General features: G+C 65.5%; 105 protein-coding genes (2 of these 105 only partly in view). 67 read left to right on the top strand and 38 right to left on the bottom strand.

Going from position 1 to position 112,276, the window contains the following annotated elements; translation table 11 throughout:
* Nucleotides 1-2,085, bottom strand: the 5' portion of a protein-coding gene (locus A7Q26_RS01010) for an acetate--CoA ligase family protein (protein WP_066855376.1). 63 nt of this gene lie to the left of the window's left edge; 2,085 of the gene's 2,148 nt are visible here — the first part of the coding sequence; it begins with the start codon at nt 2,083-2,085; the stop codon falls past the left edge of the window.
* An 86-nt stretch (nt 2,086-2,171) separates the two neighbouring features.
* A complete protein-coding gene (locus A7Q26_RS01005; RefSeq protein WP_066855222.1) occupies nt 2,172-2,615 on the bottom strand; it encodes a MarR family winged helix-turn-helix transcriptional regulator in 444 nt (147 codons plus the stop codon).
* A 120-nt stretch (nt 2,616-2,735) separates the two neighbouring features.
* On the opposite strand from A7Q26_RS01005, the gene A7Q26_RS01000 reads away from it, so the two are divergent.
* From A7Q26_RS01000 to A7Q26_RS00910, 19 genes are all read left to right on the top strand, one after another.
* A complete protein-coding gene (locus tag A7Q26_RS01000; RefSeq protein WP_066855219.1) occupies nt 2,736-4,154 on the top strand; it encodes an aldehyde dehydrogenase family protein in 1,419 nt (472 codons plus the stop codon).
* Between the two features lie 165 nt (nt 4,155-4,319).
* Nucleotides 4,320-5,063: a DUF4198 domain-containing protein gene (locus A7Q26_RS00995; RefSeq protein WP_066855215.1), complete on the top strand. Its 744-nt coding sequence runs from the start codon at nt 4,320-4,322 to the stop codon at nt 5,061-5,063.
* A gap of 29 nt (nt 5,064-5,092) precedes the next feature.
* Entirely contained in the window at nt 5,093-5,473 is a 381-nt protein-coding gene (locus tag A7Q26_RS00990; RefSeq protein ID WP_066855213.1) for a hypothetical protein, read from the top strand.
* Nucleotides 5,474-5,482: 9 nt separating this feature from the next.
* Nucleotides 5,483-6,211: a HupE/UreJ family protein gene (locus tag A7Q26_RS00985; protein WP_066855210.1), complete on the top strand. Its 729-nt coding sequence runs from the start codon at nt 5,483-5,485 to the stop codon at nt 6,209-6,211.
* 1 nt (nt 6,212) lies between these two features.
* A complete protein-coding gene (locus A7Q26_RS00980; RefSeq protein WP_066855207.1) occupies nt 6,213-6,824 on the top strand; it encodes a hypothetical protein in 612 nt (203 codons plus the stop codon).
* A 28-nt stretch (nt 6,825-6,852) separates the two neighbouring features.
* Nucleotides 6,853-8,064 (top strand): DUF1624 domain-containing protein, encoded by a 1,212-nt coding sequence (locus A7Q26_RS00975; RefSeq protein WP_084438925.1) that lies wholly within the window; start codon nt 6,853-6,855, stop codon nt 8,062-8,064.
* A gap of 330 nt (nt 8,065-8,394) precedes the next feature.
* Complete coding sequence (locus A7Q26_RS00970) at nt 8,395-10,542, top strand: TonB-dependent siderophore receptor (RefSeq protein ID WP_066855204.1); 2,148 nt, start codon at nt 8,395-8,397, stop codon at nt 10,540-10,542.
* A gap of 103 nt (nt 10,543-10,645) precedes the next feature.
* Nucleotides 10,646-11,686 (top strand): PepSY-associated TM helix domain-containing protein, encoded by a 1,041-nt coding sequence (locus tag A7Q26_RS00965; protein WP_066855201.1) that lies wholly within the window; start codon nt 10,646-10,648, stop codon nt 11,684-11,686.
* Nucleotides 11,683-12,609 (top strand): 2-hydroxyacid dehydrogenase, encoded by a 927-nt coding sequence (locus A7Q26_RS00960; RefSeq protein ID WP_066855198.1) that lies wholly within the window; start codon nt 11,683-11,685, stop codon nt 12,607-12,609. The genes A7Q26_RS00965 and A7Q26_RS00960 overlap by 4 nt, the downstream gene beginning before the upstream one ends.
* A 238-nt stretch (nt 12,610-12,847) precedes the next feature.
* The gene (locus A7Q26_RS00955; protein WP_066855195.1) at nt 12,848-13,516 is read left to right on the top strand and encodes a haloacid dehalogenase type II; all 669 of its coding nucleotides are present in this window, start codon (nt 12,848-12,850) and stop codon (nt 13,514-13,516) included.
* A 7-nt stretch (nt 13,517-13,523) separates the two neighbouring features.
* Nucleotides 13,524-14,807: an NAD(P)/FAD-dependent oxidoreductase gene (locus A7Q26_RS00950; protein ID WP_066855193.1), complete on the top strand. Its 1,284-nt coding sequence runs from the start codon at nt 13,524-13,526 to the stop codon at nt 14,805-14,807.
* Nucleotides 14,807-16,348 (top strand): ABC transporter substrate-binding protein, encoded by a 1,542-nt coding sequence (locus A7Q26_RS00945; protein WP_443018144.1) that lies wholly within the window; start codon nt 14,807-14,809, stop codon nt 16,346-16,348. Before A7Q26_RS00950 ends, A7Q26_RS00945 begins: the two co-directional genes overlap by 1 nt.
* Nucleotides 16,348-17,328, top strand: coding sequence for an ABC transporter permease (locus A7Q26_RS00940; protein WP_157102418.1), 981 nt, complete (start codon nt 16,348-16,350; stop codon nt 17,326-17,328). The genes A7Q26_RS00945 and A7Q26_RS00940 overlap by 1 nt, the downstream gene beginning before the upstream one ends.
* Nucleotides 17,325-18,158, top strand: coding sequence for an ABC transporter permease (locus tag A7Q26_RS00935; protein ID WP_066855187.1), 834 nt, complete (start codon nt 17,325-17,327; stop codon nt 18,156-18,158). Before A7Q26_RS00940 ends, A7Q26_RS00935 begins: the two co-directional genes overlap by 4 nt.
* Nucleotides 18,155-19,966 (top strand): ABC transporter ATP-binding protein, encoded by a 1,812-nt coding sequence (locus A7Q26_RS00930; RefSeq protein WP_066855185.1) that lies wholly within the window; start codon nt 18,155-18,157, stop codon nt 19,964-19,966. Before A7Q26_RS00935 ends, A7Q26_RS00930 begins: the two co-directional genes overlap by 4 nt.
* A complete protein-coding gene (locus tag A7Q26_RS00925; RefSeq protein ID WP_066855182.1) occupies nt 19,963-20,268 on the top strand; it encodes a (2Fe-2S)-binding protein in 306 nt (101 codons plus the stop codon). Before A7Q26_RS00930 ends, A7Q26_RS00925 begins: the two co-directional genes overlap by 4 nt.
* Nucleotides 20,250-21,623: an FAD/NAD(P)-dependent oxidoreductase gene (locus A7Q26_RS00920; RefSeq protein ID WP_066855179.1), complete on the top strand. Its 1,374-nt coding sequence runs from the start codon at nt 20,250-20,252 to the stop codon at nt 21,621-21,623. Before A7Q26_RS00925 ends, A7Q26_RS00920 begins: the two co-directional genes overlap by 19 nt.
* Entirely contained in the window at nt 21,620-22,753 is a 1,134-nt protein-coding gene (locus A7Q26_RS00915; RefSeq protein ID WP_084438924.1) for an NAD(P)/FAD-dependent oxidoreductase, read from the top strand. Before A7Q26_RS00920 ends, A7Q26_RS00915 begins: the two co-directional genes overlap by 4 nt.
* A gap of 59 nt (nt 22,754-22,812) precedes the next feature.
* The gene (locus A7Q26_RS00910) at nt 22,813-22,995 is read left to right on the top strand and encodes a hypothetical protein (RefSeq protein ID WP_066855176.1); all 183 of its coding nucleotides are present in this window, start codon (nt 22,813-22,815) and stop codon (nt 22,993-22,995) included.
* A gap of 300 nt (nt 22,996-23,295) precedes the next feature.
* Here the strand turns inward: A7Q26_RS00910 and A7Q26_RS00905 are convergent, their stop codons facing one another.
* Nucleotides 23,296-24,768, bottom strand: coding sequence for an aldehyde dehydrogenase family protein (locus tag A7Q26_RS00905; RefSeq protein ID WP_066855173.1), 1,473 nt, complete (start codon nt 24,766-24,768; stop codon nt 23,296-23,298).
* Between the two features lie 201 nt (nt 24,769-24,969).
* Here A7Q26_RS00905 and A7Q26_RS00900 point away from each other — a divergent pair, with 201 nt between their 5' ends.
* The 7 genes from A7Q26_RS00900 (at nt 24,970) to A7Q26_RS00870 (ending at nt 33,048) form a co-directional block, all read left to right on the top strand.
* A complete protein-coding gene (locus A7Q26_RS00900; protein WP_066855170.1) occupies nt 24,970-25,842 on the top strand; it encodes a GNAT family N-acetyltransferase in 873 nt (290 codons plus the stop codon).
* Entirely contained in the window at nt 25,839-27,302 is a 1,464-nt protein-coding gene (locus tag A7Q26_RS00895; protein WP_066855167.1) for an NAD-dependent succinate-semialdehyde dehydrogenase, read from the top strand. Before A7Q26_RS00900 ends, A7Q26_RS00895 begins: the two co-directional genes overlap by 4 nt.
* A 120-nt stretch (nt 27,303-27,422) precedes the next feature.
* A complete protein-coding gene (locus A7Q26_RS00890) occupies nt 27,423-28,499 on the top strand; it encodes a tartrate dehydrogenase (protein ID WP_066855164.1) in 1,077 nt (358 codons plus the stop codon).
* 117 nt (nt 28,500-28,616) lie between these two features.
* Complete coding sequence (locus A7Q26_RS00885) at nt 28,617-30,029, top strand: aspartate aminotransferase family protein (RefSeq protein ID WP_066855161.1); 1,413 nt, start codon at nt 28,617-28,619, stop codon at nt 30,027-30,029.
* 20 nt (nt 30,030-30,049) lie between these two features.
* Nucleotides 30,050-30,544, top strand: a complete 495-nt coding sequence (locus tag A7Q26_RS00880) for an Lrp/AsnC family transcriptional regulator (RefSeq protein WP_066855158.1) — start codon at nt 30,050-30,052, stop codon at nt 30,542-30,544.
* A gap of 16 nt (nt 30,545-30,560) precedes the next feature.
* Complete coding sequence (locus A7Q26_RS00875) at nt 30,561-31,706, top strand: M20 aminoacylase family protein (RefSeq protein ID WP_066855155.1); 1,146 nt, start codon at nt 30,561-30,563, stop codon at nt 31,704-31,706.
* Nucleotides 31,707-31,830: 124 nt separating this feature from the next.
* Nucleotides 31,831-33,048 carry a calcium-binding protein gene (locus A7Q26_RS00870; RefSeq protein WP_066855152.1) on the top strand — a complete coding sequence of 406 codons (1,218 nt, stop codon included), beginning with the start codon at nt 31,831-31,833 and terminating at the stop codon, nt 33,046-33,048.
* Nucleotides 33,049-33,118: 70 nt separating this feature from the next.
* On the opposite strand, the gene A7Q26_RS00865 is transcribed toward A7Q26_RS00870, so the two are convergent.
* The 5 genes from A7Q26_RS00865 to A7Q26_RS00845 are packed head-to-tail and all read right to left on the bottom strand — an operon-like array spanning nt 33,119 to nt 37,092.
* Nucleotides 33,119-34,072, bottom strand: coding sequence for a copper resistance protein B (locus A7Q26_RS00865; RefSeq protein ID WP_066855149.1), 954 nt, complete (start codon nt 34,070-34,072; stop codon nt 33,119-33,121).
* On the bottom strand, nt 34,069-35,808 hold the full coding sequence (locus A7Q26_RS00860; RefSeq protein WP_066855146.1) for a copper resistance system multicopper oxidase: 1,740 nt from the start codon (nt 35,806-35,808) through the stop codon (nt 34,069-34,071). The genes A7Q26_RS00865 and A7Q26_RS00860 overlap by 4 nt, the downstream gene beginning before the upstream one ends.
* Nucleotides 35,809-35,832: 24 nt before the next feature.
* Nucleotides 35,833-36,390, bottom strand: a complete 558-nt coding sequence (locus tag A7Q26_RS00855; RefSeq protein ID WP_066855143.1) for an RNA polymerase sigma factor — start codon at nt 36,388-36,390, stop codon at nt 35,833-35,835.
* On the bottom strand, nt 36,387-36,824 hold the full coding sequence (locus A7Q26_RS00850) for a periplasmic heavy metal sensor (RefSeq protein ID WP_066855365.1): 438 nt from the start codon (nt 36,822-36,824) through the stop codon (nt 36,387-36,389). Before A7Q26_RS00850 ends, A7Q26_RS00855 begins: the two co-directional genes overlap by 4 nt.
* Before the next feature lie 7 nt (nt 36,825-36,831).
* Nucleotides 36,832-37,092, bottom strand: coding sequence for a hypothetical protein (locus A7Q26_RS00845; RefSeq protein WP_066855140.1), 261 nt, complete (start codon nt 37,090-37,092; stop codon nt 36,832-36,834).
* A gap of 149 nt (nt 37,093-37,241) precedes the next feature.
* Here A7Q26_RS00845 and copC point away from each other — a divergent pair, with 149 nt between their 5' ends.
* Together copC and copD are read left to right on the top strand one after the other, a co-directional pair.
* Nucleotides 37,242-37,616 carry a copper homeostasis periplasmic binding protein CopC gene (copC, locus tag A7Q26_RS00840; protein ID WP_066855138.1) on the top strand — a complete coding sequence of 125 codons (375 nt, stop codon included), beginning with the start codon at nt 37,242-37,244 and terminating at the stop codon, nt 37,614-37,616.
* A 6-nt stretch (nt 37,617-37,622) separates the two neighbouring features.
* Nucleotides 37,623-38,504 carry a copper homeostasis membrane protein CopD gene (gene copD / locus A7Q26_RS00835; RefSeq protein WP_066855135.1) on the top strand — a complete coding sequence of 294 codons (882 nt, stop codon included), beginning with the start codon at nt 37,623-37,625 and terminating at the stop codon, nt 38,502-38,504.
* Nucleotides 38,505-38,521: 17 nt separating this feature from the next.
* On the opposite strand, the gene A7Q26_RS00830 is transcribed toward copD, so the two are convergent.
* The 3 genes from A7Q26_RS00830 to A7Q26_RS00820 form a co-directional block, all read right to left on the bottom strand.
* Nucleotides 38,522-39,238 (bottom strand): cupin domain-containing protein, encoded by a 717-nt coding sequence (locus A7Q26_RS00830; RefSeq protein WP_066855132.1) that lies wholly within the window; start codon nt 39,236-39,238, stop codon nt 38,522-38,524.
* A gap of 79 nt (nt 39,239-39,317) precedes the next feature.
* The gene (locus A7Q26_RS00825) at nt 39,318-41,855 is read right to left on the bottom strand and encodes an ABC transporter permease (protein ID WP_066855129.1); all 2,538 of its coding nucleotides are present in this window, start codon (nt 41,853-41,855) and stop codon (nt 39,318-39,320) included.
* Nucleotides 41,852-42,553, bottom strand: a complete 702-nt coding sequence (locus tag A7Q26_RS00820; RefSeq protein ID WP_066855126.1) for an ABC transporter ATP-binding protein — start codon at nt 42,551-42,553, stop codon at nt 41,852-41,854. The genes A7Q26_RS00825 and A7Q26_RS00820 overlap by 4 nt, the downstream gene beginning before the upstream one ends.
* Between A7Q26_RS00820 and A7Q26_RS00815 the strand changes: the two genes are divergently transcribed.
* The 6 genes from A7Q26_RS00815 to A7Q26_RS00790 all read left to right on the top strand — a co-directional run bounded on the left by A7Q26_RS00815 (nt 42,552) and on the right by A7Q26_RS00790 (nt 49,771).
* Nucleotides 42,552-43,277 (top strand): arylesterase, encoded by a 726-nt coding sequence (locus tag A7Q26_RS00815; RefSeq protein WP_066855123.1) that lies wholly within the window; start codon nt 42,552-42,554, stop codon nt 43,275-43,277. The two genes, A7Q26_RS00820 and A7Q26_RS00815, sit on opposite strands and share 2 nt — an antisense overlap.
* Nucleotides 43,274-44,311, top strand: a complete 1,038-nt coding sequence (locus tag A7Q26_RS00810) for an oxidoreductase (protein ID WP_066855120.1) — start codon at nt 43,274-43,276, stop codon at nt 44,309-44,311. The genes A7Q26_RS00815 and A7Q26_RS00810 overlap by 4 nt, the downstream gene beginning before the upstream one ends.
* 26 nt (nt 44,312-44,337) lie before the next feature.
* A complete protein-coding gene (locus tag A7Q26_RS00805; protein ID WP_066855117.1) occupies nt 44,338-45,729 on the top strand; it encodes a carboxylesterase/lipase family protein in 1,392 nt (463 codons plus the stop codon).
* 459 nt (nt 45,730-46,188) lie between these two features.
* Nucleotides 46,189-47,373, top strand: coding sequence for an AAA family ATPase (locus A7Q26_RS00800; protein WP_066855363.1), 1,185 nt, complete (start codon nt 46,189-46,191; stop codon nt 47,371-47,373).
* Nucleotides 47,370-48,386, top strand: coding sequence for a ParB/RepB/Spo0J family partition protein (locus tag A7Q26_RS00795; RefSeq protein WP_066855115.1), 1,017 nt, complete (start codon nt 47,370-47,372; stop codon nt 48,384-48,386). The genes A7Q26_RS00800 and A7Q26_RS00795 overlap by 4 nt, the downstream gene beginning before the upstream one ends.
* A 98-nt stretch (nt 48,387-48,484) precedes the next feature.
* Nucleotides 48,485-49,771 carry a replication initiator protein A gene (locus A7Q26_RS00790; protein WP_066855113.1) on the top strand — a complete coding sequence of 429 codons (1,287 nt, stop codon included), beginning with the start codon at nt 48,485-48,487 and terminating at the stop codon, nt 49,769-49,771.
* Here the strand turns inward: A7Q26_RS00790 and A7Q26_RS00785 are convergent.
* Together A7Q26_RS00785 and A7Q26_RS00780 are read right to left on the bottom strand one after the other, a co-directional pair.
* Nucleotides 49,768-50,148: a hypothetical protein gene (locus A7Q26_RS00785; protein ID WP_066855110.1), complete on the bottom strand. Its 381-nt coding sequence runs from the start codon at nt 50,146-50,148 to the stop codon at nt 49,768-49,770. The two genes, A7Q26_RS00790 and A7Q26_RS00785, sit on opposite strands and share 4 nt — an antisense overlap.
* A gap of 152 nt (nt 50,149-50,300) precedes the next feature.
* Entirely contained in the window at nt 50,301-51,317 is a 1,017-nt protein-coding gene (locus tag A7Q26_RS00780) for a hypothetical protein (protein WP_066855107.1), read from the bottom strand.
* A gap of 367 nt (nt 51,318-51,684) precedes the next feature.
* Here A7Q26_RS00780 and A7Q26_RS00775 point away from each other — a divergent pair, with 367 nt between their 5' ends.
* On the top strand, nt 51,685-53,133 hold the full coding sequence (locus tag A7Q26_RS00775) for an NAD-dependent succinate-semialdehyde dehydrogenase (RefSeq protein ID WP_066855104.1): 1,449 nt from the start codon (nt 51,685-51,687) through the stop codon (nt 53,131-53,133).
* Between the two features lie 69 nt (nt 53,134-53,202).
* Nucleotides 53,203-53,874 (top strand): SDR family oxidoreductase, encoded by a 672-nt coding sequence (locus tag A7Q26_RS00770; protein ID WP_066855101.1) that lies wholly within the window; start codon nt 53,203-53,205, stop codon nt 53,872-53,874.
* Between the two features lie 27 nt (nt 53,875-53,901).
* Here A7Q26_RS00770 and A7Q26_RS00765 read toward each other — a convergent pair whose 3' ends face one another.
* Entirely contained in the window at nt 53,902-54,747 is an 846-nt protein-coding gene (locus A7Q26_RS00765; RefSeq protein ID WP_066855097.1) for an alpha/beta fold hydrolase, read from the bottom strand.
* A 9-nt stretch (nt 54,748-54,756) separates the two neighbouring features.
* Nucleotides 54,757-55,602, bottom strand: coding sequence for an SDR family NAD(P)-dependent oxidoreductase (locus A7Q26_RS00760; RefSeq protein ID WP_066855094.1), 846 nt, complete (start codon nt 55,600-55,602; stop codon nt 54,757-54,759).
* Between the two features lie 158 nt (nt 55,603-55,760).
* Between A7Q26_RS00760 and A7Q26_RS00755 the strand changes: the two genes are divergently transcribed.
* The 5 genes from A7Q26_RS00755 to A7Q26_RS00735 all read left to right on the top strand — a co-directional run bounded on the left by A7Q26_RS00755 (nt 55,761) and on the right by A7Q26_RS00735 (nt 63,903).
* Complete coding sequence (locus A7Q26_RS00755) at nt 55,761-57,590, top strand: flavin-containing monooxygenase (protein WP_066855091.1); 1,830 nt, start codon at nt 55,761-55,763, stop codon at nt 57,588-57,590.
* Nucleotides 57,591-57,690: 100 nt separating this feature from the next.
* Entirely contained in the window at nt 57,691-59,067 is a 1,377-nt protein-coding gene (locus tag A7Q26_RS00750) for an aromatic ring-hydroxylating oxygenase subunit alpha (RefSeq protein WP_066855088.1), read from the top strand.
* On the top strand, nt 59,064-60,848 hold the full coding sequence (locus A7Q26_RS00745) for a thiamine pyrophosphate-binding protein (protein WP_066855085.1): 1,785 nt from the start codon (nt 59,064-59,066) through the stop codon (nt 60,846-60,848). The genes A7Q26_RS00750 and A7Q26_RS00745 overlap by 4 nt, the downstream gene beginning before the upstream one ends.
* A 51-nt stretch (nt 60,849-60,899) precedes the next feature.
* Nucleotides 60,900-62,315 (top strand): aldehyde dehydrogenase family protein, encoded by a 1,416-nt coding sequence (locus A7Q26_RS00740; RefSeq protein WP_066855083.1) that lies wholly within the window; start codon nt 60,900-60,902, stop codon nt 62,313-62,315.
* Nucleotides 62,308-63,903, top strand: a complete 1,596-nt coding sequence (locus tag A7Q26_RS00735) for an SMP-30/gluconolactonase/LRE family protein (RefSeq protein WP_066855080.1) — start codon at nt 62,308-62,310, stop codon at nt 63,901-63,903. The genes A7Q26_RS00740 and A7Q26_RS00735 overlap by 8 nt, the downstream gene beginning before the upstream one ends.
* Here A7Q26_RS00735 and A7Q26_RS00730 read toward each other — a convergent pair.
* The gene (locus A7Q26_RS00730; protein WP_066855077.1) at nt 63,889-64,698 is read right to left on the bottom strand and encodes an IclR family transcriptional regulator; all 810 of its coding nucleotides are present in this window, start codon (nt 64,696-64,698) and stop codon (nt 63,889-63,891) included. The two genes, A7Q26_RS00735 and A7Q26_RS00730, sit on opposite strands and share 15 nt — an antisense overlap.
* 150 nt (nt 64,699-64,848) lie before the next feature.
* Between A7Q26_RS00730 and A7Q26_RS00725 the strand changes: the two genes are divergently transcribed.
* From A7Q26_RS00725 to A7Q26_RS00715, 3 genes are all read left to right on the top strand, one after another.
* Nucleotides 64,849-66,429: an acyl-CoA synthetase gene (locus A7Q26_RS00725; RefSeq protein WP_066855075.1), complete on the top strand. Its 1,581-nt coding sequence runs from the start codon at nt 64,849-64,851 to the stop codon at nt 66,427-66,429.
* 16 nt (nt 66,430-66,445) lie between these two features.
* Complete coding sequence (locus tag A7Q26_RS00720; protein WP_066855073.1) at nt 66,446-67,594, top strand: FAS1-like dehydratase domain-containing protein; 1,149 nt, start codon at nt 66,446-66,448, stop codon at nt 67,592-67,594.
* A gap of 114 nt (nt 67,595-67,708) precedes the next feature.
* Nucleotides 67,709-68,620, top strand: coding sequence for an SDR family NAD(P)-dependent oxidoreductase (locus tag A7Q26_RS00715; RefSeq protein ID WP_066855071.1), 912 nt, complete (start codon nt 67,709-67,711; stop codon nt 68,618-68,620).
* A gap of 38 nt (nt 68,621-68,658) precedes the next feature.
* Here A7Q26_RS00715 and A7Q26_RS00710 read toward each other — a convergent pair whose 3' ends face one another.
* Genes A7Q26_RS00710 through A7Q26_RS00695 form a run of 4 tightly spaced genes read right to left on the bottom strand, consistent with a single transcriptional unit; the run spans nt 68,659 to nt 72,944 of the window.
* On the bottom strand, nt 68,659-69,822 hold the full coding sequence (locus A7Q26_RS00710; protein ID WP_066855360.1) for a sulfotransferase family protein: 1,164 nt from the start codon (nt 69,820-69,822) through the stop codon (nt 68,659-68,661).
* Entirely contained in the window at nt 69,822-71,096 is a 1,275-nt protein-coding gene (locus tag A7Q26_RS00705) for an MBL fold metallo-hydrolase (RefSeq protein WP_066855068.1), read from the bottom strand. Before A7Q26_RS00705 ends, A7Q26_RS00710 begins: the two co-directional genes overlap by 1 nt.
* Entirely contained in the window at nt 71,093-72,106 is a 1,014-nt protein-coding gene (locus tag A7Q26_RS00700; RefSeq protein ID WP_066855358.1) for a zinc-dependent alcohol dehydrogenase, read from the bottom strand. Before A7Q26_RS00700 ends, A7Q26_RS00705 begins: the two co-directional genes overlap by 4 nt.
* 16 nt (nt 72,107-72,122) lie before the next feature.
* Nucleotides 72,123-72,944: an SDR family NAD(P)-dependent oxidoreductase gene (locus A7Q26_RS00695; RefSeq protein ID WP_066855066.1), complete on the bottom strand. Its 822-nt coding sequence runs from the start codon at nt 72,942-72,944 to the stop codon at nt 72,123-72,125.
* Between the two features lie 148 nt (nt 72,945-73,092).
* Between A7Q26_RS00695 and A7Q26_RS00690 the strand changes: the two genes are divergently transcribed.
* The 3 genes from A7Q26_RS00690 (at nt 73,093) to A7Q26_RS00680 (ending at nt 74,946) form a co-directional block, all read left to right on the top strand.
* Complete coding sequence (locus tag A7Q26_RS00690; RefSeq protein ID WP_066855063.1) at nt 73,093-73,965, top strand: helix-turn-helix transcriptional regulator; 873 nt, start codon at nt 73,093-73,095, stop codon at nt 73,963-73,965.
* 113 nt (nt 73,966-74,078) lie between these two features.
* A complete protein-coding gene (locus A7Q26_RS00685; RefSeq protein WP_066855060.1) occupies nt 74,079-74,546 on the top strand; it encodes a VOC family protein in 468 nt (155 codons plus the stop codon).
* 19 nt (nt 74,547-74,565) lie between these two features.
* Nucleotides 74,566-74,946: a VOC family protein gene (locus A7Q26_RS00680; RefSeq protein ID WP_066855057.1), complete on the top strand. Its 381-nt coding sequence runs from the start codon at nt 74,566-74,568 to the stop codon at nt 74,944-74,946.
* Between the two features lie 30 nt (nt 74,947-74,976).
* Here the strand turns inward: A7Q26_RS00680 and A7Q26_RS00675 are convergent, their stop codons facing one another.
* Genes A7Q26_RS00675 through A7Q26_RS26210 form a run of 4 tightly spaced genes read right to left on the bottom strand, consistent with a single transcriptional unit; the run spans nt 74,977 to nt 77,006 of the window.
* Nucleotides 74,977-75,789 (bottom strand): SDR family NAD(P)-dependent oxidoreductase, encoded by an 813-nt coding sequence (locus A7Q26_RS00675; protein ID WP_066855054.1) that lies wholly within the window; start codon nt 75,787-75,789, stop codon nt 74,977-74,979.
* Between the two features lie 13 nt (nt 75,790-75,802).
* Nucleotides 75,803-76,141, bottom strand: a complete 339-nt coding sequence (locus tag A7Q26_RS00670; protein ID WP_066855051.1) for a hypothetical protein — start codon at nt 76,139-76,141, stop codon at nt 75,803-75,805.
* Nucleotides 76,138-76,452 carry an SRPBCC family protein gene (locus A7Q26_RS24975; protein WP_443018146.1) on the bottom strand — a complete coding sequence of 105 codons (315 nt, stop codon included), beginning with the start codon at nt 76,450-76,452 and terminating at the stop codon, nt 76,138-76,140. Before A7Q26_RS24975 ends, A7Q26_RS00670 begins: the two co-directional genes overlap by 4 nt.
* Nucleotides 76,380-77,006, bottom strand: coding sequence for a TetR/AcrR family transcriptional regulator (locus A7Q26_RS26210; RefSeq protein WP_198162796.1), 627 nt, complete (start codon nt 77,004-77,006; stop codon nt 76,380-76,382). The genes A7Q26_RS24975 and A7Q26_RS26210 overlap by 73 nt, the downstream gene beginning before the upstream one ends.
* 267 nt (nt 77,007-77,273) lie before the next feature.
* Here A7Q26_RS26210 and A7Q26_RS00655 point away from each other — a divergent pair, with 267 nt between their 5' ends.
* The 11 genes from A7Q26_RS00655 (at nt 77,274) to A7Q26_RS00605 (ending at nt 89,776) form a co-directional block, all read left to right on the top strand.
* Complete coding sequence (locus A7Q26_RS00655; protein ID WP_066855042.1) at nt 77,274-79,697, top strand: TonB-dependent receptor; 2,424 nt, start codon at nt 77,274-77,276, stop codon at nt 79,695-79,697.
* A gap of 292 nt (nt 79,698-79,989) precedes the next feature.
* Entirely contained in the window at nt 79,990-80,676 is a 687-nt protein-coding gene (locus tag A7Q26_RS00650; protein WP_066855039.1) for a TetR/AcrR family transcriptional regulator, read from the top strand.
* 3 nt (nt 80,677-80,679) lie between these two features.
* Nucleotides 80,680-81,663, top strand: a complete 984-nt coding sequence (gene acuI, locus A7Q26_RS00645; protein ID WP_066855036.1) for an acrylyl-CoA reductase (NADPH) — start codon at nt 80,680-80,682, stop codon at nt 81,661-81,663.
* A gap of 25 nt (nt 81,664-81,688) precedes the next feature.
* Complete coding sequence (locus tag A7Q26_RS00640) at nt 81,689-82,870, top strand: FAS1-like dehydratase domain-containing protein (RefSeq protein ID WP_066855033.1); 1,182 nt, start codon at nt 81,689-81,691, stop codon at nt 82,868-82,870.
* 21 nt (nt 82,871-82,891) lie between these two features.
* Nucleotides 82,892-84,574, top strand: coding sequence for a class I adenylate-forming enzyme family protein (locus A7Q26_RS00635; protein ID WP_066855030.1), 1,683 nt, complete (start codon nt 82,892-82,894; stop codon nt 84,572-84,574).
* Complete coding sequence (locus A7Q26_RS00630) at nt 84,571-84,984, top strand: nuclear transport factor 2 family protein (protein ID WP_066855027.1); 414 nt, start codon at nt 84,571-84,573, stop codon at nt 84,982-84,984. Before A7Q26_RS00635 ends, A7Q26_RS00630 begins: the two co-directional genes overlap by 4 nt.
* An 11-nt stretch (nt 84,985-84,995) precedes the next feature.
* Complete coding sequence (locus tag A7Q26_RS00625; protein ID WP_066855023.1) at nt 84,996-85,757, top strand: SDR family NAD(P)-dependent oxidoreductase; 762 nt, start codon at nt 84,996-84,998, stop codon at nt 85,755-85,757.
* 130 nt (nt 85,758-85,887) lie between these two features.
* Complete coding sequence (locus A7Q26_RS00620) at nt 85,888-86,670, top strand: hypothetical protein (protein ID WP_066855020.1); 783 nt, start codon at nt 85,888-85,890, stop codon at nt 86,668-86,670.
* Between the two features lie 87 nt (nt 86,671-86,757).
* Nucleotides 86,758-87,510: an SDR family oxidoreductase gene (locus tag A7Q26_RS00615; protein WP_232313619.1), complete on the top strand. Its 753-nt coding sequence runs from the start codon at nt 86,758-86,760 to the stop codon at nt 87,508-87,510.
* 29 nt (nt 87,511-87,539) lie between these two features.
* Entirely contained in the window at nt 87,540-89,006 is a 1,467-nt protein-coding gene (locus tag A7Q26_RS00610) for an aldehyde dehydrogenase family protein (protein WP_066855018.1), read from the top strand.
* Between the two features lie 20 nt (nt 89,007-89,026).
* Nucleotides 89,027-89,776, top strand: coding sequence for a TetR/AcrR family transcriptional regulator (locus tag A7Q26_RS00605; RefSeq protein WP_066855015.1), 750 nt, complete (start codon nt 89,027-89,029; stop codon nt 89,774-89,776).
* A 4-nt stretch (nt 89,777-89,780) separates the two neighbouring features.
* Here the strand turns inward: A7Q26_RS00605 and A7Q26_RS00600 are convergent, their stop codons facing one another.
* The 4 genes from A7Q26_RS00600 to A7Q26_RS00585 are packed head-to-tail and all read right to left on the bottom strand — an operon-like array spanning nt 89,781 to nt 93,894.
* Nucleotides 89,781-90,581 (bottom strand): enoyl-CoA hydratase/isomerase family protein, encoded by an 801-nt coding sequence (locus A7Q26_RS00600; protein ID WP_066855012.1) that lies wholly within the window; start codon nt 90,579-90,581, stop codon nt 89,781-89,783.
* 10 nt (nt 90,582-90,591) lie between these two features.
* A complete protein-coding gene (locus A7Q26_RS00595; RefSeq protein WP_066855009.1) occupies nt 90,592-92,799 on the bottom strand; it encodes an acyl-CoA dehydrogenase family protein in 2,208 nt (735 codons plus the stop codon).
* 16 nt (nt 92,800-92,815) lie between these two features.
* Entirely contained in the window at nt 92,816-93,643 is an 828-nt protein-coding gene (locus A7Q26_RS00590; RefSeq protein ID WP_066855005.1) for a coniferyl-alcohol dehydrogenase, read from the bottom strand.
* A 20-nt stretch (nt 93,644-93,663) separates the two neighbouring features.
* Complete coding sequence (locus A7Q26_RS00585; RefSeq protein ID WP_066855002.1) at nt 93,664-93,894, bottom strand: ferredoxin; 231 nt, start codon at nt 93,892-93,894, stop codon at nt 93,664-93,666.
* Between the two features lie 215 nt (nt 93,895-94,109).
* Here A7Q26_RS00585 and A7Q26_RS00580 point away from each other — a divergent pair, with 215 nt between their 5' ends.
* The 4 genes from A7Q26_RS00580 to A7Q26_RS00565 are packed head-to-tail and all read left to right on the top strand — an operon-like array spanning nt 94,110 to nt 97,670.
* Complete coding sequence (locus A7Q26_RS00580) at nt 94,110-95,363, top strand: cytochrome P450 (RefSeq protein ID WP_066854999.1); 1,254 nt, start codon at nt 94,110-94,112, stop codon at nt 95,361-95,363.
* A 1-nt stretch (nt 95,364) separates the two neighbouring features.
* Nucleotides 95,365-95,769 (top strand): Zn-ribbon domain-containing OB-fold protein, encoded by a 405-nt coding sequence (locus A7Q26_RS00575; RefSeq protein ID WP_066854996.1) that lies wholly within the window; start codon nt 95,365-95,367, stop codon nt 95,767-95,769.
* A 3-nt stretch (nt 95,770-95,772) separates the two neighbouring features.
* Entirely contained in the window at nt 95,773-96,933 is a 1,161-nt protein-coding gene (locus A7Q26_RS00570; protein ID WP_066854993.1) for a thiolase family protein, read from the top strand.
* Nucleotides 96,934-96,935: 2 nt separating this feature from the next.
* Nucleotides 96,936-97,670: a DUF2889 domain-containing protein gene (locus A7Q26_RS00565; protein ID WP_066854990.1), complete on the top strand. Its 735-nt coding sequence runs from the start codon at nt 96,936-96,938 to the stop codon at nt 97,668-97,670.
* Nucleotides 97,671-97,711: 41 nt separating this feature from the next.
* On the opposite strand, the gene A7Q26_RS00560 is transcribed toward A7Q26_RS00565, so the two are convergent.
* Together A7Q26_RS00560 and A7Q26_RS00555 are read right to left on the bottom strand one after the other, a co-directional pair.
* Nucleotides 97,712-98,980: an amidohydrolase family protein gene (locus A7Q26_RS00560; RefSeq protein WP_066854987.1), complete on the bottom strand. Its 1,269-nt coding sequence runs from the start codon at nt 98,978-98,980 to the stop codon at nt 97,712-97,714.
* On the bottom strand, nt 98,973-99,797 hold the full coding sequence (locus A7Q26_RS00555) for a helix-turn-helix domain-containing protein (protein ID WP_066854984.1): 825 nt from the start codon (nt 99,795-99,797) through the stop codon (nt 98,973-98,975). Before A7Q26_RS00555 ends, A7Q26_RS00560 begins: the two co-directional genes overlap by 8 nt.
* Nucleotides 99,798-100,074: 277 nt before the next feature.
* Between A7Q26_RS00555 and A7Q26_RS00550 the strand changes: the two genes are divergently transcribed.
* Nucleotides 100,075-101,019 (top strand): enoyl-CoA hydratase/isomerase family protein, encoded by a 945-nt coding sequence (locus A7Q26_RS00550; RefSeq protein ID WP_066854982.1) that lies wholly within the window; start codon nt 100,075-100,077, stop codon nt 101,017-101,019.
* Here A7Q26_RS00550 and A7Q26_RS00545 read toward each other — a convergent pair.
* From A7Q26_RS00545 to A7Q26_RS00525, 5 genes are read right to left on the bottom strand one after another with little or no spacing between them, the layout of a single operon-like run.
* The gene (locus A7Q26_RS00545) at nt 100,951-102,372 is read right to left on the bottom strand and encodes an amidohydrolase family protein (protein WP_066854978.1); all 1,422 of its coding nucleotides are present in this window, start codon (nt 102,370-102,372) and stop codon (nt 100,951-100,953) included. The two genes, A7Q26_RS00550 and A7Q26_RS00545, sit on opposite strands and share 69 nt — an antisense overlap.
* Nucleotides 102,366-102,887, bottom strand: a complete 522-nt coding sequence (locus tag A7Q26_RS00540; RefSeq protein ID WP_232313618.1) for a hypothetical protein — start codon at nt 102,885-102,887, stop codon at nt 102,366-102,368. The genes A7Q26_RS00545 and A7Q26_RS00540 overlap by 7 nt, the downstream gene beginning before the upstream one ends.
* 55 nt (nt 102,888-102,942) lie before the next feature.
* Nucleotides 102,943-104,439 (bottom strand): class I adenylate-forming enzyme family protein, encoded by a 1,497-nt coding sequence (locus A7Q26_RS00535; RefSeq protein ID WP_066854972.1) that lies wholly within the window; start codon nt 104,437-104,439, stop codon nt 102,943-102,945.
* A gap of 10 nt (nt 104,440-104,449) precedes the next feature.
* Nucleotides 104,450-104,740, bottom strand: coding sequence for a hypothetical protein (locus A7Q26_RS00530; RefSeq protein WP_066854965.1), 291 nt, complete (start codon nt 104,738-104,740; stop codon nt 104,450-104,452).
* Nucleotides 104,741-104,777: 37 nt separating this feature from the next.
* Complete coding sequence (locus A7Q26_RS00525; RefSeq protein ID WP_066854962.1) at nt 104,778-106,007, bottom strand: CaiB/BaiF CoA transferase family protein; 1,230 nt, start codon at nt 106,005-106,007, stop codon at nt 104,778-104,780.
* Between the two features lie 217 nt (nt 106,008-106,224).
* On the opposite strand from A7Q26_RS00525, the gene A7Q26_RS00520 reads away from it, so the two are divergent.
* The gene (locus A7Q26_RS00520) at nt 106,225-107,016 is read left to right on the top strand and encodes an SDR family oxidoreductase (RefSeq protein ID WP_066854960.1); all 792 of its coding nucleotides are present in this window, start codon (nt 106,225-106,227) and stop codon (nt 107,014-107,016) included.
* A gap of 170 nt (nt 107,017-107,186) precedes the next feature.
* Nucleotides 107,187-107,489, top strand: a complete 303-nt coding sequence (locus tag A7Q26_RS00515; RefSeq protein ID WP_066854957.1) for a hypothetical protein — start codon at nt 107,187-107,189, stop codon at nt 107,487-107,489.
* Between the two features lie 63 nt (nt 107,490-107,552).
* Here A7Q26_RS00515 and A7Q26_RS00510 read toward each other — a convergent pair whose 3' ends face one another.
* Together A7Q26_RS00510 and A7Q26_RS00505 are read right to left on the bottom strand one after the other, a co-directional pair.
* Nucleotides 107,553-108,017 (bottom strand): MarR family winged helix-turn-helix transcriptional regulator, encoded by a 465-nt coding sequence (locus tag A7Q26_RS00510; protein ID WP_066855352.1) that lies wholly within the window; start codon nt 108,015-108,017, stop codon nt 107,553-107,555.
* A gap of 85 nt (nt 108,018-108,102) precedes the next feature.
* Complete coding sequence (locus A7Q26_RS00505) at nt 108,103-109,359, bottom strand: acetyl-CoA C-acetyltransferase (protein ID WP_066854953.1); 1,257 nt, start codon at nt 109,357-109,359, stop codon at nt 108,103-108,105.
* Between the two features lie 167 nt (nt 109,360-109,526).
* On the opposite strand from A7Q26_RS00505, the gene A7Q26_RS00500 reads away from it, so the two are divergent.
* Both A7Q26_RS00500 and A7Q26_RS00495 read left to right on the top strand, forming a co-directional pair.
* Nucleotides 109,527-111,164: an MFS transporter gene (locus tag A7Q26_RS00500; RefSeq protein ID WP_066854950.1), complete on the top strand. Its 1,638-nt coding sequence runs from the start codon at nt 109,527-109,529 to the stop codon at nt 111,162-111,164.
* 51 nt (nt 111,165-111,215) lie between these two features.
* Nucleotides 111,216-112,259, top strand: coding sequence for an NAD(P)H-dependent amine dehydrogenase family protein (locus tag A7Q26_RS00495; RefSeq protein ID WP_066854947.1), 1,044 nt, complete (start codon nt 111,216-111,218; stop codon nt 112,257-112,259).
* On the opposite strand, the gene A7Q26_RS00490 is transcribed toward A7Q26_RS00495, so the two are convergent.
* Nucleotides 112,253-112,276 carry the 3' end of an SDR family NAD(P)-dependent oxidoreductase gene (locus A7Q26_RS00490; protein ID WP_066854944.1) on the bottom strand. 840 nt of this gene lie beyond the right edge of the window, so 24 of the gene's 864 nt are visible here — the last part of the coding sequence; its start codon lies beyond the right edge, outside the window; the stop codon is at nt 112,253-112,255. The genes A7Q26_RS00495 and A7Q26_RS00490 overlap by 7 nt on opposite strands.

The following is a 112,276-nucleotide window of genomic DNA, read 5'->3' as shown; positions in this document are numbered from 1 at the left end:
GTTGAGATCGACTTCGCTGATCGCGGGCGTGGCCGCGACCATCCGGCCCAGGCGCTGGACCATGTCGGCGACCGCTTCGATATCCATGGCCGGCGCGCCACGAAAGCCATCCAGCAGCAGCGCCATGCGCAGCTGACGGATCTGCGCGATGATCGCGTCGCGCGTCAGGTCGGGCGGGAGCAGGCGGACATCGTGCAGCAGTTCGGCCGCGATGCCGCCAAAGCCGACCAGGATCGTCGGCCCCCAATGCGGATCATTGCGCGCGCCAACGATCAGTTCGACGCCCTTCGCCGCCATCCCCTCCACAAGCACGCCGTCCAGTGCCAGGCCGGGACGCGAAGCGGCGAGATTGGCCATCAGCTGGTCCCAGCCGGCCGCGACGGCGGCCGCATCGGCCAGGCCCACGATAACGCCGCCAGCGTCGCTCTTGTGCGGCAATTCGGGGGATTGGGCTTTCAGCACCACGGGATAGCCGAGACGATCAGCGGCGGCGACTGCTTCTTCGGCCGTCTGCGCCAGCGCAAAGGCGGGGAAGGCGATGCCCTGCGCGCCCATGATCGCCTTCGATCGATATTCAGGGATGGTGCTGCCGACTTGCGCCAGGCCGGCGACCGGCTGGGCATCGAGCGGCGCGACGGCATCGGCGCGGCGGCGATGGGCGGCGATGCGAGCCAGCGCGCGCAGCATCCGTTCGGCGGTCGGCAGGTAGGTGACGCCCGCCTGACGCAGGGCGGCAAGATCGTCGGCGAAGACGCCGCCGCCTTCGTCCACGCCGCCGATGAGGATCGGCTTGGTCTGGCCGATGGCCTTCAAGGCGTCCAGCACGGCCGCGAACTTGACGTGCGAGGTGCCGGTGTCGGTCTGGATCAGGGTGAGGAGGATCGTGCCGATCCGCTCGTCCTGCGCCAGCGCAGCCAGGGTGCGGCCATAGAGGCCGGGATCGACCAGCCCCTGGGCGGTGATGTCCATCGGGTTGGTGACGGGGACGAAAGCGGGCAGCGCCGCGCGGAGTGCCGGGCTGTCGGCGTCGGTCAGAGTCGGGAGGTCGAGACCTACGGCTTCGGCCAGGTCGAGCATCATCGCCTTGAACGCGCCGGACTCCGCGATGACGCCCGCGCCGCCGATCCCGGCATCGGGCGATCGGGCGAGGATTTCGACAACGTCGCCAAGCTCCTCCAGCGAGTCGACCAGGATGACGCCCGCGCGCTGGACATGGACGGCCATGACGGCGTGATCGCCTGCCATCGCGCCGGTATGGGTGGCGGCGCTCGCCGCGCCCGCCACGCTGCGGCCGGGATGGAGCAGCACCATCGACTTGCCGGCGGCGCAGGCGGCACGGGCGGCGGAGAGGAAGCGGGCCGGGTCGCGGACATGCTCGGCGATCAGGCCGATGACCTGAACGTCGGGCTGATCGACCAGATAGGCGAAATAATCCTCGATCCCGCTCGCCGCCTCGTTGCCGGTGGAGATGTAACAGCTGAAGGGCACATCGCGATGGATCATGGTCGTCGCCAGCACGGCGGCCATCGCCCCCGATTGGGAGACGATGCCGACGCGGCGGTCGCCCCGCGCCCTGGCTTCGGGCATTTCGATGAAGGTCAGCGAGACATTGTCGCGGAAATTGACGAGGCCGAGGCAATTGGGGCCTTCGACCACCATTCCCGCGTCGCGGGCGATGCGGGCGATTTCCTGCTGGTCGGCCAGACCCTGCGGCCCGTCTTCGGCAAAGCCGGCGGAGAAGATGACGGCGGCGCCGGCGCCACGCGCCGCGAGGCCACGGATCGCATCCAGCACACCGGCGCGCGGGATTGCCAGGACAGCGACATCGACACCAGCGGGCAGATCGTCCACCGCAGCGACGCAGGGCCGACCGCCAATCTCGGCCCGTTTGGGATTGACCAGATGGATGGGGCCGTCAAAACCCTGCCGCAGCAGGTTGGACAGGACCGAGGCGCCGAGCGCGCCGGGCTTGTCGGATGCGCCGACGATCGCCACGGAGCGGGGACGCAGGAGGCGCTCGATCGACGGGATCGGGATGGCCCGATCCTGCGCCTTCCCATTGTCCAGGCAAAGAGTTTCTGTCACGCGCCTCTCCATTTCCGTCGAATCAATTGCCGATCGCAAAACAGATTGTGCGCCAGTGATACAGTTAGCGCAAGCCCGATCGACGCTCAGCCATCCGCATCCTCCACCTCCGAGGGGCCGAGCCGGTCCAGCAGCGCGCGCAGCGTGAGGATTTCGTCCGGAGACAACCGGGCGGTCATGCGTGCGTCTGAGGCGCGCACCGCCTTCATCATCGCCTTCAGCTGCTGTTCGCCATGGGGCAGCAGCAGCAGCGCATTGGTCCGCAGGTCCCGGCCAGGCCGTCGTTCGATCAACCCCTTGTCGACCAGGATATTGACGAGCTTCATCGCGCTGGACCGGTTGATGCTGAGCGCCCGTCCCAGCGCGGTCTGGTCGCAGCCCGGATTGTCGCGGATCAGGATGAGCGCGGTCATCTTGGCGGGCGACAGGTCATGATCCGCCAGAGCCGCGCGCGCGTCTTCATCCATGCGCAGATTGGCGCGCTTGATCCGATAGCCGACAAGCGAATCGAGATCGTCCCCCTGTTTCATTCCCAAACCATCCCCGTCTTAAAATCTGTATCCCTGGCGCACAAATATATGGTACAGGGTGCGGACCCGAATTGCGATAGGCAATGCCGACCCACGGCACCGGATAAAGGAGAGCGAGTCATGGATCATGAATATCGGATGCTGATCGACGGCGAACTGGTGCCGGGCGTCAGCCGGTTCGACGTGGTGAACCCGGCGACGGCCGAGGCCTTCGCCACCTGCCCCAAGGCGGACGAGGCCCTGCTGGAGCGGGCAATCGCGGCCGCAAAGAAGGCGCAGCCCGCATGGGCGGCAACCCCGGTCGATGCGCGCGCGGCGCTGGTGCTGAAGCTGGCCGACGCGCTGGAGGCGCGGATCGGCGAGTTCGCCAGTCTGCTGACCGCCGAACAGGGCAAGCCGCTGGACCAGGCCGGTTACGAGGTCATGGGCAGTGTCTTCACGTTGCGCGCATTCGCCGCGATGCGGGTGGAACCCAAGGTTCTGAAGGACGAGGGCGGCAACAAGGTGGTCGAGCATCGCACGCCGCTGGGCGTGGTGGCGTCGATCACGCCGTGGAACTTCCCGCTGATCCTGCTGATGAACAAGCTGGGACCGGCATTGGTGACGGGCAACACGATGGTCGCCAAGCCCGCACCGACGACGCCGCTCACCAGCCTGCTGTTCGGTGAACTGGCTAAGGACATATTGCCGGCGGGCGTGCTCAACATCGTGTGCGACCAGAATGAGCTGGGGCCATTGATGACCGGGCATAAGGATATCGCCAAGGTCGCCTTCACCGGGTCGACCGCGACCGGCAAGAAGGTGATGGCATCGTCCGCCGGGACGGTGAAGCGGGTGACGCTGGAACTGGGCGGCAATGATGCCGCGATCGTGCTGGACGATGTCGATCCCCGGAAGGTGGCGCACAAGGTATATCAGGGCGCAATGACCAATGCCGGGCAGATCTGCGTCGCAGTGAAGCGCGCCTATGTGCCCAGCGCCCTCTATGACGATTTCTGCGACGAGCTGGCGAAGCTGGCGAATGAGGCGATCGTCGATGACGGCGCCAAGCAGGGCACGACCATCGGCCCGGTGCAGAACAAGATGCAGTTCGACAAGGTCACTGCGCTGATCGCCGACGCCAGGACGCGCGGCACGGTGCTGGCGGGCGGCGAGCCGATGAACCGGCCGGGCTATTTCATCGCGCCGACCATCGTGCGCGACCTGCCCGAGGACGCCCCGCTGGTGCAGGAGGAACAGTTCGGCCCGGTCCTGCCGGTGCTGAAATATGACGATATCGACGATGTCATCGCCCGCGCCAACGACAGCGACTATGGCCTGGCCGGCACGGTGTGGGGCAAGGATGTCGAGCGCGCCACGCAGATCGCGATGAAGATCGATACCGGCACCGTATGGGTCAACCAGCATCTGGCGATCGACGCCAACATACCCTTCCGCGGCGTCAAGCAGTCCGGTCTGGGCGGTGAACTGGGCGAAGCGGGGATGCTGGAATATACCCAGGCGCATATCGTCAACAGCGTGGCGCTGGAAGACGCGTGACCCGCATTTGCGACGCTATCGCAAGAAGAAGGCCGACGAAGCATAGTGCTTCGTCGGTCATTTTTTTGACATTTTCCACCTAGTCATTTCACATATTCGGAACATTCCGTCGTGTCCGCATCATAGCCTCGGTCATCAGGGATACCCCTTATCGAGGAGCAGAAGATGCCTTTCAGACGTCTCGCCACGGCCGCCATCGGTGCGGTCACAATGGCCGCGATGGCCGCGCCACTGAGCGCCCACGGCATCTGGTTCGCGCAGCGCGCGCGGCAGCTGGCGCTGGTCTATGGCGTCGGCGCGGATGATCTGGACGCGGTCAAGCGGCTGCCGCTGGTCAAGACCGTCACGGGCTATGATGCCGACTGGGCGCCGGTGAACACATCGCTGCGTGCGGCGGGGGTGATCCCGGTGGTCGACAGCGACGAACCAGTGGCCGCGGTCGCCGCGATCATGGATTATGGCTATTGGAGCAAAACGCCCGACGGCGAATGGCACAACAAGGGTCGCGACGAAGTGCCCAACGCGACGCTGGCCGAACATAATTTCAAATATGCCGTCCATCTGAGCCAGGTGCCGACCAAGCCGGTGCCCCTGTTCGAGGGTCATATGCTCCAGATCGTGCCGGTCGACACCGCCATCCCCCAGAAGATGGGCGAACCGATGAAGGTGCGGGTCTATTATAAAGGCAAGGCCGTAGCCGGGGCGACCGTGATGCAGGATTACGTCAATGATCCCGACGAAGCCGCCCCCGCCAAGACGGCGGCCGATGGCACCGCCACAGTGACGCTGCGCAACCAGGGCATCAATGTGCTGATGGCGATCTATGTCGGCCAGACGACCGACAAGAAGGTCGACCATGAGGAATATCGCGCCTCTCTCAGCTTCGTCCTGCCGCATCTGCCGGAATGACGACCGCCCCTTCCATCAGGAGAATAGCCTTGAAGATAGATCTTATCCGCTCCGGTATCGCCGCCATCACGCTGCTTGCCGCCCCCGCGATGCTGCACGCCCATGGCAGCATGAAGCCGCAGCATGGCGGCCTGGTTCAGATGACCGGGGAGACGATGATCGAACTGGTCGCCAGCCCCAAGGGCGTCGACGTGTATCTGAGCGAAGAGGATGAGCCGCTGGCCGCCGCTGGCTTCACCGCCAAGCTGACCCAGACCGCCGCGGGCGCCAAGACCGAGGCGGCGCTGAAGCCCGCCGGCGGCAACAAGCTGAGCGCTGCCGGCTTCAAGACCGCCAAGGGCGCCAAGCTGGTCGTGGCGCTGATCGACAAGAGCGGGGCCAAGAGCTTCGCCACCTTCCAGGCGAAATAAGGGGGCACCATGCACAGCGCGACCCACCCACCGCTCCTCTCTCCAGGCGTGCGGCGGGTCGCGCTGCTGCTGGCGGGGCTGGCGCTCGCCTGCCTGAGTTCGTCGCTCTGGGCACATGGCGTCAACGAGAATGACAAGGCCTTCATCGAAGGCGCGTCGGGGATCAACATCATCCCCTACATGTATCTGGGGGCCAAGCATATGGTCACCGGATACGACCATCTGCTCTTCCTCGCCGGGGTTATCTTCTTCCTCTATCGGATGAAGGATGTCGGCGCCTATGTGACGCTGTTCGCGATCGGACACAGCACCACTCTGCTGCTGGGCGTGCTGCTCGACATCCGCGCCAACCCGTTCCTGATCGACGCGATCATCGGCCTGTCGGTGGTCTACAAGGCGATCGACAATCTGGACGGGTTCCGCACCTGGTTCGGTTTTTCACCCGATCCCAAGGCGGCGGTGCTGATCTTCGGCTTTTTCCACGGGTTCGGCCTCGCCACCAAATTGCAGGAGTTGACACTGGCGAAGGACGGAATGATATACAATCTCATCAGCTTCAATGTCGGCGTCGAACTGGGCCAGTTCATGGCGCTGGCGATCATCCTGATCCTCATGAACCTGTGGCGCATGAGTTCCAGCTTCCACCGCAGCGCCATCGTCGCCAACGCGGCGCTGATGGCCGCCGGCTTCGTCCTGATCGGCTACCAGCTGGCCGGCTATTTCACACAAGGGGCATGACATGACGGCCACCACTGCATCCGCGCTTCCCACCCGCATCAGCCCTTCCCCCGCCGCCCTCGCCAAGGCGACCGGCGGGGCCGCGCTGGCCGCTGTCGCGATCCTGACCCTGTTCGTGCTGCCCGCGGAATATGGCGTCGACCCGACCGGCGTCGGCGGCGCGCTGGGCCTCAACGGAATGGTTGCGGGCCCCGAAGCCGAGGCCGCCCCCGTCGCCCCATCCGCCACCCCGGCCGGGATCGCGACGCCGACCAAGGACAGCATCAGCAAGATCGCCCCGTGGCGGCAGGACGAGATGACCATCACCCTGGAGCCGCATAGCGGCCAGGAAGTGAAGGCGCACATGACCAAGGGCGACAGCTTCATCTTCAGCTGGAAATCGACCGGTGGGCCGGTGAAGGCCGAAATGCACGGCGAGAAGGTCAATGCCGCCGAGGGCGAATTTACCGACTATTGGAAAGAACTGGAAATGACCGGCGGCCAGGGCGATTTCACCGCCCCCTTCGACGGCACCCATGGCTGGTATTTCCGCAACAAGGGCGACACGCCCGTGACCGTCAGCGTCAGGACGGTCGGTTTCTATAAAGATCTCTTCCAGCCCAAGGGCGAATGAGGGATAAGGTGCAACAAGGACAGGTGCCATGAGCAGTATTGCGGGCCACGCGCCCCCCATCGGCCTTCGGGCCGCAGCATCTCCGATCGACGCCGCCAAGGCCAGGACCCGGCTGATCGCCATCGACGCCCTGCGTGGCCTGGTCATGCTGTTCATGCTGGTCGATCATGTGCGCGAGACATGGTATCTGCATTTGCAGGTCACCGACCCGGTCGACGCCACCACGACCGATCCGGGCCTGTTCTTCACCCGGCTGCTCTCAACCTTCTGCGCGCCGACCTTTGTCGCGCTGACGGGTCTGTCGGCCTGGCTCTACGGCCAGTCGCATACGAAGGCGCAGGTGTCGGAATTCCTGTTCAAGCGCGGCCTGTTCCTGATCGTGCTGGAATTCACCGTGGTCGGCTATGCCTGGCCCACCCAGGCGCCCGCCTTCCCGCCGACGGCGATCTGGTTGCAGGTGATCTGGGCGATCGGCATCAGCATGGTCGCCTTGGCGGCGCTGCTCCATTTGCCCCGCCCCGCGCAGTTCGCGGTGGGCCTGGCCATCGTCTGCCTGCACAATCTGCTCGACCCCATCAGGCTGACGGCGGACCAGCCGGGCTATGTCGCCTGGGCGATCCTGCACCAGCGGTCGCTGATCGAGGCTGGCGGCATCGCGATCAAGACCACCTATCCGGTGCTGCCCTGGATCGGCGTGATCCTGCTGGGTTATGCCTGCGGCCCGTGGTTCGCGCGCGGCAGCGACCCGGTCCGGCGCATCAGGCGGCTGACGATGCTGGGCCTCGGCCTTGTCATCGGCTTCGTCGCCATCCGCTATCTCAACATTTATGGCGACAAGCCCTGGTTCGTCGCCGACTCGCCGCTGCGCACGGTGATGAGTTTCCTCGCGCTCACCAAATATCCGCCATCGCTGCTGTTCCTGATGCCGACCGTCGGCACCGGCTGCCTGCTGCTGGCGCTGTTCGAGAAGTTCGAGGACAGCAAGGCGATGCCGCACCTGGCGCTGCTGGGCGGGGCGCCGATGTTCTATTATGTGCTTCACCTCTACGTGCTGAAGCTGATCTACAATGTCGCGCTGCTGCTCTACGGTCCGACCAAGGGCACGGTTTTCGGCGTCGATCAGCTGCGCTGGGTGTGGATCTGGGTCTTCATCCTGATCCCCGTCCTCTACTTCCCCACCCGCTGGTTCGCGCAGCTCAAGCAGCGCCGCAAGGACATATGGTGGCTCAAATATCTCTGACGGTCCTGCGTCGGGTCGCCTCGGCCGCCTTCCCTACCCGGAAGGCGGCCATTTTTCCCACTTTTCCGGGCTTTTCAAACCCTTGCCGGGTCGCGGCATTTTCCTGCCGTAACGCCGCCTGATTCACAATTATGCACCGTCGCAAAGGCCATGTTTGACGTAATATTTCCGTCATTCAACATAGCCTCGACGTCAAGAAGAGGTGAATGAACACCCAATGGCCCGGCCCCGATGACAGGACTCAATGTCCGCGCGGGAATAACAGAACAAGCCGGCCCCCCGTTTCGCAGGACATAAGGGAACAGCGATTTCATAAGGGGTTACAGCATCATGCGCACTTCATCCACCCTACGCCTGGCCTTCATCGCCAGCACTGCCGCCATCGCCCTGTCGTCCGCGGCCCAGGCTCAGGAGCCTGCCGCCACGCCCGATGGCGAAATCGTCGTCACCGGCCTGAAGCGCCAATATTTCGGCGACACCCCGGTCAAGGAAATCCCCCAGGCGGTCCAGTTCCTGGAAGGCAAGCTGCTCGACGACCTCAACATCACCCGGCTCGACACCGCGCTGGAACTGGCGAGCGGCGTGTCGCGGCAGAATAATTTCGGCGGCCTGTGGGATAGCTTCGCGATCCGCGGCTTTGCCGGGGACGAGAATTTCCCGAGCGGCTTCCTGGTCAACGGCTTCAATGGCGGCCGCGGCTATGGCGGTCCGCGCGATGCGTCCAACGTCGAGCGGATCGAAGTGCTCAAAGGGCCGAACTCGGCGCTGTTCGGGCGCGGCGAGCCGGGCGGCACGATCAACATCGTCACCAAGAAGCCGACCTTCAAGGAAGGTGGCAGCTTCTCCGTTTCGGCCGGCCGGTGGGACACCTACCGGGTCGAAGGCGACTATAATCTGCCGCTGAGCGACAGCGTCGCGGTGCGCCTCAACGGATCGTTCGAGGATGCCGAAAGCTTCCGCGACACCGTGGAAACACGCAAATATACGCTGACCCCGTCCTTCCTGGCGAAGCTGACCGAGAAGGACATCTTCACCTACGAGATGGAATATGTGAACCAGGAAGTGCCGTTCGAGCGCGGCGTGGTGGCGATCCCGACCGTCAACGCCAATGGCACGATCAGCTATAATCTGGGCGCGATCCCCAACAGCCGCTTCCTGGGCAATCCCAGTGACGGCCCGACCAAGGTCGAGGTGCTGGGCCATCAGGCGCAATATCAGCATGATTTCAGCGACGACTGGACGCTGATGCTGGGCGCAGGCTACAAGGACACGACGTTCGAGGGCTTTTCGAGCGATCCCGAACTGGTTCTGAGCCGCCAGCGGATCGACAATGACGGCCGGACCCTGACCCGCCAGCGCCGCTATCGCGACTACAGCACCACCCATATGGTGTTCCGTGGCGAAATCAGCGGCAAGGTGGAGACCGGGTCGATCGTCCACAATATCCGCATCGGCGCGGACTGGGACAAGTTCAAGATCAAGACCTTCCAGACCCGTTATCGCCCCGTGGCGGCCGATCAGTCCTATGCGATCGACATCTTCAATCCCGACTATACGATCGTCGGCCCCACGCCCAATGTCGTCATCCAGAACGCCACCGAAATCCAGAAGGCCTGGGGCATCTACGCCCAGGACCAGATCGAGATCACCGAGCAGTTCAAGGTGCGCTTCGGCGGGCGCTATGACGATTTCAGCCAGGACATCGACCTGCGCCTGAACGGCACCAACCCGCAGAAGAGCTACACCAAGTTCAGCCCGATGGCAGGCATGGTGTTCGAGCCGACAAAGAGCGTTTCGCTCTATGCCAGCTATGGCAAGGGTTTCCGCCCGAACAGCGGCGTGGGCTTCGATGGCCAGCCGTTCGAGCCGGAAATCAGCGAATCCTACGAAGTCGGCGCCAAGTTCGTGACGCCCGATGGCCGGATCACCAGCACCGTGTCGCTCTACAAGATGAAGAAGGACAATGTGCTGACCACCGACCCGGCCAATGCGGGCTTTTCCAAGCCGGTCGGGTCAGCCAAGAGCAAGGGCATCGAGTTCGACCTCAACGCCAAGCTGCCGGCCGGATTCGAACTCTTCCTGACCTATGCCTATACCGACGCCGAATGGGCGACGAACGCGCTGGACCCCAATTTCGGTTTCCAGATCCTGAAGGGCGATCCGCTGATCAACATTCCCAAGCATCAGGGCAACGCCCTGCTGTTCAAGAATTTCTCGATCGGCGATCATGAAGCGATGCTGGGCGCTGGGGTAACGCATGTCGGCCGTCGCCTGGGCGAAACCGCAACGACCTTCTTCCTGCCCAGCTACACCATCGCCAAGGTGCTGGGGTCGTTCAACATCACCGACCAGATCAAGCTGTCGGCCGATGTGAACAATGTGTTCAACAAGAAATATTATGCCAGCTCCTACGCGGCGCTGTGGATCCAGCCGGGCACGCCGCGGTCGTTCACGGTCCGCGCCAGCTTCGACTTCTGATGCAGCATCGTCGGGACTGCGTGTCCCGACGGGCCGCCGGCGTTCCCCCCTCCAAGCTCGGGAACGTCGGCGGCCTTTTTCTTTTGACGACAAGAGGCGCATCATGACCCGCGCGCAATGGCTTCGCATCCACCGGCTTACGGGCCTCGCCATGGCGGCCTTCCTGCTCGTCCAGGCATTGACGGGGGCGCTGCTGCTCTATCGCGGGCCGGTTGCACGGATGATCGATCCGGCCGGCATGACCAGCCAGGCGCGGGGACCGGCCATATCAGCCGGCGAGGCCGCCGCGCAGGCCGCGCGCTTCCAGCCCGGCCATCATGTCACCCGGCTGTTCGCGCCGGACACGGACAATGCCACCTGGTTCGCCCAGTTGGGCGATGGCGAGGGCCGCACCCGCTACGCCTCCATCGATCCGGCGGGTGGCGGAGTCCGACGCGCGGGCGGCCTGTCCGCCTTCCCGGTCGAGGCGGCGTTGCAGATCCATTATCGGCTGATGGCGGGCAAGGCGGGCATGGTGGTCGTCGCGCTCAATGCGCTGGCGTTGCTTGTCATGGCCGTCAGCGGCCTCCGCTTCTGGTGGCCCAAGCGCAATATCATCAAGGCGCTCGGCATCCGCTGGACGCTCGCGCCGCAAATGGTGCTGCGGCAGGCGCATCGCACGGTGGGCGTCGTGGCCGCCGCCTTCCTGATCGTCCTTGCCGGCACCGGGATGCTGCTGATCGTGCCCGAACTGGCCGGTGACAGCCCGGCGCCGACAGCCGTCGCCACGTCCGCAGCCGCGATCGACCGCAGCCTGATGCTGGCGCAGACCGCCTTTCCCGATCACAGCCTGCGCGACCTGCGGATCGACGGCGACCGCTTGATCGTCAATTTCCACGCGCCCGAGCGCAACGCCCGCGCGGTGCATCGCGCGATCGTGACGATCGCGCAGCCCCATATCGTCAGCGCGACCCGCGCCGAACAGAGCGGCGCATTGTGGATGACCGTCCTGCCGATCCATGCGGGCGACATCATCGCGCCGGTCGGGCCGGTGCTGCTGCTGGCCGTCGCCATCATCCTCGCGGCGCTGGCTGTGTCCGGCCCGATCATGTGGTGGCACGCCGCCCGGCAGCGCCGCCGCCCCACCCGAAAGGTAACTGCATGACCCTGCTCTACACATCCGATCCCGAACGCGGCCGCATCTGGCGCGAGATTTTCGCGGCAGAGGCGAGCGACATCGGCTTTTTCGATGCGTCGCAGCCGCATGATCCCGCGACGATCCGCTATCTGGCGGCCTGGGCGCCGTCGGCCGAGCTGATCGCCGGGCTGCCCAATCTGGAAATCCTGTTTTCGATCGGCGCCGGCATCGACCAGTTCGACATGAACGCCCTGCCGCCGCATATCCGCGTCGTCCGCATGATCGAGCCGGGCATCGCCGCCGGCATGGTCGAATATGCGACGATGGCGGCGCTGGCGCTGCACCGGAACCTGATCGACTATCGGGAGGCGCAGAAAGACGCGCGCTGGGCGCCCATCAAGCTCAAATCCGCAGGCGAACGGCGGATCGGCGTCATGGGGCTGGGCAATCTGGGTCAGGCAGTGCTGAAGGCGCTGGCGCCGTTCGGCTTTCCCCTGTCGGGATGGAGCCGGTCGCCGCGCGCCATGGAAGGCGTGACCTGCCATGCCGGGGAGGCGGCGCTGCCCGATTTCCTGGCGGCCTGCGACATTCTCATCTGCCTGCTGCCGCTGACCGACGAGACGCGCGGCATTTTGTGCCGGAAGACCCTGTCGCTGCTGCCGCGCGGCGCGGCCCTCGTCAATGTCGGACGGGGCGGGCATCTGGTGGAGCAGGATCTGCTGTCGTTGCTCGACGAGGCGCATCTTTCCGGCGCCGTCCTGGACGTGACCGACCCCGAGCCGCTGCCCGCCGATCACCCCTTCTGGGCGCATCCGCGCATCATCCTGACGCCTCATGTCGCCAGCATGACCCGCGCAGACAGCGCCGCACGCGCGCTGATCGCCAACATTCGCCGTCATCAGGCAGGCGCGCCGATCGAGGGCGAAGTCGCGCGTGGCCGGGGCTATTGAACGGGCGACATTCCATGCCGCCCTGCTCCCCCGATCGCCTGTCCGGCAGATGCCCGAACGACCCGATTGCCGCCTTCGCAGGAGCGCGGCAAACTATGCCGAAAGGATCGCGATAAAGCCGTGAATCTGCGTCCCCACCCGAAGATATCGGGCGCATGTTCCGGCTCCGCCATGTCGTAATGCTGCTGTCAAACGGCTTCCCAAGCCAACCGTAGAACCCGCAAAGGACGCTCCGCCGATGCCCAATTTCCGGCCCAAATATATCAGCTTCGACTGCTATGGCACGCTGACCCGTTTCCGCATGACCGAGATGGCGACCGCCTTCATGGCCGATCGCATCGCGGCGGAAGACCTGCCCGCATTCTGCAAGGACTGGGGCGCCTATCGCCTGGACCAGGTGCTCGGCCCGTGGGAACCCTATCAGGAGATCATCCGCAATTCGCTCGCGCGCACCTGCAAGCGCTGGGGGGTGGAATATCGCGAGGCGGACGCCGACGCGGTCTACAACGCAGTGCCGACCTGGGGTCCGCATGACGATGTGCCGGGCGGCCTGGGCAAGATCGGCGACAAGATCCCGCTCGTCATCCTCTCCAACGCGATGAACGACCAGATCCACCATAATGTCGCGATGCTGGGCGCGCCGTTCCACGCGGTCTATACCGCGCAGATGGCGCAGGCCTACAAGCCCCGTATGCAGGCGTTCGAATATATGTTCGACCAGCTGGGCGCGAAGCCGGAAGAGATGATGCACGTCTCGTCCAGCTTCCGCTACGACCAGAACACCGCCACCGACCTGCATTTCGGCTGCCGCGTATTCGTGGGGCGCGGCCATGAACCGTCCAACGCCTTCTATCGCGATGTCGAAATCCCCCATATCGGCGCGCTTCCGGCGGTGGTGGGCCTGTAGGATCGCAATGACGGTCTCCCCCCTCTCCTACTGGCTGGCAAGCGCCCCCGCCTTCACCGGCGGGGCCAGGGGCGCGGTCGAGGGCAAGGTGGACGTCGCCATCATCGGCGGCGGCTTCACCGGGCTTTCGGCGGCGCTGGCGCTCGCCAGACAGGGCGCCAGCGTCATGCTGCTGGAGCAGGGGCGGGTGGCCGGAGAGGCTTCGGGACGCAATGGCGGCCAGTGCAATAATGGCACGGCGCATGACTATGGGGCGCTGTCCGCCCGGTTCGGCAAGGACATCGCCAAGGCCTATTACCGCGCCCATTGCGACGCGGTCGATCTGGTTGAACGGATCGTGCTGGAGGAGGGCATAGACTGCGCCTTCCGCCGGTGCGGCCGGGTGAAGCTGGCGGCCAAGCCCCAGCATTATGAGAAGCTGGTCCGCGCACACGACCTGCTGGCGGCCGAGGTGGACGAGAATGTCCGGCTGGTGCCGCCCGAACGCATGGCCGAGGAAGTGGGATCGGACGCCTTCCATGGCGCGCTGATCCAGACGACCAGCGCGCAGCTGCATCCCGGCCGTTTCGCTATCGGCCTGGCCGAGGCGGCGGCCCGCGCCGGCGCACGGATTTTCGAACAGGCCGAGGTAAGCGGGATGGACCGGCTGCCCGGCGGCTGGCGGGTGACAACGCCCAAGGGGAAGGTCACCGCATCGCAGATACTGGTCGCGACCGGAGGCGCGCCTGCCGCCGCGCCCTTCGGCTTCTTCCGGCGGCGGATCGTGTCGGTCGGCAGTTTCGTGATCGCCACCGAGCCGCTGGACGCCGCGCTGATCGCCCGATTGCTGCCGCATCGGCGCAACTATGTGACCAGCAAGAATATCGGCAATTATTTCCGCCTGACCGCCGATGACCGGCTGATCTTCGGCGGGCGGGCGCGTTTCGCGATCAGCGACCCCCGGTCCGACATGAAGAGCGGGCGCATCCTCATCCAGACCATGGGCGACATCTTCCCGGCGCTGAAGGGCGTGGGCGTGGACCATGTCTGGGGCGGGATGGTCGACCTGACCGCCGACCGCCTGCCACGCGCGGGCGAGCAGGACGGGATATTCTATTCCATGGGCTATAGCGGCCATGGCGTGCAGATGGCGACCTATATGGGCCAGGCGATGGCGCGGGTGATGAGCGGCGACACAGGCGCCAATCCCTGGGCCGGCCTCGACTGGCCGAGCGTGCCCGGCCATTTCGGCAAGCCCTGGTTCCTCCCCTTCGTCGGCCTGTGGTACAAATGGCAGGATATGATCCACTGATGGACGAGATGGCCTCCCTTTCCCGTCGCGGGCTGATCGGCGCAGGTTTGGGCCTGGGCGCCGGGCTGCTGCTGCCCGACGCCGCGCTGGCCGCCAGCAAGCCGCGCCGGGGCGGACGCATCCGCGTCGCCGGCTTGTCCAGCTCGACGGCGGACACGCTCGACCCGGCCAAGGGCGCATTGTCGACCGACTATGTGCGCCATTACATGCTCTATAGCGGGCTGACGGTCATGGGCGCGGACCTCATCGCCCGGCCCGCACTGGCCGAGCGGATCGTCAGCGACGACCAGATCGTCTGGCATGTCCGCCTGCGCAGGGGCGTGACCTTCCATGACGGCGCGACGCTGACGAGCCAGGACGTGGTCTGGTCGCTGCTGCGGCACAAGGACGCGGCCATCGGGTCCAAGATGGCGACCATCGCCGAACAGTTCGCACAGGTGAAGGCCGCAGGTCCGCTGGACGTCGTCATCCGGCTGACCGGTCCCAATGCCGACCTGCCCGCCATACTGGCCCAGTCGCATTTCCTGATCCTGCGCGCCGGCACCAAGGATTTCCGGACCGCCAACGGCACCGGTCCCTATATGGTCACGCAGTTCCGCCCCGGCGTGCGGACGCTGGTGCGCCGCAATCCGGACTACTGGAAACCGGGCAAGGCCTGGCTGGACGAGATCGAGCTGATCGGCATTCCCGACGAAGTCAGCCGCGTCAACGCGCTGTTGTCGGGCGACGTCCATCTGGTCATCGCGATCAACCCGCGATCAACCAGGCGGGTCATGGCATCGCGCAGGCACGGCCTTCTGGAAACGCAGTCGGGCCTCTACACCAACCTCATCATGCGGCAGGACCAGCAGCCGACCGGCAATCCGCATTTCGTCGCGGCGATGAAATATCTGTTCGACCGGCCGCTCATCAAGCGGGCGCTCTATCGCGGCTATGCTACGATCGCCAACGATCATCCGATCCCGCCCTTTCATCCCTATTATCGCACCGACCTGCCGCAGCGCGCGCTCGACCTGGACAAGGCGCGCTGGCATTTGCAGCGCGCGGGGCTGACCGGCGTGCGGCTGCCGGTCTATGCCTCTCCGGCGGCGGACGGGTCGGTCGACATGGCGTCGATCTTGCAGGAATATGGCGCGCGGGTCGGGCTGAAGCTGGCCGTGAACCGGGTGCCGGGCGACGGTTACTGGTCTACCCACTGGATGAAGCACCCGATGGGGTTCGGCAACACCAACCCGCGCCCGACCGCCGACCTGCTGTTCAGCCTGTTCTACAAATCCGACGCGCCCTGGAACGAGAGCGGATGGAATAATGCCCGTTTCGACCGGCTGCTGCTGGAAGCGCGGGGCGAAGCCGACCAGGGGCGGCGCAAGCAGCTGTACGGGGAGATGCAGGAGCTGGCCTATCATCATTGCGGCACGAGCATCCCGGTCTTCATCAGCCTGCTCGACGGCTATGACCGGCGGCTGAAGGGACTGCATTCCGTCCCGCTGGGCGGCCTGATGGGCTATCAGTTCGCCGAGCATATATGGTGGGAAGACTGATGGCGGGCGCCCCCTCCTCCAGCGGCCTGAAGGCCGCGCTGGTCCTGATCGGCAAGCGTTTCGCATCCTCGCTGCTGACCCTGTTGCTGGTATCGGTGACAATCTTCGTCATCGCCCAGTTGCTGCCGGGCGACGCCGCGCAGGAAGCGCTGGGCCAGAGTGCGACCGCCGAACAGGTCGCCGCGCTGCGGCATGAAATGGGCCTCGATCGGCCCGCGCCGATCCGCTACATCAGCTGGCTGACGGGGATGGTGGGCGGCGATCCGGGCCAGTCGCTCGTCGCCAATATGCCGGTGTCGGAGGTGATAGCGGAACGGCTGCCCAACAGCCTGCTGCTGGCTGCGCTGACGGCGCTGGTCGCGGTGCCGGTCGCGCTCGCGATCGGCATCGGATCGGCGATGAACCGCGGCGGACGGCTCGACCGGGCGCTCAATATCGCGACGCTGTCGATGGTCGCGGTGCCGGAATTCCTGGTCGCCACGATCGCGGTCCTGATCTTCTCGGTAAAGCTGCGCTGGCTGCCCTCCATCGCGCTGGTGTCCGACGACATGAGCTGGGGCGACTATCTGCGCGGCGTCGCCATGCCGATCCTGACGCTGTGCGTCATCGTGGTCGCGCAAATGGCGCGGATGACCCGGGCGGCGGTGATCGACCAGATGGACCGGCCCTATGTCGAAATGGCGCTGTTGAAGGGCGTAGCGCCGGTGCGGATCGTGCTGAAGCACATCATGCCCAACGCCATCGCGCCGATTGTCAACGCCATGGCGCTGAGCCTGTCCTATCTGCTGGGCGGAGCCGTGATCGTGGAAACCATCTTCAACTATCCGGGGCTTGCCAGCCTGATGGTCAATGCCGTCACCAGCCGCGACATGCCGCTGCTCCAGGCCTGCGCCATGATCTTCTGCGCGGCCTATCTGATTCTGATGCTGATTGCGGACGTCACCGCAATCCTCGCCAACCCCAGGCTGCGCGCACAATGATCGCTGTCTCTCTCTCCAGGGCAAAAGCCCTCCCCCTGTCGGGCAAGATCGGGCTGGCGCTGGTCCTCTTCTGGCTGCTCGCCGCCCTGTTCGGGCCGATGCTGGCCCCCTACCCCGTCGGCGCCTTCGTCGCCTATGACGTGTTCGACGGGTCGTCGGCGGCGCACTGGCTGGGCAGCGACTATCTGGGGCGCGATGTACTGAGCCGCCTTTTGTCGGGCGCACGCTATACGGTCGCGCTGGCCGCCGCCGCCGCGATGCTGGCGAGCGCGACCGGCACGGCGCTCGCCCTGACCGCCGCCGTGGGCGGGCCAAGGGTGGATGAGCCGCTGTCCCGCTTCATGGACATGCTGATCTCGATCCCGTCCAAGATCTTCTCGCTGGTGCTGGTGGCGGCCTTCGGCTCATCGCTCGCCCTGCTGCTGATCATCGCGGCGATCACCTATGTTCCGGGCAATTATCGCATCGCGCGCGCGCTGGCGGTGAACCTTGCGCAGATGGACTATGTGCAGGTGGCGAAGGCGCGGGGCGAAGGCCGTTTCCATATCGCCATCGCCGAAATCCTGCCCAACATGATCCACCCGCTGCTCGCCGATTTCGGCCTGCGCTTCGTGTTCATCGTGCTGCTGCTGTCAGGCCTCAGCTTCCTGGGCCTCGGCGTCCAGCCGCCCGAAGCGGACCTGGGATCGCTGGTGCGCGAAAATATTTCGGGCCTGGGCGAAGGGGCGCTGGCGATATTGGCGCCGGCCGTCGCGATCGCGACGCTGACCGTGGGCGTCAACCTGCTGATCGACGCGATCGGCTTTGCGGGCAAGGGGAAAGGCCGATGAACGCGACGTCCCCTCATGTCGAGGTGAAGGGCCTGACCGTCACCGCGCGCAACGCGCAGGGCGAAACCTTCCCGATCGTCAGCGGCATCGATTTTGCCCTGAAGCGCGGCGAGGTGCTGGCGCTGATCGGGGAATCGGGGTCGGGCAAGACGACCATCGCCCTCACGCTGCTGGGCCATGCCCGGCCGGGCGCTCGAATCGCGGGCGGCTCCATCCGCGTGGGCGATTCGGATATCCGCACGCTCGATGCCAGGGGACTGGCGAGCCTGCGTGGCAATCGCATCGCCTATATCGCCCAGAGCGCGGCCTCCGCCTTCAACCCGTCGCGCACGATCATGGACCAGGTGATCGAGCCCGCGCTGATCCACGACCTGATGCCGCGCGAGCAGGCCGAAGCGAAGGCGGTCGACCTGTTCCGCGCCCTCGCCCTTCCCTTCCCCGATACGATCGGATCGCGCTATCCGCATCAGTTGTCGGGCGGGCAGTTGCAGCGGCTGATGGCGGCGATGGCGCTGATCACCGATCCCGAACTGGTCATATTGGACGAGCCGACAACGGCGCTGGACGTGACGACCCAGATCGAGGTGCTGCGCGCTTTCAAGGCGGTGGTGCTGGAGCGCGGCGCGACCGCCGTCTATGTCTCCCACGACCTGGCGGTCGTGGCGCAGATGGCCGACCAGATCGTGGTGCTGAGCCAGGGCCGCATCCGCGAGGCCGGCGCAGCGGCGCAAATCCTGCACAGCCCCGCCGACGACTATACGAAAACGCTGATGGCCGCCGCGCGGCCGGCGATCCGGCCCGCGCCGGACAAGGCCGAACTGCCCGCCGCGCCGCTGCTGGAAATTCGGGGGCTGACGGCAGGCTATGGCAAGATCGGCAAGGATGGCCGCCCGCGCATTCCGGTACTGCGCGACATCAACCTGACGATCGAGCGGGGCGCGACCCTGGGCGTGATCGGCGAATCCGGGTCGGGCAAGTCGACCATCGCGCGGGTCATCGCCGGGCTGCTGCCGCCCGCGAGCGGGCAGGTGCTGCTGGACGGCGAACCGCTGCCGCCAGGGCTGGCCGGTCGCAGTCGTGAACAGTTCCGCCGCGTGCAGCTGGTATTCCAGAATGCCGATACCGCGCTCAATCCCGCGCATAGCGTAGGGCAAATTCTGGAGCGGCCGCTGGCCTTCTACCATGGGTTGAAGGGCAATGCCGCGCATTTGCGCGTGCTGGAGCTGCTGGACCTCATTCGCCTGCCCGCGAGCCTCATCGACCGCAACATCGGCGGATTGTCGGGCGGGCAGAAGCAGCGCGTCAACCTGGCCCGGGCGCTGGCGGCGGACCCGCAGCTGATCCTGTGCGACGAGGTGACGTCGGCGCTGGACACCGTCGTGGGTGCGGCGATCCTCGACCTGATGGCGGAGTTGCGGCGCGAACTGGGCATCGCGACGATGTTCATCAGCCACGACATCTCGACCGTGCGGGCGATCTGCGACGACATCCTCGTCCTCTATTCGGGCACGATGGTGGAGATGGGACCACGCGCCGCCTTCCAGACGGCCCCTTTCCACCCCTATACCGACCTGCTGATCGGCTCCGTGCCGGAAATGCGGGCGGGCTGGCTGGAGGAAAGCCATGCCGGACGCCGACCGCCGCCGATCGGCGCGGCCGGGGACCATCCCGACCTCTGCCGTTTCCTGCCCCGCTGCGCCGCGCGGGTGGACGGCCTGTGCAACATCACCCCGCCGCCCCGCCATCCCCTGGATAAGGGCAGCCGCATCCTCTGCCATCTTGGAGAAGAAAGCCTGTGTCCGTCATGAGCCGGTTCGTTCGACTGGGCGAAACCGACCGCCCGCCTGTGACCCTGCATGTGGATGGTCAAGCCGTAGAGGCGCTGGAGGGCGACACGCTGATGGTGGCCCTGCTCGCCAATGGCGGCACGCTGCGCCAGAGCGAGTTCGGGCCGGAAATGCGGGCCGGCTTCTGCCTGATGGGCGCCTGCCAGGATTGCTGGGTCTGGACCGAAAAGGGCGAGCGGCTGCGTGCCTGCTCCACGCTGGCGGCGCCCGGCCAGCGCATCGTTACCAGCCAGCCGGAGGCATCATGGCCCAGCCACGCATAATCATCGTCGGCGCCGGTCCCGCCGGCACGCGCGCGGCGCAAGCCTGCGTCGCGGCGGGGCTGCGGCCGGTGGTCATAGACGAAGGACGGCGCGACGGCGGGCAGATCTATCGCCGCCAGCCCGATCATTTCACCCGGCCCTATGCGAAGCTCTACGGCACCGAGGCGGACCGGGCGCAGGCAGTGCATGGCACATTCGACGCGATCCGGGAGCAGATCGACTATCGGCCCGAAACGCTGGTCTGGAACATCGCCGACCGGCATGTGTGGACGGCGAACCAGACAGATCAGGAGGCATTGCCCTTCGACGCGCTGTTGCTCTGCACCGGGGCGACCGACCGGCTGATGCCGGTCAAGGGCTGGCACTATGCGGGCACCTACAGCCTGGGCGGGTCGCAGGTCGCGCTCAAGAGCCAGGCGGTGTCGATCGGGCATCGCGTGGTGTTCATGGGGTCGGGGCCGCTGCTCTATCTGGTCGCCAGCCAATATGTGGAGGCGGGTGCGGATGTGGCCGCCGTGCTGGACACCTCACCCTTTTCGGCGCGGGTCAAGGCGTTGCCCGACCTGCTGGCGGTGCCGTCGGTGCTGTGGAACGGCGTCAGGCTGACCCAGGCGCTGAAACAGGCGGGCGTGGCCGTGCATCTGGGCGTGACGCCGGTCGAGATCCTTGGCGAGTCCGATACGGGCGTGAGCGGCGTGCGGTTCCGTAACGGCGCTGGCAAGGAACGGAGCATCGCCTGCGACGCGGTGGCGATGGGCTATCATCTGCGGCCCGAAACGCAATTGGCCGATCTCGCCCGCTGCGCCTTCGCCTTCGATTCCGGCACGCGGCAATGGTTGCCGGAACGCGACGGCGACGGACGGTCGAGCGTGGAGGGCGTCTATCTGGCAGGCGATGGCGCGAAGATATTGGGCGCGCGATCGGCCGAGGCGAGCGGGAAGCTGGCGGCGCTGGCGGCGCTGGCGGATCTGGGCCTGCCGGTGGACAAGGGCGAGATGGCGAGCCTGCGCGGCGATGTAGGCACTTATGCGAAGTTCGCGCGCGGCCTCGCCAAAGCCTTCCCCTGGCCTGCGAGCCAGGCCGCTGCACTCCCCGACGAGGCGATCCTGTGCCGTTGCGAGGGCGTGACGGCGGGCGACCTGCGTGCCGTGATGCGCGAGACGGGCGCCAAGGAAGCCAATCGGGCCAAGGCGTTCAGCCGCGTCGGCATGGGCCGGTGCCAGGGCCGCTATTGCGGCCTTGCCGCGGCCGAGCTGATCGCGGCGGAAGCGAGCGTCCCGGTGGAGCAGGTGGGCCGCCTGCGCGGACAGGCGCCGGTCAAGCCACTCAGCATTGGCATCGGAGACGAAAAGTGAGCGGCGCGAGCGACGTCATCATCGTAGGTGGCGGACTTATGGGATCATCGGCCGCGCTGTTCCTGCGCGGACACGGAATGTCTGTCACGCTGCTGGAGACCGACCTGATCGGGCGGCAGGCAAGCGGGACCAATTTCGGCAATGTCCGGCGGCAGGGACGGCCGATCCATCAGCTGCCGCTCGCCAACCGCGCCATCGCCATCTGGCGCAAGTCGCGCGAGCTGCTGGGCGCGGATGTCGAATATCTCCAGTCGGGGCATATCCGCGTCTGCTATCGCGAGCGGCCCGAACTGGTCGGCGCGATGGAGGATTATGCCGACAAGGCGCGGCTGGAGGGGCTGGACCTTGAACTGCTGAGCGGCAATGCGCTGCGCGACAAATTTCCCTTTTTCGGGCCGGACGTGCTGGCCGGCTCCTATTCGGCGCTGGACGGCCATGCCAATCCGCGCCTGGCCGCGCCCGCTTTCGCGCGGGCGGCGGCGCGGCTGGGCGCTGTGATCCATGAAAATACGCAGATCGTGGACGCGCAGAAGATAGGCGAGGACTTTATCGTCACGGCGGCGGACGGACGCACGTTCCGCGCGCCGATCCTGCTGATCACCGCGGGGGCGTGGGGCAACGCGCTGTCCTCGCAATTTGGCGAGCCGGTGCCGATCACGCCGCGCGGCCCGAACATGAGCGTCACCGAGCCGGTCCCCTATGCGATTCCCCCGGCGGTCGGGGTGATGACGCCGCTGGAGGAGGAGACGGTCTATTTCCGCCAGGTTGCGCGCGGCAACATCGTGCTGGGCGGCAGTACGCGCGGACCCTCCTTCCCCGACCAGTATCGCGCCTATGTCGAGCCGCAGAACACGCTGAGCCAGCTAAGGCAGATACGGCGTCTGGCGCCGGCACTCGGAAAGCTCAACATCATCCGCGTCTGGTCCGGCATCGAGGGCTATATGCCCGACAGCCAGCCGGTGATGGGTCCGAGCGCGACGACCAGCGGCCTTTATTACGCCTTCGGCTTTTCGGGATCGGGCTTCCAGATCGGGCCGGGCGTGGGCGAGACAATGGCGGAGATCATCGCGAAGGGCGCCACGGATATTCCGATGGAGCCATACAGGATCGCGCGATTTGCGGTGGATTGACCAGCACCCATTCAGCTTTGCCGACGCCTCAATGAATATGATTTATGAGGCGTGCATCCATGTCCACGATCGAACGAATGACCGTGACGATGCCCGCCGAAAGGGCAGCGTTCATAAAAGCGCTGAGGAACGACATCGACAAGGGGCTGGCCGATATCGCCGCCGGTCGGGTGAAACCGTTTGACGCCGGCGCCATTGTCGCACGCGGAAGGGCTCTGTTAGCCGATACCCGCTCCGCCTGACCGAAACAGCGGAAGTCGACCTGTGGCCGATATCTGGCCTCACATCGCCATGGAAGGGTCGGAAAGGCGCGCGACGCGCTATGCCCAGTCCCTGCAATCACCGCCGGAGCGTTTGCAGGCCTTTCCCCCTGTCCGACCCTTCGCGCGACGATCTGGCGGTGCGGCTTCGGGCATTGGTTCATGGTTCCTACGCCGCCCATTATCAGTTTTCCGGCACGGACGTGGTGGTCGTGCGTGTCATTCCATGGCCCACGCGATCTGGACGCGTTGGCCATGAGCAATGGTTTCAACTGAGTTGCGTCAGAATTCGATCAAGGCCGTCTTGGTCTTGAGATTGGCGACATAGGCTTCGCGGCCGAGATCCTTGCCGATGCCGGACTGTTTATAGCCGCCGGTCGGCAGGATGAAGTCGTTGCTGCGGCCATAGCGGTTGACCCACACCGTGCCGGCCTCCAGCGCGCGGGTGGCGCGGAGCGCCAGCGCCACGTCTGCGGTATGGACCCCGGCGGCCAGGCCATAGGCGCTGTCATTGGCCAGCGCATAGGCTTCCGCTTCGTCGGCGAAGGTCTGGACGGTCAGCACCGGCCCGAAGATTTCACCCTGCACCGCCTCGCTCCTCTGGTCGACATTGGCGAGCAGGGTCGGGGCGAAATAGCTGCCCTCCTGCGGCGCGGTGGCGCGCCCGCCGCCCGCCAGCACCTTCGCGCCATCGCTGATCGCGCGCTTGACGATGCCGTCGATGCGATCCAGCTGGCCTTCGGAAATGATCGGGCCGAGCGTCGTGTCGGTGCGCCAGGTCGGGCCGGCCTTGTGCGCTGCAAAGGCGGCAAGGATGCGATCGATCACCTGATCGGCCACCTTGTCCTGCACCAGCAGTCGCGATCCGGCGACGCAGACTTGGCCCGCGTTCAAGGTGATGGCGCGGGCGACGATCGCCGCCGCCTTGTCGACCGCGGCATCGGCAAAGACGATCTGCGGACTCTTGCCGCCCAGTTCCAGCGTCACCGGCTTTGGCCCGGTCTGGGCGCAGGCGGTCATGATCGCAGCGCCGGTGGCGGTCGATCCGGTGAAGGTGACCTTTGCGACTTCGGGACGGCGCACCAGCGGATCGCCGACCGACCGGCCGTCGCCCTGGACGATGTTGAAGATGCCAGCCGGAAGCCCGGCCTCGATCGCCAGTTCAGCGAGGCGCACGATGCTGAAAGGCGTCATTTCCGAGGGCTTGAGGACCACCGAATTGCCCGCCGCAATGGCCGGCGCGATTTTCCAGCCCGCCATCACCAGCGGCAGGTTCCACGGGGCGATCGCCGCGACCACGCCATAGGGTTCGGCGATGGTAAGGCCCAGCTTGTCGGGCGTGGTCGCCGCGACTTCGCCCCCGACCTTGTCCGCCCATTCGGCGAAGAAGCGGATGGTTTCGGCAGTGTAGCTCACATCCCAGGCGTTGATTTCGTTGATCGTGCGGGTCGAGCCGAGCGCTTCGAGCGGCGCGAGGGTCGCGGCATCCGCCTCGATCAGGTCGGCCCAGCGGCGCAGCACCTTCATCCGCCCGCGCGGATCGGTCTGCGCCCAGCCGCTGTACTTGTAGGCGGCCTGCGCATTTTCGACCGCTTCGCCCAGCTGATCGGCATCCACGCTGTCCAGTTCCGCCTGCACCCGGCCGTCGGACGGGCGCAGAACGCTGATCGACGGGCCACGCCCGGCGACACGGCAGCCACCGATGAAATTATGCGCGCTGGCAAGGCTGATCTGATCGGGGTCGAAACCGGACACGGCGCATATCTCCTCTTGCGGGCGTCACGGCAGGATAAAGGCGCGTGGCGGCATTTGTTGCAGTTGCGCTGGAAAATGTGCGCGATAATCTTCCAAAAATAATGTGAAGGCAGCAGCCAATGCTTGGCGCGGCCTCCTAATGTCCGCCCACTGATTCCGATGAAGCGGCGGGCGCCCCCTTCCCGCCAAGGAGCAAGACGCATGGCGACAGGCATAGAGGCGATGGTGGACCTGCGGCGCATGACCGCGCAGGATCTGGCCGCCGCCCACGATCTTTCCAGCGAGCAGAAATGGCCGCACCGCATCGAGGATTGGGAGATGCTGCTGAGCCTGGGCTTCGGCTATGTCGCCGAGCGGGACGGCCCGGACAATCAGCGTGAAGTGATCGGTACGGCCATGGCCTGGCTCTACGGCACAGAGGCGGCAACGCTGGGCATGGTGATCGTGTCGCCGCGCGCGCAGGGCATGGGCATCGGCCGCCGGCTGATGGACGCGGTGCTGAACGATCTGGGCGATCGCACCGTGCTGCTCAACGCCACCGACGAGGGTGCGCCGCTCTATCGCAAGCTGGGGTTCGAGGCGATCGGCCCGGTGTTCCAGCATCAGGGCGCGGCATTCGCCGTGCCGATGGCGCAATTGATCCCCGAAGAACGGGTGCGGCCGCTGGGCGCCAAGGATATGCCGACGCTCTACAGTCTGGCCCGGCGAGCGACCGGCATGAATCGCGACGCGCTGCTCGACGCGCTGGTGCCCGGCGCTCAGGGCGTGGTGCTGACCCGCAGCAACGAGCCGGTGGGCTTTGCGCTATTCCGCCGGTTCGGGCGCGGCTATGTGGTAGGCCCGACCGTCGCGCCGGATACGGGCGGGGCCAAGGCGCTGATCTCGCACTGGCTGGGGTCCAATGCAGGGATGTTCTGCCGGCTCGACATACCGGAGGAAAGCGGCCTGGGAGCCTGGCTCGACGAACTCGGCCTGCCCTGCGTCGGTCGGGTGATGCGAATGATCCGTGGCCCCCTGCCCGCGACCGACCCGTCGGTCATGACCTTCTCTCTCACTACGCAGGCGCTCGGATGACCCTCTCGCTCAACAATCCCGCCCTCTTTGTCCAGCAGGCCTTCATCGGCGGTCAGTGGGCCGGGGCTGCGTCGGGCGCGACCGTGGCGGTCGACAATCCCGCGACCGGCGCGATCATCGGGACCGTTCCCGATTGCGGCGAGGCCGACACGCAGGCAGCGATCGCCGCGGCCGAAGCGGCATGGCCGGCATGGCGCGCCAGGACGGCGGGCGACCGCGCGGCGCTGCTGGAGCGCTGGCACACGCTGGTGCTGGACAATCTGGCCGACCTGGCCCGGATCATGACCGCCGAGCAGGGCAAGCCGATCGCGGAAGCTGAGGGCGAGATCCGCTATGCGGCAAGCTTCATCAAATGGTTTGCCGAGGAAGCGCGGCGGATCGACGGCGGGATCATTCCCGCGCCCGAGGCCAATCGCCGCATCCTCGTCATGAAGGAGCCGGTCGGCGTGTCGGCGGCCATCACGCCCTGGAATTTCCCGGCGGCGATGATCACGCGCAAATGCGCCCCGGCCCTTGCCGCGGGCTGCCCGGTGGTGGTCAAGCCCTCCGAAATGACGCCCTTCAGCGCGCTGGCGCTGGCGAAGCTGGCGGAGGAGGCGGGCTTCCCGGCAGGCGTGTTCAGCATCGTCACGGGTATGCCCGCCGCGATCGGCGGGGCGCTGACCGCGAGTCCGGTCGTGCGGAAGCTGTCCTTCACCGGATCGACGCGCGTGGGTTCGCTGCTGATGCGGCAATGCGCGGACACCATCAAGCGGGTGAGCTTCGAACTGGGCGGCAATGCGCCGCTGATCGTGTTCGACGATGCCGACCTGGACATCGCCGTCGCCAGCGCCATGGTCAGCAAGTTCCGCAATGCAGGCCAGACCTGCGTCTGCGCCAACCGCATATTGGTGCAGGACGGCGTCTATGATGCCTTTGCTCAGAAGCTGGCGAGGGCCGTGAGCGCATTGAAGGTCGCACCGGGCGACATGGCGGGCAGCACGATCGGCCCGCTCATCAACGCCGCGGCGGCCGAGAAGGTGAAGGCGCATGTAGAGGATGCACTGGCGCATGGCGCCACGATCTTCGCGCAGGCGCCCGATGGCGCGAGCGGCGCGCGCTTCGCGACCCCGGTGGTGCTGACCGGCGCGACGCGGGATATGCGGCTGGCAGAGGAAGAGACGTTCGGCCCGGTCGCGCCACTGTTCCGCTTCACCCATGAAGAGGAAGGCATCGAGCTGGCCAATGCGACCAGCTATGGCCTCGCCAGCTATTTCTACACCGAGAATCTCCATCGCGCCTTCCGCGTCGCCGAGCGGCTGGAGGCGGGCATGGTCGCGCTCAACAGCGGGTCGATCGCGATGGAGGTCGCGCCCTTCGGCGGGGTCAAGATGTCGGGCCTCGGCCGCGAGGGCGCTCATGCGGGGATCGAGGAATATCTGGAGACCAAGGCGTTCCATATTGCAGGGCTGAAGCTGTAAACCTGCTTCTAGTCCGTTCGCGCTGTTCAAACGAGTCGCTTGCCTCGTTTGAATATCGAAGCGCATTTCTTCTTAAAAAATAGAGGGCTTCGACAGGCTCAGCCCGAACGGGAGATTTTAATGGCGAACTCGCGCAACTATTCCATCTCCGTCATCCCCGGCGACGGCATCGGCAAGGAAGTCATGCCCGAGGGCATTCGCGTGCTGGAGCGCGCGGCGGGCCTTTACGGCTTTTCCATCGATCAGACGTGGCAGGATTTCGCCTGCTGCGACTATTATGCCAGCCATGGCCAGATGATGCCGGACGACTGGAAGGAGCGGATCGGCAACCCCGACGCGATCTTCTTTGGCGCCGTGGGCTGGCCCGATACGGTGCCCGATCATGTCTCGCTCTGGGGTTCGCTGCTCCAGTTCCGCCGCGAATATGACCAATATGTCAATCTGCGCCCCGTCCGGCTGATGCCCGGCGTGCCCTGTCCGCTGGTCGGGCGCGAGCCGGGCGACATCGACTTCTGGGTCGTGCGCGAGAATACGGAAGGCGAATATAGTTCGGTCGGCGGCAAGATGTTCCCCGGCACCCCGCGCGAGGTGGTGATCCAGGAAACGGTGATGACGCGGCACGGCACCGACCGGGTGCTACGCTACGCCTTCGAACTGGCGGCGACGCGGGATCGCAAGCATGTCACGTCGGCCACCAAGTCCAACGGCATCGCCATCACCATGCCCTGGTGGGACGAGCGGGTCGAGGAGATGGCGAAACACTATCCGACCGTCACCCACGACAAATATCATATCGACATCTTGACCGCGCAGTTCGTGCTGAACCCGGATCGCTTCGACGTGGTGGTGGCGTCCAACCTGTTCGGCGACATCCTCTCCGACCTCGGCCCGGCGTGCACCGGCACGATCGGCGTCGCACCATCGGGAAATATCAACCCGGACCGCACCGCGCCCTCTCTGTTCGAACCGGTCCATGGGTCCGCCCCGGACATAGCGGGCAAGGGCATCGCCAATCCGGTCGGCCAGATCTGGTCAGCGGCGATGATGCTGGAGCATCTGGGCGAGGCGGAGGCCGCCGCCGCGATCATGCGCGCGGTCGAGACGGTGCTGGCCGAACCGGGGCTGCGCACCGGCGACCTCAAGGGCAAGGCCAACACGCAAGAGTGCGGCAAGGCGATCGCCGACGCGCTCTCCTGACGCCGGGGAACCGGCGCGGCAGAATATGCCGCGCCGGTTCGCGATAAAAGCCGGGGACGATGCCTGTTCGCCCCATATCGGGCTTTCGCCCCGCGGCATAAGGATAGGCTGACCTCCATGACCACAACAGCGAGCCCCCCGATGACGCTGCAATCCAACCGGTCCCTGCTGGACATCGACCGCGATCACCTGATCCACCCCGTCACTTCCTTTCGCGGGCATGAGGCGCGCGGAGCGACGCTGTTGCAGAGCGGCAAGGGCATGTGGCTGACGGATATCGACGGCAAGGAAGTGCTGGACGCCTTTGCCGGCCTGTGGTGCGTCAATGTCGGCTATGGCCAGGACAGCATAGCAGAAGTGGCGGCCGAACAGATGCGTCGCCTGCCCTACGCCACCGGCTATTTCCATTTCGGCAGCGAGCCGGCGGTGAAGCTGGCGCAGCGGCTGGTCGACCTCAGCCCCGAGGGACTGGACCATGTCTATTTCACGCTGGGCGGGTCGGACGCGGTGGACTCGGCGATCCGCTACATCACGCACTATCATAACGCGATCGGCAAGCCGGCGAAGAAGCAGTTCATCGCCCTGGAGCGCGGCTATCATGGGTCGAGCAGCACCGGCGCGGGGCTGACGGCGCTCGCCAATTTCCATCGCGGCTTCGACCTACCGCTGCGCTGGCAGCATCATATCGCCTCCCCCTACCCCTATCGCAGCGAGCTGGAGGGCGACGACGCTGCGATCATCGCGCGATCGGTGCAGGAGTTGAAGGACAAGGTGGCGCAGCTGGGCGCGGACAATGTCGCCGCTTTCTTCTGCGAGCCCATCCAGGGATCGGGCGGCGTCATCGTGCCGCCGGTCGGCTGGCTCAAGGCGATGCGCGACGCCTGCACCGAGCTGGACATTCTCTTCGTCACCGATGAAGTCATCACCGGCTTCGGCCGCACCGGGCCGATGTTCGCCTGCGAGGCCGAGGGCGTGACGCCGGACCTGATGACTTTGGCCAAGGGGCTGACCGCCGGCTATGTGCCGATGGGCGCGCTGCTGATGTCGGACAAGATCTATCAGGGCATCGCCAATGGCGCCGCGCCGGACCTCGCCATCGGCCATGGCGCGACCTATTCCGGCCATCCCGTCAGCGCGGCCGTGGGCCTGGAAGTGCTGCGCCTCTATACCGATGGCGGCATATTGGCGAACGGGCAGAAGGTCGCCGCGCGCTTCGACGCCGGGCTGGCGGGCATTGCCGACCATGCGATGGTCGGCGACACGCGGGGCCGCGGGCTGCTGGGCGCGATCGAGCTGGTCGCGGACAAGGGCGGGAAGACGCGCTTCGATCCCGCGCTGAAACTCGCCGACCGGCTGTTCGAAAAAGGCTATCAGAACGGCGTCATCTTCCGGGCCTTCGCCGACAATATCATCGGCCTCGCGCCGGCGCTCTGCGCGTCCGACGCGGAGATGGACGAGATATTCGCCCGCATCCGCAAGACGCTGGACGATCTGCTCGAAGAAGCCGATATTCGCGCGGCGGTGGGATAAGACGAAGGGGGAGCAGGGATATGCTGGGCGGACCACGACTGGACAGGATCGACCTCAAGATCCTCACGCAGCTTCAACAATCCGGCCGCATCACCAATGTCGAGCTGGCCGACGCAGTGGGCCTGTCCCCCAGCCCTTGCCTGACCCGCGTCAAGCGGCTGGAGAAGGCAGGCTACATCACCGGCTATGGCGCGCATATCAACCTGCACAAGCTGGGCGAATATCTGACCGTCTTTACCGAGGTGACGCTGACCGAGCATCGCGCCGGCGACTTTTCGCGGTTCGAAACGCGCATCCGCAAGCTGGACGAGATCGTCGAATGTCACCTGGTGAGCGGCGGTTACGATTATCTGCTGAAATTCGTGACGCGCGGCGTGGCGCATTATCAGTCGATCATCGAAGGGATGCTGGAGAGCGACTACGGCATCGAGAAATATTTCAGCTATGTCGTGATCAAGTCGCCCTTCATCAAGCATCATTATCCGATCCAGCATCTGTTCGGCGAACAGCGATAGGGCTAGGTTTCCAAGCATGACCGACATTGCCGACCTGATCGAACCGCTCGTCGCGTTTCGCCGCGACATCCATGCCCATCCCGAGCTTGGTTTCTGCGAGCATCGCACCGCGGCGAGGATCGCCGAGCAGCTGCGCGCGCTCGGGCTGGAGGTGCATGAGGGGATCGGGCGGACCGGCGTCGTCGGCGTTCTGCGGAACGGCACGTCGTCGCGCAGTATAGGCCTGCGCGCCGACATGGACGCTCTGCCCATCCATGAGCAGACCAACCTGCCCTATGCCAGCAAGACGCCCGGCACCTTCCATGGGTGCGGCCATGACGGCCATGTCGCCATGCTGCTGGGCGCGGCGCAGCATCTGAGCCGCAGCCGCAATTTCGACGGAACCGTCCATTTCTTCTTCCAGCCCGCCGAGGAAGGCCAGGGCGGCGCGCGCGAGATGGTGAAGGAAGGGCTGTTCGATCGCTTCCCCTGCGACCGGGTGTTCGGCCTGCACAACTGGCCCGACCTGCCCGCCGGCACGATCGCGACCCGTCCCGGCCCGATCATGGGCGCGGCCGACAAGTTCGAGATCCGGCTGGAGGGGCGCGGCGGCCATGCCGCCATCCCGCAGGATACGCCCGATGCCATATTGGCTGCGGCATCCCTGGTGCAGCAACTGAACGCCATCGTGTCGCGCCGGATCGCGCCGACAGCATCGGCCGTATTGTCGATCACGCAAATCCATGGCGGGCATACCCATAATGTGATCCCCGAACTGGTGACGATCGGCGGCACGGTCCGCACCTTCGATCCGGCGGTGCAGGACCGCATCGAGGAATCGATCCGGCAGATTGCGGCGGGCGTGGCGCAAGCGGGCGAGTTGACGGCAACGGTCGACTATCAGCGTTATTATCCCGCGACGATCAACGATGCGGAGGCCGCGCAGGAAGCGCTGGCCGCCGCGGCGACCGTGGGCGAGGCGCGACTGGCGCCCGATCCGGCCTTCACGTCCGAGGATTTCGCCTTCATGCTGCAGGCGTGCAAGGGAGCCTATATCTGGCTGGGGCAGGCCAGGCCCGAAGGGTCGGCGCCGCTGCACAATCCGCATTATGATTTCAACGATGATGTGCTGGAACTGGGTGTCCGGCTGCATGTCGCGCTGGCGGAGCGCCATCTGAACTGATCGTGCCGCGGCACTGAACCATCGGACACCATCCGTCTGCGTACTGGCCCGGCCAGCGCGGGAAAGCCATTCTGGTCACGCTATTGGCGTCTGCGCGACGCCTTCACTCCAATGGCTGGCCGTCATGAACATATTGGGGACCAACAAGAATGACACGCTCATCGGTTCCACGCTCGCGGATCTGATCCAGGGCTACGCCGGGAACGACGTCATTTCAGCGGGCCTTGGCAATGACCAGATTTTCGGCGGGGACGGCGACGACAAGCTCTATGGTCAGCCCGGCGACGACTTCCTGAAGGGGGCGGATGGGGCCGATCTGCTGGATGGCGGCGATGGCAATGACGGGCTGGATGGCGGCCCGGGCAATGATGTGCTGCGAGGCGGTTCAGGCAACGACCGGCTGGACGCGAAGGACGGTAACGATGTTGTCGATGGCGGCTCGGGCCATGACATGATCGTTGCCGGCATCGGCGACGACACCATCTATGGCGGCGCCGGGCGCGACTATCTTGATGCGGGTGCGGGCAATGACACCATCTACGCCGGCGATGATGCGGATGGCTTTCTCGACGAGATCAATCCCGCCACCGGACTGCTGACCAATCAGGCAGTATCGGGCGGCGACGGCAACGACATCATCCATGGCGAGGGCGGCAACGACGCGCTGAAGGGCGAGGCCGGCGACGACCGCGTCTATGGCGGCGACGGCAACGACCGGGTCGATGGCGGCGATGGCCATAATCAGCTCGACGGAGGCGCCGGGAACGACATCCTATCGGCGGAGTGGGGCAACGACCAGCTTCTGGGCAGCGCGGGCGACGACCTGATCGAGGCCGGGGACGGCAACGACCTGCTGAATGGCGGCGCCGATGACGACATATTGACGGGCGAAGGCGGATCAGATGTGATGCTCGGCGGGTCCGGCCTGGACCGGCTTCAGGGCGGCGAGGACGACGATCAGTTGTTCGGCGGCAATGATGCCGATGCACTGTTCGGCGACGCTGGCGCCGACTTGCTGTTCGGCGAGCTGGGCGCGGACCGGCTGTGGGGCGGCCAAGGGGCCGACCGCTTCGTATTCAAGGGCGCGGGCGCGCTGGACGGCGGCGACCGCATCGATGATTTTCAGGACGGGATCGACCGAATCGTGCTGGAGAAGCTGGGCGTGACGCAGTTCAGCAATTCAGGTAGTCCCGGCACGGTGTTCGCGCAGGATCAGGCCGATGGCGATGTCGCGCTGTGGGTGACGACGGGCGACGGCGTGCGCTTCGGCATCGAGATCGGCGACCCATCCGGCACGCTGATGGCGGCGAACTTCACCGTCGCCGACTTCCTGTTCATTTGATCCAGCGCGCTGGGTTAAATCGGACGCAGGACGCGCGCTCCCGTTTTTAGTTGTGGCATCGTTTTTTGCTCTAGAACCAGAAGCGCACGCCCATCACCAGACTGGTGGCCGACACCCCTTCCCCCGCCGCGCGGGCGTAGCGGGCGGTGTCGCCGAAGCTGCGTTCCCAGTTGACGCCGACATAGGGCGCGAATTCACGCGCAAATTCGTAACGCAGCCGCAACCCGAGTTCGACGTTCGAGATCCCCGATCCGATGCCCAGTTCCGGCACGTCCTGCGCGGCGATGTTCACTTCGGCGGCGGGTTGCAGGATCAGGCGCTGGGTGAGGCGCTGGTCGTAGCTGCCCTCGACCCGCAGATGGGCGTCCCCCTTGTCGGAAAGGAACGCCTGCGCCTCGACCTCGAACCAGTAGGGCGCGAGGCCTTCGATGCCGATCGTCGCATAACTGCGCTGGGGTTGTGGACGGATATCGTGGCGGACACCCGCGACCAGGTTCCACCAGGGGTCGATGGCGCGGCTGTAAAGCGCCTGCACCTCGGCGCTTTCGAGCGGCCCGCCGACTTCGCCCTCCCCTTCCGACTTGATGGCGAGGCGGTTGATGTCGCCGCCGATCCAGCCTTCCCCTTCCCAATGATAGCCATCCGCACCCTTTTGCGCGCGATATTCCAGCCGATCGACCATCAGTTGCGAGAAGATCATGCCGCCGCTTTCCTTGCGCAAGGCGGCGCGGGCGCGGGCCATCACTTCGGGGGCGTAGAAGGCTTCGGCGGCATAGTCGGTCGCGACAGGCGGCGCGACGCCCTGTGGAATGGTGGCGTCCGACGCGGGCGCGCCATGGCCGGCGTGGGGATTGGCAGCCTGGTCCCCCGCCGCGGCTTCCTCGGCCGGCGGCGCCTGGTGCGCGCTATGGTCCATCTGCTCATGGTTCATCTGCCCATGATCCATCGGCGGTTCGGTCTGTGCGAGAGCGGGCATGGCGATACCGGCCAGCAACAGAGCGACAGCGGCAGTCAGGCGCTTCATGCCGCATCTCCCTCGTGACGAACCGTGACGACGCGCATCATCCCGGCGTGCATGTGCATCAGCATGTGACAGTGAAAGGCCCAGTCGCCGATCGCGTCGGCGGTAAGATCAAAGCTGATCCTGCCGCCCGGCAGGACGTTCACTGTATGCTTGCGCGGGTTGTGGGCCGCATCCTCTCCGGTCACGAGCTGGAAGAAATGGCCATGGATATGAATAGGGTGCGGCATCATCGTGTCGTTGATCAGGTTCACGCGCACCCTTTCCATATGGCGGAAGGGAATGCGCTCTGCCCCCTCCGACAGCTTCACGCCGTCAAAGGACCACATATAGCGTTCCATGTTGGCGGTGAGGTGGATGTCGAGCGTGCGGGTGGGCGTGCGGACATCCTCGTTCGGCTCCAGCGCGCGCAGATCGGCATAGGTGAGGACGCGGTGCTCCACATCCTCCAGCCCCGTCGGCCGGTCGGCGGTACGATCAGCCGGCATTGAGGACAGGGTGGCGACCCCCGGCCCCATCGGCACGTTCGGCGCGACCGAGGGATCGAGCATCTTCATGCTATGGCCTGCCATGCTGTCATTGGCCGGCTGGCTCAAATCAATGACGCCACCCTGCCCCATGTCCATGCCCGACATGTCCATCCCCATGTCCTTCATGGTGAGCAGAGGGCGCTGGCGAAGGGCCGGGATCGGCGCGACCAGGCCGATCTGCGGCGCCAGCGTCGCGCGGACCAGGCCGGATCGGTCGATGGCCTCGGCGACCAGGCCATAGGGTTTCGCCTCGGTTGGCTGGACGACCACGTCATAGGTTTCGGCGATGCCGATCTGGAATTCATCGGTTTCGACGGGCTGGACATGCTGGCCGTCGCACTGGACCACGGTCATGGAAAGTCCGGGCAGGCGCACGTTGAAATTCGTCATGGCGGACGCATTGATGATGCGCAACCGCACCCGCTCGCCCGGCGTGAACAGGCCCGTCCAGTTTTCCGCCGTCCCGTGGCCATTTACCAGGAAGCTGTAGGTGGAGCCGGTGACGTCGGAAATATCGGTGGGGTCCATGCGCATCGCGCCCCACTCCATCCGATCCTTGAGCGGCATGTCCCTGCCCTTGAGCAATCCGGCGAGCGTCTGGCGCTGCATGTTGTAATAGCCGCCCATCTGCTTGAGGCGCTTGAGCAGGACATGGGGATGGACCGGCGACCAGTCGGCCAGCATGATCACATGTTCGCGTGTCGCCTGCACCGGATCGGGACCGGCCGGGTCGATGACGATCGGGCCATAATGGCCCATCGCCTCCTGCATCCCGGAATGACTGTGATACCAGTAGGTGCCTGACTGGCGGATCGCAAATTCATAGGTGAAGGTTTCGCCCGGACGGATGCCGGGGAAGCTGACGCCGGGCACGCCGTCCATCTGGAAGGGAAGGATGAGGCCGTGCCAGTGGATCGACGTGTCCTCCCTGAGCCGGTTGGTGACGGCGAGGCGGACAGTCTGGCCTTCCTTCAGGCGAATGAGCGGCGCGGGAACGGTGCCATTGATGGTCACGGCATGGGCGGACCGCCCGCCGGTGCCGAAATGGCTTTCCCCCACGGTCAGCGCGATCGTCTCGCCCGACAGGACTCCGGGCGCAGGTCGCAGGCCGGGCGTCCCGCTACGCGCCCAGGCGGGGAAAGCCTGCGCGAGCGTGAGGGCGGCGGCGCCTTTGAAGAAGGTGCGACGATCGAGGGACAGGTTGCTCATGCCCCTTCATACGCGGGTGCAGCTTCAATCCCTCAAAATTTCCGTCAGTTTCGCGCGGGCGCGATACAGGCGCGTTTCGACCGCCTTTTCGGTAATGCCCAGCACCTGCGCCGCCTCCGCCTGGCTCATCTGCTCGATGGTGCGGAGCAGCAGCACATCCTTGAGATTGGTAGGGAGCATCGCGATGGCGGCATTGATGCGGCCCAGTTCGCGCTGCGAGTGAAGCGCCTGCTCCGGGGTTGCGCCCATGTCGGCGACGTCGAGCGCGTCATCAAGGGGCTTTGCGAAAGCGAAGAAGCGACGAACCGCGCGCCGCCGCGCCCAGTCCCGGCACTTGTTGAGGGCGATGCGCGCGATCCATATGCGAAAGGGACGCGACCCGTCATAGCGGGCGAGCGCGGCGAAGGCGGCGACGAACGTCTCCTGCGTGATGTCGAGCGCTTCGTCGCCATCGCCGACATGCCCCCGCGCGAGCCGCCAGACGGCATCGCGGTGACGCTGCATCAATGCGCCAAATGCGGACTGGTCCCCGGTCAGCGCGCGGCCGGCCAGCGCCCGATCGTCAAGGTCGGGCGGCGTCACCGGGCCGGCTGGGTCAGCGCCTTGACCACGGCGGCATCGAACTGCGCCGCCTGATCGGGGCGCAACACGGCGCGCATCGCGAAGATGTGCTGGAGCGTCTCCTTCTGCAGCTGGCCCATCACATGGTGCGAACGATCGACCGCTTCTCCGACCTTGGGGCCATAGCCATGTTCGGCAGCGATGGCATCGGCGAGCCGCTGATTGTCCGCGCGCATTTCCGCCTCCAGCGCCTCACGGCGCCGGGCGAAGGCGGCCTCCAGTTCATGGATGCGCCGTTCCTGCGCCGCGTCGAGCGTGAGGCGCTGGTGCAGCAGGGCATGAACCTCGCTCTCCACGCGCGGCTCGGGCGCGATCCAGAAGCGCGCGACCAGCACCGCCGCCAGCGCGGCGGCGAAGGCAACCAGGGCGACGAGCAGATAGCGGCGGATCGTCATTTGGCGCTCATTGGCCGAGCAGACGCGAAGGCGCATATTCCGACATGCCGATCGGCAGCGGCGATGCCTGCGCCGGAGCGGCAGGGACGACGCTGCCCGCCCAGCCGATGCCGATGGCGAGCAGGCCGGCCAGCATCAGGCTACGACGCGCGGTCGTCTGTTCGCGCCGGCGAGCCAGGCCGCCCATCACGGCGGCATCCATCTCCTCGAGCCGCGCGTCGGTGGGCATCGCCCGCAGCGCGCCCAGCATCTGATCCAGATCGGTCATTGTAAAATCTCCATCCTCATGACCGCATACGCGCGCAATGCCCTTATCCCTCGCACCGACGCGAAGGATGGAAAAAATTATGTGCATGTCGCGAGGGCTGCGGCAAGTCCATGCGTAATTCCCCCTAGCTACCCTGACGGAGACACCAGATGACCCGCACTTTCTTGACCGTTGCCGCCGCTCTTGCCCTGGCCCTGCCGGGCGTTGCAAGCGCGCACAGCAAGCTTCTGTCGTCCAGCCCGGCCGCCAACGCGACCGTCGCCAAGCCGACCAAGCTGACGCTGACCTTTTCCGAAACCTTCCTGGCCCCGATGAGCGGCGTGGAACTGACCATGACCGGGATGCCGGGGATGGCCAATCATGCCCCTATGCCGATCAAGGGCTTCAAGACCGCCGTCGAGGGCAAGACGATGACCGTCACCCTTCCCCGCGCCCTGCCCGCCGGCAGTTATGACCTGAAATGGCATATCGTCGGCGCCGATCAGCACAAGATGGAAGGCAGCTACAGCTTCAAGGTGAAGTAAGCCCCGATGACCGAAGGGACACTGATCGGCGCGCGCTTCGCGCTGATGCTGGACCTGGCGCTGCTCATGGGTCTTCCACTTTTCTGGTGGGTGATGGGCGCAGGCAAGCATCGGGCCGGGCGGAAAGCCGTGCTGGCGCTGCTGGCGGCCGGAGGCATGGCACTGTCCGTGCTCTGGCTGCTGGCAAGCGCGGCGGCGATGACCGGTACGCCGATCACGTCCCCGGACTGGGAGAGTGCGTGGATATTGCTGACGATGACGCCGGTCGGTCCGGTGCTGGCCGTGCGCGGCGCGGCGCTGCTGATCGCGCTGGTGGCCACCGCCCTGCCCCACGGTGAGCGGTTGACGTCGATACCGGCCGCCGTGGCGGCGGCGACCCTGGCCTGGACCGGCCATGCCGGTGCGACCGAGGAACTGGCCGGAACGCTGCATCGGGCCGCTGACGTTGCCCATGTCTGGGCGGCGGCCGGCTGGATCGGGGCGCTGGCGGTGCTCCTCCATTCGGTGCTCGCGTTGCGGCCGTCGAGCGGCGAAATGCGGCGCCTGTCGACAATGCTGGCGCGCTTTTCGCTGATGGGAACGCTGGTGGTCGCGACACTGGTGGTCAGCGGCGCGGTCAACGCGGTCATGATCGTGGGCGTGACCCAGCTGCCAGCGTTGCTGGGGAGCCGTTATGGCTGGCTGCTGGGCGCCAAGCTCACCCTGTTCGCGCTGATGCTGGGGTTGGCCGGGGCCAATCGCTGGCGATTGACCCCGGCGCTGGAGGCGAGCGACGCGCCGCAGCGCGCGGTCGCGCATCTGCGGTTGTCGCTGCTGGTGGAAACGAGCGCTGCCATCGTCATCATCGGCCTTGTGGCCTGGCTTGGGACGCTCGATCCGATGGCTTGATCGGCTCCGTTCGAGCGTCAGGCCGGGCGGTAGATGCAGTAGATTTTCTTCACATGCACGCGGCTGTCCCAGCTGCAACTGGCACCCTGTTCGACCAGGAAGATGTCGCCCTTGTGGAACGTGCCTTCCGCCCCGGCTTCGTCGACGAAGGTGACGCTGCCGTCGAGCAGATACATGAGTTCGAAATGGACATAGCGCATGGCGCGACGGTGATAGGGGGTCGAATCCCAGGTGCCGGCCATGAACTCGCCATCTTCCGACTTCCAGTCGCTGTTGTTGCGGCACTGGGGGGTCGGACCGACCAGCAATTCAGCGAGCGGCGCGCCCGACGGGACGAGCGGCGCGTCGGCGTCCACCGGGATGATCGCACCGTCGCCGGCCGGGCCACCGGTGCGGCGCATGAACAGGAGGCGGCTGGCGGCGTCGGCGGTCCAGGCAAAGGCCGCGCCGCCGCGCAGTACGATGCTGTCGCCTTCGGCCATGGCGATGTCGGTATCGCCCTGCACAATGCGGACCACACCGGATTCGACGATCACGAATTCGTCGGCGGGCATCGCGCCCACCACGCCCGCGCCTTCGGGCAGGGCGATGAGGCCGGCGGTGATCGGGCCAGGCGCGAGCGGGAGTTGCGCGCGAGCGGCGAGGAAGGGATCGCCCTCGCCCATCGTTACGGTCGCGCCGGCTGCCCAGGCGCGCAGGTCGATGAAGCTGCGGGTCAAAGTCTCGTTGGTCATGACGGCCTTTCCTTGTGGAAGGCCGCCAGAATAACCGGCCCTGCGCGGCACGATGCGCCGTTTGGCGCGGGGCGGCCCGTCAGACCTGCCGCAGGGCGCGGGCCGGACGGACCGAAAGCAGCGGGATCGATCCGGCCAGACCGATGCCGAGCGTCAGCAGCGCGCCGCCCGCGAGCGTCGCCAGCACCACCGGCCAGTCGGGCGCCCAGCCGAAATCGAAGAGCTGCACGATCACGAACCACGCCGCCGCGCTGCCCAAAGCCAGCGCGACCAGCGCCAGAATGGCGGCAAGCAGGCCATATTCGAGCGCCTGTCCGCCAAGCAACTGCGCGCGGGTGGCGCCCAGCGTCTTGAGGATGACGCCGTCATAGCTGCGCGCCTGGCGCGAGGCGGCGATGGCCCCGACCAGTACGGCGATGCCCGCAAGGATCGCAACCGATGCGGCGACAAGGATCGCGCGCGACATCTGGGTGAGGATCGTGCCGACCTGGTCGATCACCTCACCCACGGCAATGACCGACACGCCGGGGAAGGCGGCGAGCAGGGCGCGGGTGATGGCGGCGTCGCGGCGCTGGTCGGCGGCGCCCGAACCCCATGTGACCGTAGCGGCGAGGCTGTGGGGCGCGGACTCCAAGGTGGTCGGCGAGAAGACCAGCACATAGTTGAAGCCCATCGTGTCCCAGTTGACCTTCCGCAGCGAGGCGATCCGCGCCTCGATCTCGCGCCCCAGGATGGAGACGGTCAAACTGTCGCCGACGCCGATATCCAGGGTCCTGGCCGCCTCGGCGTCGAGCGAGACGAGCGGCGGACCGCGATAATCGGTCGGCCACCATTGGCCGGCCACCAGTTCACTGCCCTCCGGCAGCGCCGGGCTGTAGGTTACGCCACGCTCGCCGCGCAGGAACCACGCACCTTCGGGCATTTCCGCCAGATCGGCGACACGCTGGCCGGCATAGGCGGTGATCGTGCCGCGCAGCACGGGGACGATATTGAGCTGCGCGTCGGGCGCTTCGCGGGCGACGATACTGCGGAACCGCGCCTGTTGCGGGGCGGGGATGTCGAGCACGATCTGGGCAGGCGCCTTTTTCGGCACGACCTGCCGGATTTCCGCGTTCAGGCTGGTCTGGATGCCCGCCAGCGTGACGAACAGGGTGAGGGCAAGCCCCAGCGCCACGATCAACGCCGCGGTCTGCGCGCCGGGGCGGTGGAGATTGGCGAGCGCAAGGCGCAGCAGCGGGCGCCGCGGCCGGGGCAGGCGGCGCGCGAGGCGGCTGACCGCTAGACCCAGGCCGAGCAGCAGCACCAGCACGGCCGCGACCGCGCCGAGCACGGCGGCGGAGAAGAGCGGCTCGCGCGCGGTGCCCAGCGCGAGCGCAACCAACAGAGCGCCAGCCCCGGCCATGGCGGCGAGGCTGCGGCGGTCGAGACCGCTGCGTGTCTCCACCGCGCCGCGGAAGATGGCGGCGGCGGGCTGGGTACGCGCCTTGGCCAGGGGCGGGAAGGTGAAGAGGAAGGCGATCAGCAGGCCATAGCCGGCGCTCGCCAGCAGCGGCAGCGGGTGCAGGCGGAATTCGGGGCTGACCGGCAGCACGTCGCCCGCGAGCGCCACCAGCAGCGGCGGCAGCGCCGCCCCGACGACGAGGCCCGCCCCGATGCCCAGCGTCGCGACCGCGCCGATCTGAAGCCGGTAGATGCGGGCGATGTCAGCGGAGGTCGCGCCCAGCACCTTGAGCGTTGCGATCCCGCCGCGCTTGCCGGCAAGATAGGAGGCGACGCCATTGCTGACGCCGATCCCCGCAATCACCAGGGCGGCAAGGCCGATCAGGGACAGAAACTGTCCCATCCGTTCGATGAAGCGGTTGGCGCCGGGGGCGGCGCGATCACGATCCTTGAAGGTCCAGCCTTCGTTCGCGCGCGCCTTTTCCCAATCCTGCCGTACGGTGGTGGCGTCATGGCCGGGCAGGAGGCGGATGCGATATTTGGCGGAATAAAGGCTGCCCGGCTGGATCAGGCCCGTGCGGCGCAGCCCCTCCATGGAGACGATCGCGACCGGCCCCAGGGTGAAGCCTTCACCCAGCCGGTCGGGCTCATCGGCAATGATATCGGCGATGGTGAAACGGGCATCGCCATAGCGAAGCTGCTCGCCCCGCCGGACAGCGAGACGCTCGGCCAGCGCTTCGCCGATGACGACATGGGCGGCATCCATCGGACGATAGGCGCCGTTCCGGAGCGAAAGCGCGCCATAGAGCGGATAGGCGTCGTCCACGCCCTTGAGTTCGGTAAGGATCGCGGGTGGAGCATCGCCCCTGCCCTGCGCCACCCGCTGCGCCATGGCGCGCATCCGGATGGTTTCACTGAGCGTGCCGAGCTGGCGGAATGCCTCCCGGTCGCCCAGGCTCGCCTCGCGCTGGGTCATGCCGATCTCGATGTCGCCACCCAGGATGACGCGCCCCCGATCGCGCAGCTCCTGCGTGATCGCCGATGTCAGGCTGCCGATCGCGGCCAGGGTGGCGACGCCCAGGAAGAGGCAGAGGAAGAGGAGTCGCAAGCCCCGGAAGCCCAGATGCAGGTCGCGCCGCGCGATCCGCCAGCTCGCCTGCCAGCCAAGGCCGGTCATGCGGCGCGGTCCGCGACGATCCGGCCGTCGCGCATCTCGATAATGCGGCCGCACCGTTCGGCCAGAGCCGGGTCATGGGTGATGATGACCAGGGTCGCCCCCGCCGCCTGCTGCCGATCGAACAGGATGTCCATGATCGCCGCGCCGGTGGCGGCGTCGAGATTGCCCGTGGGCTCATCGGCGAAGAGCAGGGTCGGGCGCGGCGCGACGGCGCGGGCGATGGCGACGCGCTGCTGCTCCCCGCCCGACAGCTGGGCGGGATAATGGTCGAGCCGGTGGCCAAGGCCCACCGCGCGCAGTTCGTCCGCCGCCAGGACGAAGGCATCGGCATGGCCCGCCAGTTCGAGGGGCACGGCGACATTTTCCAGCGCGGTCATCGTCGGCAGCAGATGGAAGCTTTGCAGAACGATGCCGATCCGGCCCCGGCGCGCGCGCGCCAGTTCATCCTCGCCGAGCGCTCCGAAATCGACCCCGCCTACGTCCACGCTGCCGCCGCTGGCGCGTTCGAGACCGGACAGCACCGCCATCAGCGAACTCTTGCCCGATCCCGACGCGCCCAATATGGCGACGCTCTCGCCCCGCAGGATGGACAGGTCCACGCCCTTGAGGATCGCCACCGGCGCATCGCGCGTTCCCAGCTGGAGGGTGACATTGCGCGCGCGGATCGCGATAGTGGCCGGATCAATGGGCAAGTGCATGAAGAAGGAGCGCTCCTTGGCGGGCAGATTTTTGCAATATGGGGCGCTGACGCTGTTTGTCCATCTGGCGAGCGCCTGTTCGGACCAGGCGCCTCCCCCTCCGCCCGTCGCCAACCAGGCGCCGGCGGCGAACGCGGCCGAACCGGCAGCCGCAAAGGCAGAAGACGCGAAGCTGGTGGTCGCGTTCGGCGACAGCCTCTACGCCGGCTATAATCTGGACCAGGGCAAGGGGCTGGCCCCGATGCTGGAACAGGCGCTCAACGCGCGAGGGGTGAAAGCGCGAGTGGTCAATGCCGGCGTATCGGGCGACACCAGCGCGGCCGGGCGGGCGCGCCTGGCCTTCACGCTCGACGGCCTGCCGCGCACGCCCGACCTGATGCTGCTGGGTCTGGGCGGCAACGACATGCTGCGGGGTCTGTCGCCGAAGGAGACGCGCATCAATCTGGACGCGATCCTGGACGAGGCGAAGCGACGCGGCATCAAGGTGGTGCTGACCGGCATGATGGCATCGCCGAATATGGGACCGGACTATGCCGCCGCCTTCAACCCCATCTATCCCGACCTCGCACGGACGCATGGCGCAACGCTCTATCCGTTCATGCTGGACGGGGTGATCGGGAAACCCGCGCTCCTGCTGCCCGATGGCATCCATCCCAATGACAAGGGCGTGACCGCGATCGTCGGCAGGCTGGCGCCACTTGTTGCAGGAGCGTTGAAGGGATGAGCATCGCCGTTGGTCTGATCGGCTATGGCATGGCGGGCCGGGTCTTCCACGCGCCGCTGATCCGCGCGGCGCCCGCGCTGGAGCTGAAGGCCATCGTCACCAGCCGTGCGACGGAGGTGGCGGCGCTCGATCCCGGCATCGCCTGTTTCGCGACGCCCGAGCAACTGCTGGCGGATCCCGCGATCGACCTGGCGGTGATCGCGACACCGAGTGCGACACATGCACCGCTCGCCGCAGCAGCGCTGCGCGCGGGCAAGCATGTGGTGGTCGACAAGCCTTTCGCCCTGTCGCTCGAGCAAGCACGCGATCTGGCCGCGCTGGCCGATGTGTCGGGCCGACGGCTGGCGGTGTTCCACAATCGCCGGTTCGACAGCGATTTCCTGAGCATCCGGGCGGCGATCGAGGAAGGGCTGGTCGGACGGGTCACGCTGGTCGAAAGCCATTTCGATCGTTTCCGGCCACAGGTGCGCGACCGCTGGCGCGAGGATGGGTCACCGGGGTCGGGCGTATGGTTCGACCTGGGACCGCATCTGGTCGATCAGGCGCTGGCGCTGTTCGGACGCCCCCAAGCGGTGAGCGCGGACATCGTGGCGTTGCGCGACGGATCGGGGGCGGATGACTGGGCGCATGTCGTGCTGCGCTATGCCGACCTGCGCGTAATCCTGCACGCCAGCCTGACCGCACCGGGCGGCGACGCCGGTGGCAGCCCGCGCTTTACGGTCCATGGCACGGCCGGGACTCTCATCAAGCGCAGTCTCGATCCGCAAGAAGCGCAACTGGTCGCGGGGTTGCGGCCAGGAGATCAGCGATGGGGCGTCGATCCCGATCCGGTCGAATGGCATGACGGCGAGGGCCGCATCGCGCTTCGTCCGACGCTGAGAGGATGTCAGGAGCGCTTCTATCGCCAGATCGCCGATGCCTTGATGACCGGCGCGCCCCTGCCCGTCCCGATTGACGAGGCGGTCGCCGTGCAGGAAGTGATAGAGGCGGCATCGCTGTCCGCGCGCGAGGCGCGGGTGGTGACGCTGCCCTGACCAAGGACATAAAAGGAGGATTGCCGATGTCTTTGCCCCTGCGCGCTCTGCTGCTGGCCGCGGCGCTGACGATGCCCGGAGCGAGCGCGTCGGCCGCGCCCGCCGATCCGCAAGTGACGATCGCCGACGGGATGCTGCGCGGGGTTGCGGAGGATGGCGTCGTCGCCTTCAAGGGCATTCCCTTCGCCCAGCCGCCGGTCGGCGACCTGCGCTGGCGTGCGCCGCAGCCGGTGGCGCGTTGGCAAGGGGTGCGCGACGCGAGCCGTTATGGCCATGACTGCATGCAACTGCCCTTTCCCAGCGACGCCGCGCCGCTCGGCACACCGCCGGCGGAGGACTGCCTCTTCGTCAATGTCTGGAAACCGCAGGCCAGCGCGGAAAAGCTGCCGGTCATGGTCTGGATCTATGGCGGCGGCTTCGTCAATGGCGGCTCCTCCCCGCCCACCTATTCGGGCGCGCCTCTGGCGAAGCAGGGCATCATGGTGGTGAGCTTCAACTACCGACTCGGCCGCTTCGGCACCTTCGCCCATCCCGCGCTCACCAAGGCGGGCGCCGATAGCGGGCTGCTCGCCAATTATGGCTATCTGGACCAGATCGCGGCGCTGCGCTGGGTGAAAGCCAATATCGCCGCGTTCGGCGGGGATCCCGCCAATGTCACCATCATCGGCGAAAGCGCGGGCGGCATGTCGGTCCATGCGCTGCTTACCTCCCCCATGGCACTGGGACTGTTCCACAAGGCAGTGATCCAGTCGGGCGGCCCCATGCCGATGGGCGACGCGACACTCGCCGGGGCAGAAAGGATCGGCGCCGCTTTCGCCGGGAAGAAGGGAATCCCGGCCCATGCGCCCGACGCGCTGAGCAGGCTGCGCGCCCTGCCGGCGGAGTCGGTGGTCGATGGGCTGAACCTTGCCGCGCTGTTCGCCGGGGGGCCGCCGGCCCATAGCAGCCCGATCGCCGACGGCAGGATCGCGGTCGACAGCCTCGCCGCCTACAGGAGCGGGCGTTTCGCCCATGTGCCCGTCATGATCGGCGCCACCAGCGATGATATTGGCGGCCCGACCGGCCCAATGGTCGAAGGGGCGCGGGCCATGGCCGCCCAATTCGCGGCGCAGGGCGTCCCGACCTGGCATTATCGCTTTTCCTATGTCGCGGATTCGCTGCGGACGCCAGCGACCAAGGGAGCGGCCCATGCCAGCGAAATTCCCTATTTCTTCGATACGGTTGCCATCAAATATGGCGATGCAGCCACGGCTCGCGACCAGCGCGTGGCGCAGATCGCCAGCGCCTATCTGGCCAACTTCGTGAAATCCGGCGATCCCAACGGCGCCGGCCTGCCCTCCTGGCGACCCGTCGGCGCGGACAAGGCCATGCTCGACCTGAGCAGCCAAGGCGCGGCAACGATCGTGCACCAACCATAGGCTGCAATGGCGGTCAGGGGGAAAATCAGCCCCTGCGCCAACGTGTTATCACGCTGCGACCAGCGTGGTTTCGGAATCGATCGAACGTGTTTTCAGGTCCGAAGGAACGTGGGATCGGTTCGGTTGGGCCGCTCGCGAATCGTGGAGTTTCCCGCCATTTCGCGTCGTGGCCCGGTGCCTAACTCCGCTAATCTCCGAATAAATCCCTAAGCGGGCCCTGCCGCCCGGTCGTTTATCATCTCGACCTGTTCAAAGGGGAGAGTTTGGCTACAGCGGGCTATCAGACCGGCGCCTTGGTCTTCGGTTCCGCGACTGCGATGCGGTTCCCATTTTGCAAGGAGCCCAACATGACAATGGCTATTCGCAGGCGGTGAGCAGGCAGGTTTGACTTTCATCGCGAAATGAGCGCATTAAACGCAAACCAGTTTATGCCGTCACGATTCGGCCATGAGGGGCGCCATGTCGTTTACCGTCAATACCTTGCGCAATGTCACGACAGCCTGCCAGCAGATGCGTGATCATATCAAGACGATCGTGTTCCGGCCGGACAATCGCAAGACGCTCGACATCAGTTTCGGACCCACCGTGGCCGCAGAACTGATCGGTCGGACGCCCGAGGCCCTGGCGAAGGCCGAAGCAAAGGGGCGCCTCCCCCAGCCCAAGCAACTGCCCAACGGGCGCCGCTACTATACCCTGGCTGACCTCACCCATATCCGCAGCGCTCTTGGCATCCATGTCGGCAAGCAGCCCGACGAGGATGCGGTCGTGCTGGCGGTGCAGAATTTCAAGGGCGGGGTGGGCAAGAGCACCATCACCAAGCATCTTGCTGACTATCTCGCCCTTCACGGCTATCGCGTGCTGGTGATCGATTGCGATCCGCAGGCGTCGACCACGACCATGTTCGACATCCAGCCCGAAACACTGATCGATGACGAGGAGACGCTGGGCGCTTTCCTCTCGCCGCGCAGCACTTTCAGCGACTTTTCCCGCACCATCCGCGATACGCCCTGGCCGACGATCAAGATTGTACCGTCGAGCCTGGGCCTTCAGGATGCGGAATGGGATCTGACGTCGACCCTGCGTGAGGGCGGACAGGCGGTGCGCGAGAGCTTGCAGGCGCTGCGCATCGGCATTGCCAGCGTGACCAAGGATTTCGACGTGATCCTGCTCGATCCGCCGCCGGCCATGGGCTTTCTGGGCCTCAACGTCATGGCGGCGGCCACGGGCTTGCTGATCCCAGTGCCCGCGCGCCAGCTCGACTATCTGTCGACGATCCATTTCATGGACACGATCGCCGACAATATCGAGATTCTCGAGCAGAATGGCACGCCGGTCAATTACGGTTTCATTCGCGTCGTCTGTTCGACCTTTTCGCCCAGCAAGCCGGGCGAGAACGACATGTGGCGGATCATGCAGGCGACCTATGCCGGGCTGTTGCTGGGGCAGCCGATTCTGGCATCCGAGGAGATCAAGAACGCGACGCAGGCGTTCCGGTCCATCTATGAATCCAAGCCATCGGCCTCGCACCAGACCTATATGCGCTGCCGCGAAAATCTGGACGCCGTCTTTGGCGAGATCGAGCAGCAGATTCGCCAGCAATGGCCGTCCACCAGCCTCACCTCCGATGTGGGCGTGGCGGCATGAGCCGGCGGTCGCTCATCAGCGAAGCGCTCGCTTCCGCGCCGAACGAACCGGCCGCCGGTGCCGCGCCTGCGCCGGAGAACAGCCCCGCCCCGCGCCCCAACTTCACCAACAGGCGCCTGGAGGCTTTCGGCGAGGCCGCGCGGATCGTGAAGCGCCCGACCATCCGGCTGAAACCGTCGGAATGTTCGGTCTGGCCCGGCAATGCGCGCGACTATTCGCTGCTCGACGAACATCGGCTGCGCAGCCTTATCGATTCGATCCTGGCCGAGGGAAGCAATCGCGTGCCCGCGGTGGTCCGACGCACGCCCAACGGTCCCCTGCCCTATGAGCTGGTGACTGGCACGCGGCGGCACTGGGCGATTTCCTGGCTCAATGCCAATCATTATCCCGACATCGACCTGATCGCGATTATCGAGGATCTGGATGATGAGGCGGCCTTCCGCCTGGCGGACATCGAAAATCGCGAGCGCGAGGATATTTCGGACCTGGAACGCGGCCTCAACTACAAGGCAGCGGTCGACACCTATTATGGCGGCGTGCAGCTGCGCATGGCGGAACGGCTGAAAATCTCCAAGTCGCAGCTGTCGCGTTACATCGCGCTGACCGAAATTCCGCCCTTTGTGGTCAGCGCCTTCCATTCGCCGACCGACCTTCAGGCAAAATATGCCGAGAAGCTGCTCCCCCTGCTGCGCGATCCGTCGAGCCGGACGAAGCTGGAGGCGGCGGCCGATCAAATAGCATCGGAGCAGAGCTTCCGTCGTTCGGGGGACGAGCAACCGATCAGTGGTCCGGAGGTGATGACCCGGCTCGTCCAGGCCACGATGGTCAAGGGGCGCGTGCAGAAGGCCATGATCGCGGCTTCGGACGGCGCGTCGATCGGGCAGGTCGAAAAGGACCAGCAGAAGATATTGACCCTGTCGCTGTCTCCGAACGGTCTGTCGACGGATGAGATATTGGCGGCGCTGCGCCCGGTGATCGAGCAGGCGAAGATCCGGGCGGCGCGGCGGCGCTGAGGATCGGATGCATGGGGATGAAAGCTGAAAATGGAGGAATAATCCTTTTATTTCAGTAGTTTGATTGCGATTTCCCTCCGGGGGGAAGCGGGGATGGGATGACGACGGCGGCCTCTGATACCGAGTTGAAGACAGCGTTCAAGGAGCGCAAGGTTCAGTTCGAGATGTTCTTCACCCTGCCTGATTTCAGCGATATTTCGCTGCGCGACTATCAGGAGACGATGCAACGGCCCTTCTTCAGCCTGTCCAAGCGCAAGCGCGTCAAGTCCATCGATTATGTCAGTCCCGATCGCACCGTCACTGTGCAGGTCCTGCCCAATCCGGCTTATGGCATGGCGACGATCTGGGACGCAGACATCATGATCTACCTGGCGTCGCACCTGAATGCGCTGCGGGAGCGCGGCACCAACGACATATCGCCCGCCATCCGGCTCCAGCCCGGCGACCTTCTCAAGCGCATATGCTGGGGCACGAGCGGACGCGCCTATGAAAGGCTGGTGAGCGCGCTCGACCGCTTGCAGGCGACGACGATCAAGACCAACATCCGTACCAATGCCAAGAGCCGGGAAACGACCTTCTCCTGGATCGACAGCTATACCCATTTGGTAGACGAGCGGACTCAACGGTCACTGGGCATGGAGATCACCCTGTCGAAATGGTTTTTCGACGGGGTGATGGACAAGCGCAACGTGCTATCGATTTCGCCGCTCTACTTCGAGATTACCAGCGGGCTGGGCAAATGGCTGTACCGCGCATCACGCAAGCATGCGGGCGGCAACGGGGCCGAAGGCTTCACAATCGGTTTTGAAACGCTCCACCAGAAGAGCGGAAGCGAGAGCAGCTACCCGGTTTTCAAGCGCAAGTTGCTCGACCTGGCTCGAGCCAATGACCTGCCCGATATCAGCCTGGAGGTGATCGATGGCGATAGCCCCAAGCCGAAGATGAAGATGGTGATGCGTCGTCACATGATCGACGGGGCGCGACGCAAGCGTGGCGCAGATTCCCCCTCCCCTCCCCCGACCGACAATGTGACGGATGCCGATCACACGTCGGACGCGTTGATCGAACCCCATCTGGCTCGCGGGCTGATCTCGCAATTATCGCGCGAGCTGCGCGTGGGATCGCCTAAGCAAGTTCAAGCCGAACCGGAGCGCAAGGTGCGGCCTCACCCCGCATCGGCCCGCCGCACCAACGCGGCCAGGATACTCGATCGCGACATCTATGATTCCATTCGGGCGGACTTTCCCGGTTGGGATTATGACGAACTGATGCGACGCTTCGACGCCTTCCTCGGCGCCAATCCGGATGAGCTGCCGCGTAACTATTCGAAACGATTCTACGGCTTCGTCAAAGAGCATCATCGCCGCAACAAGTATCGCCTCTAGTAAATTTCCCCGCGGGGTTCTTCCGCGTGGGACGGGCTGAAGGCCAGATCAAAATTCAGCAAGATTGCGGCCCATTCCATGGGATTGGTGCGCCACGGTTTCACGAGCTTCTCCGCGCGGCCGTAGAGGTCGGCCCGACAACGTGTTTTCATGTTCCCTCTGCCGGAGCGAAAAGCTTGGCCTGTTGACATTGACCACGCGCAGTCGGCGCAGCCGATATTGCGCTGTTTCAATATATTGGCATGGTCGTCACGCCACATTTGCCATTTCTGCGAACGGCTCTGCCGCTGCCCTTGCGTCGTCATGCGCCGATTCTGAAAACACGTCAGTCCGAGCACCCGCTCGATGAGGAAGGGCATCCAGCTCTGAAGCTGCACGCAAAAAAGCCCGATTTATGTGCGATCTGCCCGCGCGAGGAATGAGTATGCGTGGACCCGCCGTGCATTCCGGCCCGTCATCGTGTTTTCGGAATCGCAGCAAAATATCGACTGGGGGTAACCGGCTCAGGCCCGTTCGCCTGTCGCCGACGTCACCAGGCGAGTGGCGGGTCCGTGTCATCGTCCCAAGGAAATGCGCCATCCAAAAGGGCAAAGGGATCGCGCCGCGGCCGCGCTGGCATGTCCGATGGCGCTGCCACGGGAATGGCGTAGCTGCGATAGCTGGACTGCCCCGTTCGCTCGATGAGCAGTCCGGCTTCCGCGGCGATGGCCAGCAGCTTGATCGCTCCCGCGCTCGTCAGACCGAGCGCGTTTGCAATGCCGCTGCTGGTGACGCGGGGGTGGGCCATCGCCAAGGCGAGCATATCGGCGAGTCGGCCGGGTCGGCGCCTTGCCCGTATGAACTGTCCTGCCCGCATGGCATAGCTGCGCAGACGTATCTCCAGATCCAGATGGCCTTGTGCGCCGGCAGCAATGGCGCCCAACCACAGGCGTTCCAACGCCTCGCCTTTGATCCGTTGCCACGGCTCCGAGCTTCGCTCCAGCCCGAGCGCGATCAGCCCGCCGGCCGAGCCCTCCCATCGGCCCGGTCCCCAGCGGTCCCCGATCAGCAGACTGAAGACAAGGTCGCCGCGCCCGATCGGTGCGCGTTCGCGCCAGAGTTGGGCCAGATGTGCGCCGTGCAGCAGGGGAGGGGAGGCGGGCAGCGATGCGATGGTTGCCTGCCATCCCCTGACAGCATCCAGCATGTCCGCGAGGGACCGCTGCCATCCATGCTTCGCGGGATTACCCGCGTCCGAAACGAGACCCAGCCATCGCAACAACGCCTCTGCATCGGTGAGGATGCTGTCCAGTTCGATCGGTGCGCCGACCGCCTGACGTCCCCGGCTCAGATCGAAATCGGATGTGCGGACAGCGCCGCGGCCGTCTACCTGAATATCACTGTCGTGCAGGGGGGCCTTGTCCCACCGCGCGAGCGCATGGCGTTCGGCAATCCGCATCCGGGTGCGCAGCGGGAAGGCGACCGGACTGAGGCGCCGGCGTTCCTCCAGCCTTGCAAGCAGGGCCTGCGCTTCGGCATAGGCGACGATCAGGGATGGAGCGGACAAGAGGCAGATTCCTGGTCCAGAAGGGTATATTTTGTGGAATTATACGGTCAAAAATAATATAACAAGATCAGATATATAGCATATTATAATAAACGGTAATGGATATATAGCTAATATGCTTGATCTTGCCAATGCCGTTGGGATGGGCGTGCAATCCTTGGACTTGGTCACCGGTTCCAATGGCCATCGCGGGGTCGATCCCTTGTCATAGCCCGATCTGGCACGTTGACCCGATCCCACCTGCTCGCCAGACCAGACAGCCGAGGCATCGGCTGCCGCGCAGAGGGTAGGGGAGGGTGGCCGCATCGCGACCCTTTGCGTTCCGGCGCACGCGGGAAGCTGCCGGAGACAAGTGAAAGGTGATCTGATGACCATTGCCCTTGCCGACCCGTCCCTGTTGCGGACGCAGTGCCTGGTGGACGGCCGCTGGATCGGCGATCCGATCATCGACGTGACCGATCCGGCCAGCGGCGACACGCTTGCGTCCGTGCCCGACATGAATGCCGAAGCGACCAGGCAGGCCATCGTCGCGGCGGAGGCGGCTTTGCCCGCATGGCGCAGGATGACGGCCGGGGAACGGGCCCGCATTCTGCGACGCTGGTTCGACCTGCTGCTGGCGCATCAGGATGACCTGGCGGTGATCCTGACCCGCGAGCAGGGCAAGCCATTGGCGGAGGCAAAGGGCGAGATCGCGTATGCGGCGAGCTTCGTCGAATGGTTCGCCGAGGAAGGCAAGCGCGTATATGGCGAGGTCATTCCCAGTCATCGCGCGGACAGCCGGATCCTGGTCATCCGGCAACCCGTGGGCGTCGTCGCCGCGATCACGCCCTGGAATTTCCCCGCCGCGATGATCACGCGCAAGGTCGCGCCGGCGCTGGCTGCGGGCTGTACCATGATCCTCAAACCCGCGACCCAGACGCCACTGACTGCGCTCGCGCTCGGCGTGCTGGCGGAGCGAGCGGGAGTGCCGGCGGGCGTCCTGAATATCATTACGGGGTCGTCACGAACGATCGGAGCCGAACTCACTGGCAGCCGCACCGTGCGCAAGCTCAGCTTCACCGGATCGACCGAGGTCGGCAAGACGCTGATGGCCCAATGCGCGCCGACGATGAAGAAGCTGTCGATGGAACTGGGCGGCAATGCGCCCTTCCTGGTGTTCGAGGATGCCGATCTCGACGCGGCGGTGGAGGGCGCGATGGCCTCCAAATATCGCAACAGCGGCCAGACCTGTGTGTGCGTCAACCGCATCTTCGTCCAGCGCGGCGTCTATGAGGCGTTTCAGGCGCGGCTGAAGCTCGCGGTCGATGCGCTCAAGGTCGGGCCGGGTACCGGGCAGGGCGTCAATCAGGGACCGCTGATCGACGAGAAGGCGGTGGACAAAGTCGAGGAGCATGTCGCCGACGCGCTCGCCAGGGGTGGCCGGCTGCTGGCGGGCGGGGCGCGGCATCCGCTGGGACGCAGCTTCTTCCAGCCGACCATCATCGCGGATTGCACGCCGGACATGACATTGGCGCAGGAGGAGACGTTCGGGCCGCTGGCGGCGCTATTCGCCTTCGACCACGAGGAAGAGGCGATCGCCCTCGCCAACGCGACCGATGTGGGCCTGGCGGGCTATTTCTACACCCGCGACCTGGCGCGCGCCTGGCGCGTGGCCGAAGCGCTGGAGGTCGGCATGGTCGGGATCAATACCGGCCTCATCTCTACGGAGGTGGCACCCTTTGGCGGCATCAAGGAATCAGGCATGGGCCGGGAAGGGTCGCGCCATGGGATCGAGGATTATACCGAGATCAAATATCTTTGCATGGCAGGCATCTGACTGGCACGGAAGGGGGAAGGGGAGGCGGCTGCGTCCGCCCCTTCGCGCAGACTGGGAAGGGGAAGAACGATGACGGCTATCGTGGCGGTGACGGGAGCGGCAGGCGCGCTCGGTCGAAAGGTGGTGGCGCATCTGGCCGGGGCAGGCTGGTCGGTCGTCGGCATCGATCTGGCGGAGATGGCAGCGCCCGAACTGGCGCTGGCGCTGGGGGGCGTCGATCTGAGCGATGAGGCGGCGATGGCCGGGGCCGCCGCGCGGATCGAGGCGGAACTGGGCCGCCTCGACGGGCTGGTCAATATCGCGGGTGGGTTTGCATGGGAGACGGTCGCCGACGGCAGCGTTGCGACCTGGGACCGTCTCTACGCCATGAACGTCCGCACCGCACTGATCGCCAGCCGCGCGCTGCTGCCGTTGTTGCGCCTCGGTGGAGGCGCCATCGTCAATATCGGCGCGGCTGCTGCGGTCAAGGCGGCGGGCGGCATGGGCGCCTATGCTGCGTCCAAGTCCGGCGTGGCGCGGCTGACCGAGGCGCTGGCGGAAGAGCATAAGGATGAGGGGGTGCGCGTGAACGCGTTGTTGCCCAGCATCATCGATACGCCCGCCAATCGCGCCGACATGCCCGACGCGGACTTTTCCCGCTGGGTCGCACCGGAGGAACTGGCGGGCGTGGCGGCCTTCCTGCTGTCGCCCGAGGCACGGGCGATCACCGGAGCGCTGATCCCGGTGACGGGCCGGGTCTGATCCGCGTGGGCCGGGCTACGGGCGGACCTATCCCGCCTGCCGGTCGACAAAGGCCATGACCGCATCGTTGAACGCGTCATTGGCGTCACCCGCGACCATATGATGCGCGCCGTCGATATGGACATAGTCGGCGTGCGGGACGAGGTCCATGAAGGCGCGCGCGCCTTCGTCCGTTACGACCCGGCTGCGGCCGCCGCGGATCAGCAGGGTCGGGATGGTCAGCCCGCGCGCGGCGGTTTCGAGTACGGTCGGACCTTCGGTCTGCTGCCTGGGATCGGCGCCCATCGACATGAAGGCGGGATCCCAGTGCCAATAATAGCGGCCGTCGCGCAGCCGCAGATTGCGGGCGAGTCCCTTGCTGCTTGCCGGCCGCTCGCGATGCGGCAGATAGGCGGCGACCGCTTCGGCCGCCTCCTCGACCGAAGCGAAGCCGCCGGCGCCCGCGCTCATGAAGGCGATGACTTCCTGTGCGCCCTCCATGTCGACATGGGCCGTGATGTCGACCAGCACGAGCGCATGAATGGCTGAAGGGTCGGTCGCGGCGACGATCATCGCGACAAGGCCCCCGAGCGATGCGCCGACGATGACCGGCGGCCGGTCGAACCCGGCCAGAACGGCACGCAGATCGTCGGCGAAGATGGTCAGGCTGTAGGCGCCATCGGGCGACCAGCCGCTGTCGCCATGGCCGCGCAGGTCCATGCTGATCGCGCGATGGCCGTGTCGGGCTGCCTCCACCAGCGCCTTGCCCCAGCTTTGCCGGGTCTGGCCGCTGCCATGGAGGAACAGGACGGGCTGGCCGTCGAGAGGGCCGACAGCGTCCGCGGCGAGGTCGACGTTGGTGCCACGGAGGGTCAGATGCTCGATCTTGCTCATGCCCGACCTTTAGCGTTGGATGGCCGCACGGAAATCCTCATTCTTGAGGAAGAGCGAAGTGTTGTCCGCGCCCAGATGGGTCCATTTGAGGTTGAGGCCACCGTCCACCAATATCGTCTGGCCGGTGATGTAGCTCGACAGGTCGGACAGGAGGAAGGCGATGACGCCGGCCTGCTCTTCCGGTTGGGCGCGTCGGCCCATGGCGATGGCCGCGCGGTCGCGTTCGCCATCCTCGTCGATATAGGCGCCCGAACCCGGCGTGATCGTGGTGCCGGGGGCCACCGTGTTCACCCGGATATGGTCCAGCGCCAGTTCCGTCGCCAGCGTGCGCGTCGCCGCGACGACTGCGGCTTTCGCCGTCCCGTAGGCGATATGATAGGGCGCGCTGTTCATCCCGCTGATCGACGACACGCCGACGATCGCCCCCGGCAGGGAGCGCGCGCGCAGTTCGCGCGTCACGGCCTGGCTCATGAAGAACATCGTCTCCAGATTCTGTTCGAACAGCGCGCGCCAGTCCGCGCGGGTGACGCGCTCGGCCCGCATCCAGGTCTGCGGCGCCGCGCCGCCCGCCACATTGGCCAGCCCGTACAGTGTTCCCGGCGCCGCCAGCGCCGCCTCCATCACCTGCGCCACGCCTTCGTCGGTGCCGACGTCGGCGATCACCGGCACGATCGACAGACCGCCGGTGATCAGCGGCGCGATGTTTTCGTCGAATTTTCCCCGGGTGCGCCCCGCCGCGATCACCGTCGCCCCCGCCTCGGCCAGCATCCGTGCGGTAGCGGTGCCGATGCCGCCGCCCGCTGCGCCGGTGACGATGATCGTCCGTCCCGTAAAATCCATCAGCTGCTGCGCCATGCCCGATTCCTCTCCTTTTTGCCGCGCGAATCTAGCCCGATGCGGGAAGCGCGAAACAGCCCGTCGGGGAAAAGATCGCTCCCGCGCTAACAGCCCGGCTCGCATTGCAAATGAACAGTCCTGTTGATTAGTTGGGGCCAACAAGATCAGGAGTGGATATGAGCTGCAATCCCACGCGGACGCCGGCGGCCGACAGTTTCGACATGGCCGCACTGCGCGAGAAATATCGCGAGGAGCGCGACAAGCGGCTGCGCAGCGACGGGCAGGGCCAGTATCAGCCCACGACCGATGACCAGACGCACAGCTATGACGTCGATCCGCACATGGCCGTCGCGCCGCGCGACCCGATTTCGGAGGATCTGGATGTGCTGGTGCTGGGCGCGGGCTTTGCCGGGCTGCTCGCGGGCTATCATCTCACGCGGCAGGGCGTCACCGATTTCCGCAACATCGACCATGCGGGCGACTTTGGCGGGGTGTGGTACTGGAACCGCTATCCCGGCATCCAGTGCGACAATGACGCCTATTGCTATCTTCCGCTGCTGGAAGAGACCGGCTTCATGCCGTCGAAGAAATTTGCCGACGGCGCGGAAATTCAGGGCTATTGCCGCCATATAGCGGAACGGTTCGGCTTTGCCGACCGGGCGATCTTCCACACGCTCATCACCTCGCTCACCTGGGATGAGGCGATCCAGCGCTGGCGCGTGGGGACCAGCCGGGGCGACGAGTTCCGTGCCCGCTTCGTCATCATGGGTTGCGGCGTGCTCAACATGCCCAAGCTGCCGGGGATAGAGGGCATCGGCCGCTTCAAGGGCAAGATCTTTCACACGGCGCGCTGGGACTATGACTATACCGGCGGCAGCTACGCGCAGCCTGTGCTCGACCGGCTGGCGGACAAGCGCGTCGCGATCGTCGGCACCGGCGCCACCGCGATCCAGGCGGTGCCGCATCTGGCCCGCCACGCTAGGCACCTCTACGTCATCCAGCGCACGCCCTCGACCGTCGACGAGCGGCCCAACCCCCCCACCGATGCGGACTGGGCGGCCGCGCTCCAGCCTGGGTGGCAGGCGGAACGCATGGCGAATTTCCACCGCGCCGCCATGGAATTTTTCCTGCCCGGCGAACCCGACCTGATCTGCGACATCTGGACCGAGATCGCGCGCAACCTGGCGGCCGAGCTGCAGGCCGAAGGCTGGCCGCAGCTCAGCCCGGAAGAGTTCATGGCCCGGCGCGAAGTGGTCGATTATCGCGTGATGGAACGGCTGCGCGCGCGCGTCGATTCGCTGGTGGAGGACCAGGCGACTGCGGAGGCGCTCAAGCCCTGGTACCGTTATTTGTGCAAGCGGCCGCTGTCGAGCAACGACTATTACAGCGTCTTCAACCAGCCCAACGTCTCGCTGGTCGACGTGGCCGACTCGCGCGGGCTGGAGCGGATCACCGAAGCCGGTTTCGTGTCGGACGGCGTCGAATATCCCGTCGACTGCATCATCTTCGCCAGCGGCTTCGAAGTCACGAGCGAGCTGAAGCGGCGCTGGGGCATCGACGTGGTCCGGGGTCGCAATGGCCTGTCCATCTACGATCACTGGGCCGACGGGCCGAAGACGCTGCACGGCACCATGACCCATGGTTTCCCCAACCAGTTCTACATCGGCTATATCCAGGGCGGCCTGAACGCCAGCGTCACCGAACAATTCGGGCGGCAGGCGGAGCATATCGCCCACATCATCCACGCGACGATGGCGAAAGGCGCGACGTCGGTCGAAACCACTCAGGCCGCGCAGGACGATTATGTCCGCCATTTCCATGAGGTCGAGATCGATATGTCGGCTTTCCAGATGGAATGTACGCCGAGCTATTTCACCAATGAAGGCCAGGTGAAGGCGCCCTGGGCGCTGTTCCGCAGCTATGGGCCGGGATGGACCGCCTTCCAGACGCTGCTGCGCGACTGGCGCGCGCAGGGTGACCTGGCCGGCATGGAATTGCGGTCATGATCGCCGGGGGGATGATGTCGTCGCGCCGCCCGCTTTCGCTTGGGCGCACAGGCGCGAACGCGATAGGTCGGCGGACCGGAGCGGGATGCGGGAGGATGGCATGAACAGGCCGACCAACATCGATGTCGAGGATCTGGCCAAGCCGCTGACCTATCCGGTCGAAGCCTTCCTGTCGAAGGACTATGCGCTCGCCGAGAAGGAGCAGCTCTGGCCCAAGGTCTGGCAGGTGGCCGCGCGTGTGGAGGAATTGCCGGAGGTCGGCGACTGGCTGACCTACGACATATGCGATGACTCCATCATCATCATCCGTGTCGCGCCGGATCGGCTGAAGGCTTTCCACAATGTCTGCCCGCATCGCGGCCGGCAACTGGTCAACGTGCCGGAGGATGTCCATTCGGTGCGCGGCAACAAGCGGCGCAACTTCATCTGCGGTTTCCACGGCTGGACCTTCGATATCGAGGGGAACAACAGCTACATCCTCGATCCGCAGGACTGGCAGGGCGCGCTGACGCCCGAATGCACGCGGCTGTCGGACGTGCGGGTCGACATATGGGGCGGGTGGATATGGGTCCATATGGACATGGACGCCGAGCCGCTGGCCGATTTCCTGGGCGATGCCGGCCGCATCCTGTCGCATTTCGAAATGGACAGGATGCGCTACAAATGGCGCAAATGGGTCGTCTATCCGTCGAACTGGAAGACCGCGCTCGAAGCCTTCATGGAACCCTATCATGTCGCGGGCACGCACAGCCAGTTGCTCGCCTATGGCGACTATTATGCCTATAGCGCGGCCTATGGCCTGCATGGGGTGAGTGGTTTCGACCAGCGCAATCCCGCCTTCCAGATGAGCCAGAGTTCGAGCGTCACCCGCGCGGGGAAGGGCGACGATCCACGCCGCTCCACCTATGAGCTGATCCGCGAAAATTACGAGACGCTGAACTATGCGGCCTCGACCGAGACGCTGGTCAACGCCGCCAGTCGCCTGGTCGATGAACTGCCCGAAGGGACGCCGGCCGGCGATGTGATCGCCCACTGGATGAAGTCGGCAAAGGCCGACGATGCCGCTCGCGGCGTCATCTGGCCCGAAATCCCCCCCGATGTGATGGCCGAGGCGGGGCTGGCCTGGCATATCTTCCCCAACATGTCGGTGTTGCAGGGGATCACCTTCGCGCTCTGTTACCGCGCCCGGCCCTATGGCGACGATCCGAACAAGTGCATCTTCGAATCCTACGCGATCGAGCGTTTCCCTGAAGGCCAGGAGCCGGCGACCGAATGGGACCATGCTGAGCCGACGGCGGAGGGATGGGGTTCGGTCCTCGCGCAGGACTTCTCCAACATGAAATGGGTGCAGAAGGGGATGAAGTCGCGCGGGTTCCGCGGGCCGCTGCCCAATCCGCACCAGGAACGCAAGATCACCAATTTCCACCGCAACCTCGCCGCGTACATGGGTACGGGCGCACCGAGGCTATTGAAATGAGCTATGACGATCCCAAGCCCGCCGTCGACGTGAACGCAACGGACAAGAAGGGCACGCCGGTCTACAAGCGGATGCTGGACCTGTTCGAGGCCGAAGGCATCAACACCCTGTTCGGCATTCCCGATCCGAACTTCGTCCATATGTTCCTGGAGGCCGAACGGCGCGGCTGGACGGTCGTCGCCCCCCATCATGAGGCCGCAGCCGGCTTCATGGCCGAAGCGGCATCGCGCATCACCGGCAAGCCGGCGGTCGCCATCGGCACGCTGGGGCCGGGCATCGCCAACATGGCGCCGGCGATCCAGTGCGCGCTGGTCGAACACTCGCCGGTCATCTTCCTGTCGGGCCAGCGTGCCCGCGTGACCGAACAGCGGGTCCGACGCGGCCGCATCCAGTTCGTCAAGCAGATGCCGTTGTTCGAGAACAGCGTGAAATATGCCGCCTCGATCGAATATGCCGACCAGACCGACGAAGTGGTCCGCGAAGGCATCCGCAAGGCGATGGGCGGCACCCCCGGCCCGGTCTATATCGAATATCCCAGCCATATCATCCTGGAGGAGCTGGACCTGCCGGCGCCGCTGCCGCCCGAGCGCTATCGCCTGGTCAATCAGGGCGCGGACATCGACCGGGTCAGGCAAGCCGCCGACCTGATCCGCGCGGCGAAGAACCCGATCCTGCTGTTGGGCCATGCGGTCCATACCACGCGATCGGGCGCGGTGGTCAAGCAACTGGCCGACCTCATGAACTGTCCCGTCATTCAGACCTCGGGCGGCACGAGCTACATCAAGGGGCTTGAGGATCGCACCTTCCAATATGTCTTCTCGAAGGCATCGATCGAAGCGGTCACCGAGTCGGACCTGGTGCTGGCGCTGGGTACCGAACTGGGCGAGCCGGTCCATTTCGGCAAGTGGCGCTACTGGCAGAAGAATGAAGCGATCCGCAAATGGGTCTATGTCGAACAGGATGCGTCGGCGATCGGCGTCAACCGCCCGATCGACGTGCCGCTGGTCGGCGACCTGCGCGGCGTCGTGCCGCAGCTTGTCGCCGCATTGAAGGACAGCCCGCGCGCGCCCGCGCCCGGCCTTGCCGCCTTCATGCGGGAAGGGCAGGCGGAGCTGGACGAACTCGCCGCGGAATCGCTGACCAAGAGCGACGGGACCGGCGACCTGCCGATCCACCCCGCCCGCCTGGCGGTGGAGGCGACGCAGGCCTTCCCCAGGGACGGCATATTGATCCGCGACGGCGGGGCGGGTGTCATCTTCCAGTGGACCTATTCGCAGTGCAAGCCGCATGACGTGATCTGGAACCAGAATTTCGGCCATATCGGCACCGGCATCCCCTATGCCACCGGCGCGATGCTGGCGGATCGGGCGGCGACGGGCGTCAGCCGGCCTGGCCTGCTGCTGACGTCGGACAGCAGCTTCATGTTCCACATTGCCGAACTGGAGGTGGCGGTGCGTACCAAGCTGCCGCTGGTCTGTGTGATCGGCGTTGACAACCAGTGGGGTCTGGAAGTGGGTGTCTACAAGCGCACCTTCGGCCAGGGAACGGAGGAAACCGGTACCCATTGGAGCAAGGATGTGCGCTTCGACAAGATCGGCGAGGGCTTTGGCTGCCACGGCGAATATGTGACCCGCGCGCAGGACATCAAGCCGGCGATCGAGCGCGCCTATGCCAGCGGCAAGGTGGGCGTTGTCCATGTCGTGATCGACCCCAAGGCGAATTCGGAAGAAATGCCCAAATATGCCGAATTCCGCACCTGGTATGCCGAAGGCACGCAGTAAGCGGCAAGCGATCCTCCCTCATGGCGAGAGGATCGAACGATGGAGAGACCCATGCGCGATCATCTGCAATTCTACATTGACGGCCAGTGGGTCGACCCGGTCGAACCCCGAACCGCCGAGGTCATCAACCCGGCAACCGAGCAAGTCGCCGGACATATCGCGCTGGGCTCCGTCGCGGACGTGGACAAGGCCGTCGCCGCGGCCCGTCGCGCTTTTCCCGTCTGGTCGGAAACGACGCGCGAGCAGCGGCTCGACCTGCTCCGCGCCATCCAGGCCGAATATCAGCGCCGCCTGCCCGACCTGGGCGCGGCGATCCGCGAGGAGATGGGCGCGCCTTCGGGCCTTGCCAATGGCTTCCATGTCGGCCTTGGCGCGGGCCATCTCCAGACCGCGATCGAACTGCTGGAGCATTTTCCGTTCGAGGAATTGCGCGGCGCCACGATGATCCGGCGCGAGCCGATCGGCGTCTGCGCGCTCATCACGCCGTGGAACTGGCCGATGAACCAGACTTGCGTGAAGGTTTTTCCTGCGCTCGCCACGGGGTGCACGATGATCCTCAAGCCGCCTCAGCTCGCGCCCTTCTCCGCCCAGATCCTTGCCGAAATCCTCGATGCGGCTGGCGTGCCGGCTGGCGTGTTCAACATGATCCAGGGGCAGGGCAGCGTCATCGGCACGGCCCTGTCCACGCATGAGGATGTGGACATGGTGTCCTTCACCGGTTCCGAACCCGTAGGCGTTCAGATCCAGAGGGATGCCGCCGCCACGGTCAAGCGCGTCGGCCTCGAACTGGGGGGCAAGAGCGCCTTCGTCATACTGGATGACGCCGCGCTGGCCGACAATGTCGCGGGCGCGACGGCGGGCATGATGGGCAATAGCGGCCAGACCTGCAGCGCCGGATCGCGCCTCCTCGTCCCCCGCGCGCGCCTTGACGAGGCGCTGGCGGCGGCGAAGGCGGCGGCGGACAGCGTCACGGTGGGCGACCCGGCGGGCGATGTCGCCATGGGTCCGGTGGTGTCGAAGAGCCAGTACAACATCATCCAGGACTATATCGCCAAGGGGCTGGAGGAAGGCGCGACCCTGATCGCCGGTGGCCCCGGTCGTCCCGACGGCATCGAGCGCGGCTGGTTCGTCCGCCCCACCTTATTCCTCGGCACCAACGACATGGTGATCGCGCGGGAGGAGATATTCGGTCCGGTGCTGGTCATTATTCCCTATGACGATATCGACGATGCGGTGGCCATCGCCAATGACAGTCCCTTCGGCCTGGCCGGCTATGTGAACGGCCTCGACACCGATCTGGTCCACGGAGTGGCGCGGCGGCTGCGCACCGGCTGGGTCAGCATGAATGGCGGTTTTGACTTCCACGCCCCCTTCGGCGGCTACAAGCGCAGCGGCAACGGGCGGGAATGGGGCGAGTTCGGCTTCCATGAATATCTCGAAGTCAAATCCATGCTTGGTTATGCCTGACCTCATTGGCCGCATCGCGCCGACCGGCATGGCGGCGGCCGAAGGCTGGACGCTGGAGCGCCTCACTCCACCCAGCCGCCTCTATGGCGCAAACGGCCTGGCGGTCGGCCCCGACGGCCGGCTGCATGTCGCGCAGGTCGGCGGCAGCCAGGTCAGTGCGATCGATGTCGACAGCGGAACGATCGACACGATCAGCCCGATGGGCGGCGCGATCGTCGCGCCCGACGATCTGGTGTTCGACGAGGCGGGCAATTGTTATCTGACCGAGATTACCGAGGGTCGCGTGTCGATGCTGACGCCCGGCGGTCAGGCGCGCGTGATCCATGGCGATATTCCGGTCGCCAACCCTATCACCTGGCATCAGGGCCGCCTGATCGCGGGCGAATGCCGCATGGGCGCGCGCATCCTGGAATTGGCGATCGACGGCGGCGCGCCGCGCGTTATCCTCGACGGCATCCCCATGGCCAATGCGTTCCAGGTCGGGCCGGACGGCAAGCTCTATGTGCCGGTCATGGGCGCGAACCAGATCTGGCGGGTCGATCTCGACACCGGCGCGCATGAGGTCGTCGCCGGCGACCTGGGCGTCCCGGATTCGGTGAAGTTCGACAGCAAGGGTCGCATCGTCACCACGCAGGTCGCCAGCGGGCAGGTGCTGCGCATCGACCCGGTCAGCGGCGTGCGCGAGGTGCTGGCCGATCTTGGACCGGGTCTCGACAATGTGGCCTTCATCGGCGACCGCCTCTTCGTGTCCAGCATTCCCGGCGAAATCACCGAAATTCTCGCGCCGGGCAAGGTTCGGCCAGTGGTCGCGCGCGCGCTGCAATGGCCGCTCGGTCTGGCGATGGGCGCGGACGGGGCGCTGTTCGTGGCGGACGGCACGTTCGGCTATACGCTGGAGCCGGGTGGTGCGCCACAGCTTGCGGGTATGATCTTCCATCCCGGCTGCCCGGGCTATATGCGCGGGGTTGCGCCCGGCGCGCAGGCCGGCGAGTGGATCGTCACCACAGGTCTGGGCAGCGTTGCCCGCTACCGGCCGGGTGAGGGGGCGAGCGATTTCCTCAGCCATGGCCATGACCGGCTGATGGGCGTCGCCGTCGCGCCCGACGGCGCGGTGATCTTTGCTGAACAGGGCAGCGGTCGCGTGCTGCGCGCCGACAATGGATCGGTCGAGGCGATCGCGCAAGGACTGGACCAGCCGACGGGCGTGGCGATCGACGCCGACGGCGTGGTCCATGTTACCGAAGCAGGAGCCGGGCGCATCGTGCGGCTGTCGGGTGGCCGGGCCGAAACGCTGCTGGACGGGCTGGACCGGCCCGAAGGGCTGGCGATCAGCGGCGATCGTCTCGTCACGCTCGACAGCCGGGCGAAGGCGTTGGTAGCCTGTTCGCGCGCGGGTGACGAGCGCGCACTGCTTGCCACCCATCTCCCGGTCGGCGCACCTCCGGGTGTCACGCCCAGATATCTCGGCCCGATCGGCGACATGGCGGGACCGATGATCAACTTTGCCGACGTGGCGGCGGGCACGGATGGGACACTGTATCTGTCGGGCGACGCCGAAGGTAGCGTGCTGGCGCTACGCGCCGCCTAGCTGGTCGGACAAGGTCCGCGCCGCCTCGACCAGCGACCGCTGCAGTTCGGCCAGCCCGCCACTGCGCGCGAGCGCCCCGCCGATCCCGATCGCCACGAGGGCGTGGACGGGTCGCCCCGCGCCCTTCCACACCGGGGCGGCGACCACGGTCACGCCCGCGATATAGTGTCCTTCATCCACGGCGAAGCCCTGCGCGCGCGTCTGGCGGACCTGCGCCATCCAGTCGTCGAAGCTGGGTGGGGCGTCCCACCGCAACTGGTGAAAGCGCGCCTCCAACTCTGTCTCGTCATGCTCGCCGAACGCCGCGATGCAGCGTCCGGTCGCGCTTATGAGAGCGGGAAAGCGGCTGCCGATCTGGGTGCTGAGCTGGAAGCCGCTGCCCGATTGCGCCATTGCGACAACGATCATGTGATCGAGGCCCACCGCCTGCACCCCCAGCATGGTGAGGCCGAAACGGTGCGCCAGCCGGTCGAGCAGCGGTTGGGCGAGATCGTTGAACGGGTCGCGCCGCAGCCAGTGGCGCGCCAGCGTCAGCACCCCTGCCTCCAGCGCATAGCGTTTGGTGTCGGGATCGAAGGACACCAACTCCTCCTCCGCCAGCGCGCGCAGCACATAGAGGCAGGTGGATGGCACCAGCCCCAGTTCCTTGGCGATCGCCTGGACGCCCAGCGGCCGGTCGCTTCGCCCGAGCAGCCGCAGGATCGCGGCGGCCCGGGCTATGGCGGGCGCCTTGCTCTCCTTCACTGCGCGGGCGACCTTGCGGACGGTGGAAGGGGGGAGGGCAGGCTGGGTCATGCAGAGGCTCCATCGTCCGGGCGATGGACGATCATTCAAAATATAGAATATCATTCAGCATTTACAACAATTGAGTCGTCGTGACATCCCCTTGGTCCAGGAAGGAGCGGCGGAACGCCGTTCACCAGGATTAATGGAACGGACGAGCCCATGGCGAAGCTGACCGACTATCGAAGCTATGCCGACGCGCAGGCGCACGCGAACTCGGCGGCGTTGTGGGAATTGTTCGACGGAGACCGCGAGCATCTGAATATCGCGTATGAATGTATCACCCGCCACGCCGACGGGTCGGGCCGGCCCGCCGTCCGCATCGCCCATGCCGTCAATGGAGACGATGGGGGCCGTGACGAGATTTTGAGCTTCGACATGATCTCGGCTGGCGCCGCGCGGTTCGCCCATTGGCTGGATGCCGAGGGCGTCCGGCCCGGCGACCGCATCGCCTTCATGCTCGAACCCTCGCTCCCTTTCTACGTCTGTCTGTTCGGTGCGATGCAGACAGGTGCGATCTCCGTGCCGCTTTTCACTCTGTTCGGGCCGGATGCGCTGCGCCTGCGAGTGGATGACTGCAAGCCGGCCATCCTCATCACCAATGCAGAAAAGGCCGATCTGGCGCGGAGCCTCGATGGGCCGCGGGTCGTCGTCGCGGATGAGGGGCTGCTGGACAAGATCGCCGCATTCCCCGCCAGCTACACCCCGAAGACGAAGGCGAATGACCTCGCCGTCTTTCAATATACGTCGGGGACTACGCGCGAATTGCCGGAAGCCGTCAGGCACAGCCACCGGACCTTGGTAACATTGATGTTCGCTGCGCTCTACGGCACCGGCATCCGTCCGGGCGACGCGTTTTTCTGTCCGTCGTCCCCGGCCTGGGGCCATGGCCTGTGGCATGGCACGCTCGCGCCGCTGGCGCTGGGCGTCACGACCGGGACTTTTGCCGGCCGCTTCGATCCGGTGCGGCTGATGAAGGCGCTGGACGATCATGGCATCACCAATATGTCAGCCGCCGCGACCCATTATCGCATGATGAAGAACAGCGGAAAGGCGGCCGATTATCGCTTCCATTTCGAGAAGCTGAGCTTCACCGGCGAGCCGATCGACCCGGCGACGCTGGAGTGGATCGACCGCTATTTCCAGGTGCCGGCCTGTTCCATGTATGGCACGACCGAAATCGGCGTCGTGCTGGTCAATTATCCCGGCGCCATCGATTTCGTCGTGAAGCCCGGATCGCTGGGCAAAGCGGTGCCGGGACAAAGGCTGGAAGTACAGCGGCCCGACGGCAGCGTGTGCGAACCCGGCGAGATCGGCGAACTGATGCTCTGGCGTGGCGGCGGCTGGATGACCACCAAGGATCGCGCCAGGACTGACGGCGATGGCTATTTCTACCATTGCGGCCGCGCCGACGACGTCATCATCTCCGCCGGCTGGACGATGAGCGCGGTCGAGATCGAGAATACGCTGCTCAAGCATGAGGCGGTGCTGGAATGCGCGGTCATCGGCGTGCCCGACGATCAGCGCGGGCAGGTGGTCAAGGCCTTCGTCATCGCCAATCGCAACGGCGACGACGGGCTGGTGAAGCAATTGCAGGACTTCACCCGCGAACGGCTCGCCCAGCATGAATTTCCGCGCGTCGTGGAGTTCGTCACCGAGCTGCCCAAGACGCCGGCAGGCAAGGTTCATCGCAAGATATTGCGCGATCGCGAGGCCGCGAAGGCGGCCCTACTCACCCATTAAGGACAGGAGAAGCAGCATGGCGACACTGGCGGACGCCCCGACCAACAAATTCCCCAAGATCACCGAGGAGGGGCTGGACGACCTGCGCAAGCGCATTGGCGTCAAGATCGAGAACACGGTCGAACCGTGGAATTATGAAGCGACGCGCGACGCGATCCGCCACTATGCCCATGGCATCGGCGACGACAATCCGCTGTGGTGCGACCCGGACTATGCGGCCAAGACCAGATATGGCTCGCTGGTCGCGCTGCCCAGCTTCCTGTTCACCACCAGCCGCATCATCTCCGGCTATTGCGGCGGCCTGTCGGGCGTCCACGCGATGTGGGCTGGCGCCGACTGGACCTGGCACAAGCCGGTGCTGCGCAATGACTCGATCCGCACCGAAGCCTATCTGAAGGATCTGGTCGAGCATCAGACCCGGTTTGCCGGACGGTCCTTCCAGCAGATCTATCATGTCGATTTCTTCAACCAGCAGGGCGACAAGGTCTGCGAAGCCGACAGCTGGGTGTTCCGCACCGACCGCGACGAGGCCCGCGAACGCGGCACCAAATATACCGAGGCGCGCGGCCGCGTAGAGCCGTTCACCGATGAACAGCTTGCCGAGATGTACAAGCTCTACGAGCAGGAAGACATCCGCGGCGCCACGCCCCGCTATTGGGAAGACGTCAATGTCGGCGACGAACTGCCGCGCATGATGAAGGGACCGATGACCGTCACCGGCTTCATCTGCTACGCCCAGGGTTGGGGCGGCCTCTATATCCGCGCCAACAAGCTCGCCTGGAAGATGCAGCAGAAGCATCCCGGCACGGGCATCAAGAACCGCTTCAACGTGCCCGACTGCCCGGAACGCGTCCATTGGGACGAAGCCTTTGCGCTGGAGGTGGGCGCGCCGGGCGCCTATGACTATGGTCCGGAACGCTGTTCCTGGCTGACCCACCAGATCACCAACTGGATCGGCGACGATGGCTTCCTGCACAAGGCCAAGTGCCAGATCCGTCGCCACAATCCCGATGGGGACGTGATCTTCATCGACGGCAGCGTGATCCGCAAGTTTGAGGAAAACGGCAAGAAATATGTCGAGATCCAGCAGCGCGCGGAAACGCATCGTGGTGAAGTCTCGGCCTTCGGCACGGCGATCGCGGAACTGCCGGGCAAGCCGCGCTGATCCGTTACAGGGGTGGAGAGAGGGGCGTCGCCGCAGCGATATGCGGCGACGCCCCTTCTGCGTCCGGCCTTCGTCGCTAGGATCGCAGGGAAGATGACGGAGAGGAGCCGACGGATGGAGGAGATGCGCTTTGACGGCCGGGTGGCGGTCATCACCGGGGCGGGGCGGGGGCTGGGGCGCGCCTATGCGTTGCTGCTCGCGGCGCGCGGCGCGGCGGTCATCGTCAACGATCCGGGCGTGTCGATGCAGGGGGAGGGGACGGACGCCGGACCTGCCCAGGCGGTCGTCGATGAAATCCGCGCAGCGGGTGGCAAGGCCGTCGCCTCCACCGCCAGCGTCGCGACGCCCGAAGGGGGGCAGGCGATCATCGACGCTGCGGTCGGGGCGTTCGGCCGGATCGACATCCTCATCCACAATGCCGGGATCGTCCGGCGCGGCGCTATCGCCGACCTGTCCCCTGCGGATTTCGAGACGGTGCTCGATGTCCATCTGCGCGGGGCCTTCCATGTGATGCGTGCGGCTTTCCCGCACATGATCGCGGCCAACTATGGCCGGATCATCCTTACCGGGTCGATCAACGGCCTCTACGGCAATGCCGGGGTGGTCAATTACAGCGTCGCCAAGTCGGGGATGATCGGCCTGTGCAATGTCGCCGCGATCGAGGGCGCGCCGCACAATATTCGCAGCAACATCATCCTGCCCGGCGCCGTCACCCGCATGGCCGAGGGGCTGGACACCAGCGCCTATCCGCCGATGGAGCCGGAGCAGGTCGCGCCTGCCGTCGGCTATCTGGCACATGAGGATTGCGCGATCTCCGGGGAAATGCTCGTCGCCATGGCCGGTCGCGTGGCGCGGGCCTATGTGATGGAAAGCCAAGGCGTATATCGCCCCGACTGGAGCATCGAGCAGATCGCGGCTGACATGGACGCCATTCGCGCCACCGACGATGCGCTGCTCTTCCCGCCCGTGCCGGACGGGCATCTCGCCCATCTGCGCCACAGCTTCGCCATGGCGCGCGACGGCTGAACGGAGTGGGGAGGGGGCGACACGCCCCCTCGCGCCTCCTACCCCTTCACCGGAATCGCGAAGCGGTCGATATAATCCTCGAAATGCGCGTGGATGCCCGCGCGATCGAAGCCGTAATCCTCCAGCGCATAGCTGTGCTTGCCATGCTTGCCCTGGGGGTTGGCGCTCAGCGTCGCCTGCATCGCGGCTTCCGCCTCCGCCGTGAGGGGCGTGTCGAACCGCGCATAGAGCCGCCGCATCTCGCCGATCGGATCGGCCAGCTGCTGGTCATACTGGATGTCGTGGATCGCATCCCAGCCATGCGCCGCGCGATAGGCCAGCATCCGCTCGATCATCAGGTCGAAGGTGCGCAACTGCGACCGGCCGACCTCGACCGGATCGACATCGTCGCTGAACATCTTGCGCACCTGATAGACCAGGCTGCACGCCGACGCGACGACATCGGCCGGATCGCGATGGGTCATCACCAGCTGCGCGTCGGGATAGATGGTGGTCAGGTCATTCAGGAACAGCGGGTGCCAGGGATTCTTCAGCGTCCACTGGCCGCCATTATTTTCCTGCAACAGCTGGAACAGCCGCTTTTGGTAGCGGAAGGCGGGCAGGTAGCTCGTCGAGAACAGCCAATTCTGGTAGCTCGGGATGTTGAGCACCGAGTCATAATATTGGGCGCAGAAGGACGGCGCCATCGAGAATTGGCACTCGGTCGGGCTGTCCGCATCCTCATGATGCATGGCCGAGATATGCGGTGCATATTTGAGCATCATGTCCAGCCGCGCCTGCTCCGCGACATAGCGCGGGTCGCTGCTCAGTGCGCCGGCTGCGGCTGGCGGGACCGTGTTGAACGCCTCCCAGCGCAGGAAGCTGCGCCGCGCCGGATCGGCATTGAGCAGGTTGATGGTCAGCGTCGTGCCTGTGCGCGGCAGGCCGAACACGAACAGGGGCTTTACGACCGGCGCGTCCAGCAGCGCGGGATGCTTCGCCAGATAATCCTCGACCTGAAGCCGATTGGCGAGCGTCGCCGTCAATTGCTGCGCCCAGCGCCCCTGGGCCGCCTCGGTCAGCTTCGCCTCCCGATTGATCGCGTCGACCAGGACGTTCAGCCCTTCCAGGATCGCGTCGTCGCCCAGATCGGTCAGACCCGTCTGCTCGCGGGCGGCCGCGACGATCGCGTCCGCGTCCAGCCCGGCGGTGGTGGTTGTCATCATCCTTCTCCTTCTTGCATCTGGCTGGCCAGGCGTTTCTCGACCTCGGCGATTTCCGCCTTCAGCCACATGGTTTCCGACAGGTTGGTGCCGCCGCTCGCGGCCAGCAACTGCTCCAGCGCGGTCTTCTTGACGCCCAGCGCCATGTCATGATCGGGCGCGACATGCAGCGCGATGTCGAGCAGGTGCAGCGCTTCGAGCGGCCGCCGGCCCACAACATGGGCATGGGCGCGGGCGGCCAGTGCGCCCGCGCCGCCCGCCATTTCGGCAAGGTCGGCATCGACCGCCGATCGCGGCACGCCATAGAGCGCCGTGGTTCCGTCGGCATAATGGAACCAGCCGGCATTCTCCTCCCATATGGCGCGCACGACCCAGGCCGTCTTGCCGTGAAACTCGCCGATCCTCAGGTCGTCGGGCAGGGCGATGTCGCGCATCAGATCCTGCACGCTCCGTCCCGCATTCATGCCCGCGACGGTTTCGCGCTCCAGATAGCTGACCGCCGCGTGCATCCGGTCGAGGTCGGCGCGGATCGCATCGCGTCCCCGGATTGGATCGCCATGGCCGGTAATGACAAGGTCTGCGTCCAGCGCCCGCACCTGCTCCACCGACCGGAGATAGGCGCGCACGAGCCGGGGCCGGTCGCCGCGGATCGTCACCAGATTGGGCATGGCGCGCCAGACCGGGCCGAACAGGTTGCCGGTGAAGACGATCCCTTCGTCGGGCATCCACAGGAAGGCGGAGCACAGCGTCTCGCCGCCCGGCGTCTTGACCAGTTCGAAACGTCGTCCGCCCTGGGTGAAGGCCAGGCCGGTCGCGACCTCGATGTCGGGGACGATGACCGGCGGCTTGGGCGGCGGCCCGTCGCGGCGCGTCATCGACGCCCATAATTTCCCCGACCGGCGGGCGAGGAAGGGCGCGAGCCGGTCGAAATAATCGGCCGTCTCGGTGAAGCCCGCGCCGGCAATCACCTGCGTCCCGTCCTCCCGCTGCTCGGGTAGCGCGCCATAATGGTCGGCATGGCTCTGGGTCAGGATGATGCGGCGCAGCGGGCCGGTGCGGTGCGGCGCGAACAGCCCCTTGTTGCGCGCACCATTGCCCAAAAAGCCGGTATTGACTAGCAGGTCGCCATCCTGCGTCGTCACCAGATAGGCGTTGGAAATATCCTTCACCATGAGGATACCGTCGGCGATCCGGACGGCTTCGTTCTGCCCGTCCCCGGACGTGACCAGCGCGCCGAGCGGCGTCTGTGGCCTGGTGTCGGCGGCCATGCTCATGCGCCCGCTCCGTCGAATTCGATCATCACCTTGGCCGATTGCGGCTGCGCGGCGATGCCCAGCCCCTCGATCACCCGGTCGAAAGGAAGCCGGTGGCTAATCAGTGCCGCGATCCGCTCCTTCAGGCGCGGCATGGCGGCAATCACCTCGGGCATTTCGATCGGATAGCCGACCGCCGTGGTGATCGTCATCTCGGTCGTCAGCATCGGCCCGGCGGGCAGTTCGACGGGCTTGAGGTAAGCCGCCGTGATGACATGGCGAGCATGGGTCTTGGCCAGCGTCACCACGTCATGCAGGATGGACGGCGCGCCGGCTGCGTCGATATAGGCGTCGGTCGACGCCTTTTCGCGCCCGAACACCATGACCGTGCCGTGAATCTCCTTGATCCGTGCGATTGCATCCTCCGCGCCGGGGTTGATCGTGTGGGCGCCCAGCGCGCGCGCGCGCTCCAGCCGCTCTTCGGCCAGATCGAGCGCGATCACGTCGGTGCAGCCCCGGTCGACCGCCCACAGGATCATGCCCAGGCCGATCGGCCCGCAGCCGAAGATCACGATCCTGTCGCCGGCCTTGGCCTGCGCCCGGTTGACCCCGTGCATCGCCACTGCCAGCGGCTCGCACATCGCCGCCACGTCATAGGATATGCCCTCGGGGATCGGCAGCAGGCTGTCGCCCAGCCGCGCGTCGCGGACCAGCAGTTCCTCGGTGAAGGCGCCTTCCGGCCCGCCGCTGCCGACATAGCTCGGCGTCATCATCGGGTTGATGATGACGCTCTGGCCCACGGACACGCCCGAAACCTCGTCCCCCACGAACATCAGTTCACCTGCGCCCTCATGGCCCAGCGCGGTCTTCGTGCCGGGACGCGGGATGCCGCCTGCCTTGATGTAGCTCAGGTCGCTGCCGCAGATGCCGCAGGCCTTCATCTTCACGACCACATCCTTCGGCCCTGGTTCGGGACGCTGATAGGGGTCGAGCCGCACATCGTTCACGTCATGGATGGTGAGCAGGCGCATCATCGCTCTCCGCTTTTCAGAAGGCGTAGGGGGGATAGATCAGGCTGCCGCCGTCGATCACGATCGTGTCGCCGGTGTGGAAGCGGGACGCGTCGGAACAGAGATAGGCGCCGATCCCCTCGAAATCCTCGATCGCGCCCGGCCGGTGGATCGGCGTCTTGGCGGAAAAATGCGCGTCGACCGCGGCCATGCGCGCCTTCATCTCCTCGCTCATCCCCTGGTCGCCGCCGATGCCCGTCTTGACATAGCCGGGCGCGATGCTGTTCGCGCGGATATCATATTTGCCCAGTTCCGCCGCCATGCCGCGCACGGCCGCGCCCATGCCCCCCTTGGACGCGGCATAATTGTTGATGCCGGGCATCCCGTGGAACATGGACAGGCTGCCGCAATAGACCAGGCTGCCGCCCGGTTCGCCGGCGTCGGCGCGCGCGACCATCGCCTTGGCGCCTTCGCGAAGGGTGAAGAAGGCGCCATGCAGGTTCACCGCCAGCAGGTCATGCCATTCGGCCGAATCCAGCGTCAGCACCGACCGGCTGCGCGAGGCGCGTCCCGAATTGGCGAAGACGCAGTCGATCCGCCCGAAATCGGCGAGCAACTGTGCATAGCCCGCGACGATCGCCGCTTCGGACGCCACATCGACCTGGTAGGTTTCGACGCGGCTCGCACCTGCCGCCAGCAGGTCTGCCTTGGCGACCTCATTCTTGTCCACGTTGCGTGCCCAGATGGCGATCTGCCCGCCCATTTTCGCGATCCCGCGCGCAAAACCCAGCCCAATGCCGCCATTGCCGCCCGTCACCAGCGCAACCTTCTCCGAACAGTCGAAAAGACCCGTCACCACCGCTCTCCTTGCATAATCGCCGCCCGCTGGCGGTCGTTCGCTTGGCGCAGAGTGTCGGGGAGAGCGGCGCGGGTCGCAATTGACCTGACTGTAGCAATCGGGTCATAATCCACCGACAGGGCCAAGACCATGTCAGCCGGAGAGGGCGATGCCGCCATTGGAAACCTACGCCGACTCCACCTTCGAGGCGGAACTGGTCGTGTCCTCGGCGAAGGTGCGGATCATGCGCTTGCATCTCGCCCAGCCGACCGACCGGCTGTTCCGCCGCGCCGATCATTATTGGCTCGACCTGTGCCTGACGCCCCGCCCGGAAAAGGCGCGGGGCTGCTATCGCGAACGTTGGGGCCCGCATCGCTATGAACCGTTGGGGGAGATTTTCCTCGTGCCGCCGGGGGAAGGGATTCATATCCGCAGCGAATCGGGCGGACGACAGGCGTCGGTCGTGTGCGAAATTCCCGCCGTGACCATCGACCGCTGGCTCGACGGCGGCATCGAATGGACCGACCGACGGCTGGCGGCGGGGCTGGACATCGCGCATCCGCACATGCGCGCCTGCCTGTTGCGGCTGGCGGAAGAAGTGCGGCATCCGGGGCCGGGCGGCGACATGCTGGCGGAACTGATCGCGCAGCAACTGGCGATCGAGGTCGCCCGCTATTGCCAGGCGATCGCCGAGGGACCAATCACCGGCGGACTCGCCTCCTGGCGGCTGCGGCGGCTCGACGAGCGGCTGCACCAGCCCGGTCCGCCGCCGCCGCTGGAGGAACTGGCGGCGCTCTGCAACATGTCGGTGCGCCAGCTCACCCGCGGCTTCCGGGCTAGTCGCGGTTGTTCGATCGGCGACCATGTTGCGCAGATCCGCATCGACATGGCCAAGCGCCATCTGGGGACGGGCGAGAGCGTCAAGGAAATCGCCTTCGCGCTCGGCTTCGCGTCCCCGTCGAGCTTCGCTTACGCCTTTCGCCGCGCGACCGGCGCGACCCCGCGCCAGTTTCGCCAGCGCCGCCTGCCCAAGGCTGGCTGATGCGCGCTTTGGCCCGATATCGACGATAGGGCTGGCGATCGACAGATGGGATGGTTGGCGAGTGCCGTTTATCTGTCCATTTCGTTGTAAAGATAATCGGGAGAGGACGGACCATGATCGTGGGACGCCATTATCAGAATGCCTATGTCACGCGAAACGTCGACAAGGCGGTCGCTGAGTTCCGGGCTCGGGCCGACGTCCGCGCGCTGCACGAGATCGAGGTGCCGGTCCATGTCTGGACGCCGCAGGGCGAGGGGACGGGCGTTCAGAAGCTCGCCTTCGTCTGGGTCGAGGATCTCAACTATGAACTGATCGAGCCGAAGGGGGGCGACGTCCTCGCCATCTATCGCGATGCGTTGCCCGCTGATGACCGGCTGGCCTTCCACCATGTCTGCCATGTCGTCGATGACTGGGACGCGCTGATGACGCGGGTCGCGGAGCAGCCCTTCCCGATCGTGCTGAAGGGCGGGACGCCGGGCAAGCTGGAGTTCCTCTATCTCGATACGCGATCTTGGCTCGGCCATTATACCGAATATGTCTGGATGGAGCCGGATCGCTGGGCGGCGATGGGTGGACGATGAAGAGGAAGGGACAATAACGATGATCAGTCTTGCCCGCTTCGGCACCCGCGACCTGGATCGCGCCAAGACGTTCTACGATGGCATCGCCACTTTGCTGGGCGCCATGCGCGCCTTCGACCGGCCTGACGTTGTCGCCTATAAGACCGCCGACGGCGGAATGCTGCTGATCGGCAAGCCGTTCGAAGGGGAGGCGACCCCCGGCAACGGCAACCAGGTCGGCATCCAGGCGGCGAGCCGCGCGACCGTCGATGCGGTCCACGCAAAGGCGCTGGAACTGGGTGGTACCTGCGAGGGCAAGCCGGGCATCCGGGGCGATGACCCCGATGGCTTCTATGGCGCCTATTTTCGCGATCTGGACGGCAACAAGCTGGTCGTGTTCCGTTTCGGCCCGCCAGACTAGCGCCCGTCATCATCTGAATGTCGATCGGCGCTAAAGCAGGCTGCCGCCGTCCACGGCATAGACCTGTCCCGTGGTGAAGCCGGCCCGGTCGCTCGCCAGATACACCGCAAGCGTCGCTACCTCCTGCGCGGTCGCGACCGGCCGTCCCAGCACCGTCCGGCGCGCGCGCCGGACCATGTCATCGGGACTGGCACCGGCAAAGGCCTTGCGGAAAAACCCGTCGTCGGGATTGAAGCGGCTTCCCTTGCTGAAGGCGTCGGGGTCGGTCGAGATCGTGCCATAGGGGGCGACGCAATTGACGCGCACGCCATGCTGGCCGACTTCCTTGGCCAGCACTTTGGTAAAGCCATGGACCGCCGCCTTGGCCGCCGAATAGACCGGCAGCATATAATCCCCGACCAGACCGGCGGTGGACCCGATGTTGACGATCGCACCGCTTTTCCGCGCGATCATCGCAGGTAGCATGGGATGGGTCATGCGCAACACCGTGCCCAGGTTGAGGTCGATGTCCCTGTTCCATGTAGCCGGGTCGGACTCTGCAAAGAAGCCGGCGCCCACATTGCCGCCCACATTGTTGACGAGCACCGCCACCGGCCCGATCGCTTCCGCCACTGCGGCGATCCGGGTCGCCGCATCGGGATCGGTCAGCTCCGCCGAAAGGAAATGGGCGGCGGTCGCCCCGCGCTCCCGGCATTGCGCGGTGACGCGGGCGCCGGCCGCGCCATCGCGCCCGACCGCGACGATGATCGCCCTTTCCGCTGCCAGTTCCAGCGCGATGGCTCGGCCGATATTCGCCGTTGCACCGGTGACGATCGCTACCTGTCCGGCAAGGCCAAGGTTCATCGCGTCCTCCCGGTCAATGATCCGCCGCCGCGCGCGTGATCCGCATCGCTTCCCGATGGAGGGCGTGCCGCTCCTCGTCGTCGCCCTGCACCTCGACCGCCTGCGCGACATGCGCCAGCGAGAGGCAGAGCAGCATGAGCCGTCGTTCTGCGGCATCATGCTCTGTGAGGGCTGTGTTGTCCAACCGATCCAGCGCTGCGCCGACAAGAGGGCTGGCGGCGTCGAAAAAGGTCTGACGTTCCTGGCGGGACGATGCCGTTCGGCGCGCCGCCCGTGCGGCCGCGCCGTCCACGGCCCAGCCGTCGACAAATGGTTCTAGGGCCTCGAAGCCGGCGGGCAGAAGGGCTCTCATGCCACTCCCTCCGCCCGCCAGGCTTCGACCGCGTCGCGAACGCCGTTATAAAGATGTCGGCACAGCGCTTCCTGGGTCTGAAAGTGGATATGCGTCAGCGCCCCGCTGGACAGGCCACGCTGGCCCGCCTCGATCACCGCGCGATCCTCCGCATGAATGTCCCGCGCCGTCGCCATCGCATGTTCACGGGCGAAGCGTTCGCTGGCGCTGCTGTCGTCGCCGACCCAGTAGATGCGGATCACACCGCGCGACCGTGTCGCCGACACCGGATAGACGACATGGGAAAAATGCTGTGCGGGGGTGCCGAGCAGGAAGAAATTGGGGAACAGCGCGAAATAGTCGCGGTCATGGTCGCCCCCCACCAGCGCCCGCGCCATGGCGGCGGCATAGCCACGCGCGGTCCGATCACGGCGCCCGTGATCAGCAAGGTGCAGAAGATTTCGGGATCGACGCCACTTTGGGCAGCCGTGCCCGCGACTCCTGCAACCAGTGAATCCCAATGGGGATAATTGTCCCTTATGTCGGTCCCGGTCAGGAAATCGGCGATCCACAGTTGGATCAGTGCGGGATGGTCCAGCACGAACCGGGTGATGTGATCGATTCGCTCTTCCTGTGAGTCCGCGCCGGTGAAGGCTGCGGCCAGTTGCTGCGCGGACCATGCGCGCACGGCCTTCAGCAGGTCTTCGCGTGCGCGGAAGTGATAATAGACGGTGGTCCGGTCGATTGCGGCCGCGCGCGCCAGCGCCGCGATCGACAGTCCGGCCACCCCGGTCTGCGAAATGAGCGTAACGGCCGTCTCGATCAGGCTCCTGTGCGTTTCCTCATAGGCGCGATTGCGCCGGCGGTGGGCAAGGGGCTGTTCCATCGCGACCTCATGCCTCAAAATCATCGGCCTTGCCACTTGCAGCGAAGACAATGTTGGTCGGGAATATTGTCCGTGCGATGGCGCGTGAAAGCAGTGGGAATATGAGGGGAATCGCGACAGCGATATATAGACACACCTGTTGGTTAAGGGCTTCGCACGGCAATTGGTTCGGGCATAACGGCACTCGCAAAGAAACAGAAACGACCGCGTTGCGCCGATAGCGAACGGAGGATTCGCTGCGGCGTCGATCAGGGGAGGAGAGACCAAGTGAAGCGCATGACCGCATATCACCTCATGGGCACGAGCATTGCCGCCCTGGCTGCTTCGGCATCGGCACTGGCGCAGGAGGCGCCGCAGGATGCGGGGTTCGATGCACCGACCATCATCGTTCAGGCCCGTCGCCGCGAGGAGGATGTGCAGGACGTGCCGGCCGTCATCAACGCAGTCACCGGCCAGTCGATCGGCAATCTCAATTTCCGCGAGTTCACCGAGGTGAAGTCGCTTGCTCCCGGTCTGGAATTGACCACCAACGCCAACGGCATCGGCGGTAACGCCCGTCTGCGCGGCGTTAATTTCGACGCCAATGCCAGTGGCAACAACGGCACCGTCGAATTTTATTTCAATGACGCCCCGATCTCCCCTGGCATCGTCCTGCAGCAGATGTACGACATCGGCCAGATCGAAGTGCAGCGCGGGCCGCAAGGCACGCTGCGTGGTCGCGCTTCTCCCTCCGGCTCGATCACCATCACGTCGCGCAAGCCCGATCTCAATCAGTTTGGCGGCTATGTCGACTGGACCGGAAACGACATCGGTACGCTGAATTTCAAGGGCGCGCTGAACCTGCCGATCATCGAAGGCGTGGCCGGTCTGCGCGTTTCGGGCGTGTGGGATGAAAATGAGGTTGACCGCATTCGGCCACTGACGCGCGGCGCGGGCGCGCCCGATCCGCATTCGCGCACCAAGAGCTTCCGCGTCGTGGGGGCGATCGAGCCAGCCGACTGGCTGAAGCTGGAGGGTACCTACCAATATCTCGATCGCGACGCACGGACTTACGATCAATCGATCTCGTTCAGCGAGGCGAATCCGAACGCGGCGCCCAGCCCCGTTCTGATCACCGCCAAGGACCGGCGTTCGATCCAGGAACAGCCACGCATCATCAATCAGCGGATCGACCTTTTCAACTGGCGCGCCGAACTGGCGGCGGCCGGCCAGCGGCTGATCTACCAGGGTCAATGGTCGAAGCAGGATTTCCACTCCACTGAAAATATCGATCGCGGCAATTTCTTCATCGGACGTGACGTCAACCAGATCACCGACACGATCGCGAAGGCGACATCCCACGAAATCCGCCTGCAGAATGAAGAGCGGGTCGTCGGCATCTTCGACTATGTGATCGGCTTCTTCGACAACAAGCTGACGCCGCCTACCAGCCTCACCTCGCCGACGATCGTGCGTTTGCCGACGGCCTTCGGGGGTGGCATCGCATCCATCGTGCAGTCCGATATTCAGCGTACCGGCGGTGCGCACGAACAATCCTTCTTCGGCAACCTGACGGCGCATATCGGGGAAGCGACCGAAGTTTCCGGGGGCCTGCGTCAAATCAAATATGATTCGGAAAACTTCCTGTTCGTCAATGGCAACAGGATTGCGGCCGACAGCCAGAACCTCAAGAAGCTGATCTACAGCGCATCGGTGAAGCATAATTTCTCGCCGGACTTCCTGGTCTATGCTGCGACGGGCAGCTCGATGCGTCCGGGGATCAATGTCATTGGCGACTTCAACATCGCCAAGTCGGCGCTGGAAAACAGCTTCCTGAACCTGCCGCCGGAAACCTCCAAGTCCTACGAACTCGGCTTCAAGAGCACCTTGTGGGGTGGACGCGCGCGCTTCAACGTCACGGCCTATCACCAGAAGTACAAGAATTTCCCGTTCCGCGTACCGAACAATGGCGTCTATTATGTCAACACCGTGGCGATCCGCAATGCGGCCGGCCAGGTGACCGGGACGGCGCAGCAGGTCAATTCGTTCAATTTCGTGGGTGCCGTGCCGGTCGAGGTGAACGGCATCGAAAGCGAACTGAACGTCGATGTAACCCGCAGCCTGAATGTTGGTTTGACTGCCAGCTATTCGCTGGGCAAGATCCAGAATGGCAATATTCCCTGCAACGACCTGAACGGCGATGGCGTGCCTGATCCGGTCGGCGCTGCGCCCACTCTGGCGCAGTTGCAGGCGGCGGTCGGCGCTGACAATATCTCCTCCTGCGCCGTGTCGCAGCGGGCGTCCTTCATGCCGCCCTTCACCGCGACTCTCCAGGGCGAATATCATACCGCCCTTTCCGGCAAGGTAGATGGCTTCGTGCGTGGCCTCGTCAATTACAACGGCAAGTCGCAGGGCGATCCCGCCAATAATTTCGACGATGTCGGCGCCTATGCGCTGGCCAATCTCTATGCTGGCATCCGCGATCCGGACGGCGGCTGGGAAATATCGCTGTTCGCCAAGAATCTGTTCGACACGACGAAGGTGCTGACGCGCACGACGCCGCTCTTCACCGCTTACCAGCAGATTACGGGCTTCACCGCGACCGGGGCGACGACCACGGCGGCGACGTTCACCAGCACCTATACTGGCGCTACGGTGACTCCGCCGCGTGAATTTGGCGTGAACCTCCGCTTCTTCTTCGGTTCGCGCTGAAGCAGGCGCGCCCTGGCATGAGCATTCGGCCGGGCGGCGCTCCACGTCGCCCGGACTTTTGCCGTCATATGGCTCGGCAATCGGCTGCTTCTTCGTGGCGGCGATGATGGGATGGCTCTGGTTGACTCCCGTGCAGGCGGGCAGCGTAAGATAATGAACAATGGTGGTCATTAAGTGCTCTTGCCGGATAGGCACCCCTGATGTTGACTTGCGCCGCTGGATCGGTGGGCCCTTCGTCGCGTGCATTCATACGCAACATCACCGGGGGGCCTGAGAAATAAGGAATGACGGCATGACGGAAGCACGAAAAAGGCGGTCCCGCGACCCCGAGGCGACACGGGAGGCGATATTGGAAGCGGCGCGCGCTCTGCTGGCGAAGGATGGTCCCGAAGGGATCAGCCTATCCGAAGTCGCCGTACTGGCCGGCGTCAACCGGGGGACTGCCTATCAGCATTTCGAAACGCGCGACAAACTGATCCAGGCGACCGCCGACTGGGTGTCCGACCGCATGTTCCGCGCCGTTTTCGGCGATCCCGAAACGATCGGCGAACGGCGCGTGGAGCAGGTCGATATCGCCGACACGACCGATCGCCTGGCCATCTTCGCGATGGAAAATCCCGAACTCTGCCGCATCTGGTTGATGCAACTGCTGGCTTCGCCCGATCCGATGGCCGACCCTTTCTGGCGTGAATATGAAGGATCGTTGCAGCGTTTCGCCGACACCGATCTTGCGCAGGGCGGCATCGACGTTGAGGTGCTATCCGTCATGATGCTGGCGGGGGCCTTCCTCTGGCCAGTCTGGGCGCAGTCGCACGCGCGCGCCGACGAAGAGCGCCGCGACCTCGCCCGGCGCGTCGCGCAGGAATCGCTGCGTCTGTGCATGTACGGCTCGATGCGGCCGGAGCGTTTTCCCGACATTGCCGATCGCCTCCGTGAAGGTCTGCCCCAATCTCCCTCATCCCATTCCCGGAAGGAATAGCCGATGTTTTCCGCCATCCTCATCGACAAGACCGACGACCAGCAGAGCGTCACGCTCAGCCAGGTTGACGAAGCGCAACTGCCCGAAGGCGATGTCACTATCGATGTCCTCTATTCGACGCTGAACTACAAGGATGGTCTGGCGATCACGGGCGCTTCACCGGTCGTTCGCAAATTTCCGATGGTGCCGGGCATCGACCTGGCCGGCACGGTCCGGACCTCGGAGCATCCCGACTGGAAGGCCGGCGATCGGGTGGTCCTCAATGGCTGGGGAGTAGGGGAGGGCCATTGGGGCGGCCTTGCCCAGGTCGCTCGGCTCAAGGGCGACTGGCTGGTGCCGCTGCCCGATGCCTTCACCCCGCGTCAGGCGATGGCGATCGGTACCGCGGGCTATACCGCAGCCCTGTGCGTCGAGGCGCTGGTCAGGTCCGGCGTCACGCCAGATCAGGGCGAAGTGCTGGTGACGGGCGCGACCGGCGGCGTCGGCAGCGTTGCCGTGGCCCTGCTCAAGAAGGCCGGCTTTACCGTGATCGGCTCGACCGGCAAGGCTGCGGAGGCAGATTATCTCACCCAACTGGGCGCAGATGACGTGATCGACCGCGCTACCATGTCGGAGAAGGGCAAACCGCTCCAGAAGGAACGCTGGGCCGGTGTCGTGGATTCCGTGGGGAGCTTCACGCTCGCCAATGCTTGCGCCCAGACGCGCTATGGCGGCGCGGTCGCGGCGTGCGGACTCGCTCAGGGCGCCGATTTCCCCGCCACCGTGATGCCCTTCATCCTGCGCGGCGTTCGCCTGCTGGGCGTCGACAGCGTCATGGCGCCGCGCGCGCCGCGCATGGCGGCGTGGGGAAGGCTTGCACGCGACCTTGATCCTGCCCTGCTCGATCTGATCGCTGAGGAAATCGGGCTGGAGCAGGCGATCGCCGCCGCGTCCGACCTGCTGGCGGGCAAGGTGCGCGGCCGCATCGTCGTCGATGTGAATCGCTGAAGCAGCGCAAGAGGGAGTGGATGAGATGAACGAGATGGTGACAATGGACCTCAGCGATGTCGACAAGCGCGTCGGTACGGAAATCGGTGGCGGTCAGATTCGCGAGCCGCTGACGTCGAGCGATCTGCGCCGCTGGGTGATGGCGATGGATTATCCCAATCCGGTCCACTGGGATCCCCGCTTCGCGGCGCATAGCCAGTTCGGCGGTCTGGTGGCGCCCCAGTCGATCGCGGTGTGCATGGACTATGGCCATGGCTGCGCGCCCGCCTGCGTCGGCTATATCAAGGATTCGCACCTGATCTTCGGTGGCGAGGAATGGTGGTATTATGGCGCGCGCATCCGCCCGGGCGACCATCTGACCCAGAAGCGCCGCTTCCACGACTATAAGGTCACCGACACCAAATTCGCCGGTCCGACCATGTTCTCGCGCGGCGATACGTTGCATTACAAGCAGGACGGCTCGCTCGTTGCCAAGGCGCGCTCGACCGCCATCCGCTATCTCAAGGAGGAAGCCGAAAAGCGCGGCATGTATGACAGCATGTTGGGCGAATTGAAGCGCTGGTCCGACGCCGAGCTGGAGCAGGTCGATGCGGTGCGCCATAATTGGCTGATGGCCTATCGGGAGGGCGTATCGCCCCGCTGGGAGGATGTGTCGGTCGGCGACAAGCTGGTGCGCCGTGTGATCGGCCCGCATACCAAGGCGACCTTCGCCACCGAATATCGCGCCTTCATGTTCAACATCTGGGGCAGCATGGACTGGGTCGCGCCGGCTGGCGTCGACGATCCGTGGGTGAACCAGGATCCGGGCTGGGCGGATGGTTTCGGGTTTGACGAGGAAGGGGCGCTGATCGACCCGCGCAAGCGCGACGGCCTCTATCTCGGCCCGTCGCGCGGTCACGTCGACGATCAAAAGGCAGGCGAGGTCGGCATGAGCCGCGCCTATGGCTATGGCGCGACGATGCAGGCCTGGGCGACCGACTATATCGCCTATTGGGCTGGCAATGACGGCATGGTCCGCTGGATCAAGTCCGACTTCCGTGGCCCGGCGTTTGAAGGCGACGTTACCTATTTCGACGCCGAAGTGGTCGAAAAGCGTGACGTCACCGAGTGGGGCGCGCCGCTGGTCCGGGTGCAGCTTACCCTGTCCAACCAGGATGGCATGGTACTCGTCAAATCGGTTGCCGATGTCGAGTTGCCGTTGGTCTGAACGGGAATCGGGAGCGACAAGATGACTGATCGGCCGCTTTCGATCGTCGCCGGCCCGCCCCTGGGCGAAGAGCCGGGACTGGGCGAACTCACCCTGGGCGGCTGGCTCCGGCAGGTCACGGCGCGATCGGGGCCGGCCGAGGCGCTGGTCATGCATGAAGGCGATACCGTCACGCGGTGGACCTATGACGAACTGTGGGCGCGGGCCAATGTGGTGGCCCGCGCGCTCATTGCCGCCGGCGTGGGCAAGGGTACGCGCGTCGCCGTTCTGATGACCAATCGTCCGGAATTTCTCGCTGCGGTGTTCGGTACGGCGCTCGCCGGCGGTGTGGCGGCGACGCTCAGCACCTTTTCGACGACGGCCGAACTGGATCACCTGATCCAGGCCTCGGGCGCGCATGTCCTGCTCATCGAACGCTCCGTCCTGAAGAAGGATTTTGCGTCCATGATCGCCGAGCTGGAGCCGGCGGTTGCAACCAGCGCGCCGGGGGAACTGGGATCGACCCGCTTTCCATTCCTGCGTCACATCGCCTCAGTCGGAGGCGGAGGCGGTATGATCGAGCCGTGGGACGATTTCCTCGCGCGCGGGGCAACGGTCGATCAGGCTCTGGTCGACGCCGCCGCCGCGACCGTGACGCCCGCCGATCCGGGCGTACTCTTCTTCTCGTCCGGTTCGACCGCGAAGCCCAAGGGCATCCTGTCCATGCACCGGGGAGTCACGCTCCAGCTCTGGCGCTGGAAGCGCTTTCTCGCTGCGCGGGAGGACGCCCGCGCCTGGTCCGCCAACGGCTTCTTCTGGTCGGGCAATTTCGCCATGGCCATCGGCGGCGCCCTGTCCTCGGGCGGCAGCCTGATCCTGCAAGCCACGTTCCAGCCCGAAGAGGCGCTTCGCCTGATGGAACAGGAGCGCGCGACCATGGCCTTTGCCTGGCCGCACCAATGGGCGCAGCTGGAAGGGGCGGCGAACTGGCGCGATGTCGATCTGTCCTCGCTCCATTATGTCGGGGCGAACACGCCGCTGGGTCGCCATCCCACGGTCCGGACCGACTGGCAGGAACCAATGGCCGCCTATGGCAATACCGAAACCTTCACGATCAGCGCCATCTTCGACTCCGGCACTCCGGAGGCGGAGATTGCCGGCAGCCATGGCAAACCGCTGCCGGGCAATATCTTCAAGGTCCTCGATCCCCTGACCGGCGCCGTCATGCCGCTGGGCGAACGTGGCGAGATCGCGGTCAAGGGGCCGACGCTGATGCTCGGCTATGTCGGCGTGCCGCTGGATGAAAGCGTCGACGCGGAGGGTTTCTTCCGCACCGGCGACGGCGGATATCTGGATGCGGCGGGCAGGCTGTTCTGGGAAGGGCGCCTCAACGACATCATCAAGACCGGGGGCGCCAATGTTTCCCCGGTGGAGATCGACGCCGTCATCAAGGGTTGTCCCGGTGTCAAGATGACCCAGACGGTCGGCGTCCCGCATGAAACGCTGGGCGAACTGGTCGTCGCCTGCATCGTCCCGCATGACGGCGCCGCATTGGCGGAAGAGGATGTGCGCGGTTTCGCCAAAGGTCAGCTGGCCAGTTACAAGGTCCCACGTCGCGTTCTCTTTTTCAGCGAGGAGGATCTGGCGCTGACCGGCAGCGCGAAGATCAAGACCGCCGATCTCAAGGCGCTGGTGGCGAAGCGGCTCGAAGCCGAGCCGGCATGAACGGCCTTGCGGATCAGGCGCTGACCATCGCCAATCTCAAGGCGCGCTATTGTGCGGCCGCCGATCTGGCCGCGCAGGATCCGGATGAGGCCCGTACCCTGTTCGCCAAGATCTTCACCACCGATTTCGTGGGCGACTATGGCATGGGCCTGCTCGAGGGTGCCGATGCGATCACCGGCTTTCTCTGTACCGCCATTGCCGGCAACAGCCTGTGGGTGCTGCACATGCTCCATTCGCCCCGGATCGAGGTGGATGGGGACGAGCTGAGGGGTGACTGGACGGTAATGGTCAAGCTTAAACGTCGCGAGAGCGGTGTCATCGACACGGTGATGGGGCGCTATGCCGACCGCTTTCGCCTGACGCCGCAGGGATGGCGGATCGCGCAAGTGCGGTTCGACCGCATGGAATGAGGAGGGACGCAATGGCGCATCGGTTCGCGGGCAGGACAGTGCTGGTCACGGGATCGGCGGGCGGCCTGGGCCGCGCCCATGCCCTGGCCTTCGCAGGCGAAGGCGCCCACCTCATCCTGGCCGACATCAACGAGGATGGGCTGGCGGAAAGCCGCACCCTGATCGAACAGACGGGGGGCAGCGCCGAAATGCACCGCATCGACATGGCGGTGGAGGCCGACATTCATGCCTGCGCCGACGCGGTTCTGGCCGGGCATCACCGGCTGGACGTGCTGATCAACAATGCCGGACTTCACTCCGGCGAGATCGCGCGTGGCTTCTTCGGTCTGGGGCAGGCGAAATGGCAGCACTATTTCGCCATCAACACGATCGGGCCGATGCTGCTGGCGGAAGCGCTCCGCCCGGCGCTGGCAAGGGCCAAGGGCGTCATCATCAACAAGTCGTCGATGGCGAGCTACAATCCCGCGACTGCCTATGGCGTCACGAAGGCGGCGCTCAACATCTTCACCCATGCCATGGCGCAGCAGTTCGGCGCCGACGAGATACGCTGCGTCGGCATCGCGCCGGGCCTGATGGCGACCGAGGCCGCGCAGCAGGGTGTCGACGCCGCCAATTGGGAAAGGTTGAAGGCAATGCAGTCGGTCCGTCGCCAGGGAACGGCGGAAGACATCGCCCAGCTAGCCCTGTTCCTGGCTTCGGACGAAGGCAGTTTCATCAACAACCAGGTCATCCTGTGCGACGGCAACAACCAGATGCGCGGCTTCCGCTTCTGACATTACGCGGTGCTTGCCGGCGAAGGCAGGGTTCGCCTTGGCGATCATTGCCGCTTCGCCGCGCAAGCCGCTGGCACGGCACGGCCGTCCGTGCTGCATTGCTGAGCGCAGCGCTGACGGGATTGCGGACATGAGCCTTTATACGACCATCCATCTCCATAATGTCCCGTCCGGGCGCGAGGGCGCTTATGCCCGCTGGTTCGACGGCAAGCATCAGGATGATCTGGCCCGGCTGCGCGGCTTGCGTTCGGCAGACCGCTATGCCGTGACGCCCGAACAGATCATGCCGGACATTCCCCAGCCCTGGGCCTTCCTCAGTGTCTATGAATTCGACTACCCGGCGCCCGAGATCGATCTGCCCGCGCTGGGCCCGCTGCTGGCCGAAGCGCGCGACGCCGGTCTGATCGACGACAGCGGCGATACGGAACGCATCCATAGCTACGCCATGTATGGGGACTGGGCCTTCAGCCCCAACCATCGCGCCGATCAGCCCTTTTCCGGAGTCAGCATCATCCTGGCCAATTTCGTCGCCGGGCGGGAGGCGGAATATCATCACTGGTATGACACGGTGCACGCGCCCGAAGTTACCCGCGTGCCGGGCAAGGTGGCGATGAAGCGCGGCCGGCTGTCGTCGGTGCAGATCCAACCGCGCCACTACTGCCCCGGCAGCGACCTCGTCTTCTGCGCCCAGCAGACCGACGACCTGTTGTTCACGGTCAAGGATTTCAGCGCGCGCGCGCGCGGCGTCAGTCCCAGCGGCGTTGCCTTCGCGCCGCGCTCGGCCGCCGGCTCTTTCGCGCGCACCGTCCATTATTTCAGCAAGGTCAGCGGCGCCCGCTTCTGGCCCGGCGGCATCGCCTATGATGGCGATCTGTCGGTCTATCCGGCGGACTTCGCCCGGCCTGCCGGTTAAGGCAGCCAACTATCGCGCGCACGATGGCCTGATCCCTTGCCGGACGCCGGCCAGTGGGGGCAGGTAGGGAGAAAGAGCGGGAAGAGGATGGAAGGCTTTATGGGCAAGACGATCGTCGTTACGGGCGCAGGCGACGGCCTCGGCCGGGCGCTGGCGCGCCGCTTCGCCGCGGACGGGGATACGGTGGTCCTGCTGGGCCGCACCGCTGCCAAGGTGGAGGCCGTGGCGGCGGAGCTGGGCGCGCCGCATGTGGCGCTGGTCTGCGACGTCGCCGATCCTGCGTCCATCCGCGCGGCTTTCGCCAGGCTTGCGGAACTGCATCCTAGGATCGACGTCCTCATCAACAACGCGGCCATCTACGAACCCTTCACGCTGGCCGATGTCCGTGACGATCAGGTCGTCGCATCGCTGATGACCAACGTCGCTGGCCCCATCCTCTGCGCGCGCGAGGCGCTGCCGCTGTTGCGGGGTGGCGGTCATATCATCAACGTCAGCAGCGAATCCGTGGCCATCAAGATGGCGATGCTGTGGCTCTACGCCGGGGGCAAGGCTGCGCTGGAACTGATGTCGGACCTGTGGGCGCGCGAACTCGCCGCCGACGGCGTCCGCGTGACGGTGGTGCAGGCCGGCCAGATGATGGACGAGACCAAGACCGGCACGAACTGGCCGATGGAGGTCGCCGTCCGCTTCATGCAGGACAATGCGAAGATCGGCCTCAACCCGCGCGACCGTCCCATCAGCCATTATCATTCTGTCACCGACGCCTTTCGGGCCGTCATCGACATGCCGGCCGACCTGCATATCCGCCATGTCGCATTGACCGCCGACCGTCGCGGCTGACCATCCCCATTCATAGGAAGACCAAGACCATGACCATTCTCCCCGACGCCAAACTCTATATCGACGGCGTGTTGCGCGAAGCCGAGGAAGGCCGCACGTTCGACGTGATCGGACCTTGGACCGGGGATGTGGTCGGGCGGGCGGCCGATGCGTCGGCGGCCGATGTCGAGGCGGCGATCGCGGCCGCGCGCCGGGCGTTCGACACCACCGACTGGTCGACCAATGTCGAACTGCGCGTGGCCCTCGTCACGAAATTGCGAGCGCTTTTCGAAGCGAACAAGGATCGCCTGTCCGACCTTGCCCGCCATGAAGCCGGCGCGGCCATCGGGGCGGTCGGCCGCGCCCATGTCGACATGGCGCTCGACGGCTGGGACGATTATCTGCGCCTCTTTCCCCAAATCGTCTGGGAAAAGGATTATGGACCGCGCACCGGCTACGGCTTCGAGACGCAGCGCCGCGCCTATTATGAACCGGTGGGGGTCGTCGGGGCGATCACGCCCTGGAACGTGCCGCTCTATGTCAATGTGGGGAAGGTCGTTGCGGCTCTGCTGGCAGGTTGCACCGTCATTCTGAAGCCTGCGCCCAACACGCCGGGCATGGGCGCGATCTTCGGCGAACTGGCGGCGGAAGCGGGCTTCCCCGCCGGCGTGCTCAACGTCGTCTTCGGCGCGGACCCGGCGCTGGCCGGCGAAATGCTGGTCACGGACCCGCGCGTGGACCTCATTTCCTTCACCGGGTCTACTGGCGTTGGCAAGCGCATCATGGAACAGGGCGCTGCCACCCTGAAGCGCGTCTTCCTCGAACTGGGCGGCAAGTCGGCGAAGATCATCCTCGACGATGCACCCAATTTCGCCATGGACGTCGCCCAGTCGATGCTCGTCTTCCACGCAGGCCAGGGCTGTGCCGTCCATTCGCGCCTGCTGGTGCCGCGCAGCCGCCATGAGGAGGCCAAGGCCGTCCTCAAACATGCCTACGGCAGTTTCGGCGATAATTGGGGCGAGTTCGACAATCCGCAGCATATCATGGGTCCGGTCGTGTCGAAGCGGCAGATGGATCGCGTCCTGTCCTATGTCGAACTGGGGCAACAGGAGGGGGCGACGCTGCTGGCCGGAGGCAAGGCGCGCCCGGACAAGGGCGGCGGCTATTTTGTCGAGCCGACCTGCTTCGCTGACGTCACCAATGACATGCGTATCGCGCAGGAAGAGATTTTCGGACCGGTCCTTGTCGTCATCCCCTATGACGATGACGAGGACGCCATCCGTATCGCCAATGAAAGCAGCTACGGGCTGTCGGGCGGGGTGGCGTCGGGCGACCTTGACCGTGCGATCGGTGTCGCCCGGCGGATACGGACGGGGTCGGTGAGCGTTAATGGCGGCATGTGCATCGCCGGAGACTTGCCTTTTGGCGGCTGCAAGGCCAGTGGCATGGGTCGCGAATGGGGCCTTGAGGGCATCGAGGAGTTTCTCGATACCAAGCTCGTGGCCTGGCGCGCATGACGGGATAGCGGGGTCGGATTTTGAGCGCGAACGTGGACAAGACGGTGGGCGACCAGGCTGTCAGGCCATCAACCATTCGCGCGCGCGCGGCAGCGCCCTCCACCACGCTCAGCCACAATCTCAACGGCCAGCGCCTGGGTCGCAAGGGGCGGGACACGCGTGAGCGTATCCTCGCCGCCACCAATGAATTGTTGGCGGGGCCGCCGGATGTCGAGGTTTCGTTGAGCGCCGTGGCGCGCCAGGCATCGTTGGGGATGACCTCGCTCTACAATTATTTCAACGATCTCACCGAACTGCTGATGGCGGTGCTGGAACCGGTGATGGCGACGGCGGAGGATGAGTATATTTCCTTGCTGCGCGATCGCTGGGATGACGCAGTCCTGGGAGAAAGGGCGCTGGCCTTTGTCACCGCTTATCACGGCTTCTGGATCAAGCATTCGCGGCTTCTCCACCTGCGTAACCAGATGGCCGACGCGCAGAATGAGCGCATGGTATTGCATCGCGTCCATGCGGCGCAGCCAGTCATGCGCTTGTTGGTCGAGCAGATGGACGGCGATCTGGGCCAGCAGCAATCCCCACCATTCAGTATGGCCACGGCATTGATGACGGGGCTGGAACGCGTCGTCACCGTGACGACTGACACCGCGTTGCAGCATATACTGCATACACCCAATCCGCTGGGACGAACGCATCTGTTGCGCGCGGAGGCGCGGCTGCTCGAACTGGGTATTCGCGACTATCGCGCCCTTGCGGTAGAGGGACGCGTTTGACCGATCAGTCCTTCTGCCCGCCAACGCCCTTCAGGTAGCGCTCCATGCCCTCCAGATAGGCAGGGTTCAGCATCAGGGCGCTGTTCGCCATCCGCTCGACATGGCGGCCCATGGAGGGGCCGACCTCGTTAGCAAGTTCGATGGCGATCTTGGCCGCGCCCATCTGTTCCGGATTTTGCCGGGTAAGGTGGAGGCAGAAGGCGAGCGCGGCCTCGTCAAATCCCTCGTCCGGCAGCACGTCATGGACCAGGCCCATGATCAATGCCCGATCGGCATCGGCCTTCTGATTGCCCATGATCAACCAGCGTGCCCAATGCGGACCGCAGATGCGCGTCAGGCGGCTGACCCCATTGGAGGCCGGCAGCACCCCGAAAAGCCCCTCGGGGAAGGAGAAAGCCGCGCTCCTGGCCGCCAGGCGGAAATCGCACGACAGAGCCATTTCCAGCCCGCCACCGACGCAGGTCGCGTGAATGGCGCAGACGATGGGCTTTTCGACATGCTCCATCTCGTCATAGATGCGCTGCATCCCGTTCAGATTCAGCCGATGATTTTCGCGGATGCCGCTCGGCGTGCGCGGATAGGCCGGAGCATCGCCGCTCTTGAGGTCCGCGCCGGCCGAAAAATAGCGACCATTCGCGCGGATCAGCATCACCCGCAATGCCGCGGTATCGCGAAAGCGGAGCAGGGCGGCTTCGAACAGCGCCATGGTCTCGGCGGATAGGGCGTTGAGCTTGTCCGGCCGATTGAGCGTGACGATCAGGATGCCGTCCTGTTCCTGCGTCAGCAGATGCGGCTTATCACTCATGGCGTCATCCTCAGGCACGGGTGCGCGGCAGGCCCAATGCCCGCTCGGCGATCATGCTGCGATGGACCTCGCTTGTCCCGCCATAAATGGTCGATCCCTGGGCGTGGCGGTAATATTGGTTGATCTCGGCGGCCGCGCCCTTGCGCTTCGACAGGGATAGCGGCGCCGTCAGATCCAGCAGGTCGCGCGCGTCGCTCTGGAATTTTTCGGAACTGAACATCTTGGCCATCGGGCCATAGGCATGGTTGGGCTTCTTTTCCGCTATCGCCCATTGTGCCCGGTAGGTGATGAGTTCCGATGCCCACAGATTGGCAGCGGTCCGCGCCAGGCGAACCTGCGCGCCGCCATTCTCGATCAGCGTCCGGCCATCGCACCGAATCTCTCGGCACAGGCTTTCGGCTGCCTGCAACATCGCGCGCTGATATTTGGCGAATCCCCCGCCATGCTCCAGCTCCAGACTGGCGCTCATGGTGCGGACGCCGCCGTCGATCTCGCCCAGCCGCCAGCTGTCGGGAATGGAGACGCCGTCATAGAAGGTGATGTTGGTCCGCTCGTCCTGGAAGGTATGGACCGGCTGGATCGTCACCCCGTCGGCCTTCAGTGGTACGATGAACATGGTCAGCCCCTTGTGCTTGGCCACGTCCGGGTTGGTCCGGCACAGCATCAGCACATAGGTGGCCAGGTTGGCGCCGCTGGTGAACATCTTGGTGCCGTCGATCCGCCAGCTGCCGTCGGCCTGCTGCGTGGCGCGACATTGGGCGGCGAACACGTCGGAACCGGAACCGGGTTCGGAATAGCCGAGCGAGCAGATCACCTCCCCGCGCATGATCTCCGGCAGCACCGCCGCCTTGAGTTCTTCCGTGCCGAAGCGGTGGATGATGAGTGCCACCATCTGCGTCACATTGGCGGCGGGGTTATTGTAGCCCTGCGTTTCGAACGCATCCATCGCCGCGGTCTTTTCGTAGGCCGACAAGCCTCTGCCGCCGACATCGGCCGGCAGGCCCAGATAGAGGAGATTCTGCGCGGCGAGCTTGCGGTTCAGTTCGGGATTATAGCCCTCCCAGCTGTAATGGAAGGTCTCGCGCATCTCCGGCGTCACGTTCGCGGCAAAGAAATCGTTGATTTCCTGCGTGATGGCTCGCGCGTCCTCGCCTAGGTCGAAGTCGATCGGCATGGCACCTGCATCAGGCAGGGCGGGCCTTTCGGCGCCATAGAAGCGCCGGCCCGCTTCCTCGATCAGCCGCTGCGGGTCGCCCAGCAGCAGCGGCCAGGCCTTGGCGCGCAGGTTGAACAGGAAGATGTCATATTCGGTGGTGAGGCCGTAGCCGCCAAATGTGTGCAGCGCCTGCGCCACCGCCCGTGCGGCGGCGTCGGCATTCCACCAGGCGGCGATCGATATCGCCGCGCCCGCCTGTGGTGCGGCGTCGACCAGATCCCGTATCGCTTTCCAGACCAGGAACTTGCCGCCATCGACATCGCACAGCAGGTCCGCCAGCGGATGGGAAATGGCCTGAAACTGGCCGATATACTGGTCGAACTGCTTGCGTTCGCAGGCATAGGCGGCGGCGAGCTTGAGCGCTTGTCGCCCGATCCCCGCCAGCCCGGCGGCAATCAACAGCTTCCATTCCTCCACGCCCTGCGCGAAGGTTGACAGTGCGGCCTCCCCAGTCGCCAATATGGCATGGGGCAGGGCGCCAAGATCGATTTCGGCCATGGGTGTCGATGCCAAGTTGTCCTCGGAGCGCCGTGCGGCTTCAGGCACATCGACCAGGATCACATCCCCGCCGCGCCGCGCGATCACGGACTGCGCCACCTGTCCGCCGCCGATCCATTGCACCGGCTGGTCGGCCACGTCATGAAAGGCGAGGCTGACAATGGCCCTGCCGGTCATGACCTGCCCCAGCAACTCGGCGGTGTCGCCGCCCAGCTGCGCCAGCAGCCGGGCGGCGACCAATGCTTCCGCCAACGGCCCCGACGCCAGGGTCCGGCCAGCTTCCTCCATCAGCAGCGTGGCGTCGAACAGGCCCAGGCCCAGTCCGCCGGCTTCCTCCGGCACCCGGATCGACAGGGCGCCCAGATCGGCGAGCCCCTGCCACAAGGCCGGATCAAAGCCCGAAGGCGCCGCCTCGCGCACCCGGATCATGCTGCTCTGTTCGTCGAGGAAGCGCGCGAACATGTCGCGCATCATTTCCTGGTCGTCGGTCAGGTCGAAATTCATGTTGGCAGGCTCCGGCTTATTGCGCGGGTGCGGCGCGCCGCATCATGATGCTGAGGTCGACCTGCCCGGTCGCCACGCCGCCCATGAAGCCGCCGTCGACCGGGAAAACCACGCCGTTGACGATGCTGGCCAGGTCGCTGTTGATGAGGACCAGGCCCGCAGCCTGCTCCTCCGGCGTCGAATAGCGTCCCATCGGCTCGGCCGCAGCGGCGACGACATCCTTGCCAGAGGTCGCCTCGAACGCGGCCATCATCGGCGTCTGGGTGGGAGAGGGCAGGGTGCAGTTGATGCGGATGCCCTGCTTGATGAGGTGGGCGCCCATATATTGGGTCCAGACGATCACATTCTCCTTGGAGAAGCTGTAGCCTTCCTTGACGATGTCCATATTTGCCTCGCACCAGGCGATGGCGGCATCGAAGCCCTTGGTGGTGACGAATTCCATGTTGGTGGGGATGCGGCGGCTCCAGCCAAGCCCGCCGGTTGAAGCGATGCTGGCGATCGCACCGCCAGGGCCCATCAACGGCAACACCTGTTCGGTCAGATGCCGCAGGCCGATGAAGTTCACCTTCATCACATCCATCGGCGGGAAGGATTGCGGCAGGCCCGCGCAATTGAAGAGCGCGTCCACCTTTCCACCGATGCCGGCAACGGCGCGCTCGATCGAGCCTGCGTCGCGCAGGTCGACATTGTGGAAGGATGCGAGCGGCAGGCTGCTGTCCTTGAAATCCAGGCCATGCACCTCAGCGCCCAGGTCGAGCAGCAACCTGGCCGTCGCCTCTCCCATGCCGGAGAAGCACCCGCTTACGATCACCCGCTTGCCCCTGTAGCCCAATAAGTCGCTCATCATGCTCTCCGATAAGATGGTCAGGCCTTGGCCGCCGGGGGCCAGCTGATGCTGTCGTCATCCTCGATCACGAAGATGATCCGCTCGGGACAGGCGCGCGCGCCGTTTTTCGCGATCTTTTCCATGCCCTCGGGAACCTCGAAACCGTCGGTCGCGATGTAGCCGTCCTCGTCGAGCGGATAGAGGGTGTCTGACACGGCGGCACAGCGGGCATTGCCCACGCACGCCGCTCTTTCGATGCGGATTTTCATGACGCCTCTCCAGCGATGCTTGTCTTCCTTAGAAAGGAGATTGGGACGGCGATCAACTCGTCCTAACGCTCAATCGCCGCCACGATACGCGCGGGATCGGGTGATTGTGGCGATCGTCCCTGCGGTATTGCGACGAGGCTGTGCCAACCCATTTGCCTTTGTCCGCCATGCGGGCGACACCGGCCAAAACAGGAAGCAGGATAGCCGGAGACATCATGGTTCACGCAGCCCTCAGCCCGATAGCAGCCAAGCCGGCCCATGTGCCCGATGCGCTGGTCTATGACTTTGACGTCCATGCCGATCCGGGCCTGCTGGCCGATCCGCACCAGCGGATATTGGATCTGCTGCGCACCGCGCCGCCCGTCTTCTGGACGCCGCGCAACGGCGGCGGCTGGCTGGCGATCAGCCATGCCGCCAATTATGAAGCCTCGCGCGATACGGAAACCTTCTCCAGTGAATTCGTGCCGGCTGCGCAGATGAAGGCGATGCTGGCGGCGCTGCCGCCCGGCGCGCCCCACATCCCCCAGCCGGTCCCGATCACGCTCGATCCGCCCGAGCACACCAAATATCGCCAGCCGCTGCAAAAGGTCTTCTCGCCCAAGACGATCGCGAACCTGAGGGCCAGCATCAGCGCGCTCGCGGCCGAACTGATCGAGACGATCAAGCCGGCGGGGCGCTGCGAATTCATGTCCGCCGTGGCCGAGCCGCTGCCGGTCCAGGTGTTCCTCAAGATGCTGGGCCTGCCGCTCGACCGGCTGCCCGAATATCGCGCCATCGTGAAGGAGCATATGGAGGCGATCGACACCGATCGCGAAGGGTCGATGCGTCGCCTGCAAAAGATTGCCGCAGCGATGCGCGATGTGATGCTCGACCGCCGCGACAATCCGCGCGACGACATTCTCTCGATGCTATGGAAGCTCGAGATTGACGGCCAGCCCACCACGCTGGCCGACATGGAGAATTATGGCGTGCTATTGTTCATCGCCGGTCTCGATACGGTCATGAACGGCATGGGCCTTGCCATGCGCGGTCTGGCCCTCGACCTCGACCTGCAACGCAAGCTGCGCGCCGAACCCAAGCTGATCGCCGAGGCGGCGGAGGAAATGCTGCGCCGCTATACTTTCACCGTGCCGATGCGGATCGTGAAGAAGGAGGCCGAACTGGCTGGCGCGAAGCTGATGCCGGGCGACTTCGTCAAGCTGTTCCTGCCGGCTGCGGATCTCGACGCGAAGGAATTTCCGCAGCCGGAGGTCTATGACCTCGATCGCGAGAATAATGTCCATATCGCCTTCGGGGTCGGCCCGCATCGTTGCCTGGGCTCGCACCTCGCCCGCGTCGAACTGCAAGTCCTCTACGAGGAAATGCTCGCCCGCCTGCCCGAATTCCGGCTCGATCCCGACCATCCGCCGGTGTTCCATGGCGGTCATGTGATCGGCCTGGAAAGCCTGCACCTGGTCTGGGCCGACTGACATGGCCTGGCAGCGTTCGCGGCCCCGGCTCGACCGGGACAATCGCGCCTTCTGGACCGGCGGCGCGGACGGGCGGCTCAATATCACCCGCTGCGGTGATTGTGGGGGCTTCACCCATCCCCCGCGCGAAATCTGTCGCCATTGCCAGTCGGAAAATGTCGGCCCCCATGCGGTGACGGGGAAGGGCGTGGTCGACAGCTATACGGTCAATCATCAGTCGTGGGCGAAGGACATGGAAGTGCCCTTCGTGATCGCGCGCGTGAAGCTGGACGATGCGCCGGGCGTCTATCTGACGACCAACATCGTCCATTGCCCGGTCGATGCGGTCGATATCGACGATCGGGTCCAGGTGCTGTTCGAGGAACAGGACGGCATCTGGTATCCCCTGTTCGAAAAGGTCGGCTGAACCATGGCGCACGAAGCCCATATCAGCGGCATCGGCATGTCCGAGGTCGGTGTCCGCCTGACACGGTCCCCGCTGGGCCTGACCCTCGACGCCGTGCGCGAAGCCATCGCCGACGCGGGCCTCACTCTCGACCAGATCGACGGCGTCGCCACCTATCCCGGCAAGATGCAGAGCTTTCTCGGCTTCTCGCCGGTCAGTGCAGATGATCTCATCGAGGTGCTGGGGCTGAAGACCCGCTGGCATGTCGGCGCGGCGGAAGCGACTGCTCAATTGGGGGCGGTGGCGGAAGCCGCTGCTGCGGTGAAGGCGGGCCTGGCGCGCCATGTGCTCTGCTTCCGCACCGTCTATGAGGCCGCCGCCCTCGCCCGGCCGGAGGAGTTTCCGCCGCTCGAACGGCGCAAGGACGTGTCGGGCAGTTCGCAATGGGTGTCGCCCTTCGGCGCCTTTTCCGCCGCCAACTGGACCGCGCAATTCGCGATGCGGCACATGAAGCGTTATGGTCTGACCCGCGAGCAGCTCGCGCAGGTGGCGTTGAACGATCATGCCAATGCCGCGCGCAATCCGCGCGCCCTCGTTCGCGAACCGTTGACGATGGACAAATATATGGGCGCGCGGATGATCAGCACGCCCTTCTGCCTCTATGATTGCGACCGTTTCACCGACGCCTCGACGGTCATCATCGTTTCGGCAGGCGACGCCCTGGACGAGGTGAAGGCAACGCCGATCCGGATCGCTGCCAGCGCCGGTTCGGTCGAACGCTATAGCTGGGATCAGGCCGAATGGGCCGGAGCCTATCCGACCGGCCGAGATCTCTGGGCGACTACAGACTATCGCGTCAAGGATGTCGATACCGTCCAGCTGTACGACGGCTTCGCCTTCCAGCCGATCACCTGGCTGGAAGGCCTGGGCTTCTGTGAGATCGGCGAGGGCGGCCAGTTCCTGGAAGGTGGCAAGCGAATCGCGCTCGACGGCGACCTGCCGATGAATACCGGCGGCGGCCAGCTCGGCTGGGGTCGCCTGCATGGCTTCGGCTTCGCTTATGAGGCGGTTGTGCAGTTGCGGGGAGAGGGTGGAGCGCGGCAGATCGCCGGCGATCCCAGGGTCGCGATCGCGACCTCGGGCGGTGGCCCGATGGCGGCGGCGCTGCTGCTGGCGAAGGATTGACGATGGACAGCGCCGCGCTCGACAGGCTGTCGGGCTTTCGCCGCCGCTTCCTGGTGACGCCGTCGGCCGGGCAGGTCATCGCCGCTGTCGAGGACGACTATCACAGCATGGCCGTCATCCTGCATCATGACGGCGTGGTCGTGACAGAGGTGGATTCGATCCTGGACCGCCTTCCCTGGACCACCTGTCCCGGCGCGTCCGCGATATTGCAAGGCACCTTCACGGGCGTGCCGCTTGCGGACGTTGCGGGCCGCGGCGAGAAGAAGGCCAACTGCACCCATTTGCACGATCTCATGGTGCTGGCCGCCGCCCACGCCACTGACCAGGCCCCGACCCGTTATGAGATTGTCGCCTGCGATCCGGTCGATGGCCTCAGCGTCGCGGAGATCCGGCGTGACGGCACCCCCGTGCTGCAATTCGCGCATCGCGGCCATGTAATGGAGAGGCCGGACGCGATCGCCGGGGAATCCCTGCTCAAGCTGCGCGAGTGGATCGAGGGACTGGAAGGACGCGAGAGGGAAGCTGCAAGGCTGCTCCAGTGGGGGGCGATCCTCGGCAATGGCCGGCTCATTCCGATGGAGCGGCAATCCACCGCGACCCGCGTGCCGCCCAATTGCTATACTTTTCAGCCGGAAAATGCGGTGCGCGCGCGGCGTGTCGGGAAGATCATCGACTTCAGCGGGGGTGCCCTCGTACCGCTCGATCATTTCGACGGAACCCGCTATCGCCAGCGCTGAAAAAGGGCGCTCCCGTTCGTCGGGAGCGCCCAGGCCTTCGGTCAGAAGGGCAGATTATAGAGGCCGGTGGCGTTGGTCTGAAGCACCTTCTTCTTCACCTCGAAATCATAGCCGCCCAGCACGTCGATGATATGCGACTGGACGCCCGGATAGAGCGAGGTCGGGTGCGGGAAGTCAGTCTCGAACATGACCTTGTCGACCCCGATCGTCTCCAGCAGCAGTTTGGGGGCGATCTTTTCGAACCAGAATGTGACCCAGAAATGGTCACGGAAATATTCTTTCGGCCGCTTGTTGAGCAGACCCTTCTTGCTCGGCAGCATTTCGTCGAACTGGTGCTCCAGCGCCTCGATGGCGAACGGAACCCAGCCCGCGCCGCTCTCGATCAGGCCGATCTTGAGCTTGGGATGTCGGTCCAGACGACCCGACACCATCCAGTTGCCCAGCGTGGCGGCGTTGCCGATCGAGAACATGGTGGCGACCACCGACAGGGTCTGTTCGAAGCCGAAGCCTTCCCAGGTCAAGGTATTGGGATCGATCGCCGCATTGAGATGGAAGTTGAGCGGCATCCCCGTCGCTTCGCACATCTCCAGGAAGGGCGTCCAATACTCATGCATGAAGCTGGGCACGCCGACCCGTTCGGGCGTGTCGGGTAGCACGAAACCCTTTAGTCCCATGTCTACGCACCGCCGCGCCTCGGTTTCCAGCGCCGTCTGGTCCCAGAAAGGCAGATGGGCCATGTTGAAGATGCGATCGCCCGATACCTGCTGATATTCGGCGGAGGCGTCATTATACATCTGGATGATGGCCAGCGCGAGGTCGGGGTCGCCGAGCGACATCAGCGATCCCGCCTGGGTCACGCCCGAATTCTGGAAGCCGATCTGGGCATGGACGCCCATATCGTCCATCGCCTGCAAGCGTTCCTTGATGAGATGGCCGCCCGGATGTGCCTGTGAAAGCTTGGGAAAAGCGAGACGTCCGAGCAGTTTGTTATTGTCGGCGCGGATGACGTTGCCGCCCATAGAGCCGAAATTGCGGTCACCGACATACCAGCGTTCGACGCCGTCGGCGTCGAGCTTCACATAGGGTACCTTTGCTTTGTAGTTGGCCGGCGCGCGCGATGTGAACAGATCGGGCGCCTCGGTAATATGGGTGTCGGTGTCGACGATCTTGATGCCCGCCAGCGACGGATCCAGACCGCCCGATTGCGAGGCATAGTCGACCTCCCGGATCACGCCGCCTTCCGTATATCCTTCGGCCGACCAATATTTGCGCGCGGCCTGAGCCAGTTCCTGGTCCTTAACCTCAACCATGGCTGACCTCGAACTGCGGCTGGCGGGCATCGAACAGGGGCGAAACCGATGCGGGGGCCGGCTCTTCGACACAGCGACGCACCGCGTCCTTGAGGGTGGCGAGCAAACCCTCGGCGTCGATCTGGTCCGATGGTTCATAGACAAAGCCGATCGCCAGCGGCTGGCTTTCCGGCATGTTGGGCAGCAGCACCGCCGTTACGTCCGCGATCGAGCCGAAGCCGGCCCGGCCACTCACATGGGCTTCATCGCGGCAGCGCTGGACCTGCCCCACCATGTCGGCGGTGGCGAATTTGCGGTCGTCACTGGCTTCAGCGTTGAGGCGCCGGATCATGCCGCCGCGCCGCGGCTCGGTGACGGTCGACAGCATCAGCCAGCCGGCGGCGGAGTCGGACAGATAATCTTGCTGCCCGCCGCAGAAACCGGGGCCGGCGGTGCGGAAGCTGCGCTTGCCGCCGCGCCAGTGGACGACCTGCACCTTCAGCCCGACCATGCCGAAAACGGCGACGCCCAGGCCGGTCTGCGCCGAAAGCCGGTCGATCAGGCCGGTCAGCCCGCCATCGCGCACCAGACGCGGCTGCACTGCGGCGGCCAGCATCGCCGCGCGCGGCGTGGGCGAGTAGGAGCGCGAGCAGGGGTCCTTGTGCAGCAGGCCCAGGTCGACCAGGCTGGACAGCAATTCCGAGGTGCTTGACTGGGGCCGGTCGAAGCGACGGACAATGTCCATCACCGTGGCCTGCGGGTGATTTTCGTCGAAGAATTCAAGCACTTCGATAACGCGCTTGGCGATCTTCGCCTTGTTGGACTCGACTTGAGCCATGGTCCTCTCCTTCGGTTTATGAACATAGTTGTTCACTAACGCGGAGAGTCTGTCAATTAAAAATGAGATACTCTCGTTTATATCGAAATTACCCTTTGATCCTAATCTGTTACCGCTGCTCCCTCGCCCGCGGCTACCCCTCTTCTGGACAATGCGTTCGTTCCACAGTCCGCCGCCGAATCGAGACCGGATGCATGGCTTCGTCCCAGGAGACCGCCTCGGCGATCAATGATGACTGTCCTTTGGCATTGCCTCCGCTTGCCTCTACATTTCCCCGATGGCCGACCGGTTCGCCCGCATCGATCCGCAGACGCTCGTCACTCCGTTTCAGGACCATGGCGCGGCGCTGGCTCTTGTCGATCTCCAAGATTTGGCGCCGGACGCAGTGCGGCATCCGCCGCCCTGCCCGCTGATCGGCCTCGGCGATCGTGATCATCCCGCTGCCGCTTGCTGCGACCTGCTGGTCGAGCCGCCGGTGTCGCTGGATATGCTTGTCACCGCCATCGAGGCCCAGCCGAAAGCCGCCGCGGTGCTGGTGCAACTGCTCCGCCTGACTGACGGGATGGACATGGGAGCCGCGCTGGTCGCCGAATCCATGGCCTATGGCCTGCTTCAGGGGAGTGCCGGCCATGCGCGCTGGCTCGCGGAACGCGAGCCGCAGGGCCAATATCGGCCGGGCACCGTCCACGTCCTGCGCGACGGCGATCGGCTCGACATCTGCCTCGATCGTCCCGAGGCCGACAATGCGATTGATCGCGCGATGCGGGATGCGTTGCGGGATGCGTTCGATCTCGCGGCGCTGGACCGGGACATCGCCTCCATCCGTCTGCGCTCGACGGGGCGCAGCTTCTCGCTGGGCGCGGACCTTGCCGAATTCGGCACGACGCGTGACCCGGCCACAGCGCACGCCATCCGCATGGCGACCTTGCCCGCGCACGCCATGGCAGGCTGCGCTGACCGGCTCGACGTGCATGTGCAGGGCGGATGCGTCGGTTCCGGGCTGGAAATGGCAGCCTTTGCCGGCCATTTGACCGCCAGCCGCCTCGCCTGGTTCCAGCTACCCGAGCTTGCCATGGGCATCTTGCCGGGGGCGGGGGGCTGCGTTTCGGTGGCGCGCAGGATCGGACGGCAGCGCGCGGCCCTGATGATGCTGTCAGGCAGGCGCATCAGTGCGCGGACGGCGCTGGACTGGGGACTGGTCGACGCAATCATGGACGGTTGATCCGGCGATCAGGGTCATGCGGACATCGGCCGCGTCCAGCCGCGTGCGCGCCTGCGCCCAGCCCCGGTCGAGCAGGCAGAGGTCGGCCGGCGCGCCTTCCCTGATCCGGCGAATATGGCCCAGTTCCAGGGGATCGGCGAGGAACAGGTCGCGCGCTTCCTCGGGCGTCAGTGCCTCATCATGGCCGATAGTGATCCCGGTTGCGGTCCGGCGCGATACGGCCGCGCGCATGGACGCCCAGGGATCGGGGCGGCCATAGGGGGCATCGCTGCCCGCCGCGAGCGTCACGCCCGCCCGCCGGAAGGCGGCGAGCCGATACAGGAGCGCGCGTTCACGCGGTTCGACGTCGGCCAGATACTGGTCGCCGCGCTCGGCGATGAAATGCGGCTGGCTGACGACGTGGAGGCGCATTTCCGCCATCTGCGCCAGCAGCGGATCGGGGGTTATGCCTGCATGTTCGATCCGGTCGCCCGGCCGGACGCCGGCCTCCTTCAGCGCAGCAAGCGCGAACACCAGTTCGACCTCGGTCGTGCAATGGATCGCGGCGACACGGTCGCGCTCATGCGCGTCGCTCACGAACGCCACGCAGTCGTCGAAATCCGGCAACTGATGCTCGTGCAGATGCAGCTTGGCGGCGCCGATCGTCACGGAAGCGTGCCGCGGCGCGTCAGACAGCGCCAGCGTTCCGGCCAGCAGTATCCGTTGCGGCAACCGTCCGGTATCCCGCTCCGCCGCGAAATGCCCCGCCATGCGGTCGTCATTGGCCGGTGACATGTCGGTGATGCCAGTTACGCCCAGGGACGCCAGCTCCTTGCCGATCGATCCCATGTCCGGTGGCACGCCGCCCAGCGCCGACCGCAGCCAGGCGTCGGCGTCGAACAGCCGTCCCGTCCAGCGCCCGTCCTCGCGCTCCATTCCCGTCGGGGGTACTGCGCCGGACAGCAGCCGATCGAGCGCCGCGCTGTTGAGGAACCACATGCGCCCGGAACGATGCTGTATCCGCACGGGACGATCGCCGGTCCAGCGATCCAGTTGCCGCGCATCCAGCATACCGGCGACACTTTCATGATAGCCGATCCCGCGCAGCCAGCCACTCCCCGGCTGCGCCAGCACCGCCGCAAGTCGCGCTTCATCCGTCACATCGGGCGGCCCGCAGGCCAGCGATGCGCGCGCGACGGCAAGCGCCGCGCAATGGATATGATGATCATGCAACCCCGGCAGCAGCGCGCCGCCGCCAGCGTCGATCATCCTTTCGCCCTCAACGGGTTCAAGCACGCCCAGGGCCGCCACCCGCCCGCCCTCGATGCGGACATCGGCCAGGCGACCATCAATCTCGGCCGCGCGGATCAGCATGAGGCAAGCCAGGCCTGATTGTCCTGCCCCAACGCGGCCACACGCCCAGACGGGCGCGGCCCGGCGTTCGGGAAAGGCGTTCCGTGCCTCAGACTCCAATATCGAAGGTCGGCCATCAGCGCCTTCTCGTCTCGCCGCCTTTCGCTGTCCAGTGCCTGCGCCACGATCGCGCTCATCGACAGGATCATGCGGGCCGCGCGTCCGTCCCGCAACCGCGCGAGCAGGCGTCCCTGCGCGACAAGCGCCTCGCTATGGCGCTTAGCGAAGGCGGCCGCGATCTGCCGGTCATCGTCGCCATCGATTCCGCTGTCCCCGAACAGCGCAGGCAGCATCGCGCGGTCGTCTGCCCGGGCGAGCGTCAGCGCCACGGTCCCGTCGAGCGTGTCGTGCAGCCTGCATCCGCCGCCCGCTGAACGCCGGCCCGGCACCAGAAAGCCGTTGAGCGTCGCCCGTTCGCCCATCAGCTGCGCGGCCGACGGGAGGGAAAAGGCGTCGCCGCCCAATTTCTCGATCATGCGCAATTCCGCCTCGGCCCAACGCATGAGGGGGAGAGTTGGCGCGGCGACCATGTCAGTCGAGAAAGAGCTTCTTGATCTCCCGTCGCAGCAGCTTGCCCATCTCATTATAAGGCAGTGCGTCGGCGAACAGCACCCGCTCGGGCACTCGTGAGGACCGCAGGCGCGCCCGCACCATCTCCTTCAGCTCATCGTCCGATGGAGCGGCCTGGCCGACGCGGGGAACGACGATCAGCCCGACGGCTTCACCCCATTCATGCGACGGGATCGCAACGGCAGCGGCCTCGGCGATGGCGGGATGGGCGGCCACGACGTCCTCGATCTCGCCCGGCGAGATATTCTCGCCGCCGCGCACGATCACGTCGTCGGCCCGACCCGACAGAAACAGATAGCCCTCGGCATCCAGATAACCGGCGTCGCGGGTCGGAAACCAGCCTTGAGCATCGAGAGCGCTGCGTTCCCGATATTCGCCCGAAACCTGGTCGCCCCGGACGTAGATCTCGCCCGCTTCGCCCGCAGGCAGGGCGCGCCCGTCCTCGTCGCGGATTTCGATCTCCACCGTTGGCAGTGGACGGCCGACGGATCCCAGCCTCGCCCGCACTGCGGGATCATCCGTTTCATGGGCGGCGCGATGTTCTTCCGGGCCGAGCAGCGCGATCGTCGAACTGGTTTCGGTCAGCCCATAGGCGTTGGTGAATCCCGTTTGCGGGAACAGATCCAATGCCTGACGGATCAATTCGGTCGGCATCTTGCCGCCGCCATAGGCGATGGCGCGCAGGCTGGACAGATCGGGCCGATGCCCCTTGTCCATCGTGTCGATGATCCGCGCCAGCATGGTCGGCACGACGAAGGCGTTGCTGGCCCGTTCTGTCGCGGCCAGATCAAGCCAGGCCTTGGGTTCGAAGGCCGGCAGCAACAGGATGCGCCGCATAGCATAGATGGAGCTGAGCAGCGCGGCGATGCCGGCGATATGATAGGGCGGCACGCTGACCAGCGCGGCATCGTTCTCCGGCGCTGCGCCGAACTCCACAGTGCCCAATATATAGGATACAAGATTGGCGTGGCGCAGGATCGCTGCCTTGGGCGCCGCCGTGGTGCCGCTGGTGAACAGCTGGATCGCGACACCCTCGCCATCGTCACCATCGCCGGCCGCCGCGTCGGCATGTGCCAGCGCCTCCGCGACGAAGCTGGCGCGGTCGAACAGCCGGTTTTCCAGCGATGGACACAGCCGCCGGACCCGGTCCGCGTCGCCCACGATCAGGGCCGGGCTGATCCGGCCGATCAGTGCGGCAAGGTCGGCATCGGCGAGCCGGTAGTTGAGCGGCACATAGGCGACGCCGGCCAGCGCGGCGCCGAACATCGCCATGGCTGCCGCCTCGCTGCTTTCATCGAGCAGCGCGACATGGGTGCAGCCGGTTTCCCGCAGCAGCGCCGCAGCGCCGCGCGCACCTGCCAGCAGTTGCGCATAGGTCCAGCGCTGGCCGTCACAGACCAGTCCGATCCGATCGGGCGCAGCCTCGGCGGCCATTTCAAGGAATAGTGCGATGTTCATGGGATGTGGATCAGTCCGAAGCGGGCAGGGGCTTGGCGTCCTTGGTGCTCAGCGCCACCCCGTCCACCGATAGCGATCCCTTGCCAGGCTTGACGCACAGCAGTTCGAAGGTGCCGGCCGCATCGACATAGCGTTTTCCCATCAGCGTCCCGGTCGAAAAATCCGCGCTTGGGCTTCCCTGCGCTTCCGCCTTGGCCTCGCCCATGGGCGCGCCGCCGCATTCGATCATGCCGTCGCCGCTGCGGATCACCATGACTTCGGTGTCGCACACCGCGCTTTTCAGTTTCGTTCCGGGTTTCATGACTATCTGCCCTCCTGACCGTGGAATATCGCCTGTTTCAGGCGATTGCGCCACTGGCCTTCCATTGTTCGATCCGGTCCCATTCGACGCCCATCTCCATGAGTACCAGCTCGGTATGCTCGGAAGCCTGTGGCGCGCGCGTGGTTTCGAGCGGCTGGCCGTCAAACTGTACCGGACCTCGCACCAGCCGCAGCGGCTTGCCGCTGCCATCGGCGCCTTCGACCTCCACGATCATGTCGTTGGCCACCGCCTGCTCGTCGGTCAGCAGGTCCGCGAAGCTCTGGATCGGCGCCCATTGGCCCTTCATCGTCTTCAGATGCTCGCGCCAGTAGGCGAAGGGCTTCCGCGCGAACGCCTTGACCAATATGTCGCTGGCCGCGCCGGCATTTTCGATCAGGGCGTGGACATCCTTGAAGCGGGGGTCGTCGCCGGCCTCCGGCGCGCCGACATGCTCGAACGTGTCGCGGATCAGGCCCGTGGGGCTGACCATGCACAGGTTGATCGTGCCGCCATCGGCGGTATGGAAATTGCCCATGAAGGGATTGCGCAGCGATCCTCCGGATGCGGGCATTCCGTTCCGTGTCACGACGCCATTTTCCATGATCTGCGAAATCTGCGCGCCCGATGCCCACCAGGCGGCGCTCAGCAGCGACACGTCCAGTTCCACCGCCTCGCCGGTCCTTTCGCGATGATAGAGCGCGCCGGAAATGCCGCCGGCGATGAACATGCCGCCGATCGAATCGCCGAATGCGGGAATGCCCTGGGTCAGCGGACCCGGCAGATCTTCCGGCGTCATCGCATAGGCAATGCCGCTGCGCGACCAGAAGCATGTGCCGTCGAATCCGCCCACCTCGCGTTCTGGCCCCTTGTTGCCCAGCGCGCTGCCGCGGGCATAGATGATGTCGGGGTTGACCGCGCGAATATGCTCCACGTCGAACCGGTTCTTTTGTCGTACCTGGGGCAGATAGTTGGTCAGGAACACGTCCGCCGTCCGGGCCAGTTCGTACAGCACTTCCTGACCTTCCGCGGTCGACAGGTCGATGCCGACGCTGCGCTTGCCCCGGTTGGGATGTTCGAACAGCGTGTGGCGCAGCGGGTCGAGCGTGACGCCGCCCATGTTCAGGAAGCCGCGCTGCGTGTCGCCGCGCACCGGATGCTCCACCTTGATGACATCCGCGCCCCAGTCCGCCAGGATCGCGCCGGCCGCCGGAACATAGGTAAATTGCGCCACTTCCAGGACGCGCATACCCTTCATCACCTGGGTCATCTACCCAATCCCCTCGCTCGCCGCGGAAAGCGGCCTTGTCTGCTGAAAGGGTAGAAGCTGCGGCCGCCGCCGCAAGACCCGACAGCCTGTCGGATGCGGGCTATCGCTAGCGCGATGGGCCAGCGTCGCTCAACGCCGCCGCGATATACGGGCCGGGGGATTGAGAAGCGCCGATGTCGGGCCGATAGCAGGGGTGCGGACGACCCGGAGGATTGCCATGCTTATCGACTCTTCGCTTGCGGCCATCGTGACGGGCGGAGCGTCCGGCCTTGGCCTCGCCACGGTGAAGGCGTTGCGCGCGCTTGGCGCGAAAGTCGCGATCTTCGACATCAACGAGGACCAGGGCGAAGCAATCGCCGCCGAGGTCGGGGCGCTGTTCTGCAAGGTCGATATATTGTCGGAAGAAAGCGCTCTCGCCGGCTTCGACAAGGCGCGGGCCACCCAGGGCCAGGAACGGATCCTCGTCCATTGCGCCGTTATGTCCAAGGGCGGCAAGACCGTTGGCAAGGACAAGGAAAGCGGCCGCTTCAAGCGCCTTTCGACCGAGGATTACGCCTTGTCGGCGCAAGGCGTGCTGGTCGCCACTTACCGCATAGCCTCGATCGCTGCGCTTGGCATGGCCGCGCTCGATCCGCTGGACGACGGCGAACGCGGGACCATTATACTCACCTCCAGCGCGGCCGCGCAGGATGGGCAGGTGGGGCAGGTCGCCTATGGCTCGCTCAAGGCCGGCGTGAACGGCATGGTCCTGCCGATGGCGCGCGATCTGATGGACCTGGGCATCCGGGTCAATGCCGTGATGCCCGGTATTTTCGCGACGCCCCCGATGCTCCGCTTCAAGGACATGAATCCCGCCATGTATGAAAGCCTCAACAATAGCGTGCCCTTTCCCCGCCGGCTTGGAAAGCCGGAGGAATTTGCCAGCCTGGTCACCGAAATCGCCCGCAACAGCTATGTGAACGCCCAGACATTGCGCATCGACGGAGCGATCCGCTTTCCACCGCGCTGATCCTGGACCCATCCGATCTTTGTAGGGCGCTTCTTCGAGGCGCCCTTTTTTGTTCGCTGCCGCAGTCTCGCAGATGCGGAAAATAATACTAAGCTAGCTTGACAATTTTCCGCGATTAGCTAACCTAGCTTAGTGTTAAGTGAGTCGTTCTCATTTCTAAGAGGCCCGTCATGAACCATTTTGCCAAGCTCGCTCTCCTTGTCCCTGTCACCGTCGCGTTCGCGACGCCGGCTCTTGCCGATGATGCGGTGCAGCTTTCGTCCGCGTCGGTCAGCGCGGCCGATTACAAGGGAAAGATGCTCTATACCGCGGCGGGCGACCGTCTCGCCGCAGTCTATCGCGTCGGCCAGGATGGCGCTGCGCAGATCATCCTGAACGGCAAGATGGTCGTGGTTCCTGCCGCCAGCCTGACGGCGGCAGATGGCAAGCTGACGACCAACCTGTCCAAGCGCGACCTGCTGGTCGCCCGCTGATATTTTGGAGGCAGCAAGACAAAAGGGGCCGCTCCATCGGAGCGGCCCCTTTTGCGTTTGGGCTCAGCCTTTCGAGATATTCTCGGAGATCGTGTCCAGCAGCGCGTTGAAGCGCCGCAGGTCGTCGCCGTCGAAGCCGGCAAAGGCGACCTCCTCGTTGGCGCGCGCGATCGCCGCCAGTTTCGACGTGATCGCCTGTCCCGCGTCGGTCAGATAGACGGCATGGGCGCGGCGATCGTCATCCTTGGGCCGCCGTTCCAGCAACCCGTCGGCGCACAGCCGGTCGATCAGCCGGCCGGCCGATGCTTCGGCAATCTCCAGCATGGTCGCGATCGTGCGCTGGGTCGATCCGGGATAGCGGGCGACCGCTGCGATCACCGTCCATTGCGACCGGGTTACGCCCAGCCGCACGACGCTCTGGTCGAAATGTGCGCGCAACTGCCGCGCGATCACGGTCAGTTTCAGGGATGCGTTGCGCATCAGCGCGGTGGGGTCTTCGGCCAGCAGCTCGTCGATCGGTTTTGCCATCGTGCGCGCAGCATAGCGCCATCGCGGCGAAACGAAAGAAAGCTCGTCCTGCGAAACGCAGCCGGTCACAGGCGGATTGCCGGGATCAGACACGTTCGATGATGATCGCCGGTGCCATGCCGCCCGCTGCGCACATGGTGATGAGGCCATAACGTCCTCCGCTGCGTTCCAGTTCGTCCAGCGCCGTGCCGATCAGCACCGCGCCTGTCGCCCCGATGGGGTGGCCCAGCGCGATGGCGCCGCCATTGGGATTGAGCCGGGTCCGGTCGATCTCCATATCGCGGATGAACTTCTCCGTCACGACGGCGAAGGCTTCATTCACTTCCCAGACGTCGATATCGTCCTTGGTCAGCCCCGCCTTCGCGAGCACCTTGCGTGCGGCGGGAACCGGGCCGTTCAGCATCAGCGTCGGGCAATCGCCCATATTGGCGGTAGCGACGATCCGGGCGCGCGGCTTCAGGCCGGTGCGACGGGCATAGTCGCCCGACGCCAGCAGGATCGCCGCCGCCCCGTCGACCACGCCGGAAGAGGTGCCGGCATGGTGCAGCGGCTCGATCGCCAGGTCGGGATATTTCTGGTTGATGAGCTGGCGAAAGGTCGGCCCGTCCGGGCGCGAGGGCATGTCGATGAAGGAGGCGAAGGCCGGCTTGAGTGCCGCCAGCTGCTCGGCCGTCGTGCCCGGCCGGGGATATTCCTCGCGATCCAGGATGACAGCGCCGTCATCGTCGACGACCGGAACCGTCGATCGCGCGAACCGCCCTTCGGCGATCGCGACCGCCGCACGACGCTGACTTTCAGCGCCAAAGGCGTCCAGTTGCTCGCGTCCGATCCCCTCCATCGCGGCGATCGCATCCGCCGCCACGCCCTGGTTCGACTGGGGGTGCCGAGCCTGCAACCGCAGATTGCCCGTGCCCAGCCCGCCGACGGACTTCACGCCTGCCTCCCGCAGCGCCTGACCATAGGCATTGACGTGCGACATCATCTCGGTCCCGCCTGCCACGACCAGATCTTCCATCCCGGCCATGATCTGCCCGGCGGCGAGATTGGTGGCGGTCAGACCGCTGCCGCAGAAACGGTCCAGCGTCACGCCCGACGCCCGAATGTCATAGCCCGCGTCGAGCGCCGCCATCCGGCCCATGTCGCCGCCTTGCAAGCCCATCTGCGCGCTCGTGCCCCAGATCACGTCATCCACATCGGCGGTATCGATGCCATTACGATCGCGGACGGCGCGCAGCACCGTTGCGGCGACATGCTGTGGATGCATGTGCGAGAGCGCGCCCTTGCCGACCTTGCCGATGCTGCGCGGCGTGCGGACGGCGTCGATGATGAAGGCGTCGGCCAATGCTCTTCTCCCATGCTTCTCTCTTGCCCTGGCTATCGCATGGATCAGCCGCGCGGTGCCACCGCGAAGCCAATCGCGCGGGCGATTGATGGACAAGGCGGCTCCAGGAGGATGGACGATCGGCCCGCCGTCGCCCCAATGTGCCGCCTTCGAAGGAGAAACCGACTATGGCGGGCAGCTTCGCACCGCTGCGCGAACCGGTCTTCCGGCGCATCTGGATCGCCAGCCTGCTGTCCAATTTCGGCCAGCTCATCCTGGGCGTGGGGGCGGCGTGGGACATGGTGCGGCTGACCCAGTCGGCGGGCATGGTGGCGCTCGTCCAGACGGCGCTGATGGCGCCGCTGATGCTGGTCGCCGTGCCGGCGGGCGCGCTGGCCGACATGTTCGACCGGCGTCGGATCGCAATGGCGGGCCTCGCCTTTTCCAGCCTTTGCGCCGCGCTGCTGACGCTGCTGGGCGCCATGGGTTATGCCACGCCCTGGACGATCCTGGCCTTTTGTTTCCTGATCGGGGCGGGTGTGGCGCTCTATTCGCCAGCCTGGCAATCCTCGATCAGCGAACAGGTTGGCGCGCCGCATCTGCCCGCGGCAATCGCGCTCGGCACGATCAGCTACAATGTGGCGCGCAGCTTCGGCCCGGCGATCGGCGGAGCGATCGTGCTGGCGGCCGGCGCACAGGCCGCCTTCGCGGTCAACGCGCTCTGCTACCTGCCGCTGCTTCTCGCCTTCTTCCTGTGGCGGCGGACGCCCATGCCCGCCCGGCTTCCGCCCGAACAGATGCATCGGGCGATCGTTTCGGGCGTCCGCTACGCCCTGCACGCCGGGCCGATCCGTACCGTTCTGGCGCGTGCCTTCCTGTTCGGTCTGGCCGGCGCGTCGGCCGCCGCCCTCGCGCCGCTGGTGGCAAAGGATCTCCTGGGCGGGGATGCCGCCCTCTATGGCGTGCTGCTGGGTGCCAGCGGAGTGGGCGCCGTGGGTGGCGCGCTGTTGATCGGTCCGCTGCGCGATCATTTCGGCACGCAGGCACTGGTTCTCGTGCTGGCTCTCCTGGGCGGCGGCGCGCTGGCGCTGGCGGGGTTCAGCCGGAATATTCCCCTTACCTGCCTTGCACTGGCGGTGGCGGGGGGCGCGAACATCCTCACCATTGCACTGTTCAATGTCTCGGTGCAGCTTTCCGCGCCGCGCTGGGTGACTGCCCGCGCCCTCTCGCTCTTTTCCTCCGCGCTGACGGGTGGCATCGCCATCGGCGCGGCTTTGTGGGGCGCCGTCGCGGTTCGACTGTCGGTGGACATGGCCCTGTATCTTTCGGGACTGGCGCTTGCCGCCACGCCGCTGGTCGGCTGGTTGCTGCCCCTGCCCGAACCGGACGAAAGCGATGTCGAGCCGTTCGTCCTGCGCAACGAACCGGAAGTCGGACTCGCGCTGACCCGCCGCTCCGGCCCGGTCGTCATCGAGATCGACTATGACGTCGATCCGGCGGATGCCCGCGACTTCTATGGAACGATGCTGGACGTGCAGCGCACCCGGCTCCGCAACGGTGGCTTCAACTGGTCGCTCGCCCGCGACATCGCCGATCCGGCGCTCTGGACCGAACGCTATCAATGCCCCACCTGGGGCGACTATCTCCACATGCGCGAACGCTTTACCCAGGCCGACAAGGCGGCCCAGTCCAGAGCGCAATCCTTCGATCGCAGTCCCGGCGGATTGCGCGTGCGCCGGCGGCTGGAACGTCCCTTCGGCTCGGTGCGCTGGCGGTCGGACTCGCCCGATCCCCGGCAGGAAGGGCTGGGCTATATCGGCCCGTGACCGCACGGCTCCGCAGGAAAATCCGACCGGCAACAGCAAAGGGAGAGCAAGATGACTGGCGGCAGACGCTATCGCGTGATCCAGTGGGCGACAGGCAATGTCGGATTGCGCGCGCTGCGATCGGTGATCGAGCATCCGCTGCTGGACCTTGCCGGACTGTGGGTCAGTTCGGACGCCAAGGCCGGCCGGGACGCGGGCGAACTGGCCGGGCTGCCCCGGTGCGGAATCACGGCGACCAACTCGGTTGACGATCTGGTCGCGACGCCCGCCGATTGCGTCCTCTACATGCGACAGGGCACCGACCTGGACGAACTGTGCCGCCTGCTCGAATCGGGCAAGAATATCGTCACCACCCGTGGCGATTTCCATCATCCCGCGGGCATGGCGCGCGACGTGCGGGAGCGCATCGAAACGGCCTGCCAAGCGGGCAGCGCGTCGCTCTACAGCACCGGCTCCAGTCCCGGTTTCGTGACCGAGGCATTGCCCTTGCCGCTGCTGTCGCTGTCCCGCCGGCTCGAATGCCTGACGATCGACGAATATGCCGATCTGGCGAGCCGCGATTCACCCGCGCTGCTGTTCGATGTCATGGGCTTCGGCCGGCAGCCGGGCGCCTTCGATCCCCGTCAGATCGCGCATGTGAAACAGGATTTTGCCGGATCGCTCGCCCAGCTGGCGGATGCCACCGGCATTGCCATCGATGATTGGGACGCGACGGGCGAATTTGGCGCCGCCACTCGGGACATCCCGATCGCGGCCGGCATCGTGCCTGTCGGCACGGTCGCGGCGCAGCGGATTACCGTTTCCGGGTCGCATCAGGGCAAGGTGCGCCTGCGGTTCCGCGCCAATTGGTATTGCGGACGCGAGATCGATCGGGACGACTGGGCGCTGCAGCCTTCGGGATGGCGCATCCGGGTAGAGGGCGATACGCCGCTCGATGTCGCCGTCTCCTTTCCCGTCGCGCCAGAGAATTATGCCGCATTCACGCCCGGCCTGACCGCCCATCGTGCGGTCAACGCCGTGCCCGCGCTATGCGAAGCGCCACCTGGTATTCGCACTACGGTCGACCTGCCCCAGATCGTGGCGCGCTTTCAATAGCGCTCCACCAGCGCCTC

Origin of the sequence: Sphingobium sp. TCM1 (assembly GCF_001650725.1) — a bacterium.
Lineage (GTDB): Bacteria > Pseudomonadota > Alphaproteobacteria > Sphingomonadales > Sphingomonadaceae > Sphingobium.
Note: the sequence above shows the minus strand (reverse complement) of the source record. Positions and strands in the feature narration are given on the sequence as shown.

What these genes read in the sequence shown, in the direction of transcription:
- A7Q26_RS01005 (WP_066855222.1), bottom strand. Translation starts at nt 2,615, where the DNA reads ATGAAACAGGGGGACGATCTCGATTCGCTTGTCGGCTATCGGATCAAG.
- A7Q26_RS01000 (WP_066855219.1), top strand. Translation starts at nt 2,736, where the DNA reads ATGGATCATGAATATCGGATGCTGATCGACGGCGAACTGGTGCCGGGC.
- A7Q26_RS00995 (WP_066855215.1), top strand. Translation starts at nt 4,320, where the DNA reads ATGCCTTTCAGACGTCTCGCCACGGCCGCCATCGGTGCGGTCACAATG.
- A7Q26_RS00985 (WP_066855210.1), top strand. Translation starts at nt 5,483, where the DNA reads ATGCACAGCGCGACCCACCCACCGCTCCTCTCTCCAGGCGTGCGGCGG.
- A7Q26_RS00980 (WP_066855207.1), top strand. Translation starts at nt 6,213, where the DNA reads ATGACGGCCACCACTGCATCCGCGCTTCCCACCCGCATCAGCCCTTCC.
- A7Q26_RS00975 (WP_084438925.1), top strand. Translation starts at nt 6,853, where the DNA reads ATGAGCAGTATTGCGGGCCACGCGCCCCCCATCGGCCTTCGGGCCGCA.
- A7Q26_RS00970 (WP_066855204.1), top strand. Translation starts at nt 8,395, where the DNA reads ATGCGCACTTCATCCACCCTACGCCTGGCCTTCATCGCCAGCACTGCC.
- A7Q26_RS00965 (WP_066855201.1), top strand. Translation starts at nt 10,646, where the DNA reads ATGACCCGCGCGCAATGGCTTCGCATCCACCGGCTTACGGGCCTCGCC.
- A7Q26_RS00960 (WP_066855198.1), top strand. Translation starts at nt 11,683, where the DNA reads ATGACCCTGCTCTACACATCCGATCCCGAACGCGGCCGCATCTGGCGC.
- A7Q26_RS00955 (WP_066855195.1), top strand. Translation starts at nt 12,848, where the DNA reads ATGCCCAATTTCCGGCCCAAATATATCAGCTTCGACTGCTATGGCACG.
- A7Q26_RS00950 (WP_066855193.1), top strand. Translation starts at nt 13,524, where the DNA reads ATGACGGTCTCCCCCCTCTCCTACTGGCTGGCAAGCGCCCCCGCCTTC.
- A7Q26_RS00945 (WP_443018144.1), top strand. Translation starts at nt 14,807, where the DNA reads ATGGACGAGATGGCCTCCCTTTCCCGTCGCGGGCTGATCGGCGCAGGT.
- A7Q26_RS00940 (WP_157102418.1), top strand. Translation starts at nt 16,348, where the DNA reads ATGGCGGGCGCCCCCTCCTCCAGCGGCCTGAAGGCCGCGCTGGTCCTG.
- A7Q26_RS00935 (WP_066855187.1), top strand. Translation starts at nt 17,325, where the DNA reads ATGATCGCTGTCTCTCTCTCCAGGGCAAAAGCCCTCCCCCTGTCGGGC.
- A7Q26_RS00930 (WP_066855185.1), top strand. Translation starts at nt 18,155, where the DNA reads ATGAACGCGACGTCCCCTCATGTCGAGGTGAAGGGCCTGACCGTCACC.
- A7Q26_RS00925 (WP_066855182.1), top strand. Translation starts at nt 19,963, where the DNA reads ATGAGCCGGTTCGTTCGACTGGGCGAAACCGACCGCCCGCCTGTGACC.
- A7Q26_RS00920 (WP_066855179.1), top strand. Translation starts at nt 20,250, where the DNA reads ATGGCCCAGCCACGCATAATCATCGTCGGCGCCGGTCCCGCCGGCACG.
- A7Q26_RS00910 (WP_066855176.1), top strand. Translation starts at nt 22,813, where the DNA reads ATGTCCACGATCGAACGAATGACCGTGACGATGCCCGCCGAAAGGGCA.
- A7Q26_RS00900 (WP_066855170.1), top strand. Translation starts at nt 24,970, where the DNA reads ATGGCGACAGGCATAGAGGCGATGGTGGACCTGCGGCGCATGACCGCG.
- A7Q26_RS00895 (WP_066855167.1), top strand. Translation starts at nt 25,839, where the DNA reads ATGACCCTCTCGCTCAACAATCCCGCCCTCTTTGTCCAGCAGGCCTTC.
- A7Q26_RS00890 (WP_066855164.1), top strand. Translation starts at nt 27,423, where the DNA reads ATGGCGAACTCGCGCAACTATTCCATCTCCGTCATCCCCGGCGACGGC.
- A7Q26_RS00885 (WP_066855161.1), top strand. Translation starts at nt 28,617, where the DNA reads ATGACCACAACAGCGAGCCCCCCGATGACGCTGCAATCCAACCGGTCC.
- A7Q26_RS00880 (WP_066855158.1), top strand. Translation starts at nt 30,050, where the DNA reads ATGCTGGGCGGACCACGACTGGACAGGATCGACCTCAAGATCCTCACG.
- A7Q26_RS00875 (WP_066855155.1), top strand. Translation starts at nt 30,561, where the DNA reads ATGACCGACATTGCCGACCTGATCGAACCGCTCGTCGCGTTTCGCCGC.
- A7Q26_RS00870 (WP_066855152.1), top strand. Translation starts at nt 31,831, where the DNA reads ATGAACATATTGGGGACCAACAAGAATGACACGCTCATCGGTTCCACG.
- A7Q26_RS00865 (WP_066855149.1), bottom strand. Translation starts at nt 34,072, where the DNA reads ATGAAGCGCCTGACTGCCGCTGTCGCTCTGTTGCTGGCCGGTATCGCC.
- A7Q26_RS00860 (WP_066855146.1), bottom strand. Translation starts at nt 35,808, where the DNA reads ATGAGCAACCTGTCCCTCGATCGTCGCACCTTCTTCAAAGGCGCCGCC.
- A7Q26_RS00850 (WP_066855365.1), bottom strand. Translation starts at nt 36,824, where the DNA reads ATGACGATCCGCCGCTATCTGCTCGTCGCCCTGGTTGCCTTCGCCGCC.
- A7Q26_RS00845 (WP_066855140.1), bottom strand. Translation starts at nt 37,092, where the DNA reads ATGACCGATCTGGATCAGATGCTGGGCGCGCTGCGGGCGATGCCCACC.
- copC (WP_066855138.1), top strand. Translation starts at nt 37,242, where the DNA reads ATGACCCGCACTTTCTTGACCGTTGCCGCCGCTCTTGCCCTGGCCCTG.
- copD (WP_066855135.1), top strand. Translation starts at nt 37,623, where the DNA reads ATGACCGAAGGGACACTGATCGGCGCGCGCTTCGCGCTGATGCTGGAC.
- A7Q26_RS00830 (WP_066855132.1), bottom strand. Translation starts at nt 39,238, where the DNA reads ATGACCAACGAGACTTTGACCCGCAGCTTCATCGACCTGCGCGCCTGG.
- A7Q26_RS00825 (WP_066855129.1), bottom strand. Translation starts at nt 41,855, where the DNA reads ATGACCGGCCTTGGCTGGCAGGCGAGCTGGCGGATCGCGCGGCGCGAC.
- A7Q26_RS00815 (WP_066855123.1), top strand. Translation starts at nt 42,552, where the DNA reads ATGAAGAAGGAGCGCTCCTTGGCGGGCAGATTTTTGCAATATGGGGCG.
- A7Q26_RS00820 (WP_066855126.1), bottom strand. Translation starts at nt 42,553, where the DNA reads ATGCACTTGCCCATTGATCCGGCCACTATCGCGATCCGCGCGCGCAAT.
- A7Q26_RS00810 (WP_066855120.1), top strand. Translation starts at nt 43,274, where the DNA reads ATGAGCATCGCCGTTGGTCTGATCGGCTATGGCATGGCGGGCCGGGTC.
- A7Q26_RS00805 (WP_066855117.1), top strand. Translation starts at nt 44,338, where the DNA reads ATGTCTTTGCCCCTGCGCGCTCTGCTGCTGGCCGCGGCGCTGACGATG.
- A7Q26_RS00800 (WP_066855363.1), top strand. Translation starts at nt 46,189, where the DNA reads ATGTCGTTTACCGTCAATACCTTGCGCAATGTCACGACAGCCTGCCAG.
- A7Q26_RS00795 (WP_066855115.1), top strand. Translation starts at nt 47,370, where the DNA reads ATGAGCCGGCGGTCGCTCATCAGCGAAGCGCTCGCTTCCGCGCCGAAC.
- A7Q26_RS00790 (WP_066855113.1), top strand. Translation starts at nt 48,485, where the DNA reads ATGACGACGGCGGCCTCTGATACCGAGTTGAAGACAGCGTTCAAGGAG.
- A7Q26_RS00775 (WP_066855104.1), top strand. Translation starts at nt 51,685, where the DNA reads ATGACCATTGCCCTTGCCGACCCGTCCCTGTTGCGGACGCAGTGCCTG.
- A7Q26_RS00770 (WP_066855101.1), top strand. Translation starts at nt 53,203, where the DNA reads ATGACGGCTATCGTGGCGGTGACGGGAGCGGCAGGCGCGCTCGGTCGA.
- A7Q26_RS00765 (WP_066855097.1), bottom strand. Translation starts at nt 54,747, where the DNA reads ATGAGCAAGATCGAGCATCTGACCCTCCGTGGCACCAACGTCGACCTC.
- A7Q26_RS00760 (WP_066855094.1), bottom strand. Translation starts at nt 55,602, where the DNA reads ATGGCGCAGCAGCTGATGGATTTTACGGGACGGACGATCATCGTCACC.
- A7Q26_RS00755 (WP_066855091.1), top strand. Translation starts at nt 55,761, where the DNA reads ATGAGCTGCAATCCCACGCGGACGCCGGCGGCCGACAGTTTCGACATG.
- A7Q26_RS00750 (WP_066855088.1), top strand. Translation starts at nt 57,691, where the DNA reads ATGAACAGGCCGACCAACATCGATGTCGAGGATCTGGCCAAGCCGCTG.
- A7Q26_RS00745 (WP_066855085.1), top strand. Translation starts at nt 59,064, where the DNA reads ATGAGCTATGACGATCCCAAGCCCGCCGTCGACGTGAACGCAACGGAC.
- A7Q26_RS00740 (WP_066855083.1), top strand. Translation starts at nt 60,900, where the DNA reads ATGCGCGATCATCTGCAATTCTACATTGACGGCCAGTGGGTCGACCCG.
- A7Q26_RS00735 (WP_066855080.1), top strand. Translation starts at nt 62,308, where the DNA reads ATGCCTGACCTCATTGGCCGCATCGCGCCGACCGGCATGGCGGCGGCC.
- A7Q26_RS00730 (WP_066855077.1), bottom strand. Translation starts at nt 64,698, where the DNA reads ATGACCCAGCCTGCCCTCCCCCCTTCCACCGTCCGCAAGGTCGCCCGC.
- A7Q26_RS00725 (WP_066855075.1), top strand. Translation starts at nt 64,849, where the DNA reads ATGGCGAAGCTGACCGACTATCGAAGCTATGCCGACGCGCAGGCGCAC.
- A7Q26_RS00720 (WP_066855073.1), top strand. Translation starts at nt 66,446, where the DNA reads ATGGCGACACTGGCGGACGCCCCGACCAACAAATTCCCCAAGATCACC.
- A7Q26_RS00715 (WP_066855071.1), top strand. Translation starts at nt 67,709, where the DNA reads ATGGAGGAGATGCGCTTTGACGGCCGGGTGGCGGTCATCACCGGGGCG.
- A7Q26_RS00710 (WP_066855360.1), bottom strand. Translation starts at nt 69,822, where the DNA reads ATGACAACCACCACCGCCGGGCTGGACGCGGACGCGATCGTCGCGGCC.
- A7Q26_RS00705 (WP_066855068.1), bottom strand. Translation starts at nt 71,096, where the DNA reads ATGAGCATGGCCGCCGACACCAGGCCACAGACGCCGCTCGGCGCGCTG.
- A7Q26_RS00700 (WP_066855358.1), bottom strand. Translation starts at nt 72,106, where the DNA reads ATGCGCCTGCTCACCATCCATGACGTGAACGATGTGCGGCTCGACCCC.
- A7Q26_RS00690 (WP_066855063.1), top strand. Translation starts at nt 73,093, where the DNA reads ATGCCGCCATTGGAAACCTACGCCGACTCCACCTTCGAGGCGGAACTG.
- A7Q26_RS00685 (WP_066855060.1), top strand. Translation starts at nt 74,079, where the DNA reads ATGATCGTGGGACGCCATTATCAGAATGCCTATGTCACGCGAAACGTC.
- A7Q26_RS00680 (WP_066855057.1), top strand. Translation starts at nt 74,566, where the DNA reads ATGATCAGTCTTGCCCGCTTCGGCACCCGCGACCTGGATCGCGCCAAG.
- A7Q26_RS00675 (WP_066855054.1), bottom strand. Translation starts at nt 75,789, where the DNA reads ATGAACCTTGGCCTTGCCGGACAGGTAGCGATCGTCACCGGTGCAACG.
- A7Q26_RS00670 (WP_066855051.1), bottom strand. Translation starts at nt 76,141, where the DNA reads ATGAGAGCCCTTCTGCCCGCCGGCTTCGAGGCCCTAGAACCATTTGTC.
- A7Q26_RS26210 (WP_198162796.1), bottom strand. Translation starts at nt 77,006, where the DNA reads ATGGAACAGCCCCTTGCCCACCGCCGGCGCAATCGCGCCTATGAGGAA.
- A7Q26_RS00650 (WP_066855039.1), top strand. Translation starts at nt 79,990, where the DNA reads ATGACGGAAGCACGAAAAAGGCGGTCCCGCGACCCCGAGGCGACACGG.
- acuI (WP_066855036.1), top strand. Translation starts at nt 80,680, where the DNA reads ATGTTTTCCGCCATCCTCATCGACAAGACCGACGACCAGCAGAGCGTC.
- A7Q26_RS00640 (WP_066855033.1), top strand. Translation starts at nt 81,689, where the DNA reads ATGAACGAGATGGTGACAATGGACCTCAGCGATGTCGACAAGCGCGTC.
- A7Q26_RS00635 (WP_066855030.1), top strand. Translation starts at nt 82,892, where the DNA reads ATGACTGATCGGCCGCTTTCGATCGTCGCCGGCCCGCCCCTGGGCGAA.
- A7Q26_RS00630 (WP_066855027.1), top strand. Translation starts at nt 84,571, where the DNA reads ATGAACGGCCTTGCGGATCAGGCGCTGACCATCGCCAATCTCAAGGCG.
- A7Q26_RS00625 (WP_066855023.1), top strand. Translation starts at nt 84,996, where the DNA reads ATGGCGCATCGGTTCGCGGGCAGGACAGTGCTGGTCACGGGATCGGCG.
- A7Q26_RS00620 (WP_066855020.1), top strand. Translation starts at nt 85,888, where the DNA reads ATGAGCCTTTATACGACCATCCATCTCCATAATGTCCCGTCCGGGCGC.
- A7Q26_RS00615 (WP_232313619.1), top strand. Translation starts at nt 86,758, where the DNA reads ATGGAAGGCTTTATGGGCAAGACGATCGTCGTTACGGGCGCAGGCGAC.
- A7Q26_RS00610 (WP_066855018.1), top strand. Translation starts at nt 87,540, where the DNA reads ATGACCATTCTCCCCGACGCCAAACTCTATATCGACGGCGTGTTGCGC.
- A7Q26_RS00600 (WP_066855012.1), bottom strand. Translation starts at nt 90,581, where the DNA reads ATGAGTGATAAGCCGCATCTGCTGACGCAGGAACAGGACGGCATCCTG.
- A7Q26_RS00595 (WP_066855009.1), bottom strand. Translation starts at nt 92,799, where the DNA reads ATGAATTTCGACCTGACCGACGACCAGGAAATGATGCGCGACATGTTC.
- A7Q26_RS00590 (WP_066855005.1), bottom strand. Translation starts at nt 93,643, where the DNA reads ATGAGCGACTTATTGGGCTACAGGGGCAAGCGGGTGATCGTAAGCGGG.
- A7Q26_RS00585 (WP_066855002.1), bottom strand. Translation starts at nt 93,894, where the DNA reads ATGAAAATCCGCATCGAAAGAGCGGCGTGCGTGGGCAATGCCCGCTGT.
- A7Q26_RS00580 (WP_066854999.1), top strand. Translation starts at nt 94,110, where the DNA reads ATGGTTCACGCAGCCCTCAGCCCGATAGCAGCCAAGCCGGCCCATGTG.
- A7Q26_RS00575 (WP_066854996.1), top strand. Translation starts at nt 95,365, where the DNA reads ATGGCCTGGCAGCGTTCGCGGCCCCGGCTCGACCGGGACAATCGCGCC.
- A7Q26_RS00570 (WP_066854993.1), top strand. Translation starts at nt 95,773, where the DNA reads ATGGCGCACGAAGCCCATATCAGCGGCATCGGCATGTCCGAGGTCGGT.
- A7Q26_RS00565 (WP_066854990.1), top strand. Translation starts at nt 96,936, where the DNA reads ATGGACAGCGCCGCGCTCGACAGGCTGTCGGGCTTTCGCCGCCGCTTC.
- A7Q26_RS00560 (WP_066854987.1), bottom strand. Translation starts at nt 98,980, where the DNA reads ATGGTTGAGGTTAAGGACCAGGAACTGGCTCAGGCCGCGCGCAAATAT.
- A7Q26_RS00555 (WP_066854984.1), bottom strand. Translation starts at nt 99,797, where the DNA reads ATGGCTCAAGTCGAGTCCAACAAGGCGAAGATCGCCAAGCGCGTTATC.
- A7Q26_RS00550 (WP_066854982.1), top strand. Translation starts at nt 100,075, where the DNA reads ATGGCCGACCGGTTCGCCCGCATCGATCCGCAGACGCTCGTCACTCCG.
- A7Q26_RS00545 (WP_066854978.1), bottom strand. Translation starts at nt 102,372, where the DNA reads ATGCTGATCCGCGCGGCCGAGATTGATGGTCGCCTGGCCGATGTCCGC.
- A7Q26_RS00540 (WP_232313618.1), bottom strand. Translation starts at nt 102,887, where the DNA reads ATGATCGAGAAATTGGGCGGCGACGCCTTTTCCCTCCCGTCGGCCGCG.
- A7Q26_RS00535 (WP_066854972.1), bottom strand. Translation starts at nt 104,439, where the DNA reads ATGAACATCGCACTATTCCTTGAAATGGCCGCCGAGGCTGCGCCCGAT.
- A7Q26_RS00530 (WP_066854965.1), bottom strand. Translation starts at nt 104,740, where the DNA reads ATGAAACCCGGAACGAAACTGAAAAGCGCGGTGTGCGACACCGAAGTC.
- A7Q26_RS00525 (WP_066854962.1), bottom strand. Translation starts at nt 106,007, where the DNA reads ATGACCCAGGTGATGAAGGGTATGCGCGTCCTGGAAGTGGCGCAATTT.
- A7Q26_RS00520 (WP_066854960.1), top strand. Translation starts at nt 106,225, where the DNA reads ATGCTTATCGACTCTTCGCTTGCGGCCATCGTGACGGGCGGAGCGTCC.
- A7Q26_RS00515 (WP_066854957.1), top strand. Translation starts at nt 107,187, where the DNA reads ATGAACCATTTTGCCAAGCTCGCTCTCCTTGTCCCTGTCACCGTCGCG.
- A7Q26_RS00510 (WP_066855352.1), bottom strand. Translation starts at nt 108,017, where the DNA reads ATGGCAAAACCGATCGACGAGCTGCTGGCCGAAGACCCCACCGCGCTG.
- A7Q26_RS00500 (WP_066854950.1), top strand. Translation starts at nt 109,527, where the DNA reads ATGGCGGGCAGCTTCGCACCGCTGCGCGAACCGGTCTTCCGGCGCATC.
- A7Q26_RS00495 (WP_066854947.1), top strand. Translation starts at nt 111,216, where the DNA reads ATGACTGGCGGCAGACGCTATCGCGTGATCCAGTGGGCGACAGGCAAT.